At 70.6% G+C, this 115,343-nt stretch carries 100 protein-coding genes and 2 tRNA genes (2 of these 102 only partly in view); 55 read left to right on the top strand and 47 right to left on the bottom strand.

Annotation, left to right across the window (positions count from 1 at the left end; translation table 11 throughout):
- From ACZ4FH_RS01775 to ACZ4FH_RS01765, 3 genes are all read right to left on the bottom strand, one after another.
- Nucleotides 1-692, bottom strand: partial view of a bifunctional MaoC family dehydratase N-terminal/OB-fold nucleic acid binding domain-containing protein gene (locus tag ACZ4FH_RS01775; protein WP_467301584.1) — the 5' portion only. It extends 295 nt beyond the left edge of the window; the window shows 692 of its 987 coding nt (coding positions 1-692); it begins with the start codon at nt 690-692; its stop codon lies off the left edge, out of view.
- A complete protein-coding gene (locus tag ACZ4FH_RS01770) occupies nt 689-1,948 on the bottom strand; it encodes an acyl-CoA dehydrogenase family protein (protein ID WP_467301583.1) in 1,260 nt (419 codons plus the stop codon). Before ACZ4FH_RS01770 ends, ACZ4FH_RS01775 begins: the two co-directional genes overlap by 4 nt.
- 205 nt (nt 1,949-2,153) lie before the next feature.
- Complete coding sequence (locus ACZ4FH_RS01765; RefSeq protein WP_467301582.1) at nt 2,154-2,456, bottom strand: hypothetical protein; 303 nt, start codon at nt 2,454-2,456, stop codon at nt 2,154-2,156.
- Nucleotides 2,457-2,774: 318 nt separating this feature from the next.
- Here ACZ4FH_RS01765 and ACZ4FH_RS01760 point away from each other — a divergent pair, with 318 nt between their 5' ends.
- Complete coding sequence (locus ACZ4FH_RS01760) at nt 2,775-3,656, top strand: bifunctional DNA primase/polymerase (RefSeq protein ID WP_467301581.1); 882 nt, start codon at nt 2,775-2,777, stop codon at nt 3,654-3,656.
- A gap of 215 nt (nt 3,657-3,871) precedes the next feature.
- Here ACZ4FH_RS01760 and ACZ4FH_RS01755 read toward each other — a convergent pair whose 3' ends face one another.
- From ACZ4FH_RS01755 to ACZ4FH_RS01745, 3 genes are all read right to left on the bottom strand, one after another.
- Nucleotides 3,872-4,333: a hypothetical protein gene (locus ACZ4FH_RS01755; protein WP_467301580.1), complete on the bottom strand. Its 462-nt coding sequence runs from the start codon at nt 4,331-4,333 to the stop codon at nt 3,872-3,874.
- A gap of 187 nt (nt 4,334-4,520) precedes the next feature.
- Nucleotides 4,521-4,607 (bottom strand) — tRNA-Ser (locus tag ACZ4FH_RS01750).
- A 111-nt stretch (nt 4,608-4,718) separates the two neighbouring features.
- On the bottom strand, nt 4,719-6,290 hold the full coding sequence (locus ACZ4FH_RS01745) for a S1C family serine protease (protein WP_467301579.1): 1,572 nt from the start codon (nt 6,288-6,290) through the stop codon (nt 4,719-4,721).
- Between the two features lie 190 nt (nt 6,291-6,480).
- On the opposite strand from ACZ4FH_RS01745, the gene ACZ4FH_RS01740 reads away from it, so the two are divergent.
- The 3 genes from ACZ4FH_RS01740 to ACZ4FH_RS01730 all read left to right on the top strand — a co-directional run bounded on the left by ACZ4FH_RS01740 (nt 6,481) and on the right by ACZ4FH_RS01730 (nt 9,253).
- On the top strand, nt 6,481-7,326 hold the full coding sequence (locus tag ACZ4FH_RS01740; RefSeq protein ID WP_467301578.1) for a glycerophosphodiester phosphodiesterase: 846 nt from the start codon (nt 6,481-6,483) through the stop codon (nt 7,324-7,326).
- A gap of 182 nt (nt 7,327-7,508) precedes the next feature.
- A complete protein-coding gene (locus ACZ4FH_RS01735) occupies nt 7,509-8,132 on the top strand; it encodes an ATP-binding protein (protein ID WP_467301577.1) in 624 nt (207 codons plus the stop codon).
- Nucleotides 8,133-8,287: 155 nt separating this feature from the next.
- Complete coding sequence (locus ACZ4FH_RS01730; protein ID WP_383631608.1) at nt 8,288-9,253, top strand: DUF5926 family protein; 966 nt, start codon at nt 8,288-8,290, stop codon at nt 9,251-9,253.
- Between the two features lie 869 nt (nt 9,254-10,122).
- Here the strand turns inward: ACZ4FH_RS01730 and ACZ4FH_RS01725 are convergent.
- Nucleotides 10,123-10,842, bottom strand: coding sequence for a bifunctional DNA primase/polymerase (locus ACZ4FH_RS01725; protein ID WP_467301576.1), 720 nt, complete (start codon nt 10,840-10,842; stop codon nt 10,123-10,125).
- Between the two features lie 607 nt (nt 10,843-11,449).
- On the opposite strand from ACZ4FH_RS01725, the gene ACZ4FH_RS01720 reads away from it, so the two are divergent.
- Nucleotides 11,450-12,820 carry a PP2C family protein-serine/threonine phosphatase gene (locus ACZ4FH_RS01720; protein ID WP_467301575.1) on the top strand — a complete coding sequence of 457 codons (1,371 nt, stop codon included), beginning with the start codon at nt 11,450-11,452 and terminating at the stop codon, nt 12,818-12,820.
- A gap of 123 nt (nt 12,821-12,943) precedes the next feature.
- A complete protein-coding gene (locus ACZ4FH_RS01715; RefSeq protein ID WP_467301574.1) occupies nt 12,944-14,416 on the top strand; it encodes an aminopeptidase P family protein in 1,473 nt (490 codons plus the stop codon).
- Nucleotides 14,417-14,446: 30 nt separating this feature from the next.
- Here ACZ4FH_RS01715 and ACZ4FH_RS01710 read toward each other — a convergent pair whose 3' ends face one another.
- Entirely contained in the window at nt 14,447-14,992 is a 546-nt protein-coding gene (locus tag ACZ4FH_RS01710; protein WP_467301573.1) for an ATP-binding protein, read from the bottom strand.
- Between the two features lie 257 nt (nt 14,993-15,249).
- Between ACZ4FH_RS01710 and ACZ4FH_RS01705 the strand changes: the two genes are divergently transcribed.
- The 9 genes from ACZ4FH_RS01705 to ACZ4FH_RS01665 all read left to right on the top strand — a co-directional run bounded on the left by ACZ4FH_RS01705 (nt 15,250) and on the right by ACZ4FH_RS01665 (nt 25,269).
- Nucleotides 15,250-16,053 (top strand): hypothetical protein, encoded by an 804-nt coding sequence (locus ACZ4FH_RS01705; protein ID WP_467301572.1) that lies wholly within the window; start codon nt 15,250-15,252, stop codon nt 16,051-16,053.
- A 161-nt stretch (nt 16,054-16,214) separates the two neighbouring features.
- Nucleotides 16,215-16,949, top strand: coding sequence for a YcnI family protein (locus ACZ4FH_RS01700; RefSeq protein ID WP_467301571.1), 735 nt, complete (start codon nt 16,215-16,217; stop codon nt 16,947-16,949).
- An 87-nt stretch (nt 16,950-17,036) separates the two neighbouring features.
- Nucleotides 17,037-17,690, top strand: coding sequence for an SCO family protein (locus ACZ4FH_RS01695; RefSeq protein ID WP_383631587.1), 654 nt, complete (start codon nt 17,037-17,039; stop codon nt 17,688-17,690).
- Nucleotides 17,687-18,136, top strand: coding sequence for a copper chaperone PCu(A)C (locus tag ACZ4FH_RS01690; RefSeq protein ID WP_467301570.1), 450 nt, complete (start codon nt 17,687-17,689; stop codon nt 18,134-18,136). The genes ACZ4FH_RS01695 and ACZ4FH_RS01690 overlap by 4 nt, the downstream gene beginning before the upstream one ends.
- A 13-nt stretch (nt 18,137-18,149) precedes the next feature.
- Nucleotides 18,150-20,204 (top strand): copper resistance protein CopC, encoded by a 2,055-nt coding sequence (locus ACZ4FH_RS01685; RefSeq protein ID WP_467301569.1) that lies wholly within the window; start codon nt 18,150-18,152, stop codon nt 20,202-20,204.
- Nucleotides 20,205-20,212: 8 nt separating this feature from the next.
- Nucleotides 20,213-21,562 (top strand): iron uptake transporter deferrochelatase/peroxidase subunit, encoded by a 1,350-nt coding sequence (gene efeB / locus ACZ4FH_RS01680; RefSeq protein WP_467301568.1) that lies wholly within the window; start codon nt 20,213-20,215, stop codon nt 21,560-21,562.
- A gap of 60 nt (nt 21,563-21,622) precedes the next feature.
- Nucleotides 21,623-22,558: a prephenate dehydratase gene (gene pheA, locus ACZ4FH_RS01675; RefSeq protein ID WP_467301567.1), complete on the top strand. Its 936-nt coding sequence runs from the start codon at nt 21,623-21,625 to the stop codon at nt 22,556-22,558.
- A 627-nt stretch (nt 22,559-23,185) separates the two neighbouring features.
- Entirely contained in the window at nt 23,186-24,475 is a 1,290-nt protein-coding gene (gene serS / locus ACZ4FH_RS01670) for a serine--tRNA ligase (protein WP_383631572.1), read from the top strand.
- Nucleotides 24,472-25,269 carry an HAD family hydrolase gene (locus ACZ4FH_RS01665; RefSeq protein ID WP_467301566.1) on the top strand — a complete coding sequence of 266 codons (798 nt, stop codon included), beginning with the start codon at nt 24,472-24,474 and terminating at the stop codon, nt 25,267-25,269. The genes serS and ACZ4FH_RS01665 overlap by 4 nt, the downstream gene beginning before the upstream one ends.
- A gap of 28 nt (nt 25,270-25,297) precedes the next feature.
- On the opposite strand, the gene ACZ4FH_RS01660 is transcribed toward ACZ4FH_RS01665, so the two are convergent.
- From ACZ4FH_RS01660 to ACZ4FH_RS01635, 6 genes are all read right to left on the bottom strand, one after another.
- A tRNA-Ser gene (locus ACZ4FH_RS01660) sits at nt 25,298-25,385 on the bottom strand.
- Nucleotides 25,386-25,701: 316 nt separating this feature from the next.
- Nucleotides 25,702-26,397, bottom strand: a complete 696-nt coding sequence (locus tag ACZ4FH_RS01655) for a hypothetical protein (RefSeq protein ID WP_467301565.1) — start codon at nt 26,395-26,397, stop codon at nt 25,702-25,704.
- 282 nt (nt 26,398-26,679) lie between these two features.
- Nucleotides 26,680-27,399, bottom strand: a complete 720-nt coding sequence (locus tag ACZ4FH_RS01650; RefSeq protein WP_385108632.1) for an ABC transporter permease — start codon at nt 27,397-27,399, stop codon at nt 26,680-26,682.
- 27 nt (nt 27,400-27,426) lie between these two features.
- Complete coding sequence (locus ACZ4FH_RS01645; RefSeq protein ID WP_467301564.1) at nt 27,427-28,338, bottom strand: ABC transporter ATP-binding protein; 912 nt, start codon at nt 28,336-28,338, stop codon at nt 27,427-27,429.
- Nucleotides 28,335-29,243, bottom strand: coding sequence for an ABC transporter permease (locus ACZ4FH_RS01640; RefSeq protein WP_467301563.1), 909 nt, complete (start codon nt 29,241-29,243; stop codon nt 28,335-28,337). The genes ACZ4FH_RS01645 and ACZ4FH_RS01640 overlap by 4 nt, the downstream gene beginning before the upstream one ends.
- The gene (locus ACZ4FH_RS01635; RefSeq protein WP_467301562.1) at nt 29,233-30,222 is read right to left on the bottom strand and encodes an ABC transporter ATP-binding protein; all 990 of its coding nucleotides are present in this window, start codon (nt 30,220-30,222) and stop codon (nt 29,233-29,235) included. The genes ACZ4FH_RS01640 and ACZ4FH_RS01635 overlap by 11 nt, the downstream gene beginning before the upstream one ends.
- A 305-nt stretch (nt 30,223-30,527) precedes the next feature.
- On the opposite strand from ACZ4FH_RS01635, the gene ACZ4FH_RS01630 reads away from it, so the two are divergent.
- The 4 genes from ACZ4FH_RS01630 to ACZ4FH_RS01615 all read left to right on the top strand — a co-directional run bounded on the left by ACZ4FH_RS01630 (nt 30,528) and on the right by ACZ4FH_RS01615 (nt 34,848).
- Nucleotides 30,528-31,379, top strand: coding sequence for a M24 family metallopeptidase (locus tag ACZ4FH_RS01630; RefSeq protein ID WP_467301561.1), 852 nt, complete (start codon nt 30,528-30,530; stop codon nt 31,377-31,379).
- Nucleotides 31,376-33,157, top strand: coding sequence for an SDR family oxidoreductase (locus ACZ4FH_RS01625; RefSeq protein ID WP_467301560.1), 1,782 nt, complete (start codon nt 31,376-31,378; stop codon nt 33,155-33,157). The genes ACZ4FH_RS01630 and ACZ4FH_RS01625 overlap by 4 nt, the downstream gene beginning before the upstream one ends.
- Entirely contained in the window at nt 33,154-34,125 is a 972-nt protein-coding gene (locus ACZ4FH_RS01620) for a MerR family transcriptional regulator (RefSeq protein WP_467301559.1), read from the top strand. Before ACZ4FH_RS01625 ends, ACZ4FH_RS01620 begins: the two co-directional genes overlap by 4 nt.
- A 180-nt stretch (nt 34,126-34,305) precedes the next feature.
- Nucleotides 34,306-34,848, top strand: a complete 543-nt coding sequence (locus ACZ4FH_RS01615; protein ID WP_467301730.1) for an RNA 2'-phosphotransferase — start codon at nt 34,306-34,308, stop codon at nt 34,846-34,848.
- Between the two features lie 16 nt (nt 34,849-34,864).
- On the opposite strand, the gene ACZ4FH_RS01610 is transcribed toward ACZ4FH_RS01615, so the two are convergent.
- Nucleotides 34,865-35,821 (bottom strand): LLM class flavin-dependent oxidoreductase, encoded by a 957-nt coding sequence (locus tag ACZ4FH_RS01610; protein ID WP_383631545.1) that lies wholly within the window; start codon nt 35,819-35,821, stop codon nt 34,865-34,867.
- Nucleotides 35,822-35,870: 49 nt separating this feature from the next.
- Entirely contained in the window at nt 35,871-36,728 is an 858-nt protein-coding gene (locus ACZ4FH_RS01605) for an isocitrate lyase/PEP mutase family protein (protein WP_467301558.1), read from the bottom strand.
- Between the two features lie 343 nt (nt 36,729-37,071).
- On the opposite strand from ACZ4FH_RS01605, the gene ACZ4FH_RS01600 reads away from it, so the two are divergent.
- Entirely contained in the window at nt 37,072-37,938 is an 867-nt protein-coding gene (locus tag ACZ4FH_RS01600) for an HAD hydrolase family protein (RefSeq protein ID WP_467301557.1), read from the top strand.
- 206 nt (nt 37,939-38,144) lie between these two features.
- Here ACZ4FH_RS01600 and ACZ4FH_RS01595 read toward each other — a convergent pair whose 3' ends face one another.
- The 5 genes from ACZ4FH_RS01595 to hisC form a co-directional block, all read right to left on the bottom strand.
- Nucleotides 38,145-39,851 (bottom strand): GAF domain-containing sensor histidine kinase, encoded by a 1,707-nt coding sequence (locus ACZ4FH_RS01595; protein ID WP_467301556.1) that lies wholly within the window; start codon nt 39,849-39,851, stop codon nt 38,145-38,147.
- 117 nt (nt 39,852-39,968) lie between these two features.
- Nucleotides 39,969-43,496, bottom strand: a complete 3,528-nt coding sequence (gene cydD, locus ACZ4FH_RS01590) for a thiol reductant ABC exporter subunit CydD (RefSeq protein WP_467301555.1) — start codon at nt 43,494-43,496, stop codon at nt 39,969-39,971.
- 87 nt (nt 43,497-43,583) lie between these two features.
- Nucleotides 43,584-44,585 carry a cytochrome d ubiquinol oxidase subunit II gene (gene cydB, locus ACZ4FH_RS01585; protein ID WP_467301554.1) on the bottom strand — a complete coding sequence of 334 codons (1,002 nt, stop codon included), beginning with the start codon at nt 44,583-44,585 and terminating at the stop codon, nt 43,584-43,586.
- 19 nt (nt 44,586-44,604) lie between these two features.
- Nucleotides 44,605-46,113, bottom strand: coding sequence for a cytochrome ubiquinol oxidase subunit I (locus ACZ4FH_RS01580; RefSeq protein WP_467301553.1), 1,509 nt, complete (start codon nt 46,111-46,113; stop codon nt 44,605-44,607).
- A gap of 267 nt (nt 46,114-46,380) precedes the next feature.
- Nucleotides 46,381-47,460 (bottom strand): histidinol-phosphate transaminase, encoded by a 1,080-nt coding sequence (hisC, locus tag ACZ4FH_RS01575; RefSeq protein ID WP_467301552.1) that lies wholly within the window; start codon nt 47,458-47,460, stop codon nt 46,381-46,383.
- 371 nt (nt 47,461-47,831) lie between these two features.
- Here hisC and ACZ4FH_RS01570 point away from each other — a divergent pair, with 371 nt between their 5' ends.
- The 4 genes from ACZ4FH_RS01570 to ACZ4FH_RS01555 all read left to right on the top strand — a co-directional run bounded on the left by ACZ4FH_RS01570 (nt 47,832) and on the right by ACZ4FH_RS01555 (nt 51,907).
- The gene (locus tag ACZ4FH_RS01570; protein ID WP_383631522.1) at nt 47,832-48,944 is read left to right on the top strand and encodes a LacI family DNA-binding transcriptional regulator; all 1,113 of its coding nucleotides are present in this window, start codon (nt 47,832-47,834) and stop codon (nt 48,942-48,944) included.
- 173 nt (nt 48,945-49,117) lie between these two features.
- A complete protein-coding gene (locus ACZ4FH_RS01565; RefSeq protein WP_383631519.1) occupies nt 49,118-50,167 on the top strand; it encodes a metallophosphoesterase in 1,050 nt (349 codons plus the stop codon).
- A 181-nt stretch (nt 50,168-50,348) separates the two neighbouring features.
- The gene (locus ACZ4FH_RS01560) at nt 50,349-51,167 is read left to right on the top strand and encodes a hypothetical protein (protein ID WP_467301551.1); all 819 of its coding nucleotides are present in this window, start codon (nt 50,349-50,351) and stop codon (nt 51,165-51,167) included.
- Between the two features lie 44 nt (nt 51,168-51,211).
- On the top strand, nt 51,212-51,907 hold the full coding sequence (locus ACZ4FH_RS01555) for an IMP cyclohydrolase (RefSeq protein ID WP_467301550.1): 696 nt from the start codon (nt 51,212-51,214) through the stop codon (nt 51,905-51,907).
- Between the two features lie 73 nt (nt 51,908-51,980).
- On the opposite strand, the gene thiC is transcribed toward ACZ4FH_RS01555, so the two are convergent.
- The 5 genes from thiC to ACZ4FH_RS01530 form a co-directional block, all read right to left on the bottom strand.
- Nucleotides 51,981-53,774: a phosphomethylpyrimidine synthase ThiC gene (gene thiC / locus ACZ4FH_RS01550; protein WP_467301549.1), complete on the bottom strand. Its 1,794-nt coding sequence runs from the start codon at nt 53,772-53,774 to the stop codon at nt 51,981-51,983.
- Nucleotides 53,775-54,032: 258 nt separating this feature from the next.
- Nucleotides 54,033-54,470, bottom strand: coding sequence for an SsgA family sporulation/cell division regulator (locus ACZ4FH_RS01545; RefSeq protein ID WP_018553937.1), 438 nt, complete (start codon nt 54,468-54,470; stop codon nt 54,033-54,035).
- 101 nt (nt 54,471-54,571) lie between these two features.
- Nucleotides 54,572-55,342, bottom strand: a complete 771-nt coding sequence (locus ACZ4FH_RS01540) for an IclR family transcriptional regulator (protein WP_467301548.1) — start codon at nt 55,340-55,342, stop codon at nt 54,572-54,574.
- Nucleotides 55,343-55,583: 241 nt separating this feature from the next.
- Nucleotides 55,584-55,793, bottom strand: a complete 210-nt coding sequence (locus ACZ4FH_RS01535) for a DUF5326 family protein (RefSeq protein WP_467301547.1) — start codon at nt 55,791-55,793, stop codon at nt 55,584-55,586.
- A 127-nt stretch (nt 55,794-55,920) separates the two neighbouring features.
- The gene (locus ACZ4FH_RS01530; protein WP_383631501.1) at nt 55,921-56,238 is read right to left on the bottom strand and encodes a cupin domain-containing protein; all 318 of its coding nucleotides are present in this window, start codon (nt 56,236-56,238) and stop codon (nt 55,921-55,923) included.
- 68 nt (nt 56,239-56,306) lie between these two features.
- Here ACZ4FH_RS01530 and ACZ4FH_RS01525 point away from each other — a divergent pair, with 68 nt between their 5' ends.
- The 7 genes from ACZ4FH_RS01525 (at nt 56,307) to ACZ4FH_RS01495 (ending at nt 62,797) form a co-directional block, all read left to right on the top strand.
- Nucleotides 56,307-56,684: a phage holin family protein gene (locus tag ACZ4FH_RS01525; RefSeq protein ID WP_383631498.1), complete on the top strand. Its 378-nt coding sequence runs from the start codon at nt 56,307-56,309 to the stop codon at nt 56,682-56,684.
- Between the two features lie 141 nt (nt 56,685-56,825).
- Nucleotides 56,826-57,956 carry a cystathionine gamma-lyase gene (locus ACZ4FH_RS01520; protein ID WP_467301546.1) on the top strand — a complete coding sequence of 377 codons (1,131 nt, stop codon included), beginning with the start codon at nt 56,826-56,828 and terminating at the stop codon, nt 57,954-57,956.
- Between the two features lie 99 nt (nt 57,957-58,055).
- Nucleotides 58,056-59,564, top strand: coding sequence for a DUF4246 domain-containing protein (locus ACZ4FH_RS01515; RefSeq protein ID WP_467301545.1), 1,509 nt, complete (start codon nt 58,056-58,058; stop codon nt 59,562-59,564).
- 225 nt (nt 59,565-59,789) lie between these two features.
- Nucleotides 59,790-60,686: a LysR family transcriptional regulator gene (locus ACZ4FH_RS01510; RefSeq protein WP_467301544.1), complete on the top strand. Its 897-nt coding sequence runs from the start codon at nt 59,790-59,792 to the stop codon at nt 60,684-60,686.
- Nucleotides 60,687-60,749: 63 nt separating this feature from the next.
- Nucleotides 60,750-61,229 carry an NUDIX domain-containing protein gene (locus ACZ4FH_RS01505; RefSeq protein WP_467301543.1) on the top strand — a complete coding sequence of 160 codons (480 nt, stop codon included), beginning with the start codon at nt 60,750-60,752 and terminating at the stop codon, nt 61,227-61,229.
- A 147-nt stretch (nt 61,230-61,376) separates the two neighbouring features.
- Complete coding sequence (locus ACZ4FH_RS01500; RefSeq protein WP_467301542.1) at nt 61,377-61,904, top strand: DUF2269 domain-containing protein; 528 nt, start codon at nt 61,377-61,379, stop codon at nt 61,902-61,904.
- A gap of 5 nt (nt 61,905-61,909) precedes the next feature.
- Nucleotides 61,910-62,797 carry a GNAT family N-acetyltransferase gene (locus ACZ4FH_RS01495; protein ID WP_467301541.1) on the top strand — a complete coding sequence of 296 codons (888 nt, stop codon included), beginning with the start codon at nt 61,910-61,912 and terminating at the stop codon, nt 62,795-62,797.
- Nucleotides 62,798-62,852: 55 nt separating this feature from the next.
- Here ACZ4FH_RS01495 and ACZ4FH_RS01490 read toward each other — a convergent pair whose 3' ends face one another.
- Together ACZ4FH_RS01490 and ACZ4FH_RS01485 are read right to left on the bottom strand one after the other, a co-directional pair.
- A complete protein-coding gene (locus ACZ4FH_RS01490) occupies nt 62,853-63,278 on the bottom strand; it encodes a GlcG/HbpS family heme-binding protein (protein WP_467301540.1) in 426 nt (141 codons plus the stop codon).
- Between the two features lie 73 nt (nt 63,279-63,351).
- Nucleotides 63,352-64,566: an MFS transporter gene (locus ACZ4FH_RS01485; RefSeq protein ID WP_467301539.1), complete on the bottom strand. Its 1,215-nt coding sequence runs from the start codon at nt 64,564-64,566 to the stop codon at nt 63,352-63,354.
- Between the two features lie 165 nt (nt 64,567-64,731).
- Between ACZ4FH_RS01485 and ACZ4FH_RS01480 the strand changes: the two genes are divergently transcribed.
- The 3 genes from ACZ4FH_RS01480 to ACZ4FH_RS01470 are packed head-to-tail and all read left to right on the top strand — an operon-like array spanning nt 64,732 to nt 66,856.
- A complete protein-coding gene (locus ACZ4FH_RS01480) occupies nt 64,732-65,217 on the top strand; it encodes a MarR family winged helix-turn-helix transcriptional regulator (protein WP_467301538.1) in 486 nt (161 codons plus the stop codon).
- A complete protein-coding gene (locus tag ACZ4FH_RS01475) occupies nt 65,214-65,666 on the top strand; it encodes a GNAT family N-acetyltransferase (RefSeq protein WP_467301537.1) in 453 nt (150 codons plus the stop codon). The genes ACZ4FH_RS01480 and ACZ4FH_RS01475 overlap by 4 nt, the downstream gene beginning before the upstream one ends.
- Before the next feature lie 26 nt (nt 65,667-65,692).
- Complete coding sequence (locus ACZ4FH_RS01470) at nt 65,693-66,856, top strand: winged helix DNA-binding domain-containing protein (protein ID WP_467301536.1); 1,164 nt, start codon at nt 65,693-65,695, stop codon at nt 66,854-66,856.
- A 36-nt stretch (nt 66,857-66,892) separates the two neighbouring features.
- On the opposite strand, the gene ACZ4FH_RS01465 is transcribed toward ACZ4FH_RS01470, so the two are convergent.
- From ACZ4FH_RS01465 to dnaB, 3 genes are all read right to left on the bottom strand, one after another.
- Nucleotides 66,893-68,275, bottom strand: a complete 1,383-nt coding sequence (locus ACZ4FH_RS01465; protein ID WP_467301535.1) for a serine hydrolase domain-containing protein — start codon at nt 68,273-68,275, stop codon at nt 66,893-66,895.
- A gap of 55 nt (nt 68,276-68,330) precedes the next feature.
- Nucleotides 68,331-69,500, bottom strand: a complete 1,170-nt coding sequence (locus ACZ4FH_RS01460) for a thymidylate synthase (protein WP_467301534.1) — start codon at nt 69,498-69,500, stop codon at nt 68,331-68,333.
- Nucleotides 69,501-69,579: 79 nt separating this feature from the next.
- Nucleotides 69,580-71,061, bottom strand: coding sequence for a replicative DNA helicase (dnaB, locus tag ACZ4FH_RS01455; RefSeq protein ID WP_467301533.1), 1,482 nt, complete (start codon nt 71,059-71,061; stop codon nt 69,580-69,582).
- A gap of 458 nt (nt 71,062-71,519) precedes the next feature.
- Here dnaB and ACZ4FH_RS01450 point away from each other — a divergent pair, with 458 nt between their 5' ends.
- Nucleotides 71,520-72,857 carry an MATE family efflux transporter gene (locus ACZ4FH_RS01450; RefSeq protein WP_467301532.1) on the top strand — a complete coding sequence of 446 codons (1,338 nt, stop codon included), beginning with the start codon at nt 71,520-71,522 and terminating at the stop codon, nt 72,855-72,857.
- Nucleotides 72,858-72,984: 127 nt separating this feature from the next.
- Here the strand turns inward: ACZ4FH_RS01450 and rplI are convergent, their stop codons facing one another.
- The 4 genes from rplI to rpsF form a co-directional block, all read right to left on the bottom strand.
- On the bottom strand, nt 72,985-73,431 hold the full coding sequence (rplI, locus tag ACZ4FH_RS01445; RefSeq protein WP_383631455.1) for a 50S ribosomal protein L9: 447 nt from the start codon (nt 73,429-73,431) through the stop codon (nt 72,985-72,987).
- An 18-nt stretch (nt 73,432-73,449) separates the two neighbouring features.
- Nucleotides 73,450-73,686, bottom strand: coding sequence for a 30S ribosomal protein S18 (gene rpsR / locus ACZ4FH_RS01440; protein ID WP_003967857.1), 237 nt, complete (start codon nt 73,684-73,686; stop codon nt 73,450-73,452).
- A 43-nt stretch (nt 73,687-73,729) separates the two neighbouring features.
- A complete protein-coding gene (locus ACZ4FH_RS01435) occupies nt 73,730-74,323 on the bottom strand; it encodes a single-stranded DNA-binding protein (protein WP_383631453.1) in 594 nt (197 codons plus the stop codon).
- Nucleotides 74,324-74,397: 74 nt separating this feature from the next.
- Entirely contained in the window at nt 74,398-74,688 is a 291-nt protein-coding gene (gene rpsF, locus ACZ4FH_RS01430) for a 30S ribosomal protein S6 (RefSeq protein WP_018101872.1), read from the bottom strand.
- A 280-nt stretch (nt 74,689-74,968) separates the two neighbouring features.
- Between rpsF and ACZ4FH_RS01425 the strand changes: the two genes are divergently transcribed.
- The 3 genes from ACZ4FH_RS01425 (at nt 74,969) to ACZ4FH_RS01415 (ending at nt 77,777) form a co-directional block, all read left to right on the top strand.
- Nucleotides 74,969-75,289 (top strand): hypothetical protein, encoded by a 321-nt coding sequence (locus ACZ4FH_RS01425; RefSeq protein ID WP_467301531.1) that lies wholly within the window; start codon nt 74,969-74,971, stop codon nt 75,287-75,289.
- A 186-nt stretch (nt 75,290-75,475) separates the two neighbouring features.
- A complete protein-coding gene (locus tag ACZ4FH_RS01420) occupies nt 75,476-76,594 on the top strand; it encodes a lipid II:glycine glycyltransferase FemX (RefSeq protein ID WP_383631447.1) in 1,119 nt (372 codons plus the stop codon).
- Between the two features lie 151 nt (nt 76,595-76,745).
- Nucleotides 76,746-77,777, top strand: coding sequence for an alanine racemase (locus tag ACZ4FH_RS01415; protein WP_383631444.1), 1,032 nt, complete (start codon nt 76,746-76,748; stop codon nt 77,775-77,777).
- 28 nt (nt 77,778-77,805) lie between these two features.
- Here ACZ4FH_RS01415 and ACZ4FH_RS01410 read toward each other — a convergent pair whose 3' ends face one another.
- Nucleotides 77,806-79,308: a glycosyltransferase family 87 protein gene (locus ACZ4FH_RS01410; protein WP_467301530.1), complete on the bottom strand. Its 1,503-nt coding sequence runs from the start codon at nt 79,306-79,308 to the stop codon at nt 77,806-77,808.
- A gap of 97 nt (nt 79,309-79,405) precedes the next feature.
- A complete protein-coding gene (locus ACZ4FH_RS01405; RefSeq protein ID WP_467301529.1) occupies nt 79,406-82,138 on the bottom strand; it encodes a transglycosylase domain-containing protein in 2,733 nt (910 codons plus the stop codon).
- Nucleotides 82,139-82,560: 422 nt separating this feature from the next.
- On the opposite strand from ACZ4FH_RS01405, the gene ACZ4FH_RS01400 reads away from it, so the two are divergent.
- The 3 genes from ACZ4FH_RS01400 to ACZ4FH_RS01390 all read left to right on the top strand — a co-directional run bounded on the left by ACZ4FH_RS01400 (nt 82,561) and on the right by ACZ4FH_RS01390 (nt 85,794).
- Nucleotides 82,561-83,265, top strand: coding sequence for a PadR family transcriptional regulator (locus ACZ4FH_RS01400; RefSeq protein ID WP_467301528.1), 705 nt, complete (start codon nt 82,561-82,563; stop codon nt 83,263-83,265).
- Nucleotides 83,266-83,327: 62 nt separating this feature from the next.
- On the top strand, nt 83,328-84,410 hold the full coding sequence (locus tag ACZ4FH_RS01395; RefSeq protein WP_467301527.1) for an inositol-3-phosphate synthase: 1,083 nt from the start codon (nt 83,328-83,330) through the stop codon (nt 84,408-84,410).
- 124 nt (nt 84,411-84,534) lie between these two features.
- A complete protein-coding gene (locus tag ACZ4FH_RS01390; protein ID WP_467301526.1) occupies nt 84,535-85,794 on the top strand; it encodes an MFS transporter in 1,260 nt (419 codons plus the stop codon).
- 116 nt (nt 85,795-85,910) lie between these two features.
- Here the strand turns inward: ACZ4FH_RS01390 and ACZ4FH_RS01385 are convergent, their stop codons facing one another.
- Nucleotides 85,911-87,353 (bottom strand): CCA tRNA nucleotidyltransferase, encoded by a 1,443-nt coding sequence (locus ACZ4FH_RS01385; RefSeq protein WP_467301525.1) that lies wholly within the window; start codon nt 87,351-87,353, stop codon nt 85,911-85,913.
- A gap of 180 nt (nt 87,354-87,533) precedes the next feature.
- On the opposite strand from ACZ4FH_RS01385, the gene ACZ4FH_RS01380 reads away from it, so the two are divergent.
- The 7 genes from ACZ4FH_RS01380 to trxA all read left to right on the top strand — a co-directional run bounded on the left by ACZ4FH_RS01380 (nt 87,534) and on the right by trxA (nt 97,103).
- A complete protein-coding gene (locus tag ACZ4FH_RS01380; RefSeq protein ID WP_467301524.1) occupies nt 87,534-89,831 on the top strand; it encodes a DUF6049 family protein in 2,298 nt (765 codons plus the stop codon).
- Nucleotides 89,832-89,880: 49 nt separating this feature from the next.
- A complete protein-coding gene (gene murJ / locus ACZ4FH_RS01375; protein WP_467301523.1) occupies nt 89,881-92,076 on the top strand; it encodes a murein biosynthesis integral membrane protein MurJ in 2,196 nt (731 codons plus the stop codon).
- A 128-nt stretch (nt 92,077-92,204) separates the two neighbouring features.
- Nucleotides 92,205-93,893: a serine/threonine protein kinase gene (locus ACZ4FH_RS01370; protein ID WP_467301522.1), complete on the top strand. Its 1,689-nt coding sequence runs from the start codon at nt 92,205-92,207 to the stop codon at nt 93,891-93,893.
- A gap of 25 nt (nt 93,894-93,918) precedes the next feature.
- On the top strand, nt 93,919-94,662 hold the full coding sequence (gene sigM / locus ACZ4FH_RS01365; protein ID WP_467301521.1) for an RNA polymerase sigma factor SigM: 744 nt from the start codon (nt 93,919-93,921) through the stop codon (nt 94,660-94,662).
- On the top strand, nt 94,659-95,636 hold the full coding sequence (locus ACZ4FH_RS01360) for an anti-sigma factor family protein (RefSeq protein WP_467301520.1): 978 nt from the start codon (nt 94,659-94,661) through the stop codon (nt 95,634-95,636). Before sigM ends, ACZ4FH_RS01360 begins: the two co-directional genes overlap by 4 nt.
- Before the next feature lie 133 nt (nt 95,637-95,769).
- Complete coding sequence (gene trxB / locus ACZ4FH_RS01355) at nt 95,770-96,732, top strand: thioredoxin-disulfide reductase (RefSeq protein WP_467301519.1); 963 nt, start codon at nt 95,770-95,772, stop codon at nt 96,730-96,732.
- Nucleotides 96,733-96,773: 41 nt separating this feature from the next.
- Nucleotides 96,774-97,103: a thioredoxin gene (gene trxA / locus ACZ4FH_RS01350; RefSeq protein WP_383631406.1), complete on the top strand. Its 330-nt coding sequence runs from the start codon at nt 96,774-96,776 to the stop codon at nt 97,101-97,103.
- A 101-nt stretch (nt 97,104-97,204) separates the two neighbouring features.
- Here the strand turns inward: trxA and ACZ4FH_RS01345 are convergent, their stop codons facing one another.
- From ACZ4FH_RS01345 to rpmH, 9 genes are all read right to left on the bottom strand, one after another.
- Nucleotides 97,205-97,822, bottom strand: a complete 618-nt coding sequence (locus ACZ4FH_RS01345) for a GNAT family N-acetyltransferase (RefSeq protein WP_467301518.1) — start codon at nt 97,820-97,822, stop codon at nt 97,205-97,207.
- 204 nt (nt 97,823-98,026) lie between these two features.
- Nucleotides 98,027-99,121 (bottom strand): ParB/RepB/Spo0J family partition protein, encoded by a 1,095-nt coding sequence (locus tag ACZ4FH_RS01340; protein WP_467301517.1) that lies wholly within the window; start codon nt 99,119-99,121, stop codon nt 98,027-98,029.
- Nucleotides 99,118-100,194 (bottom strand): ParA family protein, encoded by a 1,077-nt coding sequence (locus ACZ4FH_RS01335; RefSeq protein WP_467301729.1) that lies wholly within the window; start codon nt 100,192-100,194, stop codon nt 99,118-99,120. Before ACZ4FH_RS01335 ends, ACZ4FH_RS01340 begins: the two co-directional genes overlap by 4 nt.
- Nucleotides 100,195-100,486: 292 nt before the next feature.
- Nucleotides 100,487-101,203, bottom strand: a complete 717-nt coding sequence (gene rsmG, locus ACZ4FH_RS01330) for a 16S rRNA (guanine(527)-N(7))-methyltransferase RsmG (protein WP_383631396.1) — start codon at nt 101,201-101,203, stop codon at nt 100,487-100,489.
- A gap of 107 nt (nt 101,204-101,310) precedes the next feature.
- Complete coding sequence (locus ACZ4FH_RS01325; RefSeq protein ID WP_383631393.1) at nt 101,311-101,820, bottom strand: Jag family protein; 510 nt, start codon at nt 101,818-101,820, stop codon at nt 101,311-101,313.
- 14 nt (nt 101,821-101,834) lie between these two features.
- Entirely contained in the window at nt 101,835-103,097 is a 1,263-nt protein-coding gene (gene yidC / locus ACZ4FH_RS01320) for a membrane protein insertase YidC (protein ID WP_383631390.1), read from the bottom strand.
- A 3-nt stretch (nt 103,098-103,100) separates the two neighbouring features.
- The gene (gene yidD / locus ACZ4FH_RS01315) at nt 103,101-103,460 is read right to left on the bottom strand and encodes a membrane protein insertion efficiency factor YidD (protein ID WP_383631387.1); all 360 of its coding nucleotides are present in this window, start codon (nt 103,458-103,460) and stop codon (nt 103,101-103,103) included.
- The gene (rnpA, locus tag ACZ4FH_RS01310; protein ID WP_467301516.1) at nt 103,457-103,828 is read right to left on the bottom strand and encodes a ribonuclease P protein component; all 372 of its coding nucleotides are present in this window, start codon (nt 103,826-103,828) and stop codon (nt 103,457-103,459) included. Before rnpA ends, yidD begins: the two co-directional genes overlap by 4 nt.
- A 21-nt stretch (nt 103,829-103,849) precedes the next feature.
- Nucleotides 103,850-103,987, bottom strand: coding sequence for a 50S ribosomal protein L34 (rpmH, locus tag ACZ4FH_RS01305; protein WP_006348049.1), 138 nt, complete (start codon nt 103,985-103,987; stop codon nt 103,850-103,852).
- A 380-nt stretch (nt 103,988-104,367) separates the two neighbouring features.
- Between rpmH and dnaA the strand changes: the two genes are divergently transcribed.
- From dnaA to gyrA, 7 genes are all read left to right on the top strand, one after another.
- Nucleotides 104,368-106,167 (top strand): chromosomal replication initiator protein DnaA, encoded by a 1,800-nt coding sequence (gene dnaA / locus ACZ4FH_RS01300; protein WP_467301515.1) that lies wholly within the window; start codon nt 104,368-104,370, stop codon nt 106,165-106,167.
- Nucleotides 106,168-107,106: 939 nt separating this feature from the next.
- Nucleotides 107,107-108,237: a DNA polymerase III subunit beta gene (gene dnaN / locus ACZ4FH_RS01295; protein ID WP_467301514.1), complete on the top strand. Its 1,131-nt coding sequence runs from the start codon at nt 107,107-107,109 to the stop codon at nt 108,235-108,237.
- Nucleotides 108,238-108,383: 146 nt separating this feature from the next.
- Complete coding sequence (gnd, locus tag ACZ4FH_RS01290) at nt 108,384-109,262, top strand: phosphogluconate dehydrogenase (NAD(+)-dependent, decarboxylating) (RefSeq protein ID WP_383631375.1); 879 nt, start codon at nt 108,384-108,386, stop codon at nt 109,260-109,262.
- 66 nt (nt 109,263-109,328) lie between these two features.
- Nucleotides 109,329-110,459, top strand: a complete 1,131-nt coding sequence (recF, locus tag ACZ4FH_RS01285; RefSeq protein WP_467301513.1) for a DNA replication/repair protein RecF — start codon at nt 109,329-109,331, stop codon at nt 110,457-110,459.
- A complete protein-coding gene (locus ACZ4FH_RS01280; protein WP_467301512.1) occupies nt 110,456-111,001 on the top strand; it encodes a DciA family protein in 546 nt (181 codons plus the stop codon). Before recF ends, ACZ4FH_RS01280 begins: the two co-directional genes overlap by 4 nt.
- Nucleotides 111,002-111,404: 403 nt before the next feature.
- Nucleotides 111,405-113,492: a DNA topoisomerase (ATP-hydrolyzing) subunit B gene (gene gyrB / locus ACZ4FH_RS01275; RefSeq protein WP_467301511.1), complete on the top strand. Its 2,088-nt coding sequence runs from the start codon at nt 111,405-111,407 to the stop codon at nt 113,490-113,492.
- Between the two features lie 51 nt (nt 113,493-113,543).
- A protein-coding gene (gene gyrA / locus ACZ4FH_RS01270) for a DNA gyrase subunit A (RefSeq protein WP_467301510.1) crosses the window boundary here: on the top strand, nt 113,544-115,343 show its 5' portion. The gene runs 840 nt beyond the window's last position; the window shows 1,800 of its 2,640 coding nt (coding positions 1-1,800); the start codon lies at nt 113,544-113,546; the stop codon falls past the right edge of the window.

Raw genomic sequence — 115,343 nt, 5'->3', positions numbered from 1 at the left:
AGCCAGGGGAAACGCAGGGTCTCGCAGGCCGTGCAGCGCTGGATCAGCAGCCGGTGGGCGGCGACGCCCTCCCAGAAACCGGCGTTGTCCCGGTTGATCACGGGGCGCGAGCGCTGCGGGACCGCCTTCGGGGCGGGCTTGGAACGAGGTCCGGGGTTCCGTTTCGCCGGGCGGTACTTGAGGATGCGGAAGCGGTGCGTCCCGGCGAGTTCGCCCCCGGCCCGGACGTCCATGCGCGTGGTGACGAAGTACCCCGTGCCGAGCTTGGTCGTCTTGCGCTCCGACACCGACTCGATCACCGCGTCGAAGGTGATCGCGTCGCCGGGCCGCAGCGGACGCAGATACTCCTGCTCGCAGTCGGTCGCGACCACCGAGGTGCAGCCAGCGCCGTCGAGCAGCCCGAAGAGTTCGTCGTACGCGCCGCTGCGGTCCGTGTGCCCCGAGAGCCCGCCCATCGTCCACGCCTGGAGCATGGCGGGCGGGGCGACGGCGTCCGGCCCCGTGTACGCGGGGTGCGTGTCCCCCATCGCCTCGCACCAGTGCCGGATCATCGGCTCGTTGACCGGGTCCTTGCCGACCCCGGCCTCGGCCGCGGGCCGCCCTTCGTACGCCTTGAGCCGTACGTACAGCTCGTCCGTCTCCCCGGGCCCGCCCCCACCGGCCGGGGGCAGCCCCCGCGCACCGTCCGTCACCGCTTTCCGCCCTTCATCCCGAGCCGCATCGTGGCGACGAGTTCGCGCTGCACCTCGCTGACGCCGCCACCGAAGGTGTTGATCTGCGCCGCCCTGTTCATCCGCTCCAGCTCCCCGTCCCCGAAGACACCGGGCGAACCGGCCCGGACCAGACCGGCGTCGCCGGTGATCTCCTGGCACATCCGGTAGACCTCGACGGCGCTCTCGGTCCCGGCGAACTTCACGCCGCTCGCGTCGCCCGGGGCCAGCGCGCCCGCGCCCACGGCGCCCACGAGCCGCCAGTTGAGCAGCCGGGTCGCCGCGAGCCGGGCGTGCGCCTCGGCCAGCCGGGAACGCACCCACGGTTCGTCGGCGGGGCGGCGACCGGTCGCCGGATCGGGGGTGCGGGCGAAGGCGAGGGCCGCGGCGTAGACGTCCTCGGCCTGCATGCCGATGGCGGCGAGGGCGACGCGCTCGTGGTTCAGCTGGTTGGTGATCAGCCCCCAGCCGCCGTTCTCGGCCCCGACCAGCGCGGTGGCCGGGACGCGGACGCCGTCGTAGTACGTGGCGGTGGTGGTGAGCCCGCCCACGGTCTCGATCGGGGTCCAGGAGAACCCGGGCGCGTCGGTCGGGACGAGCAGGATCGAGATGCCGCGGTGCTTGGGGGCCTCGGGATCGGTGCGGCAGGCGAGCCAGATCCAGTCCGCGTTCTGCGCGTTGCTGGTGAAGATCTTCTGCCCGTCGATGGTCCAGGAGTCTCCGTCGCGTACGGCCCTGGTACGCAGCGCGGCGAGGTCGGTACCGGCCTCCGGTTCGCTGTAGCCGATGGCGAAGACCGTCTCGCCGGTGAGGATGCGCGGCAGAAAGTACGCCTTCTGCTCCTCGGTGCCGTACTTCATCAGCGTGGGGCCGACGGTGTTGAGCGTGACCATGGAGACGGGGGCACCGGCCCGGTAGGCCTCGTCGAAGAACACGAACTGCTCGTCCGCGCCCCGGCCCTGGCCGCCGTACTCGACGGGCCAGCCCAGCCCCAGCATCCCGTCCGCACCGATCCTGCGCAGCAGCCGCCGCTGGGCCTCGGGATCCCGCTCGGGCGCCGCGCGGCCGGGGCCTGGAGCGGGGACCGGGGCCGGGCCCGAGGCTCCACCTCCGGTCTCGCCGCCGGGGGCCGTACCGTCGCCGGGCGGCGCGTCTCGGCGGCCCGGCATCACCTCGCGGAAGTACGCGCGGAGTTCGGCGCGAAGCGCCTGCTGGCGTTCGGTCGGGGCCAGGTGCACGTCGACTGCCTCCCGGGAACGGACACGAGAATCACGGTTTCTGACTGTCCGTCAGATTCTCGTCGACGTCAAGGCGGAGTACGTACGAACCGCGGGCCGGCCCCTCCGGACACGGATCCGCGCACCGCCGCCGAAGCAGCGATGCGCGGACCCTGTTCCCCCGACCGCGGTCCGGCCCCCCGACCGGGCCGCGTCAGGCGGCGGCTCACCAGAGAGGCGTGAAGTTCACCGTCACACTGTGGTCGGACTGATCGATCCAGGTGAACGCGGAGCCGTTCACCTGCGCGGAGCTGCTCGTGTTCGACGCGCCCAGTCCGATGGCCTGCTGCTGCGAGGTGGACGTGTTCCCGAAGTTGTCGCCGCTGCTGCCGATCGTGGCCACCCCCGCGTCGGATCCGTCGTTCGCGATCGCGCCGGTGTCGGCCTGGGCCACACCGCCGAGCAGCACGGCGGCCAGCGGCAGCGCGGCCACGGCGGCGAGGACGCGAACGGTACGGATGCTTGCCATGTTTTCCTCCAGAGACCGGAAGTAAGGCTGGCCCCGGGCCAGTTGGCCGACCGCCCGGGTGATGTCGCGACGTCGCGACAACAGTGCTGCCCAAGGCCGTACCGACGAACCACGCGCCTTCCCCGATTCCCCCGCAAGCGTGAGGAGGAGCCGCCAAACCCTCAGAGGTCACAAGCTCCCGGACCACCGAACCCCCCGCCCGGACCCCGTGCACCGCAGGCGAAGAAGCGTTACGCCACCCCCACACCCCCACCCCGTGAAGGCCCCCGGACCCTCCCCCCTCTTCCCATACTCGAACGCACGTACGAAAATGAATCCATGGCCACCTTCGACCGGCGAACCGCCACCCTGGCCCTGGCCCACGCGCTCTCCGCCGCCGAGCACGGGCTCCCCGTCATCCCGCTGTCCGCGAACAAGCTCCCCGCCCTGCGCTCCCCGCACCGCGACCGGCCCGGCCCGAGCCCCTGCCGCGGCGCCTGCGGACGCCCCGGACACGGCGTCCACGACGCGACCACCGACCCCGCCGCGGTCCGCGCCCTGTTCGCCGCCGCCCCCTGGGCCACGGGCTACGGCATCGCCTGCGGACGGGCACCGCACCACCTCATCGGCATCGACCTCGACATCGACGCCACCGGCCGGCACGACTCCGCGGCGGCCCTGCGCCACCTCGCCCTGGAGCACCTGTTCACCCTGCCCCCGACCGTCACGGTGCTCACCCCCAGCGGCGGCCGGCACCTCTGGCTCTCCGGCCCGCCCGACGTGACGGTGCCCAACTCGGCCGGGCGGCTGGCCCCCGGCATCGACGTCCGCGGCTCCGGCGGCTATCTCGTCGGCCCCGGCTCCACGACCGCCCACGGCACCTACCGCCTGGTGCCCGGCACCGGCACACTCCCGCCGGCCTCCTGCCCCCGCGCCCTCCTCCACCTCCTCACGCCCCCGCCCCGCCCCCGCGGCGGCACGGCGCACCACCCCGACCAGGGCCAGGGCCTCATCCGCTTCGTCCTCGCCGCCCACCGCGGCCAGCGCAACACCCGCCTCTTCTGGGCCGCCTGCCGCGCCTACGAACACGGCTTCGGCGACACCCTCGCCGACGCCCTCACCCGCGCCGCCGTCCGCACCGGCCTCCCCGAACCCGAGGCCCGCGCCACCATCGCCTCCGCCGCCCGCCTCACCACCCCCCGCTGCGCACCCCCGGCCTGACGGACCGCCGCCCACGCACGAGCGGCCCCCGACCGATACACCCGGTCAAGGGCCGCTCCGGGGCGGGTCCGACCGGAATCGAACCGGCGTCCTCACGGTTGTGGAGACCGCGCGCGACGACCTCTGCGCTACGGTTCCGCCCGTCCGCCATCGTAGAGAACACCGCTGCCGCACCCCCTGGCACCGGACGGACCCGGCACCGCCACGTCGACGCGTCAGGCCGCCGGGCAGAGCGTCTTGCGGAGCCCGTGGTTGAGGTGCTTGCCGTCGTCGTCGGTCAACTTCACCCCGTCGTACGAGAACCGCTGCGCGGCGCTGTGATCGGCGTCCTTCCCACCCCCGTCGAGAGTCGAACACTGGTTGCGGGCCGCGTCGATGGCCTTGTCCTCATCACGGACGAGGCCGCCGTGGACGTCCCGGACCACCGCGAGCACCGCGTCCCGGGCAGCCCCGCTCGGCTCGGGCGGAAGGCCGGACCCCTCGGCGGCCGACGCCCCTGGCTCGGCGCCCCCGGCACCGTCCGCCGCGGCGCTCGGCGACGCGGGAGCCGAGCTCCTCACGGTGCCGGCAGCACCGTTGGCACCGGCCTCGCCGTCACCCTCCCCGTCGCTGCCGCAGCCGACAGCGGTGAAGGCGAGCACCGCAACGACGGCTGCGGTGGTGATTCGGATACGCATGGTCCCCCCTGGAGCAATGTAGGTAGGGACATGGTTCGGCACAGAGACCGCACGAACACCGCCGTGACAGATCCATGACACACCACGAACACACCTGAAGCACACCACCACCCGCCACCCCGCCCCGAGCCCCGGACACGCCGAGAGCCCCCGACCGCCGGAACAGGTCGGGGGCTCTCAGCCGCTGCGGTGGGTGTGGGATTTGAACCCACGGTGACATCGCTGCCACGACGGTTTTCAAGACCGTTCCCTTAGGCCGCTCGGGCAACCCACCCATGCCCCGCGTGCCCGTCTGCCCGGCGCGGAACGGGCTACAGCCTACCGGCTGCGGCCCGGCCGCACGGTTGCTGCCCGGGGGTCGGGGGAGCGGAGGGGACGGGAGGGGTCAGCTGTCGCCCTTGCGTTCGCCGAGGGTGACCTGGGCGGTGTGGGTCTTGCCGTCGCGCTTGTAGGTGAGGGTGACGGTGTCTCCGGGCTTGTGGGTCCAGATCTCGCCGATGAGGGTGGGGCCGCTGTCGACGACGGTGTCGTTGAACTTGGTGATGACGTCGCCGGCGCGCAGACCGGCCCTGGCGGCGGGGCCGTCCTTGGTGACGGCGTCCGTGCCGCCGGTGCCCTGGTCGGAGATGACGGCTCCGCCGGACTTCTCCTGCATCGTGACCGTGGCACCGATGACCGGGTAGACGGGCTGGCCGGTCTTGATGAGCTGCTCGGCGACGTTCTTCGCCTGGTTGATGGGGATGGCGAAGCCGAGGCCGATGGAGCCGGCCTGGCTCTGGCCGGTGCTGCCGGTGGACTGGATCGCGGAGTTGATGCCGATGACGGCGCCGCCGGCGCTCAGGAGGGGGCCGCCGGAGTTGCCCGGGTTGATGGAGGCGTCGGTCTGGAGGGCGCTCATGTACGAGTTGCTGCCGCCGGAGCCGTCGCCGGAGGCGACCGGGCGGTTCTTGGCGCTGATGATGCCCGTGGTGACGGTGTTGGAGAGACCGAACGGGGCGCCGATCGCGATCGTCGAGTCGCCGACGGCCACCTGGTCCGAGTTGCCCAGCGGGAGCGGGGTCAGGGCCTGCGGCGGGTTCTTGAGCTTGAGGACGGCGACGTCGTAGCCCTGGGCCCGGCCGACCACCTCGGCGTCGTACTTCTTGCCGTTGGAGAACGTCGCCGTGAGCTGACCGCTGTCCGCCGCGGAGGCCACCACGTGGTTGTTCGTGAGGATGTGGCCCTCCTTGTCGTACACGAAGCCGGTGCCCGTGCCGCCCTCGCCGTCGCCGCCCTGGGCGTCGATCGTGACGACACTGGGCAGCGCCTTGGCGGCGACGCCCGCGACCGTGCCGGGGTCGCGCTTGAGGTCCTGCGGGGTGCCCGTGGCGGAGACCGTCGTCGAACCGGTGTCGTCGGAGCGGTTGTCCGCCGCCCAGAAGCCGAGCGCGCCGCCGATGCCGCCGGCGACGAGCGCCGCCACGACCACCGCGGCCACCAGGCCGCCCGCGCCCCGCTTGCGCGGCGCCTCCGCCGCATGCGGCTGACCGGGCGGTCCCCAGACGGGACCGCCGCCCTGCGCGGACTGGGCGTACGCCGGAACGGCCGGCGGGGGCGGCGGCCAGTTGGCGTCGGCCGCGGACTGCGGCGCGTGCGGCGCCGGGTAGGCGGGCATGCCGCCGTGGACCGGCGCGGTGGCCGGGTCCGCAAGGGGGGCCGCGGGCTGCCCGGGGGAGGGGTCGGGCCGCTCCGCGGAGTGAGGGGCCGTCGGGGCGTCCGACGGCGGGACGGGAGGCTGCTGCGCCGTCGGGGTCTCCGACGGCGTGGGCGCGGGCTGCTGCGCGGGCGGCGCGTCCGGCCGCGGGGAGGCGGCGGGCGCGTCGTCGGCGGCGGCCCGGGGAGCGTCGGCCGGCACGGGAGGTACGGACGGGGCGGCCTCGGCCGCGGTGCCCTCGTTGTCCTCGTTCTCTGTGCTCACAGCTCTTTACTCCTCGGTTCCACGTCATGATTCGGCAAGAGATCCGCTGTGTACGTGTCTGGGACCAGCTTTTCCCACAGCACGTCAGGCCACTGTAAGCAGGACCTGTGCATCCGCGCACGAGCCTTTACATCGGACAAAACGGTCCCGCCGCTCAAGGTGCGCCCGCCCGCGGCCTCCCGGTGACACCATGACGCGGGTGACCCCAGCACGACAGCAGCGCCCCAGCCCGCATCCCATCCAGGTCATCGCGCACCGGGGCGCGTCGGACGACGCCCCCGAGCACACCCTGGCCGCGTACCGGAAGGCGATCGAGGACGGTGCCGACGCCCTGGAGTGCGATGTGCGGCTCACGGCCGACGGCCAGCTCGTGTGCGTGCACGACCGCCGGGTGAACCGTACGTCCAACGGGCGCGGCGCGGTCTCCGCGCTGGAGCTGAGCGAGCTCGCGGCGCTCGACTTCGGCTCCTGGAAGGACCGGGACGAGACGGAGTCCCCGGACTGGGACCCGGTTCCGGGCGAACTCACCTCCGTACTCACCCTGGAACGGCTGCTCGAACTCCTCGTGGAGACACGCGCCACCGGCCGCCCCCTGCAACTGGCCGTCGAGACCAAGCACCCCACCCGCTGGGCCGGGCAGGTGGAGGAGCGGCTGCTGCACCTCCTCAAGCGGTTCGGGCTCGATCAGCCGCCGGCCGAAGGGCCCTCCCCGATCCGGGTCATGAGCTTCTCGGCACGCTCCCTGCACCGGATCCAGGCCGCCGTCCCGGACCTGCCCACCGTCTATCTCATGCAGTTCGTCTCCCCGCGCCTGCGCGACGGGCGGCTGCCCGCCGGGGCCCGGGTCGCCGGACCGAGCATGCGGATCGTCCGCAGCCACCCCGGCTACATCGAGCGGCTGCACCGCGCAGGCCACCGCGCCCACGTCTGGACGGTGAACGAACCCGAGGACGTCGAACTCTGCGTACGCCTCGGTGTCGAGGCAATCATCACCAATCGCCCGAAACAGGTTCTGTCACATCTGGGACGCTCGTAACATCAGTCACAGGGAGTACACCGGCGCATTCGGCGCGTACTCAAGGGTTACGAGTGCGTCACCGGCAGGCCTTTGGCCGGTTTCCGGTCCAGTCCGGGAGGGCATCCACACCGTGGCGTGGGGCAAAGGAGGTCTCGGGGGTGGCGTTGGTGGTGGCACAGGAAGTGCCCACGTCGTCGAGCATGGCCGTTCCCCATGGCCCTGCGGGCGTGGGGCAGGCGCGGCGCAGGATGCGTGATCAGCTGCGCAGCCACGGGGTGTCGGACACGGTCGTCGACGATGCGGTGTTGATCCTTTCCGAACTGCTGAGCAATGCCTGCCGGCACGGCAGGCCGCTGGGCCGGCAGTCCGAGGCGGGCGACGGCGATGTGCGCGTGGCCTGGTGCGTCGACCGTACGGGCGGGCTGACCGTCGAGGTCACGGACGGAGGCGGTCCGACCAGACCGATTCCGGCCACTCCTTCGGTGACCGCGCGTGGCGGCCGAGGGCTGAACATCATCAGCGCCCTCGCCGAGGAGTGGGGCGTACGGGACGACTCCCCCGGTGAGGTCACCGTCTGGGTGCTGGTCAACGAGGGACACGGCGGGCGCGGCGGACACGGCCGTACCGGCGCGCAGCGGGGCGCGCGCGGCGAGGGGCGGAGCCGGGGCGCGGGAGCACGGCACGGCGGCGGTTCCGGCACGGCCGGCCCGCACGGGACCCGTTCCGTGAACGCGGTGGGCGGCGTCAACGCCGTGGACATGACGGGCGGAGCGGGGGGCCTGGACGGGCTCGACCTCGCCGCCCTCCTCGACGACGCGGGCTGAGCCGGCATCCCAGGGTCCGGCGGCCAAGGGGCGGCGGCCGGGGAGGCCGGAACGCCGTCCCCCGGCACAAACGCGGCTGCACCCCGGGAGCGCGGACAGGAACCCCATAGACTCGCGGCCCAGACCGCACTGTCGCATTCGGGAGAAAGCCCACCATGGCGAAGAAGCGCCCTCAGACCAAGGCCGGGAAGCAGCAGCTCAAGGACGGCGAGATCCCGGTGGTCGGGGCCCGTGAGCCCTGCCCGTGCGGTTCTGGCCGCCGCTACAAGGCCTGCCACGGGCGCGCCGCCGCCCAGGCCGTCACCGAGCTGGTCCAGCGCCCCTTCGAGGGGCTGACCGGCGAGTGCGACTGGGTCGCCCTGCGCGAGCTGGTCCCCGCCGCCACCGTCGAGCTGTCCCTCAAGGGCGGCCTGCCCGAGGGCGTTCCGTCCGTGACGCTCGCGACCGTCCTTCCGATGGCGTGGCCTGCGCTGCGCCGCGACGACGGCTCGGTGCTGCTCGCCCTGCAGAACGACACCTCGTCCGGCGACCTCAGCCGCGACCTCGCCGACACCCTGCAGCGCGCCCTGGCGGCCGAGCCGGGCTCGCCCGTCCCGGCGCGCCGGGTGACGGAGGAGGGGCCGCGCCTCCAGGACCTGCTGGACGCCGACGCCCCGTTCGCGCCCGTGGTGCACGAGGGCTTCGAGTTCTGGGTGCCGGACGCGGAGAACGCCACGGCGGAGGTGACCGCCTCCCTGGAGCGGGCCAACGACGCGGCGATCCCGACCGCGCTGCTCTCCGGCGTGGACGCCGCCTACTGGTGCGAGACCCCCGAGAAGAACCACCTGCGCTGGGTCATGCCGCACCCCGAGGAGCAGCTGCTCGACGCGCTCGCCCGGCTGCACGCGGCCGGCGGTTCCTCGCTCGGCGAGGGCACCCGGCTCGTCGGCTCGTTCCGCGCGCACGGTCTGATGGTCCCGGTGTGGGACCTGCCGAGCACGATGGGCGCCGAGGAGTGCGAGAAGCCGGCCGCCGCGTTCGCCGAGCGGCTGGCCGGGGCGCTCGCCTCGGACGCGCCGCTCACCGCGGAGGAGCGCCGGGCGCGCGGCGGGCTCACCAACCGTCAGGTGACCCTCAGCTGACAGTGACCCCCGCCGGACACGTTCGGTGACTCGCGTCACAGTCGCCCGTACCGACCGGTAAATCGCTGTCCGAATACACGAGATCGAATTTGCGAACGGCAGATCTCTTGTTACCGTTCTAGAAGCCCGGTCGCTGGTGCATCCCCCGTCGCCAGCGATCGGGCATCCTCATGTCCGGACCCGGCGCGCACACGGCGCACGGGACGGCGCGTGAGCCGCGCACAGGCCGCTCACAGCGCCCCGGCCCGCGCCCTGGGCGCAACGCCCCCTCCACTCCGCTCCCCGCACGCTTCCGGCTGCCCCGGAGCCCGTTCGGCCACCTCCGGACTCCAACCCGCCGCCCACGCGGCACTGTTGGACTCCCTGTCGACAGTCCGCCTTCACGGCCACAGGACCGCTCGGAATCGGACAGAAAGCACCGGAGAGCCCTGCGGCCCCGAACGGCCCGGAAGGGCGTACCGAAGACACCTTCGACGGCCCTTCGAACGCCGTGCGGAAGAGCCGTCAGAAATCGGACCACCGGCGGTCTTTGCACCGGCAGACTTTGCATGCCCGATTCGTCCGCCCGTGATGGACCGTGCGCGAGCACGGCACGCACGAGATCCGAACGCACTCGGTAATGAAAACGCCTCAAGAAGAAGTGGACCGAGAAGAAGCGGCTCAAGAAGAACAGAAAGAGATCAGGACCGGCCTCGTTCGCTCCGCAATTCCCGATCGCGGTGGTCTGCCGGACCGCGGGCCATTCCTGACGGCACGACGGATTCCGGCGCGACCGGGGCTGCGCCCGCTCCGGTCCCGGCCCCGGCCGGTTCGAACACCGGGGCCCGCCCCCGTCCGCCGCGCCCGGCCCGCCGGACCGGACGCACCGGTCAGTACGCCAGCCGGCTGCCGCCGTCCGGGGCCCCGGTGCCGGCCTCGACGAGCGCGTCCAGCACCGCCCCCACGTCCGGCAGCCACGGCGCCGCCACGGCCGCCGGCGCACCGCCGCGGACGCCGCGCCGGATCTGCCGCTCCGGCGCCCGCTCCCAGCGCACCTGCCCCGTGCCGATCACCGAGGACGGAAGGACCAGATAGCCGCCCTCCCCGTGGAACCGCAGCGAGCTGGGCACCCAGTCCTGCGCGTACAGCAGCTCACCGAGCCGTTCGAGGCTGTACGGGGCGACGAGCAGGGCCCAGCGGGTGGGGGTGGCCACGACCGGCCCCAGCCGCACGCCCATCCGGTCGAGCTCGGCCAGCGCCCGCGCGCCGGCGACGGCCGGCAGGCTCAGGGCGCACGGCGCCCGGCCGCCGGTGGCCAGCAGGACCGGAGCGGCCGGCCGCTTCGTCCACCACCAGCGGACCATCCGGGCGTCGGTCGTCGCGGCGAGGAGTCCGGGCTCGAAGGGGTGCGCTCCGGGCACGGCGCAATCGGGATCGGGACAGGCGCAGCCCCGGCCGCGCTCGTCCTGCCCGGGGGCCTGTCGGAGCCCCGCACCGGGGAGCACGGGCCACTGCCAAGCGGTGGCACAGGTCAGGGCCGCGTCGAGCCGGGCCGGCCCGCTTCCGCGTCCGGGCCGGAGCCTGCGTCGCCTTCCGAGGATCTCGCGCATGAGCGCTCGTTCCTTTCCGTTGAACGCCGATGAACGCCGTGGTTCCACATCACACCACGCGCCCGTCACGTCGCGTGCGCGTGTCTTCACTGTCCGTGCATGCTCATCGAGCCTGGGGTACGGGTCGGTCGTGAGTACCGAGCGTGAACTGTGCTGAGCCGAATCGAGCCGGTTCCGGTCGGGATCGTCGCGAGGTGCAGGGCGTGTGCCGCGCCTGCCGTCCGTGGTGCGGCCTCGCCACTCGGGGGTGGGGCGTGGCCGTCACAGGAGAGGACGTCCGGGCCCGCTGCCAGGTTCCGGAGATGATCACCGTCACCTCTGGCCGTCCAACGAAGAACGTACCCAGCCCGCCCGGAATGACGCTCCCCGGGGACTTCACCCCACGGGCAGCACCCGTCGAGCAGAGTCAGTCGACCGCAAATACATGTCGCCGGGTGCATTTTTTGGCCAACTTACTTGTCACATGGACACCAGCAATCCCGCAGGGACAATGCTGGACATCGCCTTACTTGTACGTGTACATGTGGATGCCTTGATAGCGGCGCAGAATGACATGGGGGTTTGCGATGCTATTCGACGAATCACACCAGTCGGAAAGCCGGCGACCATGAGCGCCCCACACCTGCCGAAAGTGGCTGGAATCGATCCCACAGTTCCGGTTTCGGCGCACACTGCCGGGCCGCTGTCAGAAGTGCCCGCCGCCCCCGGCGCCTTCCTCCAGGACCGCCTGGCGGGCTGGGTGTCCGACCTCACCACGCTCCACGAGCTCACCGAACGGCTGGCCAGAACCAGCACCCTCGACGCCGCCCTGCACGAAACCCTCGAAGCCGGGGCCGCCCTCGTCGGCGCCCGCCGCGGACTGATCGCCTTCGAGCCGTCCGACCGCCGGGGCCCCGTCTCCACCGTCGGCCTCGGGCTGGCCCACGCCGAGCTCGGCCAGATCGAGACGGTGCCGCGCAGCGCCACCTCGTACGGCCGCATCCTCGACGGCGTACCGGACGCCGACACCGCGTCCGCCGCCCCCGATCTGCTCGGCGAGCCCGCTCTGGACCCCCGCAGACGCGAGGTCGCCTCCCGCCTCGGCTACGCCGCCAGCTACACCCAGCCGCTCACCACCGAACGCACCGGCGCCCTCGCCGCCGCCGTCTGGCTCTACGACGAGCCGGCCGAACCGCTGGAGCGCCAGCGCCACCTCGTCGGCCTCTACGCCGGTTACGCCTCCGAACACCTCGCCCGGCTGCTGGAACTGGAACGGGCCAGGGCCGACGTCGCCACCGTCACCGAGGAGCTGCTGCCCAGCAGGCTGCCCCGGGTCCCCGGCGTCCAGTTGGCCGTACGCCATCACGCGGCGGCGCAGAGCGGCAGCGACTGGTACGACGCGCTGGCCCTGCCGGAGGGGGCGCTCGGTCTGGCCGTCGGTTCCGCCGGCGGCTCCGGGCCCAGCGCCCTGGCCGCCATGGGCCGGCTCCGCGCCGGGCTGCGGGCGTACGCGGTGATGGAGGGCGAGGATCCGGTCGCCGTCCTGTCCGACCTCGAACTGCTGATGCGGCTGACCGAACCGGCCCGCTCCGCCACCGCGCTCTTCGCCTACTGCGAACCCACCCGCCGCAAGATCCTGCTGGCCGGGGCCGGGCACACCCCGCCGCTGATCGTCGGCGAGCGGCGCACCGAGTTCATCGAGACCACGCTCTCCGCCCCGCTGGGCATGCTGTCCTGCTGGGAGGCGCCGAGCGTGGAGATCACCCCGGCCCCCGGGGAGACCGTGCTGCTGTACACCGACGGGCTGCTGCGCCGCACCGGCGGCTCGACGGACCGGGCCTTCGCCCGGCTGCACTCGGCGGCGGCGAGCGTGCCGAAGGCGCTGCGCCACGACGCCGCCTCGGTCGCCGACCACGTGGTGCGCACCGTGCTGCCCGACGGGATCGACCGGGGCGACGAGACCGAGGACGTGGTCCTCCTCGCCGCCCGTTTCGACTGAGGCCCCCGCGCGCGCCCGGCCCGCCGCCACCTCCGCGTGTAAGAGGTCTTCCGGCCCTGGGCCCCCTTCCGTACGCCCGTACGATGGAGGGGGTCCAGCGTCGTATCAAGGAGAGACAGAGTCGTGTCTGAGGAGCTCATCCCGGAGAACCCGGAGAACCCGGAGTCCGAAGAGACCGAACCGGTCAAGCAGCGGAAGAACGGCCTGTACCCGGGCGTCTCCGACGAGCTCGCCGCGAGCATGAAGTCCGGCTGGGCCGACACCGAGCTGCACGGCCTGGAGCCGATCGCCCAGGCCGGTCACACCGCCGACCGCCGCGCCGCCCTGTCGGCGCGCTTCCCCGGCGAGCGCCTGGTCGTCCCGGCCGGCCGGCTGAAGACCCGGTCCAACGACACGGAGTACGCCTTCCGCGCCTCGACCGAGTACGCGTACCTCACCGGCGACCAGACGCAGGACGGCGTCCTCGTCCTGGAGCCCGAGGGCGAGGGGCACGAGGCGACCGTCTATCTGCTGCCCCGCTCGAACCGGGAGAACGGCGAGTTCTGGCTCGACGGCCAGGGCGAGCTGTGGGTCGGCCGCCGGCACTCCCTCGCCGAGGCCGAGCAGCTGCTGGGCATCCCCGCGAAGGACGTCCGCGAACTGCCCGCCGCGCTCGCCGAGGCCACCGGCCCGGTCCGCGCCGTCCGGGGCCACGACGCCGTCATCGAGGCCGCGCTGACCGACAAGGTCACCGCCGAGCGCGACGAGGAGCTGCGGGTCTTCCTCTCCGAGGCCCGTCTGGTCAAGGACGCCTTCGAGATCGCCGAGCTGCGGAAGGCCTGCGAGAGCACCGCGCGCGGCTTCGAGGACGTCGTGAAGGTCCTCGACAAGGCCGAGGCGACCAGCGAGCGCTACATCGAGGGGACCTTCTTCCTCCGCGCCCGCATCGAGGGCAACGACATCGGCTACGGCTCGATCTGCGCCGCCGGCCCGCACGCCACCACCCTGCACTGGGTGCGCAACGACGGCGCGGTGCGGGCGGGTGAGCTGCTGCTGCTGGACGCCGGCGTGGAGACCAACGACCTCTACACCGCCGACGTCACCCGGACCCTGCCGATCAACGGCACGTTCACGCCGCTCCAGCGCAAGATCTACGACGCCGTGTACGAGGCGCAGGAGGCCGGGATCGCCGCCGTGAAGCCGGGCGCCGACTACCGCGACTTCCACGACGCCGCGCAGCGCGTGCTCACCGAGAAGCTCGTCGCGTGGGGCCTGCTGGGCGACCTGACCGTGGAGAAGGTCCTGGAGCTGGGCCTCCAGCGCCGCTGGACGCTGCACGGCACCGGTCACATGCTGGGCATGGACGTGCACGACTGCGCCGCCGCGCGGACCGACTCGTACGTCAACGGGACGCTGGAGCCGGGCATGTGCCTGACGGTCGAGCCCGGTCTCTACTTCCAGGCCGACGATCTGACGGTCCCCGAGGAGTACCGCGGCATCGGCGTCCGGATCGAGGACGACATCCTCGTCACCGAGGACGGCAACCGGAACCTCTCGGACCAGCTGCCGCGGCAGGCCGACGAGGTCGAGGCGTGGATGGCGGGGCTCAAGGGCTGACCCGCACCCCGCCGCCGGAGGGCGCCTCGCTCAGGACACCATGAGCAGGGCGCCCTCCCGCCATTTCAGGACCTTGTCGAAGCTCACCACGGCGCCGCCGTGCCCCGGCCGGTTGCCGAAGTGGACGTGGTCGGCGAGCTGCTCGATCAGACAGAGTCCCCGGCCGTCCTCGGCGGTGAGCGAGGCGTGGTCGGCGCACTGCGCCCCGCAGGACGGGCCGCTGCCCCGGGACGCGGCGTCGCGCGCCCGCGCGCGCCGGGCGGGAAAGCCCGGTCCGGAGTCCGCGACCTCGATCCTGCACATCTCACCGTCCAGATAGGCCGTGACCCGGTACTGCCCGCAGGCCGTGGCGGAAGGTTCCTCCCAGCCGTCCCGGCCCTCCGCGCCGCCCTCCGCGTCCCGGTGGGTCCCGCCGTGCTCGACGGCGTTGGCGCAGGCCTCGCTCAGGGCGAGCGACAGATCGAAGGAGATGTCCGGGTCCACACCCGCCGACTCCATCGTGCCGAGCAGGAACCGGCGGGCGAGCGGAACGCTCGCGGCCTCGCGCCGCAAATGGAGTGACCACCAGATGCTCATGCTCCAGCCTCCTGGCTGCGGCTCGACATACCGATACGTATTGCCGCCCCGTGCCGTTCATAAGCACGCGCGGGGTGTGAGACCGCTCATTCGGCGGATACCCGGACACGCCACACGTGTGCATTCCCGGCCCACGGAACCGTTCTGCCCCATCCGTATGGGGTCCGAACGGCCCGGCTCGCACCCTTTCGGGCGGAAGACGACCTTCCGGACCTGCCCTACGGAGGCGGGGAGCCGGGTGCGATGATGGCCCGGCCATGTCTAGTCGTGTGGGACGCGCCGGAGCCGGTATGCGGCTGCTGAGGGCCGCGGTGTTCGCCGCGGTCTGCGTCGCGTTGTCCGCCGCCGGACATGCGCTGGCCGCCTGTGCGCTCGTCCCGTGGTGGACGCTGCTCGCCGGATTCCTCGGGATCCTCGCGGTGGCCGTCCCCCTCGCCGGACGGGAACGTTCGCTGCCGTCCATCGCCGCGGCCCTGGCGGGCGGACAGATCGCCCTCCACACGCTGTTCGGCGTGGGGACGCACACCGCGTCGCCCCGTGCCGTGTCCGGCGAGGACCCGCTGATCCGGCTCGCGGCGAGCATCGTCTGCGGGGCCGGGCCCGCCCAGCTGACCGCCGCCGACGCCCGTCGCATCGTCACCACCGCGGGCGTCGACCCGCTGTCGGTGGCCTCCCAGGCCCACCAGCACACGGCCGCCGTCACCGGAACCGACACGGCCGGCCTCACCGGGATGCTGCCGAGTCTGCCCATGCTGCTGGGCCATCTGCTGGCCGCGCTGGCCACCGGCTGGCTGCTGCGGCGGGGCGAGATCGCCCTCTTCCGGCTGGCCCGGCTCTCCGCCCACGGTGCCCAGCAGATGGCTGCCGGGGCCCGGCTGCGCGCCCTGCGCGCCGCGCTCTTCCTGGTGTCGGCGCTCCGCGCCGGCCTGCCCGGCTGCCCGACGACCGGGCCGCGCACCCCCCGTACCGCCACGGACGCTCCGCCTCCGGCGACCGGGGATCCGCTCCAGCACCTGGTGATCAGGCGCGGGCCGCCCACGGCGTTCGCCCTCGCCGCCTGACGCGACGCCCGCCCCACGACGCACGCGCCGCCGCCCGCACCCCGGTGCCGGACGGCCCGGCCCGTACGCCTCCGCTCGTGCGGAAGAGGTGTCGCGCTCCCGTCGCGCACCCGCGCGCCGGTGCACCCTTTCCTACGTGCCCCAGTGGAGTGATCCCTGCCATGAAGCTCTCCCGCATCGCCCTCTCCGGCGGCGTCGCCGCGACCGCCGCACTGCTGCTCGCCGGTCCGGCCTCGGCCCATGTCGGCGTCCAGCCGCAGGGCGACGCCACCAAGGGCGGTTACGCCGTCATCAACTTCAAGGTCCCCAACGAGCGCGACAACGCCTCGACGGTCAAGGTCGAGGTCAACTTCCCGACCGACCACCCGCTCGCGTCCGTGATGCCGCAGCCCGTGCCCGGCTGGAAGATCGACGTCACCAAGAGCAAGCTCGCCAAGCCGCTGAACATGCACGGCAAGACGATCAACGAGGCCGTCTCCAAGGTCACCTGGACCGCCACCGCCGACGGCAAGATCGGCGCGGGCCGCTTCCAGCAGTTCCCGCTCTCCGTCGGCCCGCTCCCGGAGGACGCCGACGAGCTGGTGTTCAAGGCGATCCAGACGTACGACAACAAGGAGGTCGTGCGCTGGATCGAGGCCCCGAAGGCCGACGGCGAGGAGCCGGAGAGCCCCGCGCCGGTCCTCAAGCTGAGCGCGCCCGCCGAGGAGGCGAAGGAGGCCGCCCCGGCGTCCGGCGCCGACGCCGCGGCGAAGGACGACGGGAAGAGCGAGCAGACCACCGCCTCGGCGGGCTCCTCCAGCGACACCACGGCCCGGGTGCTCGGCATCGTCGGCATCGTCATCGGTGTCGCGGGCGTCGCCTTCGGCGTCCTGGCCGGCCGTCGCCGCACCGCCTGATCACGTCCGGGGCCCGTCCGGCCCGTTGGACCGGACGGGCCCCGTGCCCCACCCCCGTACCACCGACCCACCAGGAAACAGTGCTCCATGGTTAAGAAGTCTGTGCTGGCCGCGGCGCTCGTCGCCGTGGCGGCCCTCACCCTGTCCGCCTGCGGCGGAAGCGACGACGAGGGCAAGAAGCCGATCGCCGATGTCTCGGTGGAGGCGAAGACGAAGGCCGCGACGGTGCTCGACCAGCCGTTCACCAAGCCGAACCTCGTCCTCACCGACACCCACGGCAAGAAGTACGACCTGCGCGAGCGGACCAAGGGCAAGCCGACGCTCATCTACTTCGGCTACACCAACTGCCCCGACGTCTGCCCGCTCATCATGAGCAACATCGCGATCGCCAAGAAGTCGCTGCCCGAGGCCGACCGGGACAAGCTCCAGGTCGTCTTCGTCACCACCGACCCGGAGCGGGACACCCCCTCCTCGCTGGGCACCTGGCTGAAGGCCCAGGACCCCTCCTTCATCGGCCTGACCGGCGACTTCCCGACCATCCAGGCGGGCGCCCGGCAGATCGGCATCGGCATCGACGCGCCGAAGAAGGAGAAGGACGGCACCGTCGTCTCGATGCACGGCTCGCAGGTCATCGCGTTCTCCCCGAAGACCGACAAGGGTTACGTCCTCTACAGCGAGGACACCACGCCCGACGACTACACCAAGGACCTCCCCAAGCTCGTCGTGGGAGAGAACCCGTGACCCGCCGCACCGTCCTCGCCGGCGTCCTGGCCCTCTCCACCGGCCTGACGCTGGCGGGGTGCTCGTCCACGGACGGCACGCCGGACCTGAAGGTCGTCGGCGCGTTCATGCCCCAGCCCGTCAGCGACATGGCGGCCGGTTTCCTCGTCGTACGCAACAGCGGCGGCGCGGGCGACCGGCTCACCTCCGTCACCAGCCCGCTCTCGGACGAGGTCACCATCCACGAGACGAAGAACCAGGTCATGCGGATGGTGACGTCCTTCGACGTGCCCGCGGGCGGGGAGCTCGACCTCGAACGCGGCGGCAACCACATCATGTTCGCCAAGCTCAAGGAACAGCCCAAGCAGGGCGACACGGTGCCCGTGGAACTGCACTTCGAGAAGGCCGGCCCCATCAAGGTCGACCTTCCCGTGAAGGAGACCACCCACAACCCGAAGAAGCAGTGAGGGACCGACGACCATGACAGCCACCGCCCCGTCCTTCGGGCCCTCCGCGCCACCGCGGCGCCGGCCGCTCGCCCTCGCCGGGTTCGCCGCCGCCCTGGCCGGCGCCGTGTTCGCGCTGCTGCTGGCCCTCGCGGGGCCCGCGTCGGCGCACGCCGCGCTGACCGGAAGCGATCCGCAGGACGGGTCGGTGGTCGCCACCGCGCCCAAGGAGGTCACGCTGACCTTCTCCGAGCAGGTCGCCATGGGCAAGGAATCGATCAGGATCCTGGACCCCGACGGCAAGCGGGCCGACACCGGGACCGCCCCGCGCGACCTGTCGGCCGGCTCCACCGTGAAGTACGCCGTCGCGCTGCACGCCGGACTCCCCGACGGCACGTACACGGTGGCCTGGCAGGCGGTCTCCGCCGACAGCCACCCGGTCTCCGGCGCCTTCACCTTCTCCATCGGGGCCCCCTCCGAGACCACCGTCGCCCTCCCGGACACCGAGGCCGGCGGCGGCCTCGTCGGCACGCTCTACGGCATCGCGCGCTACGCCGCCTACGCCGGATTCATCCTGCTCGCGGGCGGCGCCGCGTTCGTCCTGGCGTGCTGGCAGCGGGGCGCCGGTTCGCGCCCGCTCCAGCGGCTCGTCGTGCGCGGCTGGCTGACGCTCACCGCGGCCACTCTCGCGATGCTGCTGCTGCGCAACCCGTACACCGGTTCCGGCAAGCTCGGCGACGCCTTCGACCTCGACGGGCTGAAGGCCGTCCTCGACACCAAGCCCGGTGCGGCGCTCGTCTCGCGGCTGCTGCTGCTCGGTGCGAGCGCGCTGTTCGTCGCGGTGCTGTTCGGGGCGTACGCCAAGCGCGAGGACGCCCGGGAGAAGAAGGACCTCACCTTCGGGCTCGCCATCGGCGGCTCGGTCGTCGCCGCGGGCATCGCGGGCACCTGGGCCCTGGCCGAACACGCGTCGACCGGTCTCCAGCCGGGCATCGCCATGCCCGTCGACGTCCTGCACCTGCTCGCCGTCGCCGCCTGGCTGGGCGGGCTCACAGCCCTGCTGATCGCGCTGTACCGCGCCCCGGACCTGCCGGCCTCCGCCGTACGGCGCTTCTCCCGCATCGCGTTCGGCAGCGTGCTCGTGCTCACCGCCACCGGGATCTACCAGTCCTGGCGCCAGGTCGGCACGTGGTCCGCGCTGACGGGCACGGGGTACGGGCAGCTGCTGATGGTCAAGGTCGGGCTCGTCGCCGTCCTGGTCGGCGTCGCCTGGATCTCCCGCCGGTGGACCGGGCGGCTGATCACGGGGGCGGATTCCGGTCCGGACGCGCCTGTAGAGCCCGCGGCGGACGCGGAGACCCCGGCGGAGACCCAGCCGGACGCGTCGGAGGCGGACCCGGGCACGGCGGCCGATTCCGACGCGCGCCCGGACGCACCGTCCGGCCAGGGCACGGCCGCCGTCACGGAAGGCGAACCGGTCTCCGAGGACTCCACCGCGTCCGCGTCCGAGGACCCCGCACGGGCCGCTCAGCTCGCCCGGCAGCAGGCCGCCGTGGCGACCGCCGAGAAGAAGCGGATACGCGACGCCGACCCGGACCGCTCCGGGCTGCGCCGCTCGGTCCTGGCCGAGGTCGGGGTGGCCGTGGCCCTGCTGGCGGTGACCACCGTCCTGACCTCGACCGAACCCGGCCGCACCGAGGAGGAGGCCCGTGCCTCGGCACCGGCCGCCAGCGCTCCCGCCGCGAGCGGGCCGGTCACCCTCTCCCTGCCCTTCGACACCGGCGGCCAGAACGGCAAGGGCACCGTCCGCATGGAACTGGACCCGGGACGCCCCGGCGCCAACTCGGTCCACCTCTGGGTCGACGACGCCGGCGGGAAGCCCATGGACGTCCCCGAGGTGAAGCTGGCCTTCACCCTGAAGTCCAAGGACATCGGTCCGCTCCCCGCCGTCCCCGTCCGGCTGGCCGAGGGCCACTGGACCTCCAGCGGCGTCCAGATCCCCATGGCGGGCGACTGGAGCGTCGCGGTCACCGTCCGCACCTCGGAGATCGACCAGGTCACGGTCGACAAGAACGTGAAGATCGGCTGAGCACCACCGTGAGCACACAGAACGGAAAGACCCGTACCGGCGCCCCCGGGCCGCGCGGCACGGACAGCGGAACCCCGGCGCCCGACGGCGCCGGGGAGACGGCCGGCACGCTCTCCCGGCGGCGGCTGCTCGGCACCGCCGGGGCGGCCGGCGCGGCCGGACTCGTCCTCGGGGCGGCCGGCGGCGCCACCGGCCACGCCCTGACCCAGGACGAGGAGCCGACCGCCCTCACCTCGGTCGGCTCCACCGAGGTGATGTTTCACGGGAAACATCAACCGGGGATCACCACCCCGCTTCAGGCCCGGGGCCATCTCATCGCCTTCGACCTGACCCCCGGAGCCGGCCGCAAGGAGGCGGCCGCCCTGATGCGCCGCTGGTCGGCGACGGCCCAGCGGCTGATGGCGGGCGAACCGGCCACCGGGACGGCGGCCGACGGCACCGGCCACGACACCGGCATCGCGCTGGACGCCGGACCCTCCTCGCTGACCGTCACCTTCGGTTTCGGTGCCACCTTCTTCGAACGCACGGGCCTGACGGACCGCCGTCCGCCGGGGCTCGACCCGCTGCCGCCGTTCTCCTCCGACCACCTCGACAGCGCGCGTTCGAACGGCGACCTCTGGGTGCAGATCGGTGCCGACGACGCGCTCGTCGCCTTCCACGCGCTGCGCGCCGTGCAGAAGGAGGCCGGATCGACGGCCACCGTGCGCTGGCAGATGAACGGCTTCAACCGCACCCCCGGCGCCACCGCCACGCCCATGACCGCACGCAATCTCATGGGCCAGATCGACGGCACCGGCAACCCGAAGCCCGCCGACAGCGACTTCGACCGGCGGATCTTCGTCCCCGCGCAGACCGCCGGCGCCCGGTACGCCTGGCTGGCGGGCGGTTCCTACGCGGTGGTCCGGCGCATCAGGATGCTGCTCGACGACTGGGAGAAGCTGTCGGTGGAACGGCAGGAACGGGTCATCGGACGGCGCAAGTCGGACGGCGCACCGCTCAGCGGCGGCACCGAGACCACCCCCATGGACCTCGACAGAACGGGCCCCGACGGGAAGCTCCTGATCCCGGACAACGCGCACGCGCGGATCTCCTCGCCGGAGCGCAACAGCGGCGCGGCCATGTTGCGCCGCCCGTTCTCGTACCACGACGGGGTGGCCACGGACGGCACCCCGGACGCGGGGCTGCTCTTCATCTGCTGGCAGGCGGATCCGCTGCGCGGATTCGTCACCGTGCAACGGAAGCTCGACCGCGGCGACGCGCTGTCGCCCTTCCTCCGTCATGAGGCGAGCGGCCTCTTCGCGGTCCCGGGCGGGGCGGCGAAGGGGGAGTACGTGGGGCAGCGGCTCCTGGAGTCCTGAGCGGCGAGGGCGTTCGGCGTTCCGGGTCCTGGAGGTCCCACCGCGCATTAGGGTGACGGTATGTCCGCCACGCGCTACGTCTATCTCGGCCCCGAAGGCACCTTCACCGAGGTCGCCCTCCGTACGCTCCCGGAGGCCGCCACCCGCGAGCTCGTCCCGATGGTGTCCGTGCCGGCGGCCCTGGACGCGGTGCGCAACGGCACGGCCGCCGCCGCCCTCGTACCGATCGAGAACTCCGTCGAGGGCGGTATCACCACCACCCTCGACCAGCTCACCAGCGGCGAACCGCTGATGATCTACCGCGAGGTGCTGCTGTCCATCACGTTCGCGCTGCTGGTGCGTCCGGGGACCAAGCTGTCGGACATCAAGACGGTCACCGCGCACCCGGCCGCGCAGCCGCAGGTGCGCAACTGGCTGGCGGCGCATCTCCCCCAGGCCGTCTGGGAGTCCGCCTCGTCCAACGCGGACGGGGCCCGGCTGGTGCAGGAGGGGCGGTACGACGCCGCCTTCGCGGGCGAGTTCGCGGCGGCGACGTACGGGCTCGAACCGCTGGTGACGGAGATCCACGACGCGGAGAACGCGCAGACCCGCTTCGTCCTGGTGGGCCGTCCGGCGCGCCCCTCGGCGCCGACGGGCGCGGACAAGACGTCGGTGGTGATCTGGCTCGGGGACGACCACCCGGGTGCGCTGCTCGAACTGCTCCAGGAGTTCGCGGTGCGCGGGGTGAACCTGATGCTGATCCAGTCCCGGCCGACGGGCGCGGGCATCGGCAACTACTGCTTCGCGGTGGACGCCGAGGGCCATATCGCCGACCGGCGGGTCGGGGAGGCGCTGATGGGGCTGAAGCGGATCTGCCCGAACGTGCGGTTCCTGGGCTCCTACCCCCGGGCCGGGGTGAGCCCGCAGGACGTGCGACCGCTCCGGGCGGGTACCTCGGACGCGGAGTTCACCGAGGCCTCCGACTGGCTCCTCCGCAATCAGGACGGCCGGGCCTGACCCCTCCTCGCAGGCGGCGCACCGCTCCGCGTCCGCCTGCGGGACGCTGCCCGCACAGCCGGTGTGATCAGCCGATGATCATCCATGGAAAAGTTATCCACAGGTCAGTGGTTCAGCCTGGGGACAAGTCGACACCGCAAGGCGACATGGTCGACAAATCCGCCCAGTCCACCTGGGCCGGTCCACAGATCGACAGGTCATCCGTTGTCAGTCGAATTCCCTTGATCAACTCTTTAGGGCGAGCAATTCCCACCCGAACGAGTGCGCGATCGGGGTTTGAACCGTGAATCCATGTGCCCCAACCCCCTTTTCGGAATGATCTCCTCCATGTCCACAGACCTTCCTCACAGCCTGTGGATAACTTCCGCCGACCTTCCACCCCTGTGGACAAGCGACGGCCAACTCCCCCTTCACCCAAGGCCGATGCGTCAAGACGCGCAGCCTTTCTGCCCCATTTAGGGGAAATGGATCTCTTTCTTGACGGGGTCGCGCGCACCCTTGACGGGATCACGCGCACCGCGCCACAGAATCCCTCCCCAGCATTACCAATACAGGCAATTCGGGCAAAGTGACACGCTTGGCGATATCGGTTCGAGTCGGGGAAGCCGACACCGGTAGCCTGGAGGGGTGATTGACCTTCGCCTGCTTCGTGAGGACCCCGACCGTGTTCGCGCCTCCCAGCGCGCCCGTGGAGAGGACGTCGGCCTCGTCGACGCCCTGCTCTCCGCCGACGAGCGGCGCAGGTCGTCCGGGGTTCGGTTCGACGAGCTCCGTTCCGAGCAGAAATCGCTCGGCAAACTCGTCTCCAAGGCCTCTCCCGAGGAGCGCGCCGAGCTCCTGCAGCGGGCCGAACAGCTCAAGGCCGACGTCAAGGCGGCCGACGCCGCCCAGGACGAGGCCGCCGAGGAGACCAGGAGCCTGCTGCTGCGGCTCGGCAACATCGTCCACGCGGACGTGCCGGTCGGCGGCGAGGAGGACTTCGTCGTCCTGGAGACCCACGGCACCATTCGCGACTTCGGCGCCGAGGGCTTCGAGCCCAAGGACCACCTGGAGCTCGGCGAGGCGCTCGGCGCGATCGACATGGAGCGCGGCGCCAAGGTGTCCGGCTCCCGCTTCTACTACCTGACGGGCGTCGGCGCGCTGCTGGAGCTCGCCCTCGTCAACGCGGCGATCGCCCAGGCCACCGAGGCCGGCTTCGTCCCGATGCTCACCCCCGCGCTGGTCCGCCCGCGCGCCATGGAGGGCACCGGCTTCCTCGGCCAGGCCGCGGAGAACGTGTACCACCTGGAGAAGGACGACTACTACCTGGTCGGCACCTCCGAGGTCCCGCTCGCCGCGTACCACATGGACGAGATCATCGACGCGGACAAGCTGCCGCTGCGCTACGCCGGCTTCTCGCCGTGCTTCCGCCGCGAGGCCGGCACGTACGGCAAGGACACCCGCGGCATCTTCCGGGTCCACCAGTTCGACAAGGTCGAGATGTTCTCGTACGTCGACCCGGCGGACGCCGAGGCCGAGCACCAGCGCCTCCTGGACTGGGAGAAGCAGTGGCTCACCGCGCTGGGCCTGCCCTTCCAGGTCATCGACGTCGCCACCGGCGACCTGGGCGCCTCGGCGTCCAGGAAGTTCGACTGCGAGGCGTGGATCCCGACCCAGGGCAAGTACCGCGAGCTGACCTCCGCGTCCAACTGCGACGGTTTCCAGGCCCGCCGGCTCTCCGTCAGGATGCGGGACAACCGCGACGGCAAGAAGGTCCTCCAGCCGCTGTCCACGCTGAACGGCACGCTCTGCGCCGTCCCGCGCACGATCGTGGCGATCCTGGAGAACCACCAGCTCGCCGACGGTTCGGTACGGGTGCCCGAGGTGCTCCGGCCGTACCTGGGCGGACGCGAACTGCTGGAGCCGGTCGCCAAGTGACCTTCCCGTACAGGCTCGTCGCGACCGACCTCGACGGCACGCTGCTGCGTGGCGACGACACGGTCTCCGGGCGCACGCGCGACGCACTGGCCGCGGTCACCGCGGCCGGTGCGGCGCACATCATCGTCACCGGCCGGGCCGTCCCGTGGACCCGGCACATCCTGGACGACCTGGGCTACGAGGGCCTCGCGGTCTGCGGCCAGGGCGCGCAGGTCTACCACGCGGGCGAGCACCGGCTGCTGACCTCGCTGACGCTGGACCGCCAGCTCGCGGGGCTCGCCCTGTCCAAGGTCGAGGCCGAGGTCGGCCCGCTGGCCCTGGCCGCGAGCCGCGACGGGCTCGACGGCGAGGTGCTGGTCGGTCCCGGCTACCGCGTCCAGGAGGGACCGCTGCCGGCGCTCCCGATCAAGGACGCCTCCGAGATGTGGTCCGCCCCCCTGAACAAGGTGTACATACAGCATCCGGAGCTGGACGACGACGCGCTGGCGAAGGCCGCGCGGGCCGCGGTCGGCAATCTGGTGGACGTGGTCATGGCCGGTCCGGGGGTCGTGGAGATCCTGCCGCTCGGCCTCAGCAAGGCGACCGGTCTGTCCCTGGCCGCGCGCCGGCTGGGCGTCAAGGCGGCGGACACCATCGCCTTCGGCGACATGCCGAACGACATCCCGATGTTCGCCTGGGCCCGGCACGGTGTGGCCATGGCCAACGCGCACGACGATCTGAAGGCCGTGGCCCACGAGATCACCGCGTCGAACGAGGACGACGGCATCGCGGTCGCCCTGGAGCAGTTGCTGTAGGAGTCGGCGACCGGAGCGGCCTCTTCGGCGGAGGATGCGCGGATCGAACGCGCGCGGGGTCAACGGCCCCGACGACGGCTTAGCAAGCCGCTGCCTTACCACTCGGCCAATCCTCCGGGAGGGCGGCCGCGCGCACCGCGCGGAACGGCCGCCCCGGGCGAGCTGCGCGGAGCGGCGCGGCGGAGCAGTCGCTGACTACTCCGGCACCGGCTCGGGCACGCCCTGCTGGGAGCTCGACGGACTCGGACTCTCGGTCATCGCCGCGCTCCTCTCCCGGTCTGTGGCGCCGCACCCGGCGGTCGCCGGTCCGGCGTGTGCCGTCTCCGTTCACTGTGCCCGGTCCCCGGGGACCGGTGCCACCCCATATTCGACGAGCGTGCGACGAGCGCCCGGTGAACACCCGTCGGGACGGCACCGGCCACCGGGGGAGTTTCAGCGGCTCCTGTTCCGGCGGTTGAGGTCCTTCAGTCCGCGGGCCAGCGCGTCCATCCGCCCGTCGAGCCGGGCGATGTCATCGGACACCCCGGTCAGCCGGACACTCATGGCGCCGACCACCTGATGCGTGACCTCAAGCCTCCGGTCGAGGCTGTCCAGTCGGTGCGACATCCGCCCGAGGACCGGTCCGAGCTCCTGCAGAGCGGCACCCACACCGGCCAGGCAGCTTTCGACCCGGGTGACCCGGTGTTCGAGCGAGGCATACCCCGCGCGCGCCTCCTGTTCGGCGTCGAGGAGATACGTGCGGACGCATCGGGCGATGTCGCTGTCGCGAAGCAGCATGGCGACGTTGAGGACGGTCCTGCGGGTGAAGAGGCGCAGCTGGGTGGCTGCCTGTGGATAACTTTTCTCCTCCCCACCACCCCATAGCGACATCATGTCGCTATGGAAGGACCGCAGCTCAGAGCCTCGGAGCACGCGCATGCCGTTCTCGGTGAACTCCTCCTGATGGCGGTCGGTCAGCCTCCTGACGGCACCTGTGGATACTTCGAAGTACCGCGCCACGTCCTCGGTGCGAACGTGAACTCCGTCCGGGAGCATGACAAGACTCTTCACCTTGTCGAGGGCGTCGACGCGCCCCATCTGTTCGATGCGCAGCGCGCGTGATTCGAGCAGGGCCACTTCCGTGGGCATGGGTGGATCTTCCTTCGTGAGGGAACGAACGGACGGCCCACTCCCCGGGCTTCAGGGGCGGAGGACGCTCACGGTTGCCACTCACTCATTGACCGACCGACAGGGCGACAGCCCCGCCGCATCGGCCCTCCTCGATTTCACGAAAGCCACGACGCCACGGATTCCAGGTGCCTCCACGCACCTGGAACAACGAGCCGATATCCGTACAGTCACGCGTAGGACTGTCCGATATGCGGAAACCCCCGTTCCGGAAGGAACGGGGGTTTCACGGGACCCGCAGTGTCATTCCTCGCCGGCGAGCTTCAGCGTGCGCAGCTTCTGACCCGCGTACCAGGTCGCCACGACCGTGACCACGATCAGCAGCGCGGTCGCGGCCGGGAGGCCGACGTCGGAGGTGATGGTGCCGCCCCCGCCGGTCTTCTCGGCCAGCGCCAGGGACCACTGCTGGACGCTGAGGGTGCGCGCGCCGGGCACCAGGCTGCCGAACAGGGCCTCCCACACCAACGCGTAGACGAGGCCGAGGACGACCGCGTGCCGGCTGACGGTGCCCAGCAGCAGGAAGAGCGCGCTGTACGCGATCGACGCGACCAGCGCCGCGATCGTGTAGGCCACCGCGATCTGCTGGCCGTTGCCGTTGAGGATCAGTCCGGCGATCATCGTCGGCACCGCCGAGAACACCATCGTCACCGCGATGGCCACGATCAGCTTGGTGAAGATGATCGTGGGACGTTTCACGGGCTTCGACAGCAGATAGACGATCGATCCGTCGTCGATCTCCGGGCCGATGGCCCCCGTACCGGCGATCACGCCGATCAGGGGCACCATGGTGGCGATGGCGAAACCGCCCAGGACGTCCGAGGCCACCTGGTCGTCCGCCCCCGCGAACGCCCGTACCGCGATCGCGATGACGATCAGCAGGGCGGGCAGGACGAAGAGGATGGCGGCCCGGCGCCGGCCGAGCAGGGCCCGGTAGGTGAGCCGGGCGACTGTGGGGTCGTACATGAGTCACCGCTCCTTTCAGGCCACTACTCAGGCCGCTACGAGGTACGAGAAGACCGATTCGAGGGACTCGTCGGACGGGGAGACGGTCAGCAGGCGGATGCCCTGCTCACGCGCCACCTTGGGCAGCAGCGCGGTGAAGCGGCCGAAGTCGACGGCCTGGATCCGCAGGGCGTTCTCCCCGAGGTCGACCTCGATGCCGGCCGTCGACGGATCGGCGATGAGCGCGGCGGCCAGGGCGCGGTCGTCGCTGGAGCGCACGAGATAGCGGTGCGGCCGGTCCGTCATCAGCCGGCGGATCCTGCGGAAGTCGCCGGACGCGGCATGGCGGCCGGCCACGATCACCTCGATGTGCGAGGCGAGCTGTTCGACCTCTTCGAGGATGTGGGAGGAGAAGAGCACCGTGCGGCCCTCCGCCCCCATCTGCCGCAGCAGGTCCATGAGCTGCATCCGCTGACGCGGGTCCATACCGTTGAAGGGCTCGTCGAGCAAGAGCACGGAAGGGTTGTGGACGAGCGCGGAGGCCATCTTCACGCGCTGGCGCATGCCCTTGCTGTACGTCGAGATCTTGCGGTCCTGCGCGTACTCCATCTGCACCGTGGCCAGGGCGGCCGCCGCCTCGGCGTCCCCCAGACCGTGCAGTTCGGCGTTGGCCACCACGAACTCGCGCCCGGTGAGGAAGTCGTACATCCCCTCGCGCTCCGGCACGATCCCGATCTGCCGGTACACCGTCTCGTTGCGCCAGATCGGCTGTCCGTCGAGCGTGACCGCCCCGGTCGAGGGGGCGAGGAACCCGGCCATCATGTTGATCAGCGTGGACTTGCCGGCGCCGTTCGGGCCGAGCAGACCGGTGACGCCCGGCCCCACGGTCATGCTCACGTCGTTGACGGCGACCACATTGCCGAACCAGCGGGACGTGTGGTCGATCTCGATGGTGGTCACAGCCCGACCCTCCGGTAGCGGCGCATCAGGACGGCGTACGAGCCGGCGACGAGCGCGAGAACAACGATCAGGTAGACCGCTCCGGCCCCGGCCCCCGGGCCTTCCCCTCCGGGGAAGGCGGAGGTCGCGCCGAGGAACGCGGTCTGCACACCGTCGACGAGCGTGATCGGTGAGAAGAGTCCCAGCCACGGCACCGCGCCGGTGGATCCGGTGGACCAGGCGATGCCCTGGAGGGTGCTGACCGCTCCGTAGGTGATGGTCAGCACGGCGATGACCGCGGCGACGCCGAAGCCGCGGCGCGGGGTGAGCGCGGCCATGACCAGGCCGAGACCGGCGAAGAGCACGGAGAGCAGGGCCACCGAGACCATCCCCTGGGCGAACCAGGTGGTCTGGTCCGCGAAGTCGAACTTCCCCAGCAGCGCGCCCACGTACAGGATGACGAGCGGCGCGCCCGTGAGCACCAGCAGCGCCGTGACCATCGCGGCGAACTTGGCCAGCACGTAGTCGGCCCGCTCGATCGGCCGCGAGAAGTACAGCGGCACGGTCTTGAACCGGAGGTCCCTGGAGACCGACTGCGGTGCCTGTGCGGCCAGGAACAGACCGATGACGGCCTGGAGGTAGATCGCGAACGAGGTGTACTTGATCGGCAGCTTCGTCGAGCTCGGGGTCGCGATCGCGACCGCCACGATGATCGCCGCCACCAGGCACATCACGCCGAACAGCAGCATGGGCAGCACCTTGGACTTGGCCGAGCGGCCGAGTCCGAAGGAACCGCGCAGCGACTGCGAGTACAGCGAACGCCGTGCGTAGGCGCGGCCGAGGCGCGGGCCGTCGTAGGCGCGGTAGCCGATGTTGTGGATCCGGGAGGTCTCGCTCCCGGTCGCGGCGCCGGTCTCAGTGCTCATCGCGACCGCTCCCCTTCTGCAGTACGGCTCCGGCCGGCACGGCCGCGGCGGGCGCCCGGTCGTGCGCCGCGGGCTCCCCCTCCGTGCGGAAGACCTCGGCGATGTGGTGACGGCGCTGTTCCATCCGGACGAGGCCCAGACCGAGATCCGCGACGCTGTCGCGCACCAGGTCGTACGTCTCCTCGCCCGTCGCCTCGACGAGCAGGATGTGGCCGGCCCCGGGCAGCCCCTGGGTGTCCAGTCCGTCGAGGCCGAGCAGGGTGACGCCCGCGCCGGTGAGGACCCGGCGCAGCGCGTCGGTGCCGTCGGGGTGGGTGTCGCTGTCGGTGACCTCGACCGCGAGGGTCGTGGTGGTCTGGGTGAAGTCGCTGGTGGAGCTGGAACGCAGCAGCGTTCCGCCGTCGATGACGACGACGTGGTCGCAGGTGCGCTCCAGTTCGCCCAGGAGGTGGGACGTCACCAGGACCGAGATCCCGAAGTCGGTGTGGATGCGGCGGATCAGGCCGAGCATCTCGTCGCGTCCGACCGGGTCGAGACCGTTGGTCGGCTCGTCGAGGAGGACCAGCTGCGGGTCGTGGACCAGGGCCTGGGCCAGCTTCACGCGCTGTTTCATACCGGTCGAGTAGCCGCCGATGGGGCGGTAGCGCTCCTCGTAGAGCCCGACGTGCCGCAGCGTGTCCGCGGTCCGTTCGCGGGCCGCGGTGGGCGGCAGACCGGACATCCGCGCCATGTGCACGACGAACTCGGTGGCCGAGACGTCGGGCGGCAGGCAGTCGTGCTCCGGCATGTAGCCGACCCGTTCCCGGATCGCGGCGCCGCTGGTGGCGACATCGAGCCCGAGCACCTCGGCACGGCCCTCGGTCGCGGGGGACAGACCCAGAAGGATCTTGATCAACGTGGACTTGCCGGCCCCGTTGGCGCCCACCAGCCCGGTCACACCCGGGCCGATGTCCAAGGAGAGCCGGTCAAGCGCGGTCACCCGGGGGAACCGCTTGCTCAGGCCTTCAGCCGCAATGACATTCACGTCATCGACGTTAGTGGCGCGGGCCACACCGGTCGTCAGACCTGGCGGCTGGATTCCCGTCAGACTCCAGACGTACGGCCCCGTAGGGGCACCCCACGAAGGACGACACGGACCGGGACCGGTGGAGCCGGCCGGCCGGGTCCACCGCGGGGTTGTCCACAGGCCGGGCCCGACCCCTTGACGCAGCCGCCGGACATTGTCACATTCATCAGTGTCACGTTACGGGCACGTACCGCACACGGCAGGGAACGGACGGTGGCATGACTTCGCGCGTCTCGACCGAACAGGCCTCGGAGCTCCGGGGGTTCAGGGAAGTACAACGGCTCGCGTACGCCTGCGCGGAGGCGGTCGCCGCCCGGCTGCGGCCGGGGGTGACGGAGCGCGAGGCGGCGCGGATGCAGCGGACCTGGCTGCGTGAGCGCGGGGTGCGCGACTGGTTCCACCTGCCGTTCGCCTGGTTCGGCGACCGTACGGCGTTCGCAGGGTTCAAGGTGCCGCTGCAGTTCTTCCCCACCGACCGGCGGCTGGAGCCGGGGATGCCGTTCATCCTCGACATGGCCCCGGTCCACCGCGGCTTCACGGCGGACATCGGCTACTCGGGCTGCCTGGGGCCGAATCCGCTGCACGACCGGATGCTCGACGATCTGGCCGACCACCGGGAGCTGATCCTGCGCGAGGTGCGCGAAAGACGCCCGCTGCGCGAGATCTACGAGGACGTGGAGCGCCTGATGATCCGGCAGGGCTACGCCAACCGGCACCGCGCCTATCCCTTCGGCGTCATCGCCCACAAGGTCGACCGCGTGAATGAACGCCGTTGGTCGCCGCATGTGTTCGGGTTCGGCACGCAGTCGCTGAAGGGCCTGCTGAGCGACGCGGTGCACGGGCACCGGGAGGGCTGGTCGCCACTCTGGAGTCCGTACCGCTTCTCGGACCATCCGCCCCGTCCGGGGCTGTGGGCGGTGGAACCGCATCTCGGATTCCGGGGCACCGGCGCGAAGTTCGAGGAGATCCTGGTCGTCACCGACTCCCGGGATCCCGAGGAGAGCGCCTTCTGGCTGGACGACGATCTGCCGCATGTGCGGCGCTGGGCCGAGGAGAGGGTGACGGCGTGAGTCCGCGAGGTCTGACCGGTGCGCGCGAGCGCACGGTGTCCACGGGCGGCATCGAGCTGTGCGTGGCCGAACTGGGCGACGAGACACGCCCCACGATCGTGCTGGTGCACGGCTATCCGGACAGCAAGGAGGTCTGGACGGACGTCGCCGTGCGCCTGGCCGAGGAGTGGCACGTCGTGCTGTACGACGTGCGCGGTCACGGCAGGTCGACGGCGCCCGCCCCGCTGCGCGGCGGCTTCACGCTGGAGAAGCTGACGGACGACTTCCTCGCCGTGGCCGACGCGGTGAGCCCGGACCGCCCGGTGCATCTGGTCGGGCACGACTGGGGTTCGGTGCAGTCCTGGGAGTTCGCCACGGTGGCCCGCACCGAGGGACGCATCGCCTCCTTCACCTCGATGTCCGGCCCGTCGCTCGACCATTTCGGGCACTGGATCAAACGCCGGATGTCCCGGCCGACCCCGCGCCGCGTCGGCCAGCTGCTCGGCCAGGGCGCGAAGTCCTGGTACGTGTACATGCTGCACACGCCGGTGCTGCCGGAGCTGGCCTGGCGCGGACCGCTGGGCAAGCGGTGGCCGCGCATTCTGGAGCGTCTGGAGAAGGTGCCCGCGGGCGACTACCCCACCCCTTCGCTGCCCGACGACGCGGCGCACGGGGCCTGGCTCTACCGGGACAACGTCCGCTCCCGGCTGCGCCGGCCGCGCGCCGACGCCTTCGCCCATGTCCCGGTCCAGCTGATCACGCCGACCGGTGACGTCTTCCTCTCGGAGGAGCTGTACGACGAACTCGACGCCTGGGTTCCCCGGTTGACCAGACGGGCCCTGCCCGCCAAGCACTGGGTGCCGCGCACCCGGCCGGACCAGCTGGCCGCCTGGATCGGCGAGTTCGTGACGGCCAACGAGGCGGCGGCCGAGCCCGGTTCGTCCGCCCGGGACACCGTGCCGAAGGGGGTGTACGCGGAGCGGTTCGCCGGACAGCTCGTGCTGGTGACGGGTGCGGGAAGCGGGATCGGGCGGGCCACGGCCTTCGCGTTCGCGGAGGCGGGGGCGCGGGTGGTGGCCGTGGACCGGGACGCGGAGGGGGCGCGGCGCACGGCGGAGCTGTCCGCGCTGATCGGCGCCCCTGCGGCCTGGGCCGAGACGGTGGACGTCGGCGACGAGCAGGCGATGGAGAAGCTGGCGGAGAAGGTCGCCGCCGAGTACGGGATCGTCGATGTGCTGGTCAACAACGCCGGGATCGGGCTCTCGGGGCCGTTCCTGGACACCACCTCCGAGCAGTGGCGGGAGGTCCTCGACGTGAATCTGTGGGGGGTCGTCCACGGCTGCCGGCTCTTCGGCAGGCAGATGGCCGAGCGCGGCCAGGGCGGCCACATCGTCAATACGGCCTCCGCCGCCGCCTATCAGCCGTCCCGGGCCCTGCCCGCGTACAGCACCTCGAAGGCCGCGGTGCTCATGCTCAGCGAGTGCCTGCGCGCCGAACTGGCCGAGAAGTCCATCGGGGTCAGCGCGATCTGCCCCGGCATCGTGAACACCACCATCACCTCGACCGCGCGGTTCGCCGGGGTCGACGCGGAGGAGGAGGCGCGGCTGCGGAAGCGGACGAGCAAGCTGTACGGGGCGCGCAACTATCCGCCGGAGAAGGTCGCCGACGCGATCCTGGACGCGGTGGTGCGCAATCGGGCGGTCGTGCCGGTGACACCGGAGTCCCGTGCGGCCCGCTTCCTGTCGCGGGTCAGTCCGGGGACGCTGCGCCGGGTGGCCCGTATGAAGCCGCCGCTGTGAGCGGGGGCGGGCCGTCGGCGGCCGGCCGGAGGGCCGCCGAGTACCGGATCGAGGACCTGGCGCACGCGAGCGGGGCCACGGTCCGCACCATCCGCGCCTACCAGGACCGGGGCCTGCTGCCGACCCCGGAGCGGCGCGGCCGGGCCAATGTGTACCGGGACACGCATCTGTCCCGGCTGCGGCAGATCGCCGATCTGCTCGACCGGGGCTACACCCTGGCCAGCATCAAGGAGTTGCTGGACGCCTGGGACACCGGGCGGGGCCTGGGCGGGGTGCTCGGGCTCGTGGCCGAGGTGCACGGTCCGTGGACGGACGAGCGGGCGGACCGCGTCACCCGGGCGGAGTTGGAGGAGCGGTTCGGCGGGCAGCCGGACGACGAGGCGATCGCCGAGGCGGTGGACCTGGGTGTGCTGGAGCGGGTGCCGGGGCGCGACGACGAGTTCCTGGTGCCGAGCCCCCAGGAGCTGGCCGTGGCCGTGGAGTTGTTCGGGGCCGGGGTACCGCTGGACGCGATCTCCGGGCATCTGAGGGAACTTCGCGGTCAGGTGGAGCAAATAGCCTCACGCTTCCTCGAATTCACGACCGAGCATGTTTTCGCCCGCTATCTCGGGCATCGCCCGCCGACGGACTCGGACGCGGCGGAGGCCGCCTCGATGGTGCGGCGGCTGCGTCCGCTGGCGCAGCAGACCGTGGACGCCGAACTGGCCAGGGCCATGCGCACGTTCGCGACCCGGCATCTGGAGCACCATCTGACGACGGAGGGCCCGTTCACGTCGGCCTCCGCGGGGCCGCCGCCCGTCTCGGTGTCCCTGCCGCCGGAGACAATCGGCGCCGTGGAGCGGCTGGTTGGCCGGGAGCACGCGGCGGCCTTCATCGCGGCGGCAGCGGAACGCGAGGTACAGACAAGGACATTGGACTCACTTACGACATCTCACGCACATGCCAATAAAGTTGATCAAGTGGACTGATCTACACAGTCGTTGTCCACAGAATCGCCAAATTACCTGTGGATAACCCTAGTTGGCTGTGGATCAAACCTGTGGACGAAAATTGCTCACGCGAAGAACGCGCGAGTGCCGGCCGGCCGTCAAATCCGGATGCGGGGAACGGGGGCCACCCGTCACTCTGAGTCCATGAGCGAACATCTCATGGATGAAAGACGCACCGTCAAGGTGTCCAAGTACCTCTCGAAACACCTGCGCCATCAGCCCGAGCGGATCGGGATCACGCTGGACGCCCACGGGTGGGTGGCCATCGACGACCTGCTGGCGGCCCTGGCCCGCCACCGGGTCCCGCTGACCCGGGCGGAGCTCGACCACGTGGTGGCGACGAACGACAAACGGCGCTTCGCCATCGAGGGCGACCGCATCCGGGCCAGCCAGGGCCACACCGTGGACGTGGACCTGGGGCTGCCACCGGCCGAACCGCCCGCGTACCTCTACCACGGCACGGTCGCCCGGTTCCTGGAGCCGATCCGGGAGGAGGGGCTGCGACCCATGAATCGCACACATGTCCATCTCTCACCCGACCGTGAGACCGCGACGCGCGTCGGTGCACGGCGCGGCCGTCCTGTGGTGCTGTCCGTGGACGCGGGCGCCATGCACCGCCAAGGACATGTCTTCCGGGTCAGCGCCAACGGCGTATGGCTCGTCGACGCGGTAGCCCCGGGATTCCTGCGCCTCCCGGGCTGAGCCGGGTCCCGGCGCCCTACCCGGCGAGCTGGTCGAGCCCCCGGGTGACGATCTCCTCGAAGAGCTTCTGGTCCGCCACGGCCGCGCTGAACTCCGGGCTCCCGGCGGGCACGGGGGCGTGGATCACGATCTCCGTGAAACCCAGCTCCGCGTGCCGTCCCGCGAAGTCCACGAACGCGTCCACAGAGGCGAACGGGCCCAGCCGGCCTCCGGTGAGGTCGGGATTGAACTCCGGGGTGAAGCCCGTGAGAAGGATCTTGTCGAGTTCGTCCACGTCCCTGCCGATGTCACCGCACGCCTTGCCCAGGCGGGTGATCTGCCCCCGGAGCGCGTCGAGCGACTCCGCCGCGCTGCCCGCCTCGTACAGCTTCGGATCGCCCGTGGTCACCCAGGCCTGCCCGTACCGGGCGGCCAGCCGCAGCCCGCGCGGCCCGGTGGCGGCGACCGCGAACGGCAGGCGCGGAAGCTGCGCGCAGCCCGGCAGGTTGCGCGCCTCCGTGGCCGCGTAGAAGGTCCCCTCGGAGGTCAGCCCGGCGGGTTCGCGCAGCAGCTCGTCGAGCAGCGGGACGAACTCCCCGAACCGGTCGGCACGTTCACGCGGCGTCCAGGGTTCCTCGTCGGCCCGTCGGAGCGTCGACGCGTCGAAGCCGTTGCCCCCGGCGCCGATACCCAGCGTGACGCGCCCGCCGGAGACGTCGTCGAGCGAGATCAGCTCCTTGGCCAGGGTGACCGGGTGGCGGAAGTTCGGCGAGGTGACCAGGGTGCCCAGACGGATCGTCCCGGTCACCGCCGCGGCGGCGGTCAGCGTCGGAATCGCGCCGAACCACGGCCGGTCGCGGAAGGCGCGCCAGGACAGATGGTCGTACGTGTACGCGGCGTGCAGCCCCAGTTCCTCGGCACGCTGCCACTTCGCCCGTCCGCCCTCGTGCCAGCGGTCGACGGGAAGGATCACGGTGCTCAGACGCGGGCTCATGGGGCGAGCCTACGTCGGGCGCCCCGGGAGGCCCACTGGAGCAGCCGGGTCACTGCCCCGGGCCGTGCACCCGGGTCATCCAGCGGTTCACGTCGCCATAGGGCGGGGCATCCGCGGTGAAACCGAAGGTGCCGTGGTCGAGCACCTCGTGGGCCGCCCGGACGAGGCCGCCGAGCGCGGCGCGGAAGAAGGACGAACCGAGGCTGATCCGGCGGACCCCGCAGGCGGCGAGCTCGGAGACGCTCAGGGCGGGCTGCTGACTCCCGGCGAGTACGTTGACCGGCTTGCCGACCGACGCGCAGACCGCCCGTACGGCCTCGGCGGAGGGCAGCGCCGGTGCGTACAGCACATCGGCGCCCGCCTCCTCGTACGCCTGGAGGCGGCGGATCGTGTCGTCCAGGTCGGGGCGCCCGTAGAGGAAGTTCTCGGCGCGGGCCGTGACGGTGAACGGGAACGGCAGCGCCCGCGCGGCCTCCACCGCCGCCGCCACCCGGTCCACGGACTCGGCCAGGGAACGCACCGGATCGTCGGCCAGCCCGGTCGCGTCCTCGATCGAGCCGCCCACCAGCCCCGCGGCCCCGGCCGCCGCGAAGGTCTCGGCGACCCCGTCCGGCGTGGCCGCGAAGCCGCTCTCCAGATCGGCGGAGACGGGCAGGTCCGTGGCCTCCACGATCTCCCGGGCGTTGGCGATCACCGTGGCGCGGTCCAGCCCGTTGGCCCCGTCGGGGCGGCCCAGGGTCACCGCGAGGCCGGCGCTGGTGGTGGCCAGGGCGGTGAATCCCAGGCCCGCCAGAATGCGGGCGGTTCCGGCGTCCCAGGGGTTGGGGACGACGAAGGCACCCGGTCCCTGATGGAGGTCCCGGAACGCGGCGCCCCTGCGTCGAAGATCCTGAACAGACGGTCGCACTGCCGCACCCCTCGCACTCTCGGCCTCGTGGGCCGGTGCCTCGCCGACGCCACGGAAGGCGCCCGCGCCGCGCGTCCGGCCCTCCGTGGTTTCACGTGAAACCCAGCCAGGGGCAGTCAAACAGACGGCGACGGGCCCAGGTGCAAATCCGGCCAGAGGAACGGGGGAACTGCGTCGCGGCATCCTTCGCCCGACCGGCCTCCCACCCCTCCCCGCAGGGGTTCCGAGGGCACTCGGGACACCTCTGGCATATTCCTGAGTCATACCCGCTGTTCAGCGGGGCGCGCACTCAGATGGGCGCCCCTCCGCACGCCCGTGCACCCGCGTACGCGAGAATGGAACGGTGACCTCAGCTACCGAACAGCCTGTTCCAGCCGCTCCCCGGCTGATCGCCACCGACCTGGACGGCACCCTTCTGCGGGACGACAAGACCGTCTCGGAGCGCACGGTCGCCGCGCTCGCCGCCGCCGAGGAGGCCGGGATCGAGGTCTTCTTCGTCACGGGCCGCCCCGCCCGCTGGATGGACGTCGTCAGCGACCATGTGCACGGGCACGGTCTGGCGATCTGTGCCAACGGCGCCGCGGTCGCCGATCTGCACGACGGGGGCCGGCTGCTGAAGGTCCGGGACCTGGAGCGGGCCATCGCCCTGGACGTCGTGCACACGCTGCGCACGGCCGCCCCCGGCACGGCGTTCGCGGTCGAACTGGCCACCGGGATCCACTACGAACCGGCCTATCCGCCCTTCCACCTCGATCCCGGGGCCACGATCGCCGTAGCAGAAACGCTCCTTCACGAGGCGGTGGCCGGCACCGGCACCCCCGTACTGAAGCTCCTGGCCCACCACGGAGCGCTGGCCCCCGACGATTTCCTCGCCCTGGCGCACGGCGTGGCCGGTGACCGCGCCTCGTTCACCCGGTCCAGTCCGACGGCGCTCCTGGAGGTCAGCGGCCCCGGCGTCTCCAAGGCCAGCACGCTGGAGCTGTGCTGTGCCGAGCGCGGGATCTCCCCCGCCGAGGTCGTCGCCTTCGGCGACATGCCGAACGACGTGGAGATGCTCCGCTGGGCGGGCAGCTCGTACGCCATGGCCAACGCCCATCCGGCCGCGCTCGCTGCCGCCTCCGGCCGCACGGCCACCAACAACGAGGACGGCGTCGCCCTCGTCATCGAACGGATCGTCGCCGAACGCACCCGCGCGCACGCGGAACGCTGAGCCGGCTGGCTGGCTGGCTGGCTGGCTGGCTGGCTGGCTGGCTGGCTCACGGGAACGGGTCCCGGGAAAGCACGTATTCCGGGACCCGTTGACGGGACCGGACCCCGGGCGGGCCCCGTCCACACGGGCGGCGAACAACTGATCCGTCGACGCGGCGGGAAGCGGGGCGGCGGCGGCCCGTCGCACGGCGCACGGGCGGCCCGGTCTCACAGGGGTGCCTGCCACACCACGGTCGTCCCTCCGCCGCTCTCCCCGATCCCGGGTTCGAACCAGCTGGACCCGCCGAGCGACTCCGCCCGGCGGGCCAGGTTCCGCAGCCCACTGCGCCGGCCGCCCTCCGGGATGCCCACCCCGTCGTCGGCGACCGAGAGCCGGACCGCGTCCCGCCCGTCCGGCAGGGTCGCGGTCGCGTCCACCACCACGTCGATCCGGGCGGCGTCGGCGTGCCGGAAGGCGTTGGACAGCGCCTCCCGGAGCGCGGCGATCAGGTTCTTCCCGGTCAGCTCGCCGACCAGGGCGTCGACCGCGCCGATGAAGCGGTGCCCCGGCTTGAAACCCAGCGGGACGGCCGCCATGTTGATCTCGCGCAGCACCCGGGTGCGCAGCCCCGAGGGCGCCTCGGCCGGTTCCTGCTGGAGCGCGAAGATCGCGGTGCGGATCTCCTGGATGGTCACGTCGAGCTCGTCGACCGCGCGGCCCACCCCCGTCCGCACCTCCGGCACGTCCGACCGGCGCTGTGCGCTCTCCAGCATCATCCCCGTGGCGAACAGCCGCTGAATGACCAGATCGTGCAGATCGCGGGCGATCCGGTCGCGGTCCTCGTAGACGGCCAGCCGCTCCCGGTCCCGCTGGGCCTCCGCCATCATCAGGGCCAGAGCGGCCTGCGAGGCGAACTGTGTGGCCAGGGTGCGCTCCGCCTCGGTGAACGGCCGGCCGCCCCGGGCCCTGGGGGTGGCCAGAGCGCCGAGCACCCGGCCGCCGCTCTGGAGCGGAAGCAGCATGCTCGCGCCGAAGCGGTCCGCGAGATCGGAGACGATGCGCGTGTCGGTGGCCGCGTCGTCGATGAAGACGGCCTCGCCGTCGAGCAGCTTCGCCACCACCGGACTGTGTGCCGGAAAGATCGTCCCGAGGGACGCCGAGGGTTCCTCGCCGGACACGGCGACGATCTCCAGGCCCCCGTTCTCGGCCGGCAGCAGCACGATGCCGGAATCCGACCCGGCGAGGCGGCGGGCCTGCTCCGCGACGACCGACAGCGCGTCGTCCGCGTCGCCGCCGGAGAGCAGCGCGGTCGTCACGGCCACCGAGCCGTCGATCCACCGCTCGCGCTGCCGGGCCGCCTCGTAGAGCCGGGCGTTGCCGATGGCGATGCCCGCCTCGGTGGCCAGCACCCGGACCATGTGCAGGTCGTAGTCGTTGAACTCGCGCCCGCCGGCCTTCTCGGCCAGATAGAGGTTGCCGAAGATCTCGCCCTGGACCCGGATCGGTACGCCGAGGAAGGTCCGCATCTCCGGATGGCCCGGTGGGAAGCCGGCACACCTCGGGTCGGTGGTCAGATCCGCGAGCCGCAGCGGGCGCGGGTCGTGGATGAGGGCGCCGAGCAGCCCCCGGTGCCCGTCCGGGCGGCGGCCGATCCGGCGCGCCACCTCGTCCGACACCCCGTAGGTGACGAAGTCGGACAGCCCGTCGCCGTCCGCGTCCACGATGCCGATGGCCGCGTACCGGGCATGGGCGAGTTCGGCGGCGGTCTCGCAGATCCGGTCGAGCGTCGAGTGCAGTTCGAGGCCCGTGCCCACCGAGCGCATGGCTTCGAGCAGCCTCGGCACCCGGGCGGTCAGTTCCGTGGACAGGCCCTGGAGGCTACGGGTCGCCTCCGTGGCGGCGTCGAGCGAGTGGTGCGGATCCTGCTCTGCCATACCCAGAGCGTAGTTAGTCCTATTTCGTGGGGAAAGTCGAGTCGCGGGGGCCGCCCGCTGGCGGAGCGGCCCTGAGCACCGCGTCCGCACCGCCGCCGGACCCGGGTGGCCGCGTCCTCAGCCGCCCGCGCCCACCATCCGGCCCCGTGTGCCCTCGGTGGTCTCCCGCTCGCGCTCCCGCATCCGGCGCAGCGGGCCGTCCACCTCCGCGAGCACCGCGTACGGCCCGCGCTGCACGATTCCGCCCGCCTCCAGCACCAGCACCTCGTCGACGGCCTCCAGACCGGCGAGCCGGTGCGTGATCAGCACGGTCGTACGGCCCCGGGTCGCAGCCAGCAGGTCCGCCGTCAGCGCGTCGGCCGTCTTCAGGTCCAGATGCTCGGCCGGCTCGTCCAGGACCAGCACGGGGAAGTCCGCGAGCAGGGCCCGTGCCAGGGCCAGCCGCTGGCGCTGGCCGCCCGAGAGCCGGGCGCCGTGCTCCCCCACGAGCGTGTCCAGGCCGTCCGGCAGCGCCTCCGCCCAGTCGAGCAGCCGGGCCCGGCCGAGGGCCGCGCGCAGTTCGGCGTCGGTCGCACTGGGCCGGGCCAGCCGCAGGTTCTCGCGGATCGAACTGTCGAAGATGTGGGCGTCCTGGGCGCACAGGCCGACGAAACGCCGGACGGTGTCCCCGTCCAGCCCGGCCGCCTCCACCCCGCCGATCCGGTAGCTTCCGGCCCGCGCGTCCAGGAAGCGCAGCAGGACCTGGGCCAGGGTGGTCTTGCCCGAGCCGGAGTGGCCCACGACGGCGATGCGCCGGCCCTCCTCCAGGGTCAGGTCGACGTCCTCCAGCGCGTCCCGCGCGGCGCCCGGGTAGCGCGCCGACAGTCCCCGCACCTCCACCGGGAACGGCGAGGCGGGAGCCTCCGCCGGGGTGACCGGTTCACGGACCGGCTCCGGCGCGTCCAGCACCTCGAAGACCCGCTCGGCACTGCGCGCGACCCGCTGCCGGTACTGCACGGCGAGCGGCAGACCGGCGACGGCCTCGAAGGCGGCCAGCGGGGTGAGGACGACCACGGCCAGCTCCACCCCGGCGACCCGCCCGTCCGCCACGGCCGGCAGTGCGACGAGGGCGGCGCCGACGACAGTGAGACCGGCGATCAGCGCCCCGAGTCCGCCGCCGAGCGCGGTGGCGGTCGCCGCCCGTGAGGCGATCGCGGTCAGGACGGCGTCGGCCCGGCGGGTCCGCTCCAGGCGCCCCGGGAGCGCTCCGGCGACGGTCAGTTCCGCGGTGCCGCCGAGCAGATCGGTGACCCGGGTGGCCAGGTCCGCGCGGGCGGGCGCCAGCCGTCGTTCCGCGGCGCGGGCGCAGGCCCCGCTGACGAGCGGGACGCCCGCTCCCGCCAGCAGCAGACCGGCGGCGAGGACGAGTCCCGCCTCCGGCAGCAGCCAGCCGGTGAACCCGGCCGCGCCGACGCCCACGGCCACGGCGGTGCCCACCGGGAGCAGCCAGCGCAGCCAGTAGTCCTGGAGGGCGTCCACATCGGCGACGAGCCGGGAGAGCAGATCACCGCGCCGGGTGCGCCGCAGCCCGGCCGGGGCGATCCGCTCCAGACCCCGGTAGACGGACACCCGCAGGTCGGCGAGCATCCGGAGCACGGCGTCGTGCGAGACGAGGCGCTCGGCGTAGCGGAAGACCGCCCGTCCGATGCCGAAGGCGCGGGTCGCCGTCACCGCCACCATCAGATAGAGCACCGGGGGCTGTTCGGAGGCGCGGGAGATCAGCCAGCCGGAGACGGCCATCAGGCCGACCGCGGAACCGAGCGCCAGACTTCCGAGCAGCAGGGCGAGCAGCAGCCGGCCGCGCTGCGCGCCGGCCGCCTCCCGGACCCGGGTGAGGACATGGCCGCTGTGTGCTGCGGTCTCCCTCGGCGCCTCGGCCTCGGGGACCGTGTCCGGCACCGCGAGCGGCCCGTGCGCCGTACCGGAGCCGGTCGTGGCCGCCGGGTGCGGCGACGGGGGCGCGGCGGCGGTCCGGGCAGGTTCCAGGGTCACCACCCGGTCGGCGACCGCCAGCAGGGCCGGGCGGTGCACCACCAGCAGGACGGTCCGGCCGACGGCCAGCCTCCGTACCGCCTCGACGATGCCCGCCTCGGTCTCGCCGTCCAGGCTCGCGGTCGGCTCGTCCAGCAGAAGCAGCGGGCGGTCGGCGAGGAAGGCGCGGGCGAGGGCGAGCCGCTGGCGCTGTCCGGCGGAGAGCCCGGCGCCGTCCTCGCCGAGCAGGGTCCGGGTGCCTTCCGGGAGCCGGGCGACGAAGTCCTCGGCGCCCGCGTCGCGCAGGGCGGCCGCCACGGCATCGTCGTCCGCGTCGGGCCGGGCGAGACGGACGTTGTCCGCGAGGGTGCCCGCGAAGAGATGGGGACGCTGGGGCACCCAGGCGATGTGCTCGCGCCAGCGTTCGGGGGAGAGGCCCGCCAGGTCGGTCCCGCCGACCCGGACCCGCCCCTCGTCGGGCGCGGTGAATCCGAGCACCACGTTCAGCAGGGTGGACTTGCCGACGCCGCTGGGGCCGACGAGGGCGACGGTCTCCCCCTCCTCGACCACCAGGGACGCCGAGGAGAGCGAGGGCTCGGTACGTCCCGCGTGGCGCACCGTCACGTTCTCCAGCTCCAGCCGCAGGGAGGCCGGCACCCCGGCCGTGCCACCGGCGGGCGGTTCGGTCTCCAGGACGGCGAAGATCTCCTCGGCGGCCGAGAGCCCCTCGGCCGCCGCGTGGTACTGCGCCCCGACCTGCCGCAGCGGCAGATACGCCTCGGGGGCCAGGATCAGCACCACCAGGCCGGTGTAGAGGTCCAGTTCGCCGTGGACCAGCCGCATTCCGATGGTGACGGCGACCAGGGCGACCGAGAGCGTCGCCAGGAGCTCCAGCGCGAACGAGGACAGGAAGGCGATCCGCAGGGTGCGCAGGGTCGCCCGGCGGTACTGGGAGGTGATCGTGCGGATGGACTCCGCCTGCGCCTTGGCCCGGCCGAAGACCTTCAGCGTCGGCAGCCCCGCGACGACGTCGAGGAAGTGCCCGGAGAGCCGGGAGAGCAGCCGCCACTGGCGGTCCATCCGCGACTGGGTGGCCCAGCCGATGAGAATCATGAAGAGCGGGATGAGCGGCAGGGTGACGACGACGATCGCCGCCGACACCCAGTCCTCGGTGACGACCCTGGCCAGGACCGCCACCGGCACCACCACGGCCAGTCCGAGCTGGGGCAGATAGCGGGCGAAGTAGTCGTCGAGCGCGTCGATCCCCCGGGTCGCGAGCGCCACCAGCGAGCCCGTGCGCTGCCCGCTGAGCCAGTCGGGGCCGAGTTCCGCCGCCCTGGCCAGCAGGCGGCCGCGCAGTTCGGACTTGACCGCCGCCCCGGCCCGGTGGGCGGCCAGTTCGGTGAGCCAGGAGACCAGCGCACGGCCCAGCGCGACCGCGGCCAGCAACAGGAGCGGGGTGCGCAGTCCCGAGGCGGTGAGACCGTCCTCGAAGCCGCCCACCACCACCTCGGCCACCAGCATGGCCTGGGCAATGACCAGGGCGGCCCCGGCTCCGCCGAGGACCACCACGGCCGCCAGGAAGCGGCGGGTGGCACGGGCGTGGTGGAGCAGTCGCGGATCGATCGGTTTCACGTGAAACACCCCATGCGGCTCGGCATGATCGAGAAGACGGGCCCGGTGCTCCGGCCCCGTCCATGACGCGGCCGGAGCACCGTGCGTTCAGTGCGCTTCGGCGATGTGCTGCGTACCGATCCGCTTGCGGAACACCCAGTACGTCCAGCCCTGGTAGAGCAGGACGACCGGGGTGGCGATCCCCGCGCACCAGGTCATGATCTTCAGCGTGTACGGGCTGGACGAGGCATTGGTGACGGTGAGGCTCCAGGCGTCGTTCAGCGACGACGGCATGACGTTCGGGAAGAGCGTCAGGAACAGCATCGCCACCGCGGCCACGATCGTCAGCCCCGAGAGCGCGAACGCCCAGCCCTCGCGCCCGGCGGCCACCGCGCCGATCGCCGCGACCAGCGCCAGCGCGGCGACGATCAGCGCGAGGAGGCTCCAGCCGTCCCCTCCGTCGGTCTGGGTCCAGATCAGGAAGGCCAGCGCGAGCACGGCGGTGACCGCGCCCAGCTTGAGCGCCAGCCCCCGCGCCCGGCTCCGGATGTCCCCGACCGTCTTGAGGCCGACGAACACCGTCCCGTGGAAGGTGAAGAGGAAGAGCGTGACCAGCCCGCCGAGGATCGCGTACGGGTTGAGCAGGTCCCAGAAGTTGCCCACGTACTCCATGTCCGCGTCGATCTTGACACCGCGGACGATGTTCCCGAAGGCCACGCCCCAGAGCAGCGCCGGGATCAGCGAGGTCCAGAAGATCGCGTGCTCCCAGTTGCTCTGCCACCGCTCCTCCGGCCGCTTCGCCCGGTACTCGAAGGCGACACCCCGCACGATCAGGCAGAGCAGGATGATCAGCAGCGGGAGGTAGAAGCCCGAGAACAGCGTGGCGTACCACTCGGGGAAGGCGGCGAAGGTGGCTCCGCCGGCCGTCAGAAGCCAGACCTCGTTGCCGTCCCAGACGGGCCCGATCGTGTTGATCAGGACCCTGCGCTCCGTGCGGTCCCGGGCCAGGAGCTTGGTCAGCACGCCGACCCCGAAGTCGAATCCCTCCAGGAAGAAGTAGCCGGTCCAGAGAACGGCGATGAGCACGAACCAGACGTCGTGGAGTTCCATCTCTCTGCTCCCTGTGCGCTCAGTAGGAGAAGGCCATGGGGCGGTCGGCGTCGTCGTGGTCGCCGCCGATCCTGGTGGGCGGGTTGAGGTCGGCGTCGGTGAGCTCCGGCGGACCGGCCTTGATGTACTTCAGGAGCAGCTTGACCTCGATGACGGCGAGGATCGCGTAGAGCACGGTGAAGAGGATCAGCGAGGTGAGCACCTCGCCCTGCGAGACACCGGGGGAGACCGCGTCGCGGGTCTGCAGGACCCCGTAGACGACCCAGGGCTGGCGGCCCATCTCGGTGAAGATCCAGCCCCAGGAGTTGGCGATCAGCGGGAACAGCAGCGTCCACAGCGCGAGGAACCAGTAGACCCGCGCGAACTTGGGGCTCAGCGCCTTGTTCCTGAAGAGCACCAGATGCGGTACCTCGTCCTCACCGGTGCGCAGCCCCGGTGGCAGCAGGAACTTCTTCCGGGTCAGCCACAGCCCCAGGATCCCGAGGCCGAAGGAGGCCATGCCGAAGCCGATCATCCACCGGAAGCTCCAGAAGGCGACGGGGATGTTGGGCCGGTAGTCGCCGGGCCCGAAGCGCTCCTGCTCGGCCTTGTTGATGTCGTTGATGCCGGGGACGTAGGAGTTGAAGTCGTCGTCGGCGAGGAAGGACAGTATCCCGGGGATCGAGATCTCGACGGTGTTGTGGCCCTTGCTCACGTCGCCGTAGGCGAAGATCGAGAAGGGTGCGGAGTTCTGTCCGTCCCACAGCGCCTCGGCGGCGGCCATCTTCATCGGCTGCTGCTTGAACATGACCTTGCCGAGCTGGTCGCCGCTGATCGCGGTGAGCAGGCCGGCGATCACGACGGTGACCAGGCCCAGCCGCAGCGAGGTCCGCATCACCGGGATGTGCTTCTTGCGCGCCAGGTGGAAGGCGGCGATGCCGACCATGAACGCGCCGCCGACCAGGAAGGCCGCCGTGATGGTGTGGAAGAACTGCGTGAGCGCGGTGTTCTGCGTCAGCACGTGCCAGAAGTCCGTCAGCTCGGCGCGGCCGCGCTCCTTGTTGATGCGGTAGCCGACCGGGTGCTGCATCCAGGAGTTGGCGGCCAGGATGAAGTACGCCGAGAGGATCGTGCCGATCGAGACCAGCCAGATGCAGGCGAGGTGGATCTTCTTCGGCAGCTTGTCCCAGCCGAAGATCCACAGCCCGATGAAGGTGGACTCGAAGAAGAACGCGATCAGTGCCTCGAACGCGAGCGGGGCACCGAAGATGTCGCCGACGAACCGCGAGTAGTCGGACCAGTTCATCCCGAACTGGAACTCCTGGACGATGCCCGTGACGACGCCCATGGCGATATTGATCAGGAAGAGCTTTCCCCAGAACTTGGTGGCCCTGAGGTACTTCTCCTTGTTGGTCCGCACCCAGGCGGTCTGCAGGCCCGCGGTGAGCGCGGCCAGAGAGATCGTCAGGGGAACGAAGAGGAAGTGGTAGACGGTGGTCGTTCCGAACTGCCATCGCGCCAGGGTCTCCGGCGCCAGAGCCAGCTCCACGTCGTCTTCTCCTTACGTCGCCGTTGCTACACCGGCAGTTTGTCCCGTGAATCCACCCGATCACGGGAGGAACAGGACACGCTTGTGAACGCGTTCACATTCACAAGCAATTATGGCGCACATGCTTTCGGGAGCGATGACCGGGGGGGGTCCCTTTCGTCGCGTCACCGGGGGCACCCGCGTCGCACCGCCCCCGCGCACGCGAACGGCCCCGCACCTCGCGCACGAGATACGGGGCCGGGACCGCAGCCAGGGGCCGCGCCGGGGCTACAGCGACTGTCGGTACGACTCCGTCACCTTCAGGAACAGATCGTTCGCCTCGTTCTCACCGATCGTGACGCGCACGCCCTCGCCCGCGAACGGCCTGACCACCACACCGGCCTTCTCGCAGACGGCCGCGAAGTCCGCCGTCCGCTCCCCCAGCCGCAGCCAGACGAAGTTGGCCTGGGACTCCGGCACCGTCCACCCCTGGCGCGCCAGCACCTCCTGCACCCGCTGCCGCTCGCCCACCAAGGAGCCCACCCGGCCCAGGAGTTCGTCCTCGGCGCGCAGCGAGGCGACCGCCGCGTCCTGGGCGAGCTGGCTGACGCCGAACGGCACCGCGGTCTTGCGCAGCGCCGCCGCCACCGGCTCGTGCGCCACGGCGAAGCCCACCCGCAGCCCGGCCAGGCCGTAGGCCTTGGAGAAGGTCCGCAGCACGGCCACATTGGGCCGGTCCCGGTAGATCTCGATGCCGTCCGGGACCTCGACGTCGCGGATGAACTCCTTGTACGCCTCGTCCAGCACCACGAGCACATCGGAGGGCACCCGGTCCAGGAAGCGCTCCAGCTCCGCCCGGCGCACCACGGTCCCGGTCGGGTTGTTCGGGTTGCAGACGAAGATCATCCGGGTCCGGTCGGTGATGGCCCCGGCCATCGCGTCCAGATCGTGCACCTCACCGTCGGTCAGCGGCACCTTCACCGAGGTCGCCCCGCTGACCTGCGTGATGATCGGGTACGCCTCGAAGGAGCGCCAGGCGTAGATGACCTCGTCGCCCGGTCCCGAGGTCGCCTGGAGCAGCTGCTGCGCCACACCGACCGAACCCGTACCGGTGGCGAGGTGCGAGACGGGCACACCGAAACGCTCGGCCAGCTCGTTCATCAGACCGGTGCAGGCCATGTCCGGGTAGCGGTTGAAGTGCGCGGCCGCGGCCAGCGCCGATTCCATCACCCCCGGCAGCGGAGGATAGGGATTCTCGTTGGAGGACAGCTTGAAGGCGACCGGCCCGCCGGCCGCCGCCGGCTTGCCCGGCACATAGGCGGGAACGCCGTCCAGTTCCGCACGCAGCTTGGGGCTCGTCTCGCTCACCGCAGGTCCTCCTCGACCGTCTGTACACATCAATACTGCTCACCTTAAGAGGATTGGCCGCCGCTGCGAATGGGCGGAACGGGGATTCGCCCGGTGGGCCCCGGAATGAGGGGGAGCGCTCCGCACCATGGCGCGCGCCGGTGGCTCGCGCCGTGGCGCGCGTCCCCCGAAGAGGTGAGTTGAGACCTCTTCGAGACATCGCCCCAAGGGCAGGTCCATCCGGCCGGACACGTGACACATGACGGCGGAACCCTCCAACGCCCTTGTTTCTCAAGGCCATTGACTACTTTTGATCATGCAGAAACGTGCCTGTCAACGGCTGCATATGCGGCCGGGCCAAGTACCCGTCCGAGCCCTACTATCGGCTCGCCATGACAGCAGCAGGGAAGCACCAGGTAAGCCGGACGGAGACCCCCCGGCGCGGCGGCAGGCAGGGACGAGCAGGTATCCGGGACGTGGCCGCCGCCGCCGGGGTCTCCATCACGACCGTCTCCGACGCGCTCAACGGCAAGGGGCGGCTCCCGGACGCCACCCGCCGCCATGTCCGCGAGGTCGCCGAGCGCCTGGGCTACCGCCCTTCCGCCGCGGCCCGAACGCTCCGTACCGGCAAGTCCGGCCTCATCGGCCTGACCGTGACGACCTACGGGGATGAACCTTTCACCTTCACCGAATTCGCGTACTTCGCGGAGATGGCCAGAGCCGCGACCTCCGCCGCGCTCGCCCGCGGCTACGCCCTCGTCATCCTGCCCGCCACCTCACGCCACGACGTCTGGTCCAACGTCGCCCTGGACGGCACGGTCGTCATCGACCCCTCCGACCAGGACCCGGTCGTCACCGAGCTCGTACGCCAGGGGCTGCCCGTCGTCTCCGACGGCCGCCCGGCCGGGTCGCTCCCGGTCACCGCCTGGGTCGACAACGACCACCGGGCGGCCGTCCTCGACCTCCTGGACCATCTCGCCGCCGCCGGCGCCCGCCGCATCGGGCTGCTGACCGGCACCACCACCGACACCTACACCCGGCTCTCCACCACCGCGTACCTCCACTGGTGCGAGCGCGTCGGACAGGACCCGGTCTACGAGTCCTACCCCGCCCACGACCCCTGTGCGGGCGCGGTGGCGGCCGACCGGCTGCTGGCCCGCCCCGACCGCCCGGACGCCGTCTACGGCCTCTTCGACCCCAACGGCACGGACCTCCTGGCCGCCGCCCGGCGGTACGGACTGCGCGTCCCCGAGGACCTGCTGCTGGTCTGCTGCTCCGAATCGACCGTCTACGCGACGACCGAGCCGCCCATCACCACGCTCTCGCTCAAGCCGCGCCGCATCGGCACGGCCGTCGTCCAACTGCTCATCGACGCCATCGAAGGGGTCGACCACGACGGTCCGGTCGAGCGGGTGATACCGACGGAACTCATCGTGCGGACCTCCTCGCAACGCCGTCCGCCCCGCACCACCGTGAGCGCGCCACGGTCACCGGCAGGGGACTGATCAGGCCAATTGGGATCAATCGACCGAGGAACCCGGCCCACTCCAGGATTCACCACCCCTGGTGCGTCACAGAGGACGATCCTCATTCCTATGATGGGCCCACGACACCGCGGACGACCCCGACCAGCAGGGCCCGTCAGGTGTACGGCGGCACGAAGGCGGTGGAGGGGTCGATGACACAGGGGGCCGGTCAGGATCCCGTGGTGCGGACGGCGACGTTGCGCGACTTCCGCGTACCGCCCTACGCGCAGTCCCCCGCGCCACCGCATCCGGGCGCCGCCGCTCCCGAGGGCGAGCCTCCGGAGGGGTACACCCCGACCGCACGGGACCTCCCGGTGATCACCCGGGAGGACACCGTCCAGGTGCGCGCCGTGCCCGAGCCCAGGCCGTCCCAGGACCCGGGCCGCGGCCCGCTCTACGTCGTCGGTGACGTCCACGGCTATCTGGACGAGCTGGTCGCCGCCCTCACCGAACAGGGTCTGATCGACGCCGAGGGCCAGTGGTCCGCGGGCAACGCGCGGCTCTGGTTCCTCGGCGACTTCACCGACCGCGGTCCGGACGGCATCGGCGTCATCGACCTCGTGATGCGCCTCTCCGCCGAGGCCGCCGCCGCCGGCGGCTACTGCAAGGCCCTGATGGGCAACCACGAACTGCTGCTGATCGGCGCCAAGCGGTTCGGCGACACCCCCGTCAACTCCGGGGCCGGCACCGCCACCTTCCAGGCGGCCTGGCTGCTCAACGGCGGCCAGAAGACCGACATGGAGCGTCTCCAGGACGTCCACCTCCAGTGGATGTCCCGGCTCGACGCGGTCGTCGAGGAGGACGACCACCTCCTGATGCACTCGGACACGACGGCCTACCTCGACTACGGCTCCACCATCGAGGACGTCAACGACACGGTGCACGCCATTCTCACGCGGAACGACGCCGACGAGTGCTGGGACCTCTTCCGGAAGCTGACCAAGCGGTTCGCCTTCCGCGACGACTCCGGGGCACAGGCCGTCCAGGAGCTGATGGCGGCCTACGGCGGCCGGCGCATCGTCCATGGTCACAGCCCCATTCCGTACCTCCTGGGCGAGGTCGGGACGGAGGAGGGCGAGGACGGCGCCGGACCCGTGGTGGACGGTCCGCACGTGTACGCGGAAGGCCTCGCCATCGCCATGGACGGCGGAGTGACCATGGCCGGAAAGCTCCTGGTCGCCCAACTCCCCCTGCATGACTGACGCGCTCGCGGGAAGACGCATCCCGATCTGAACACGCCAGCCTCCGGGCCTATTTACGGAAACACCCTGTCACCCCGTGCCGTGGGCGCTCTACCATCGGCGTACCAGTAGCAGGCTCTCCTCCGTTTCCGCCCGACCGCCCGGTCCGTCCGGGTGCTCAGGCCCTACGGAGCATCGGGGGATGCACATGAACAGCGCTCCGCACCTGCTGACCGAGGACCGCCCCGAGTACGAGCGGATCCTCGACGACGCACTGCGCCACGCTCATGAACGACCGGATCTGGCCGCCGTCGGAGAACGGCTCAATCCGGTGCAGCTGCGCACCATGGCCATGGCCGCCACGGCGCTGATCACCGCTGCCGCCGCCACCGAGTACGACCACTACGTGAAGGCCCGCGAGGAGGTCCGGGCGGCCGCCGCCGCGGACGAGGACGCGGAGGCGGACACCCTCCCGGCCGGTGCGCAGTCCGGGGCCGGCATAGGCGCGGTCGTCACCGTCCTGGCACCGCTGTTGGCCGGGACCGCCGCCCTGATCTTCCTGCTGGTCGGCTACCTCCTGAAGATGCTCGACCCGCCGCCGGCGTTCGCGCGCACGATGGTCGGCGCGGGCTGGTTCTTCGCCGCGGTCACCGCCGCCGCCATCCTCGTCGCCGCCGTCGGACTGCTCGTCACCGCCATGCGCAACGGCTCGGACGACCAGGACGCGGAGGAACCGGGCGAGGAACTGCCGGAGGACGTGGCCCGCGCCCGCGAGGCCTGGCGGCACGCCCTGCTGGAACGGGGCATCCTGCCCTTCCTGAGGGACGCCCTCGCCGACCCGGGCGCCGCCACGGCCGCCCGCGTCCCGCACCGCTCGCCCCACCGCATCCCCAAGATCGGCTACAGCCGCCCGGACTTCTCCAGCCCGGACGACGGGCCGGCGGCGGCCCCGCGTCCCACCTTCACCAGTCCGGACTTCACCAGCCCCGACTTCGGCGGCCCGGACCACGAACCGGAGTAACCAGCTCCGGTCCCCGGGGCTCGCACCACTGACGAAAGCGTGACATGACAGACCTGACCGATCTCCTCTCGGCCAATCCCTATCCGGGCCGGGGCGTGCTCTGCGCCCGGACCCGGTCCAGCGCCGTCCTCGGTGCCTACTTCCTCACGGGCCGCAGCGCCGCCTCCAAGGACCGCGCGCTGCGCGTGGACGGCGACGAACTGACCGTCGGGCCCGTGGCCCCCGTGGAGCACGATCCGCTGCGCCACTACGCCGCGGCCCTCCACACCGCCGACTGGCTGGTGTTCGGCAACGGCGAGCAGGTCGCCCAGGTCGCCGGGCGGCTGGACAAGGGCATCGCCCCCGCCGAATCCCTCGGCGGACTGGAGTACGAGCCCGACCCCCCGATCCGCACCTCACGGATCACGGCGCTGCTCAGCCGTGACGGCGGACGCACCGCCGTCTTCGGCGCGGCCCGTCCGAGCCTGGGCTCCCGGACGTCCACCAACGTCATGACGCTCACCGTCCGGGACCTGGAGCCGGGGGAGGCCGTCCTGCTCACCACCTACCGCTCCGACGGCAGCACCGTGGACGTCGCCGGCCCCTTCGACGAGACCACGGTGGCCGCACACGACGGGCCGGAGCTGCTCGACGAGATCTGGTCGGCCCTGAACCCCGCGTACCGCGTCGCCGCCGTCGTCCTGGATCCCGAGCGGGGCCCCGCCTCGGCGATCCGGCGTGCGGAACCGCGGACCGCCTGAGCGGGACGGACGACGGGGGCGCCGCCCGGAGCGAGAGCTTCCGGACGACGCCCCCGTGCACGCCGAGGCGTGCTCAGTCGGCGAGCGGCAGATAGACCCGGTTGCCCGAGGCCGCGAACTCCTTCGACTTCCGGAGCATCCCCTCGGCGACCTCCTCGGCCGTCGCCCCGGCGGCCTCCGTACCGCCGAACTGCTCGTTGATGGACCGGCTGATCTTCATCGAGCAGAACTTCGGCCCGCACATCGAGCAGAAGTGCGCCGTCTTGGCCGGTTCGGCCGGGAGCGTCTCGTCGTGGAACTCCCGCGCGGTGTCCGGGTCGAGGGCCAGATTGAACTGGTCCTCCCAGCGGAACTCGAAGCGGGCGTCCGACAGCGCGTCGTCCCACTCCTGCGCCCCCGGGTGCCCCTTGGCCAGGTCCGCCGCATGGGCCGCGATCTTGTAGGTGATGACCCCGGTCTTCACATCGTCCCGGTCGGGCAGGCCCAGGTGCTCCTTGGGCGTCACGTAGCAGAGCATCGCCGTCCCCCACCAGGCGATCATCGCGGCGCCGATGCCCGAGGTGATGTGGTCGTAGGCGGGCGCCACATCGGTGGTGAGCGGGCCGAGCGTGTAGAACGGCGCCTCCTCGCAGATCTCCTGCTGGAGGTCGATGTTCTCCTTGATCTTGTGCATCGGGACGTGCCCCGGGCCCTCGATCATCGTCTGGACGCCGAACCGCTTGGCGATCGTGTTCAGTTCGCCGAGCGTGCGCAGCTCGGCGAACTGCGCCTCGTCGTTGGCGTCCGAGATCGAACCGGGCCGCAGCCCGTCGCCCAGCGAGTACGTCACGTCGTACGAGGCGAGGAGTTCGCAGAGTTCCTCGAAGTTCTCGTACAGGAACGACTCCTTGTGGTGCGCGAGGCACCAGGCCGCCATGATCGACCCGCCGCGCGAGACGATGCCCGTCCTGCGGTTCGCCGTCAGCGGCACGTACGGCAGGCGCACGCCGGCGTGGACGGTCATGTAGTCGACGCCCTGCTCGGCCTGCTCGACGACGGTGTCCCGGTAGATCTCCCAGGTCAGTTCCTCGGCCCGGCCGTCGACCTTCTCCAGGGCCTGGTAGAGCGGCACGGTGCCGATCGGCACGGGGGAGTTGCGCAGAACCCACTCACGGGTGGTGTGAATGTTGCGGCCGGTGGAAAGGTCCATGACCGTATCGGCGCCCCACCGGGTCGCCCAGGTCATCTTGTCCACCTCCTCCTCGATGGAGGACGTGACCGCGGAGTTGCCTATGTTGGCGTTCACCTTCACCAGGAATCGCTTGCCGATGATCATCGGCTCGATCTCCGGGTGGTTGACGTTGGCCGGCAGTACCGCCCGCCCCGCGGCTATCTCCTCGCGCACCACCTCGGGCGCGACGTTCTCGCGTATCGCGACGTACTCCATCTCCGGGGTGATCTCGCCCCGGCGGGCGTACGCGAGCTGGGTGACCGCCCGCCCGTCCCTGCCGCGCCTGGGCTGGCGCGGGCGGCCGGGGAAGACCGCGTCCAGATTGCGCAGCCCACCGCGCGGAGCGGTGTGCTTGAGCCCGTCGTCCTCGGGGCGCGCGGGGCGTCCCGCGTACTCCTCGGTGTCGCCGCGGGCGATGATCCAGTTCTCCCGCAGGGGGGACAGCCCCCGGCGGACATCGGTCTCGGTGGCGGGATCGGTGTACGGCCCCGACGTGTCGTACAGCGTCACGTCCTTGCCGTTGGTGAGGTGCACCTGACGGACCGGCACCCGGAGGTCCGGGCGCGAGCCCTGGACGTATCCCTTGTGCCAGCCGATGGACTTCCCGGCCTCGTCGCTCTGGTTCGAGGCAGGCGTGCGTGCGTCCGCTGTGGTCATGAGACCTACTCCCTACGCCGGCATTACCCGGTAACAGGTTCGGCGGTCGGCGCAGCCTCGTCCCGTACGGACGTACGGAGATCAGCGCCCTCTCAGCCCGGTGCTCCGAGCTCCCGCGTGTGCAAAGGTGCCACCACGCTAGCGTCCGCACGGCCGGACTGAACAGAGGGCCCCGGGGGAGACCGGACACGGAGAGCGATTCACCCGTTCGGCCGGTGTCCTGTTCGACCGGATTCCGGGCCAGGAGCACGGCCGGGGTCAGCCGGCGTTCTGCTCTTCGGCCAGAATTCGCCCCAGCGCCTCTTCCAGATTGCCCTCGAAGTCACCCAGCGTGCACTCCTGCCCCAGGGGCACGAGCTTGTCCGTCCGGTCGAGAAACGCCACCAGGGGTGCCGTGCCGGCCCTGAACAGCGCGCGGTCGGCGCCGACCTGCAGCCGGATATGGACGTCGGACAGACCCTCGGGCTCGATCGGCCCGATGTGCACATCGCCGTCCCCACTGGGGCTGTTGAGACCGTCGAGCAGCAACTCACGGCCGAAAGCCCAGGTGACGGGGGCGTCGCCGGGCAGATGGAAGGTCATCCGGATCGCGTACGGATCGCACACTTCGTACCGGAGCTCCACCGGGATACGGAATGAGAGCTCCTCGGAGACGAGGAAGCTCATCATGACCTCAGCTTGAACCGACTCGCGCATCGTTCAACCCCGCAGTAGATGAATCTGGCCAGGAATGATCCCCCGTGGCCCTATTGACGCCATCGTGGTGCACGCGATAGCAGATCACAAGGAGTGATTTTTCAGATACTGATAGAGAACACGAACGAACGCAAGAGGCTGGCCACTTCGCCACGTAGTCGTTCGACTGCGGGGAGCAACTGTTCTTCCCGGGCGAGCGGGACGGAAATGGCCACGGCGGCGGCCGTGAAACCGGCCGAGATCGGGAGGGCGGCACAGACCGTGCCGAGCGCGTACTCCTGCCGTTCGACGACGGGTTCGACGCGGCCGATCGACCGCAGCCGCTCAAGGAGCGCGGGGCGGTCACGCACCGAGTAACGGGTCAACGGGCGTACGGGATGGCGGTCGAGGTGGTCCTCGCGGGCCTTCTCGTCGAGCTGGCTCAGCAGGCACTGGCCGATCGCGTGGGCGTGCCCGGTCTCCCCGAAGGCGGCCCACTCCTCGACGGCGGGCGTCTCCGGACTGTCCGCGACCGCGACCAGCTCGATCTCGCCGTCGCGGTAGACGGCGCAGTACACGGGCACACCGATGATGTCCCGCCAGCGCCCCAAGGACTGGGTCATCCTGCTGCGACGATTCTGCAGCGCCCCGTCACCGGCCAGCCGCTCCGCGGCGGCTCCGAAGAGGAAGACGCCGTTCTCCCGGCGCAGATATCCCTCGTGCGTCAGGGTGCGCAGCAGGTGGTACGCGGTGGGAAGCGGAAGCCCCGCCTCACGCGCGAGCTGTTTGGCCGGGGCCCCGTCGCGATGGGTGCCCACCGCCTCCAGCAGCCTCAGCGCCCGCTGCACGGATCCGATCAGCGTCGGGACGGCGGTACTCGATGCCGTGGCCAACGGTCACCCCCAGGCATGGTGACGGGCGGTCAGCCCGCCTGTGGGGGCCGCCCCCACAGCTCTCCCGCAGGCCTGGGGTCCCGAAGGCCGGATGCCGTACAAACCACTGGTCAGGGTGGCCACTGACGGTACTTTCCCAGGCGGCGGCAGCGAACTGCCACTGTATCGGGAGCATCCGGACGGGGTGTCGTTTCGTCTTCCGCTTAGCTCAGCTGGGCTAACGGACCGGCCGGTCGTACGGTTACCAGCCGCTTCCCGAGGAGGAGGACATGAACTTCCGTACGAGGAAGACCAGACCGCCGACCAGGATCACGAAGATCAGGACCTTGAACAGCAGTCCGATCACGAACCCGACGATGCTGGCGATCAGACCGCCGAACACCACGATCGCGATGACCGGCACCGCGATCCACTTCACCCACCAGGGCATCCCCGCGAATATCTCCCGCACGGCCATCGTCCTTACCTCGTCTCTGTGAGTTCCTGCTTCGATGCTAGAGGCGCGGGGGTGGTCGACGGGGCCCCGGCAGCCCTTGGACTCCCCTGATCGATCCCCTAGGGATCCCCGGGGGAAGCGCTCAGCCCTCGGGCGGGGAGAACACCACCATCACGCGCAGGTCCTCGGTGATGTGGTGGAACTTGTGGGGGGTGCCGGCCGGTACGTACACGACACTGCCTCTGCCCACCTGCGTCGTTTCCATGCCGACGGTGATCGAGGCGCGGCCGCTGACGACGAGGTACACCTCGTCCTGCCGGTGCGGCTGCTGCGGATCGAGGTCGCCCGCGTCGAGCGCGTACAGACCGACCGACATGTTCCGTTCCCGGACGAACTGGAGATACGCGCCGTCGTTGGCGGCCCGTTCCGCCTCCAGCTCGTCCAGTCTGAATGCCTTCATGGCCCGTGCGCCCCTTGCCTGTACCCAGCCGGTGTCCGCCACCGATCACGTCTGCCACGATCAGACACATGAAGAATTTCGTAGTCAAGACGATCGCCAACGCGGGAGCGCTGGCCGTGGCCATCTGGCTGCTCCAGGACATCACGCTGAGCGGCGGCAGCACCGGCCGCAAGGCACTGACCCTGATCCTGGTGGCGTTGATCTTCGGCCTGGTCAACTTCGTGGTCAAGCCGGTGGTGAAGGTGCTCACGCTGCCGCTCTTCATTCTCACCCTGGGGCTGATCACCCTCGTGGTGAACGCCCTGATGCTGTTGCTCACCTCCTGGCTCGCGGACGTACTGAACCTGAGCTTCCACGTCCACGGCTTCTGGACCGCCGTCCTCGGCGGCCTGATCATCTCCATCGTCTCCTGGGCGCTGAACGTCGTCCTGCCCGAGGACGACTGAGGACGGGCTCACGCACGGCGCCGCACCGGGACCCTTGCCCCGGCGCGGGGCCGGGCGGAGCGACACCGCGCCCCGCCCACCTGAGACAGTGCGGAGAAACAGGACCGGTGACCGGCCGGGGAGAGAAACGAGGACACGGACATGAGCACCATGGGCGACGGCACCCGGGCGGTACGCGCGGGACTGCCGGAACCGCAGCAGTACGAGCCCACGCTCCCCGGGCCGGTCTTCGCCGCGCACTACCACCTCTCCGGCGAGCCGACCGGGCCGTACACCTACGGCCGTGACGCCAACCCCACCTGGGACCGTCTGGAACGGGCCATCGGCGAACTGGAGGCACCGGGCGAGGACGTGGAGACGACGGTCTTCGCCTCCGGCATGGCGGCCATCTCGGCCGTCCTGCTCTCCCAGGCGCGGACCGGCGACATCGTCGTCCTGCCCGACGACGGCTACCAGGCCCTGCCGCTGGTGCGGGCGCAACTGGAGGAGTACGGGGTCGAGGTGCGGACCGCGCCGACGGGCGGCGACAGCCGGCTGGACGTGCTGGAGGGTGCCCGGCTGCTGTGGATCGAGACCCCGTCCAACCCCGGCCTGGACGTCTGCGACGTGCGACGGCTCGTCGAGGCGGCCCATGCCGGCGGCACCCTGGTGGCCGTCGACAACACCCTCGCCACCGTGCTCGGGCAGCGCCCCCTGGAGCTGGGCGCCGATTTCTCGGTGGCCAGTGACACCAAGGGCCTGACCGGGCACGGCGATCTCCTGCTGGGCCATGTCACCTGCCGGGACGTCGGTCTCGCCGCGTCCGTGCGGCGCTGGCGCAAGGTCGTCGGCGCGATCCCGGGACCGATGGAGGCCTGGCTCGCCCATCGTTCGCTGGCCACGCTGGAACTGCGCAACGACCGGCAGTGCGCCAACGCCCTCGCGCTCGCGGAAGCGCTCTCCGGGCACCCCGCGGTGAGCGGGCTGCGCTATCCCGGACTGCCCACCGACCCCTCGCACGCGGTCGCCTCGCGCCAGATGCGGCGCTTCGGCTCCGTGGTCTCCTTCGTGCTGGCCGACAAGGAGACCGCCGAACGCTTCCTGCTGGCGCTGCGGCTCGTGGAGGACGCGACCAGCTTCGGCGGGGTGCGGTCCACCGCTGAACGTCGGGCCCGCTGGGGCGGCGACGCCGTTCCGGAGGGCTTCATCCGCTTCTCGGTCGGCGCGGAGAACATCGCGGACCTGGTGGCCGACGTCGAACGGGCCCTGTCCGAGGCCGTCGCCGGCCGCTGAGCGCCCGCCCCGCGGCGCCCTCATCCGGGCGCCGCGGGGGTGTCAGACCGCTCCAGTACGCTTCCCGCGATCGCTCATCGACCGTGAGGAACAAGAGAATTGACCGGCCTGACCGCCTTCCCCCTGCCGTTCCAGGCGTCGCGTCGCACGGAACGCGACGGGCCCCGGACCCTGCGCGAAATCCAGATGATGCAGTGCAGCGCCCATATACGGGCGAAGTCGGGGTGGTCCGAGAAGATGCACGACCCCGAGATCGTCGCCCGGTGGACGCGTGAGGCGGTCGAACAGGGCCTGACCGAGGCGCAGGTGCGGTACGTCCTCGACGAACTCGCCCACTACGCCTCGCTCCGCGACGCGGACACCGGGGTCGAGGTGTCCGCCGTCGACGGCGTCTGGCACTCCGACACCCTGATCGACGACGCGCTGCGCACCCGGCTCCGCGACGCGGTCCGAGTCCTGGAGGACGTGCCGGAGGCGGAGCGGGACTGGCACCCCGGTTCGGACGGCCAGGTGCTCGATCTGGTGCATCCCTCGCTGTTCTGCCTGGTCAACGGCGTGAGTTCCGCACCGGAGCACGCCTGGGAGAACCCGACGAACCGCTACTCGAAGCACGAGTTCTCGGAGCGGTTCCAGTGGCTTCCCACCGACGCCGACGTCGCCGAGGACGGCACGGTCTCCTTCCGTTCGTACGTGAACAACGTCCACCCGGAACGGCACGGTGAGCTGGCCGCCGTGCTCCCGGCGCTGCTCGGCCGGATGCGCCCCCTGCTGGAGAACGTGCTCACCGACCTCCGCCATCCCCGGCCGATACGGATCGAGGCCGATCCCTACGGGTGGTACGGGCCGGAGCCGGAGTATCCGGAGGAGGACGACTACAGCGACGAGGCCGCCCACGACGAAGCCGTGGAGGCATGGGAGCAGGTCCAGGAAGAGTGGTGGGAAAAGCGCCGCCCGGTGATCCCGGACGCACCGAAGTTCTCGGCGCCCGAGCCGCCCGCCGCCTCCGACCGGGTCGATCTGCGCGGCCGCCGCCTCCAGGTCATCGTCAAGCTCGCCACCCTGCACCTCACCCCGGAGAAGCCCGAGTACGCGGGCGGTTCCTGGCATGTCGAGGGGATGCTGAACGAGCGCATCGTCTCGACCGGCCTCTACTACTGGGACAGCGAGAACATCTCCGAGAGCCGGCTGGGCTTCCGGGCCGCCGTCGACGAACCCGAGTACGAGCAGAGCGACGACCAGGGCATCCGCGAGGTCTACGGGCTGGAGAACGAGGGCCCGCTGAACCAGACACTGGGATCGGTGGAGACCCCGGCGGGCCGGTGCCTGGCCTTCCCCAACGTGCTCCAGCACCGGGTGAGCCCGTTCCGCCTGACCGACCCCGCGCGCCCGGGGCACCGCAAGATTCTCGCGTTCTTCCTGGTCGATCCGTCGGAGTCGCTCGTCTCGACCTCCGACGTGCCCCCGCAGCAGCCCTGGGCCGAGACCTCGACGATGACCACCGAGCAGGCCCATGGCTTCCGCGAGGAGCTGATGCGGGAACGCAAGTTCTTCGTCGACGAGCACAACGACCAGGTGTACGAGCGGGAGTTCTCCCTCTGCGAGCACTGAGCCGGCGGCGGCCGACCGCCCCGGCCTCCCCGGTGGTCGGGGCGGTCCGAGCCTCCCCCCTCGTGGCTCGGACCGCCCGGGTTCCCCGTCTTCTCCTCACGAAGAACCGCCTCGACAAGGCTAGTTGACTCTGCGTCAGTGTCCAATCACAGTAGCGGCAGCGACCTATCGACATATTTATAGTTGTCCGGGTCCGACGAGCCGCCGCGGTGAGAGGGGACGGAGATGGACCTGGCGCTGCTGCGTACGTTCGTCGCCGTGCACCGGGCCGGCTCCTTCACCCGCGCCGCCGCGCTCCTGGGCCTCTCCCAGCCCGCCGTCACCTCACAGATCCGCACCCTGGAACGGCAGCTGGGACGGCCGCTCTTCACCCGGCGGGCGCGCGGGGTGACGCCCACCCCGATCGGCGACGAACTGGCGCACCGGGCGGCGCCGCATCTGGACGCCCTGGTCGAGATCACCGAGACCGAGCTGGACGAGGTGTCGGGCGTCCGCACCCTGCATCTGGCCGGGCCGCCCGAGTTCACCGCGCTGCGCGCCCTGCCCGCGCTCACCCCGCTCCTGACCCAGGGCCTGGCCCTGCGCAGCTCGTTCTCGGCGGCCACCGACGAGACCCTGGAGGGCCTGGCGGCGGGCCACCACGACCTGGCCATCGTGACGGCCCGGCCGCGGGGCGGGCTCGTCACCGCCACCCCGCTCTGCGACGAGGAGCATGTACTGGTCGCCGCGCCGCGCTGGGCCGGGCGGCTGGGGCCCGGCACACTGCGCCGCGACGGGCCGGTGGTCCTGGCGCAACTGCCCGTCGTGGAGGTCCACGAGAGCCTGCCGCTCGTCTCCCGCTACTGGGCGGAGGTCTTCGACGCCCGGCCGGCCGCCGCGGGCGCCGTCATCGCGCCGGATCTGCGGGCCGTGCTGGCGTGTGCGGCGGCGGGTGCGGGCCTCGCGGTCCTGCCGCGCTATCTGTGCGAGAGCGCGCTGGAACGGGGCGAGGTCGTGGCCCTCCTCGATCCCCCCGTGCCGCCGCTGCGCACCTACTTCCTGGCTGCGAGGACCGGCACCCTCGCCCTGCCGCCGATCGCACGGGCCCACGAGGTGTTGCTGCGCGCGGCGGCCGACTGGTGACCTCAGGGCGGCCCGGCAGCCGCCCGGTGTTTCAGAACCGGTCCGGCGGGCCACGCTCTTGCCATGACCGAACGTCCTGTGGTCAAGCGCACCGCACGCGCCATCCTGCTCGATGACAACGACCTGATCCTCATCAAGCGCACCAAGCCGGGCGTGGATCCGTACTGGCTCACGCCGGGCGGCGGGGTGGAGCCCGGGGACGCGACCGTCGTCGACGCCCTCCACCGGGAACTGGACGAGGAACTCGGCGCCAAGATCACCGATGTGGTGCCCTGCTTCGTCGACACCGTCGAGCACATCGAGGGCGACGGGGTGAAGGGGGTCAAGGTCCAGCACTTCTTCGTCTGCCGGCTCGAATCGATGGACCTGTCCCTGCGCCACGGCCCCGAGATCGACGAGCCCTGCGGAGAGTACGACGTCGTCCGGGTGCCGTTCAGCCGGGTCGGCATCGCGGCCGTGCACCTCGTACCGCTCTCCCTGCGGCACTACCTGGACGGCAACATCGAGGGCGTCCGGGCCATGCACGCACCGGATCTCGGCTGACCGGCCGCACCGGGCGGGAGTCCGCGCCGGTGCCGCCCCGGGTGGGGCACGGCGGCGCGGGGCCCGCGCGTGTACGCCGAGGCCAGTACACGGGGATACTCCCCTCGTCAGATGACCGGCGGCGCCGCTGCCCGCACCGTGTTTCACGTGAAACCACTCAAGCGCCGCACCCGCAGAACCCTGCTCGTCGCCCATGTCTCGGTTTCGGTCGGCTGGCTCGGGTTGACCGTCTGTCTGCTGACGCTCGGCCTGACCGCCTTTCTGACCGGTGATCCGGCCACCGCGCGGGCGGCGACCCGCGCCATGAAGATCTTCGGGGACTGGCTGGTCGTCCCCGTCGCCGTGGCCGCCCTGGTCAGCGGCCTGGTGCTGTCCCTGGGGACGCCCTGGGGGCTGGCCCGGTACCGCTGGGTCTGGACGAAGTTCTGGCTCACCCTGGTCACGGCCGGGCTGTCGGTCTTCGCCCTGCGCCCCGGCATCGACGAAGCGGCCGAGCGGGGTACGGCGGACATCGACCTCGTCGTCGCTCCCTCGGTGGCCACCGCGACCTATCTGTTCGTCACCGCGATCTCCGTACTGAAGCCCTGGGGACCGACCCGCCGCGGCCGGCGCCTACGCGTCTCGGCCAGATCCGGTAAAGCGGTGGACGAGCGATCACCCAGTCGTACAGCCTGACCTCTATGCCCAGCTCCTTGCCCCGCCCTCCCGCCGATCTGCCGATCCGGCGCCTCACCCGGGACGATCTGGTCCCCTGCGCCGACCTCAGCGAGGACCGGGGATGGCCCCGCGACGAACACCGCTGGGGACTCCTCCTCACGGCGTGCACCGCGTACGGCATCGACGATCCCGAGGGCAAGGGCCTGATGGCGAGCTGTGTGGTGACCTCGTACGGGCCCGAGGCCGCTGCCGTCGGCATGATGCTGGTGGCCGGACGTCACGCCCGGAAGGGGATCGCCCGGTATCTGATGCGTGCGGTGATCGAGTCCACCGGGGGAGCGGCGCTCAGCCTCCACGCGACGGACGCGGGACGTCCGCTGTACGAACAGCTCGGTTTCGAGGCCGTGGGCCGGACGGACCGGATGAGCGGCCGCTTCCGGTCCGGCGCGGCCCCGGAAGGGGGCGCGGGCGACGGAGGGGCCGTACGTGTGCGCCCCGCCTCGGCCGGCGATCTGCCGGACATCCTGCGCCTGGACACCCGGGCCACCGGGCTCGACCGCACCCAGCTGCTGGCCCGTCTCCCCGCCTTCGCCGACCATCTGCGGGTGGCCGAGGAGAACGGCGCGCTCGTCGGGTACGGCGCGCTGTGGCCCAGCGCGCAGAGCCATGCGCTCGGCCCGCTGGTCGCGCGGGACACGGCGACGGCGAAGCTCCTGGTCTCCTCGCTCGCCGGAGCGACGGACCGGCCGCTGCGGGCGGACATCGACGCCCGGCACACGGACCTGCTCGCCTGGCTCGGCGCACACGGCCTGGAGCCCGGCGCCCCGACCACCGTCATGACCCTCGGCGGCACACGGCAGCCGGGGGAACGGGAGCGGTACTTCGCCCCGCTGAGCGTGGCGACCGGCTGAACGACGCACTGATGCCCCCGGCTCCCGCCGGGGGCATCGGCATGCGCGCCAGGACTCAGACGAGGGCCGCGACGGCGGTCGTGGCGAAGCCGTGGTCCTGGTCGGGTGCGCCGCCGCCGACTCCGACGGCGCCGATCAGCCGTCCGTCACGGTGGACCGGGACGCCGCCGGCGATGAAGAGCAGCGGACGGTCGAGCGCGGTCGGCAGCGTGTGGAAGAGGCCGCCCGGCTGGACCGCGTCGACGAGGTCGGCGGTGGGGGCGTCGAGCTGAAGGGCGGTGTACGCCTTGCGGGTGCTGGTCTCGCCGGCGATCAGGACCGCCCGGTCGTCGCGGCGGAAGGCCAGCAGATGGCCGCCCGCATCGAGGACGGTGACGGCTGCCGCGACACCGGCGGCCTCGGCGGCGGTGCGGGCCGTCTCGATCAGGGCTTCCGCGTCCTGGGTGGTGAGCGGGGCCGCGGCGGTGGTGGGGGTGCTCATGGGATGACTCCTTGGTGCGGTTCCGTGCGGTGGACGTCCGCGCGGTGCGGTAGGTGTGGTGCGGGTAGGTCGGTCAGTGGCGGGAGGCCACGGGTACGGCGGCGGTCTCCGGGGTGTGCGCGGCGACGAGACGGCTCCGGGTGTCCGAACGGCGCTCCAGCCCGCGGGAGAGGACGGCCAGTACCAGGGCGGAGGCGGCGAGGGCGGCGCCCACCCAGTTCGGGGCGGTGTAGCCGAGGCCGGCGGCGATGACCATGCCGCCCAGCCAGGCGGACAGGGCGTTGCCGAGATTGAAGGCGCCGATGTTGACGGCGGAGGCGAGCGTCGGGGCGCCCGCGGCCTGGTCGAGCACGCGCTTCTGGAGCGGGGGCACGGTCGCGAAGCCCAGGGCGCCGATGAGGACGATGGTGACGGCTGCCGCGATCTTGTTGTGGGCGGTGAGGGTGAAGAGCGCCAGGACGACGGCCAGGCCGCCCAGGGACACGTAGAGCATCGGCATGAGGTGACGGTCGGCGAACCGGCCGCCGAGCAGGTTGCCGCCGACCATGCCGAGGCCGAAGAGGACCAGCAGCCAGGTCACGGAGGAGGCCGAGTAGCCGGCGATCTCGGTCATCATCGGGGTGATGTAGGTGATCGCGGCGAAGACTCCGCCGAAGCCCAGCACCGTCATCGCCATGGCGAGCAGGACCTGGACGTTGCGGAAGGCGGCCAGTTCGTGGCGCAGCCGGACGCCCTCGGGGCGCGGCTGGTCGGGCACGAGGCGGGCGACACCGAACAGTCCGACGACCCCCAGGCCGGCGACGACGACAAAGGTGCTCCGCCAGCCGACGCTCTGCCCGATGTAGGTGCCGAGGGGTACGCCGACCACATTGGCGACGGTGAGCCCGGTGAACATCATCGCGATGGCACCGGCCTTCTTCCGGGGCTCGACCAGATCGGCCGCGACCACCGAGCCGATGCCGAAGAAGGCGCCGTGGGCGAGCGAGGCGATCACGCGGCCGGCGAGCATCACGCCGAAGGCCGGGGCGGTCGCGGAGACGATGTTCCCGATGACGAACAGCCCCATCAGGATCATCAGCATGCGTTTGCGGCTGATCCGGGTGCCGAGCACGGTCATCAGCGGGGCCCCGAGGACGACACCGAGCGCGTATCCGGTGACGAGGAAGCCTGCGGTCGGGATGGAGACGTGGAAGTCCGCCGCCACCTCGGGGAGCAGTCCCATGATCACGAACTCGGTGGTTCCGATACCGAATGCCCCGATGGCGAGAGCGAGGAGCGCGAGCGGCATGGCTTCACCTTCCCTGGAGAGTGCGTGCGGAGAGCGAGACAGAGCTTGCGTCCGCGCCTTACGAGCGTCCACATTAATTGCATACGCGGGTTAATTGCAAACGCGGGCTATTGCGGTCGTCGCCTATCCTGGGGGGACGAGCACCCGCACGGAGGTGAGGACCCCATGACAGCGACGGACCCCGCGCTGACCGCCCTTTCCCAGGGCTGGTGCGCGCTCTCCCTGCTTCACGGGAAGATCGAGGCCCATATCGAGCGCGCCCTGCAGAGCGGTCACGGCCTCAGCGTGCGGGAGTACTCGCTGCTGGACGTCCTGAGCCGCCAGCACAACGGACCGGGCGGCCACCTCCAGATGAAGCAGGTCGCGGACGCCGTGGTCCTCAGCCAGAGCGCCACGACCCGGCTGGTCACCCGCCTGGAAGACCGGGGACTGCTCACCCGCTATCTCTGCGACACCGACCGCAGGGGCATCTACACCGATGTCACCGACGCCGGACTCACCCTGCTCGCCGCGGCCCGGCCGACCAATGACACCGCCCTGCGGACCGCACTGGACGAGGCCGCCACCCACCCCGAACTGGCTCCTCTCGTGCGGACGGTGGAGGGGCTGAAGGCCCCGGTCCAGGACCAGGGCCTAGGCTGCCGATCATGAGCGATCCGGAGATCCGCCCCGCCACCGTCGACGATCTGCCCGAGATCGTGGCCATGCTGGCCGACGATCCACTCGGCGCCCGGCGCGAGTCGCCGGACGACCTCGCGCCCTACGAGACGGCCTTCCGGCGGCTGTCCGGCGACCCCCATCAGCACCTGGTGGTCGCCGTGCGCGCGGACCGCGTCATCGGAACCCTGCAGCTGACCGTGATCCCCGGCCTGTCCCGGCGCGGCGCCACCCGCTCGGTGATCGAAGGCGTCCGCATCCACGCCGACGAACGCGGCAGCGGCCTCGGCACCCGGCTGATCCAGTGGGCCGTGGACGAATCAAGGCGTCAGGACTGCCAGTTGGTGCAGCTCACCTCGGACTCCACCCGGACCGACGCCCACCGCTTCTACGAACGGCTCGGCTTCGTCGCCAGCCATGTGGGGTTCAAGCTCGCGCTCTGACCGGCACGACAGCCCAGGAGACGCCCATGCACCGCATCACCGACGAACAGCGCCGCATCCGAATCGGGCGGCGCCACCTCCTGGCCCCCTCCCTCCGCGCAGACTCCCCCGTCACCGTGGCCGAGGCCCTCGTCGGCCTGCATGCCACGGACGCCGCCACCGTGTTCCTGTCCACCTGCGCACGGCTGCGGAACCCCGACGTCAGCGCGGTGGAGACCTCCCTGTACGAGGATGTCTCCCTGGTCCGGCTGCTCTCCATGCGCAACACGCTCTTCGTGGTGTCGGACGGACTGGCCCCGCAGGTACGGGCGTCGAACGCCCTCGCCGTCGCCGCCAAGGAGCGCCAGAAGCTGGTGAAGCACCTGGCCGAGGACGGACAGGGGCTGGACGGGACATGGCTGGCCGACACCGAGGACGCCACGCTCGCCGCGCTCACCGCCCGGGGCTCCGCCACCGGCAGCGAACTCTGCGCCGCCGTCCCCGCCCTCCGCACCAAGATCACGGTCTTCCCCGGCAAGAAGCAGGAGACGGTCCAGGGCATCGCCACCCGGGTGCTCCGGGTGCTGGCCGCGGAAGGACGGATCCGCCGCGACCGGCCACGGGGCTCCTGGACCTCCAGCCAGTTCCGCTGGACCGCCTCCACCCCTCATCCCGAGGTGGAAACCGGCAGCGCACAGGCCGAGTTGGCGCTGCACTGGCTGCGGGCCTACGGTCCGGCGACCGAGGCCGACCTCGCCTGGTGGACGGGCTGGGGCCTCGGCCAGGTCCGCAAGGCGCTGGCCGCCGCCCGAGCCGTCGATGTGCGGCTCGACGGCGGAGGCACCGCCTGGGTCGCCCCGGACGACGAGGCACCCGACGCCGAACCGGAGCCCTGGGCAGCCCTGTTGCCGGCGCTCGACCCGAGCGCGATGGGCTGGGCGGACCGGGACTTCCATCTCGCCCCCGAGCTCCGGGCCCCGCTCTTCGACCGGTCCGGCAACATCGGGCCCACCGTGTGGTGGAACGGCCGGATCATCGGCGGCTGGGCCCAGCGAGCCGACGGCGAACCGGTCTGGCGGCTGCTGACCGACGCCGGCCGGGAGGCCTCCACCGCCGTCGAGGCGGAGGCCTCCCGGCTGCGGACGTGGGTCGGCGACGCACGCATCACCCCGCGCTTCCGCACGCCCCTGGAGAGGGAGTTGACCGCCTGACCGGTCCCGCGCGCCGTTTCACGTGAAACGGCGCGCTCAGCTCTCCAGGCCGCGCCAGCCGCCCTCGTCCACGCCCCCGGGCACGGCGGCATCCGGGGCGTACGGCTCGCGGGTGAAGACGAAGGACCCCAGATCCAGATGGCTCACCCGGCCGTCGGCGGTCCGCACCACACGCAGGGTCTCCCCCGTGTAGTAGCCGTCGAGCCCGGTCCAGGTGCCGTCCGGGCGGGCGACGAAACGGGCCCCGCGCCCCTGGCCGTTCAACGGCCGCAACTCCAGACCTCGTTCGGGCAGCAGCCTCAGCACGTTCGCACGCGGACCCCAGTACCAGGGGCCGGTCAGCGCCAGCAGCTCCTGGTCCACCTCGGGCAGCGGTCGCCACGGCTCCGGGATCCTCGGCTCGGCCCCGGCGACGATGTCCACGAGATCGGCGGCCACATCACCGACCGGCACCCCGGCGGTGACGTTCGCGAACACCACGGCCGCCACGTCGTCCTCGACACTGATCCAGAGCGCGGCCAGGAATCCGGGCAGCGACCCCGTGTGCCCGATGAGCGTCCGTCCCTTCGACCTCACCGCCTGAAGCCCGAGGCCGTAGTGACCGTTGTGGTCCCCCGGTTCGGGCGCCGAAGCCGGCTCCCGCATCTCCGCGACGGACGCGGCGGAGAGCACCCGGTCGTCCCCGTCGGCCAGGAAGGCGGCGAAACGCAAGAGGTCCGCCGTGGTGGACCAGAGCTGGCCGGCCGGCGCCATCAGCCCCAGGTCCTCGGCGGGCTCGGGCAGCAGGACGTCCGCCCAGGGGTGGACCGCCCACGCGCCGGCGTGCGGGGCCTGCGGCTGCGGGCCCGTCCGGTGCAGGCCCAGCGGCTCCAGCACCTCACGACGCAGCACCTCGGCCCAGGAATCCCCGCGCACCGCCTCGATGAGCGAGCCCAGCAGGGTGTAGCCGGGGTTGGAGTAGTGGTGGCGCCGGCCGGGCGGGTGCACCCCGGTCCGGTCCTCCAGCACCTCCGCGAGCCCGGGACGCACGGTCCCGGGCGTCCGCTCCCACCAGGGCGCCGGCGCCTCGGCACCGAGCCCCGCGCTGTGCGCCAGCAGCTGGTGCACGGTGACGTCCCCGGCCCCCGTCCCGGGCAGGTGCTTCTCCAACGGGTCCCCCAGGTCCAGCAGCCCCTCGTCCCGGAGCCGCAGCACCAGCACGGCGGTGAACGTCTTGGTGAGGGAGCCGATCCTGAACTGCGTATCGGTGTCCGGGGCATGGCCGTCCACGCACGAGCGGGAACCGTGCCAGGCGATCTGTCCCTCCCGCCGCACGGCAGCGGTCATGGAGGGCGAACGCCCCTCCGTCTGCGCGGTGGCGAGGCGGTGCAGCAGCGCACGGCGGGTGCCCGGAAGCAAGGGTTCGGCAGGAGAAGTCATGGTCCATGCCTACCTCCCCGGCCGCCTCCTGGCGAACCGATTTGGCGAAGCACGCTCAGAACACGCCCACGAGCACGATGACCAGGGCGGGCAGCGCGACGAAGACGGTGCCGAGGTAGACGGCCAGGACCCAGCGGTGCTCGGAGGCCACGCGCGCCAGGTTCTCCGCGCAGAACAGCGGGACGGGGCGCAGCAGCGGGATCACGTAAATCGCGACGATCGCGAACAGGTTGTAGACCAGGTGCACGAAGGCCGCCTGCAATCCGATCTCCGCGTCCGCCCCCACACCCGCGAACGCGGCAAAGACCACCGTGAACGTGGTGCCGAGGTTGGAACCCACGACGACCGGATACACCTGGGCCGGCGTCAGAATGCCGGTCCCGGCGAAGGGCACCAGCACGGACGTGGTGATGGTCGAGGACTGCGTGACGACGGTGACCCCCATGCCTGACGCCATGGCCAGGTACGGGTTGCGGCCGACGGCCTTGATCAGAACGTCACGGGCTCTGCCGACCATCAGCAGTTTGAGCAGTTTCCCCAGGTAGCGGACGGCGACCAGGATCAGCACCGCACCGATCACGATGGTGAAGAGCGGGCCGAGGGTGCTGCTGAGGTGCGAGGTCGCGTGGATCACCCCGTGCTCCACGGGCCCGGTGACCGCCCGGACGACGTTGAAGTGGGCCGGGTTCGGCAGCCAGTCGGTGCCGTACAGCGCACGGGTCAGCGCCCCGCTGATGTGCTGCAGCGGATGCCAGATCAGCTCCACCGGAAAGAAGATCAGCAGGGCGAGCCAGTTGTAGAAGTCATGGACGGTCGAGGCGCCCAGCGCCCTGCGGAACTTCGCCCGGTCGCCGATGAAGGTGAGGGCCACCAGGCTCGTCGTCACGGTGGTGCCGACGTTCGCGCCCAGGACGATGGGGATCGCGCCCTCGATGGGCAGCGCACCCGACCCCACGGCGGTGACCGCGATGGCCGTCGTCGTGGTGGACGACTGGATGAGGACGGTCCCGAGAACGCCGACGCTCAGCCCGACCCAGGGGTTCGCGGCGAAGGCGAACATGGAGTGCGCCGCCTCGCCGCCCAGCCCCGCGAAGCCGCGGCTGATGATGCTCACGGCACAGACCAGCAGATAGATCAGTCCGACGACACCGCACCAGCCGAGGGCCTTCGCCCAGGTGGGGAGCGGGATGTCTCCGGCACCGTTCTCGGATGCGGCTTCCGCCATGGGCCAAGGCTACGAGCCAGGGCGCGGGGACGCGCGTGGCCGGCCACCGTACGGGTCCCCCGGCCCGCGCCCGGTCCGCTCAGGTCTGCGCCATGTCCACGAAGCGCGAGTAGTGCCCCTGGAAGGCGACGGTGATCGTCGCGGTCGGGCCGTTTCGGTGCTTGGCCACGATCAGGTCGGCCTCGCCCGCGCGCGGGGACTCCTTCTCGTAGGCGTCCTCCCGGTGCAGCAGGATCACCATGTCGGCGTCCTGCTCGATGGAGCCGGACTCACGGAGGTCGGAGACCATGGGCTTCTTGTCGGTGCGCTGCTCGGGGCCTCGGTTCAGCTGGGAGAGCGCGATGACCGGGAGCTGGAGCTCCTTGGCCAGCAGCTTGAGGTTTCGGGACATGTCCGAGACCTCCTGCTGACGGCTCTCGGCGCGCTTGGAGCCGCCGGACTGCATCAGCTGCAGATAGTCGATGACCACCAGCTTGAGGTCGTTGCGCTGCTTGAGCCGACGGCACTTGGCCCGGATCTCCATCATGGAGAGGTTCGGGGAGTCGTCGATGTACAGCGGGGCCGCGGACACGTCCGGCATCCGTCGCGCCAGCCGCGTCCAGTCCTCGTCGGTCATGGTGCCCGAACGCATGTGGTGCAGCGCCACCCGCGCCTCGGCGGAGAGCAGACGCATCGCGATCTCGTTCCGGCCCATTTCCAGGGAGAAGATCACGCTGGGCATATTGCTCTTGATCGAGCACGCCCGCGCGAAGTCCAGCGCGAGCGTCGACTTGCCCATGGCGGGACGGGCCGCGATGACGACCATCTGGCCCGGGTGCAGTCCGTTGGTGAGGGCGTCGAGATCGGTGAAGCCGGTCGGCACACCGGTCATCTCCCCGCTGCGCGAACCGATCGCCTCGATCTCGTCGAGCGCGCCCTCCATGATGTCGCCGAGCGGCAGGTAGTCCTCGCTGGTCCGCTGCTCGGTGACGGCGTAGATCTCGGCCTGCGCGGAGTTGACGATGTCGTCGACGTCGCCGTCGGCCGCGTATCCCATCTGCGTGATCTTCGTGCCGGCCTCGACGAGCCGCCGCAGGACCGCGCGCTCGTGCACGATCTCCGCGTAGTACGACGCGTTGGCCGCGGTCGGCACCGACTGGACCAGGGTGTGCAGATAGGGGGCTCCGCCGACCTTGGTGATCTCGCCGCGCTTGACCAGCTCGGCCGCCACGGTGATCGGGTCGGCCGGCTCCCCCTTGGCATAGAGGTCGAGGATCGCCTGGTAGACGGTCTCGTGCGCGGGGCGGTAGAAGTCGTGGCCCTTGATGATCTCCACGACATCGGCGATGGCGTCCTTGGACAGGAGCATGCCGCCGAGCACGGACTGCTCCGCGTCGAGGTCCTGGGGCGGGACGCGCTCGAAACCGGACGAGCCGCCTTCCCAGCCGTCGTTCTCCCGGCCCCGGTCGTGCTGCTCCCCGCGCTGCTGCCGGCCCTCGCCCCGGCGCTGACGGGACACGGGCAGCCGGTCGCTGGGACCGGTGTCGGCCCAGGGGTCGTCCAGGGGCTCAGGAATGCTCATCCGGCCACCTCCTCCCGTCCGCTCCGCGGACCTAGCCGTGCCACTCTTTCTTACGGCACGGCACCGACAAACAAGACGCCCGACTCCGGTTCCGGTGTGTCGGGTTCTACGGCTTCCGAAGCCGGAACACGGTGGGGGCGCCGGACCACGGTAGGCGTCCCGGCACCGTCAGCCAATCTGGTTATCCACAGGGCATGTGGACGACGGACCAGATGCTGTGGAGAACTCCGCAGAACCTGTGCACGGACCGGGGGACAGCACTGTGGACAAACTCATAGCAGCCCCGGCAGAAACCGCCTGACCTGCACCTTCTCCATCCACGACCTGTGGGGGAGAAAAACTTTTCCCCTCGGCTCACAATCCCGCCCGCGCCCCTGCGCCCGAACACCCCGCCGCAGCAAATGTAAGGATCCCAAGAGGCTTGCGTCCATTACCTGTGGAAGATTAGATTGGCCCTCATGACCCAGGCACCGGCGATCCCGCCGTCCCGTCGTCGCAGACACGACCGCGAGATCATCTCGCTGGCCGTGCCGGCCTTCGGCGCACTCGTGGCCGAGCCCCTCTTCGTGATGGTCGACAGCGCCATCGTCGGCCATCTGGGGACACCGCAACTGGCCGGACTGGCCGTGGCCGCCGCCCTGCTGACGACGGCCGTCAGTGTCTTCGTCTTCCTCGCCTACGCCACCACCGCAGCCGTCGCCCGCCGGATCGGCGCAGGCGATCCGGCCTCCGCGATCCGCCAGGGCATGGACGGCATCTGGCTGGCCATACTGCTCGGGGCCGCCGTCATCGCCGTCGCGCTCCCCCTGGCCCCGCGGCTCGTGGGCGTGTTCGGCGCATCCGACACCGCCGCCCCCTACGCCACCACCTATCTCCGGATCTCCAGCCTCGGCATCCCCGCCATGCTGGTCGTGATGGCAGCGACCGGTGTGCTGCGCGGGCTGCAGAACACCCGCACCCCGCTCTATGTCGCCATCGGCGGCTTCGCCGCCAACGCCGCACTCAACGCCGGGCTCGTCTACGGCGCCGGACTCGGCATCGCGGGCTCCGCCTGGGGCACCGTGATCGCCCAGGTCGGCATGGCCGCCGCCTATCTCGTCGTGGTCGTCCGCGGCGCCCGGCGGCACGGCGCCTCCCTGCGCCCCGACGCCGCCGGCATCAGGGCCAGCGCCCAGGCCGGCGTCCCACTCCTGGTCCGCACGCTGTCGCTCCGCGCCGTTCTGCTCATCGCCACGGCCGTCGCGGCCCGGCTGGGCGATACCGAGATCGCCGCCCACCAGATCATCCTGTCCCTGTGGAGCCTGATGGCGTTCGCCCTGGACGCCATCGCGATCGCCGGCCAGGCCATCATCGGCCGCTATCTGGGCGCCGACGATCCCAAGGGCGCCCGGGAGGCCTGCCACCGTATGGTCCAGTGGGGCATCGCCTCCGGCGTGGTCTTCGGCGCGCTGATCGTTCTGGCCCGCCCGCTGTTCGTGCCCCTGTTCACCGGCGACCAGTCCGTGCAGGACACGCTCTTCCCGGCCCTGCTGGTGGTGGCGCTGACCCAGCCGGTCGCCGGAGTCGTCTTCGTCCTGGACGGAGTGCTGATGGGCGCCGGGGACGGGCCTTATCTGGCCTGGGCCATGCTGGTCACCCTGGCCGTCTTCGCCCCGGCCGCCCTGCTGGTGCCCGTCATCGGCGGGGGACTGACCACCCTCTGGTGCGCGATGGCGCTGATGATGCTCGTCCGGATGGCGACGCTGTGGCTCCGTACCCGCTCCGGGAAATGGCTGGTCACCGGAGCCACTCGCTGAACGTACCCCGTGTCCGTTTCACGTGAAACCGACACCGCCCGCACCCGCAACCACGAGCGGACCCAACGGCGAAGGGCCGCACCCAAGGGGTGCGGCCCTTCGCTGTTCTGCTGGGATGCGGCCCGAATCAGGCGGCAACGACCTCGACGCCGAGCTTCGCAGCGACCTCGGGGTGCAGACGGACGGACACCTGGTGTCCGCCGAGCGTCTTGATCGGCGAGCCGAGCTCGACGCGACGCTTGTCGACCTCCGGACCACCGGCGGCCTTGATCGCCGAGGCGATGTCGGCCGGGGTGACGGAGCCGAAGAGACGGCCGGCGTCGCCGGAGCGAACGGCCAGACGGACCTTCACGGCCTCGAGCTTGGTCTTGATCTCGTTGGCCTGCTCGATCGTGGCGATCTCGTGGATCTTGCGGGCGCGGCGGATCTGCGCCACGTCCTTCTCGCCACCCTTGGTCCAGCGGATGGCGAAGCCACGCGGAACCAGGTAGTTACGGGCGTACCCGTCCTTGACGTCGACGACGTCGCCCGCAGCACCGAGGCCGGAGACCTCGTGGGTGAGGATGATCTTCATGTTTCGGTCACCCTTCCCTTATCGCGCGGTGGACGTGTAGGGCAGCAGCGCCATCTCACGGCTGTTCTTCACGGCCGTGGCGACGTCACGCTGGTGCTGCGTGCAGTTGCCGGTGACGCGGCGGGCACGGATCTTGCCGCGGTCGGAAATGAACTTCCGCAGCATGTTCGTGTCCTTGTAGTCCACGTACTGGGTCTTGTCCTTGCAGAACGCGCAGACCTTCTTCTTAGGCTTGCGCACAGGCGGCTTCGCCATGGTGTTTCTCCTGTGTGATCAAGAAGTGGGGGTACGAGCTGCCCTAGAAGGGCGGCTCGTCCGAGTAGCCGCCGCCGGAACCGCCGGAGTTTCCACCCCAGCCGCCCTGGCCCCCGCCCTGCTGGCCGCCGCCGGACGGTGCGCTGGTGGCCCAGGGGTCATCGGCGGGAGCGCCGCCACCCTGTCCACCGGAACCGGGACCGCCGCCCCAGTTGCCGCCACCGCCCTGCTGGCCGCCGCCGTATCCACCCTGGCCGCCCTGACCACCGCGACCGGTGGTCTTGGTGACCTTGGCCGTGGCGTTCTTGAGACTGGGGCCGACTTCCTCGACGTCCAGCTCGTAGACCGTGCGCTTGACGCCCTCGCGGTCTTCGTACGACCGCTGCTTCAGCCGGCCCTGCACGACAACGCGCATGCCTCGCGTGAGCGACTCGGCGACGTTCTCCGCCGCCTGCCGCCAGACCGAGCAGGTAAGGAACAGGCCTTCGCCGTCCTTCCACTCATTGGTCTGCCGGTCGAAGATGCGGGGAGTGGACGCGACGCGGAACTTCGCGACCGCCGCACCGGACGGGGTGAAGCGCAGCTCGGGGTCGTCGACGAGATTGCCGACGACCGTGATGACGGTCTCGCCTGCCATGGATGAACCTCTCGGCGGGATTTACTTCTGGCTGCTTGCTGCTACTCGAACCCGATGACCGCTGAGCCGGAAGCTCAGTGGATCTCGGGACGGAGGACCTTGGTCCGGAGGACCGACTCGTTCAGGTTCATCTGGCGGTCGAGCTCCTTGACGACCGCAGGCTCGGCCTGCAGGTCGATGACCGAGTAGATGCCCTCGGGCTTCTTCTTGATCTCGTAAGCGAGACGACGACGGCCCCAGGTGTCGACCTTCTCCACCTTTCCTTCGCCCTCACGGACGACGGAGAGGAAGTTCTCGATCAGCGGGGAGACAGCGCGCTCCTCGAGATCGGGGTCGAGGATGACCATCACCTCGTAGTGACGCATGTGGAACCCACCTCCTTTGGACTCAGCGGCCACGGTCGTTCCGTGGCAGGAGGGTCGTGATGCGTGCGCATCGATGTCTCCGAGTAGAACAGCCGCCACTGACAACGCCCTCCCCGAAGGTGGGGGCTGCCTGTGCCGGCCTGGGCAGACAACGGTGCAGACCGTCCAGAGTACCCGCAGACCGCCTTCCGGTTGAAATCCGGTGGTCAGGAGACGCAATCTGGACACATCGGGTGTGAGCGGCGCCACGACGCGCCGCCTTTCGGCCAGGAGGTGCTCCATGGCACAAGCAATGCGAACCCGCTCCCGCTCCTCCGTCTCGCTCTTCGCGACGGACGGCAGGCCCCATCCCCTCCAGAACGCCCTGGTGGCCGTGACGGTGGTGCTCGGCGCCCTCGCGTTCGTGACGGCGATGTTCCACAGCCTGCATCTGCTCAGCTCGTGGGCCGGGCTCGTGGGGATCCTCACGGGGGTGTACGGGATCTACATCTCCGCGACCACGCGCGAGAGGTTCCCGCTCTTCCTCGGCACGGGCGCGGCGGCCATCGGGTTCTTCCTCGGCATGGCCCACGGCGGACTCTTCGGCGGCGTGATCGGCTGATCACGCACCGGAGCGTTCCCGGCGGTGCGCGGGGCGGAGCGTCCACGGACGGTCCGCCCCGTTCCCGTGCGCCCGGGAGCACAGGTGCGACGGGGCCAGACCGCCCGCTGCCCGGTCACAGTAGGCTTCGGCGCGAGAGCCGGAGCCCCTGACCGATGGGGACACACCTGCCGAGGAGCGCCCCGCATGAGCCTGACCCTGAGGACCATCAGCCGAGAGCAGCATCTGGCGTACATCCAGAGTCTGCCCGCGGCCAGTCACATGCAGGTCCCGGCATGGGCGGACGTGAAGGCCGAATGGCGTTCGGAGAGCCTCGGCTGGTTCGACAAGGGCGGTCAGCTCGTCGGCGTCGGTCTGGTGCTCTACCGCCAGCTGCCGAAGATCAAGCGCTACCTCGCGTACCTTCCCGAGGGCCCGGTCATCAACTGGTACGCCCCCAACCTCAGCGACTGGCTCGAACCGATGCTCGCGCACCTCAAGCAGCAGGGCGCCTTCTCCGTGAAGATGGGCCCGCCCGTCGTCATCCGCCGCTGGGACGCCGCCGCCATCAAGGGCGGCATCCAGGACCCCGAGGTCAAGCGCCTGCGCGACATCGAGGCCACCCACATCGAGCCGCGCGCCTTCGAGGTCGCCGACCGGCTCCGCAAGATGGGCTGGCAGCAGGGCGAGGACGGCGGCGCCGGATTCGGTGACGTACAGCCCCGCTACGTCTTCCAGGTGCCGCTGGCCAACCGCTCCCTGGAGGACGTCCACAAGGGCTTCAACCAGCTGTGGCGCCGCAACATCAAGAAGGCCGAGAAGGCCGGCGTCGAGGTCGTCCAGGGCAGCTACGCCGAGCTCGCCGAGTGGCAGCGGCTGTACGAGATCACCGCGGAGCGCGACCACTTCCGCCCGCGCCCGCTGGGCTACTTCCAGCGCATGTGGACGGCGCTCAACACCGAGGACCCCAACCGGATGCGGCTCTACTTCGCCCGCCACGAGGGGGAGAACGTCGCGGCCGCCACCATGCTGATCGTGGGCGGCCACGTCTGGTACTCGTACGGCGCCTCGGCCAACCACAAGCGCGAGGTCCGCCCCTCGAACGCGATGCAGTGGCGGATGCTCCGCGACGCGTACGCCATGGGCGCCACCGTCTACGACCTGCGCGGCATCTCCGACTCGCTGGACGAGACCGACCACCTCTTCGGCCTCATCCAGTTCAAGGTGGGCACCGGCGGACAGGCCGCGGAGTACCTCGGCGAGTGGGACTTCCCGCTCAACAAGCTGCTCCACAAGGCCCTCGACATCTACATGTCGCGCCGCTGATCCGCCGTACGGACCGCTGATCAGCCGCACAAGGCTGACGAAACCGGCTTCATTCGTTTCAATGGGCTCGTCCGGAAACTCCTGTGGAGGCGCTTCCGGAGCACCGCACCCTTCGACCCCCCGCAGCCACCAGAAAGGTCCCGGACCGGCCATGGCGCTCTCCCTGTACGTCGACACCGCGCGCTGGCGGGCGCACCAGAAATCCGTCCTCGACCAGTTCCCCGGCCTCGTGCCGGTCTGCAAGGGCAACGGATACGGCTTCGGCCACGAGCGGCTGGCCGACGAGGCCATCCGCTTCGGCTCCGACATCCTCGCGGTCGGCACCACCTACGAAGCGGCCCGCATCAAGGACTGGTTCAGCGGTGATCTGCTGGTGCTCACCCCGTTCCGGCGGGGCGAGGAGCCGGTGCCGCTGCCGGACCGCGTCGTCCGCTCCGTCTCCTCCGTGGACGGCGTGCACGCCCTGGTGGGCGCGCGGGTCGTCATCGAGTGCATGTCCTCGATGAAGCGGCACGGCGTCAAGGAGGAGGAGCTCGGGCAGCTGCACGCCGCCATCGAGGACGTGCGCCTCGAAGGGTTCGCCCTCCACCTCCCGCTGGACCGCACGGACGGTTCGGACGCCGTCGAGGAGGTCATCGCGTGGATGGACCGCCTGCGGGCGGCCCGGCTGCCGCTGCACACGATGTTCGTCAGCCATCTGCGGGCCGAGGAGCTGGGCCGGCTCCAGCAGCAGTTCCCGCAGACCCGGTTCCGCGCCCGGATCGGCACCCGGCTCTGGCTCGGGGACCACGAGGCGACCGAGTACCGCGGCGCGGTGCTCGACGTCACCCCGGTGGTCAAGGGCGACCGGTTCGGCTACCGGCAGCAGAAGGCGGCCTCCGACGGCTGGCTGGTCGTCGTCGCGGGCGGCACCTCGCACGGCGTGGGCCTGGAGGCTCCGAAGGCCCTGCACGGGGTCATGCCGCGCGCCAAGGGCGTCGCACGGGCCGGTCTGGCGACCGTGAACCGCAATCTGTCGCCGTTCGTCTGGGCGGGCAAGCAGCGCTGGTTCGCCGAGCCGCCGCACATGCAGGTCTCGATCCTGTTCGTGCCCTCGGACGCCGAGGAGCCGCGGGTGGGCGACGAGCTGGTGGCCCATCTGCGCCACACGACCACGCAGTTCGACCGCCTCGTCGACCGCTGACCCCGCCGGGGCGGGGCCACGCCCCGCCTCAGTCGGTGACCGGGGCCGTCCCGGCCGCGCCCCACTCCACCCGCGGCGCCTCCGTCTCCCGCGCCTCCTGGTACGGGGCGTGGGCGCCCGCGCGCGCCAGCACGAAGACGTCCTCGGCCCCGTCGAGCACCCCGCCCGACGGGTCGTCCGAGCCGTCGGCGCGCACCCCGTCGCGTTCCGGCATCACGATGTCGCGTACGACCACGGCGCACAGGTAGGCCGTGCCCAGCAGGTGCAGCACGATCGCGAGCTGGTAGCCCTCGGTGGGCAGCCCCTGGTGCTTGTCGCCGCTCGTCGTGTACGCGAGGTACATCCAGATCCCCAGGAAGTACATGACCTCGCACGCCTGCCAGATCAGGAAGTCCCGCCAGCGCGGCCGGGCCAGCGCGGCGAGCGGGATCAGCCAGAGCACGTACTGCGGTGAGTAGACCTTGTTGACCAGGATGAACACCGCCACGACGAGGAAGGCGAGCTGGGCGAAACGCGGCCGGCGGGGTGCCATCAGCGTCAGGACCCCGATCAGCGCGCACAGCGCGATCGTGGTCAGCATCGAGACGGTGTTGACCGTGGAGACGTCGATGGGCTCGCCCGTGCGCTGCGTGATGATCAGCCAGAACGATCCGAAGTCGATCCCGCGTTCCTCGCTGAAGCTGTAGAACTTCTTCCATCCCTCGGGGGCGAAGACCATGACCGGCAGGTTGACCACCAGCCAGGAGGCGGCGGCCCCGAGGACCGCCGCCCCGAACTCGCGCCACTTCCCGGCCCGCCAGCACAGGACGAACACGGGCCCCAGCAGGAACACGGGGTAGAGCTTGGCGGCCGTGGCGAGCCCGATGAGGACGCCGAACGCGAGCGGACGGCTGCGGGACCACATGAGCATCGCCGCGGCCGTGAGCGCGATGGCCAGCAGGTCCCAGTTGATGGTGGCGGTGAGGGCGAACGCCGGGGCCAGCGCGACCAGCAGGGCGTCCCAGGGGCGGCGCCGGTGCGTCCGCGCGACGCAGACGGCGATCACGGCGGTGCAGATCATCAGCATGCCCGCGTTGACGAGCCAGTAGACCTGCTCCTGGTGCTGCAGGGAGCCGCCGCCCGGAGTCAGCCAGGCGGCGATCTGCATGAACACCCCGGTGAGCACCGGGTACTCCAGGAACTCCATGTCGCCGGGAAGCCGGTCGAAGTACGGCACCAGCCCGTCCGAGAAGCCGCGCGCGGCGAACAGATGCGGGATGTCGGAGTAGCAGGCGTGGGTGTACTGCGAGCCGGCGCCCCGGAACCACGCCCAGTTGTAGCAGGGCAGCTTCTGCACCATGCCGAGCGCGAACATCCCGAGGGCCACCAGTGCGACGGCCCCGACGGGGGTGAGGGCGGTACTGCCCAGGCGCGTCCAGCGCCCCGACCTCCCGCCGATCAGCTCGCTGCCGGCCGCGGCCACCTCGTCGCGGTGCGTGGGCCGTACGACCGACGGTTCCTGGTGCACGCTCGTGTCCTCTGCGCTTGGCATGCCGCACATCCTGCCGTACGGCACTGTGGAAACGGCGAGGGCCGCCGCACCCTGGGGTGCCGCGGCCCTCGTGTCCGTCCCGGATCGTCTCCGGGCGCTAGCCGGATGTTCCGGCGAACCAGTTCCCGTTGCCGTTCCCGTTGCCGTTGCCGGTGCCCCCGGTGTCGGGCGACGCGCTGACGCCTCCGTCGCCCGCGGTGGTTCCGGCGTCCGCGCCGCTGGTCGTCCCGTCGGTCGTTCCCGCGTCGGTGCCGGCGTTGGCCCCTCCGTTGTTGTTGCCGCCGTTGTTGTTCTGGCAGTTCCAGTCCCAGGTGCCGCAGGTGGTCTGGGACGGGTCCGGCTTCGGCAGCTCGGGGGTGGGCGACGGGGTGTTCTCCGGCGTCTGGGAGGGCGTCGGCGTGGGCGTCGGGCTGGGCGTCGGCTTGGGGCTCGACGCGCCGCCGCCGTAGACCTTCTCACCGATCTCTTCCGGCTTCGGGAAGGAGACCTTCTCCATGCCCTCCATGGCGTCCGCCATGTAGTCGTGCCAGATCTGGGCGGGGAACGACGCACCGTGGATCTTCTTCTCGCCACCGGTGCCGAACATCTTCTCGAACTCGCGGTTCTTGTGGCTCTCGTCGTCGTCCAGCCGGAACATGCTGATCGCGGTCGACAGCTGCGGGGTGTACCCCACGAACCAGGCCGAGCGGTTGCCGTCCGTGGTACCGGTCTTGCCCGCGACATCGCGGCCCGGGAGCTTGGCCGGGGTACCGGTGCCGTGCTCGACGACGTTCTTCAGGACGTCGGTGACGTTGTCCGCGATGACGTTGGAGAAGGCGCTCTTGGTGACCACCTCGTGGCGGTAGATCACCTCGCCGCGCTTCTTCACCTCGGTCACCGAGAACGGCTCGCGCTGCTGGCCGCTGGCCGCGAACGTGGCGTACGCACCGGCCATGCGGGTCGCACTGGGCGAGGAGGTGCCGATGGAGAAGGAGGGCACCGTGGAGTTGGCCATGTAGTTGTCGTCCTTGAGGCCGGCCGCCATGGCGACCTTCTTCACCTTGTCGGTGCCGACGTCCATGCCCAGCTGCACATAGGGGGAGTTGCCGGAGACCCGCATCGCCTCACGCAGGGTGACGGGCCCCAGGTTCTCGCCGCCGTCGTTGGTCTGGAGCCACTCCTTGCCCTTGTCGTCGAACCAGATGTCCCCGTTGTACTTCTTAATCCTCAGCTTGTTGTCGCCGTTGTAGACGCTCTCCGGCGAGACCTTCGTACGCTCCGACTCGCCCTGCTCCGAACCGCCCGAGGGATCGCGCTTGCCGTACTCCATGGCGGCCGCCAGCACGAACGGCTTGAACGTCGAACCGACCGGGGCACCGGTGGGGTCGGCGTTGTTGGCGTAGTGCTTCGTCGCGTCCTGGCCGCCGTAGATCGCCACGATCGCGCCGGTCTTCGGATCGATCGAGGAGCCGCCGAACTGGACGTGCGTGTCCTTGGTCGGGCGCTTCTTCGGGTCGATCTTCTCCTTGTAGACGCGGTCGACGGCCTTGGTGAGCTGGTTGACCTTCTTCTTGTCGAAGGTCGTGTGGATCTCGTACCCGCCCTGGTCCAGCTGCTCCTTGGTGACCTTGCTGCTGTTGAGGAAGTTGGCGCGGGCCATCGAGACGAGATAGCCGATCTGACCGCCCAGCTGGGCGTCCTTCTTCGGCTTCACGGGCATCGGGAACTCGGTGTACTTGGCTCGGTCGGTGGGCGACAGCCGGCCGTCCTTCACCTCTTCGTCGAGGATCCACTTCCAGCGCTTCATGGCGCGGGCCTTGTTCTTCTCCGGTGTCGCGTTCACCGGATCGACCAGCGTGGCGCCCGCGGGGTCGTAGTACGTGGGGCCCTTGAGCAGCGAGGCCAGGACCGCGCACTCGCTCGGGTTCAGGTCCTTGGCGTCCTTGTTGTAGTACGTCCGCGCGGCGGCCTGGATACCCGAGGCGCCTCGCCCGTAGGACGAGACGTTGAGGTATCCGGCCATGATGTCCTTCTTGTCCATCTTGCTGCCGACCTTCAGCGTGATGAACAGTTCCTCGAACTTGCGGCTCAGGGTCTGTTCCTGGGAGAGCCGCGAGTTCTTCACGTACTGCTGGGTGATCGTCGAACCACCCTGGGTCTGACCGCCCTTGGCCATGTTGAACAGGGCGCGGCCGATGCCCATGGGGTCGATGCCGTGGTCGTGGTCGAAGGACTTGTTCTCCGCCGAGATGACGGCGTTGCGCATCGCTTCCGGGATCTGGGCATAGTCGATGATCTGGCGGTTGACATCACCGCCGGTCGCGACCATCTGCGACCCGTCCTTCCAGAAGTAGACGTTGTTCTCCGCCACCGCGGCTTCCTGGACCTTGGGCAGGCCGACCATCGCGTACGCGAGTCCGGCGAAGCCCATCAGCAGCCCGAGGAAGCCGATGCAGAGGCCCGAGATCAGTTTCCAGGAGGGCACCCAGCGGCGCAGGCCGCTGCGTCCCGCGCGCGGGTAGTCGATGAAGCGCTTCTTGACCGGGCGCTGGGCCGCCCGTCCGCGGCCGCGTCCGGGGCCCTCGTGGCCGCCGTCCCCACCGCGGCGCCGTCCGCCGCCACCGCCTCCGTCGTGGCCGCCCCGGCCGCCGCCGGCGCCCCGCTGGGCGGCTCGTCTGGCCGCGGCACGTCCGCCGTACGGGGCCGCGTCGCCGTGCGAGCCGGAATGTGATTCAGAAGTCACTCCGCGTGACGGTGCCGCACGGCGTCCGGAGGACTGCTGGGCGGCTCGTCTGGCCGCGGCACGTCCGCCACCTTGCGGTTGCGGCGTCTTGCGACGGTGCTCGCTCATCGAACGACTACTCCTCGGGCAGGCGAGAACGCCTGGAAGCGGCAGTTGAGATCCGGTGTCCCCCGATGCGGAACGGTCCCGCGAGAGACCTGTCCGCAGTGCATCCGGTCACCCCGCGACGGCGTACGTCCCCGTACGTCGCACGGCTCCCGGTGGTCTGCATGCCGCACAGACTACGCACGGTCAAAACCCTCCTGGAGCCGAACTTCACCCCAAATTACGCAAGTCGGTTGCTACGAATTAGCGATGTGACGCCGTTCACTAAGGCCCCCCTTGTCGCGGCTCGCGGTCCGATCTATCGTGCTGATGTATCGAGCCGATACATCAGCTCGGTACATCGGCTCAGTACATCGGTCCGGTACACCGGTCCGGCACCGGCCGTGTGAGAGCACGCGGAGCAGACGGAGAAGGAGGAGGCGGGGTTGAGCAGACGCTCGGGCATTCTCGAATTCGCCGTTCTCGGACTGCTCCGCGAGTCCCCGATGCACGGCTACGAGCTGCGCAAGCGCCTCAACACCTCGTTGGGGATCTTCCGCGCCTTCAGCTACGGCACCCTCTACCCCTGCCTCAAGACGCTGGTCGCCAACGGCTGGTTGATCGAGGAACCGGGAACGGCTCCGGCCGACCTCTCGCCCGGCACCGGCCGTGCGGTCGCCCCCGCCTCCTCGCTGGCGGGACGCCGCGCCAAGATCGTCTACCGGCTGACGGCGGAAGGTAAGGAGCACTTCGAGGAGCTGCTCTCGCACACCGGCCCCGACTCCTGGGAGGACGAGCACTTCGCGGCCCGTTTCGCCTTCTTCGGGCAGACGGAGCACGACGTGCGGATGCGGGTGCTGGAAGGCCGTCGCAGCAGGCTGGAGGAGCGTCTCGAGAAGATGAGCGCCTCTCTGGCCCGCACCCGCGAGCGCCTCGACGATTACACACTTGAGCTGCAGCGACACGGCATGGAGTCCGTGGAGCGCGAAGTGCGCTGGCTGAACGAGCTCATCGAGAGCGAGCGGTCGGGACGGGATCAGCGACGATCCTCGCCCGAGGGCTCAGCTCAGCAGAACACCGCAGGAGAGCCGGACGGCCTGCCCCGGCGGGGTAACAACCCGCCGGATCCGTCCGGCGACACCGCCACGTGAGGTTCCCGCAGATCCGCGGGGCCCTCATCAGGAACATCCATTACACACAGGGAGCAACCGGAATGGGTTCGGTTCGCGTAGCCATCGTCGGCGTGGGCAACTGCGCCGCCTCGCTGGTCCAGGGCGTCGAGTACTACAAGGACGCCGATCCGGCCGGCAAGGTGCCCGGCCTGATGCACGTCCAGTTCGGCGACTACCACGTGCGGGACGTCGAGTTCGTCGCCGCCTTCGACGTCGACGCGAAGAAGGTCGGCCTCGACCTCTCGGACGCCATCGGCGCCAGCGAGAACAACACCATCAAGCTCTGCGACGTGCCGAACGCCGGCGTCACCGTCCAGCGCGGCCACACCCACGACGGCCTGGGCAAGTACTACCGCCAGACCATCGAGGAGTCCGCCGAGGCCCCGGTCGACATCGTCCAGGTCCTCAAGGACCGCAAGGTCGACGTCTTGGTCTGCTACCTGCCCGTCGGTTCCGAGGTCGCCGCGAAGTTCTACGCGCAGTGCGCCATCGACGCCAAGGTCGCGTTCGTCAACGCCCTCCCGGTCTTCATCGCCGGCACCAAGGAGTGGGCCAACAAGTTCACCGAGGCCGGTGTCCCGATCGTCGGCGACGACATCAAGTCGCAGGTCGGCGCCACCATCACGCACCGCGTGATGGCGAAGCTGTTCGAGGACCGCGGTGTCATCCTGGACCGCACCATGCAGCTGAACGTCGGCGGCAACATGGACTTCAAGAACATGCTCGAGCGCGAGCGCCTGGAGTCCAAGAAGATCTCCAAGACGCAGGCCGTCACCTCGCAGATCCGTGACCGCGAGCTGGGTGCGGACAACGTCCACATCGGCCCGTCGGACTACGTGGCCTGGCTGGACGACCGCAAGTGGGCGTACGTGCGCCTCGAGGGCCGTGCCTTCGGTGACGTTCCGCTGAACCTGGAGTACAAGCTCGAGGTGTGGGACTCCCCGAACTCGGCCGGTGTCATCATCGACGCCGTCCGCGCCGCGAAGATCGCCAAGGACCGCGGCATCGGCGGCCCGATCCTCTCGGCCTCCTCGTACTTCATGAAGTCCCCGCCGGTTCAGTACTTCGACGACGAGGCCCGCGAGAACGTCGAGAAGTTCATCCGCGGTGAGGTCTCCAACTGACGTCACCTGACAGGGTGCGTCGGCGCGGCACGGCGGGGAGCGGCAACGCTCCCCGGCCCCCGCACCGTTGAGGGTCCCCGGGCAATCCGCCCGGGGACCCTCAACGTATGTGACCCTTGCTCCCATGCCTGTCGTGCATGACCTGCGCATACTTCTGCGTCTCCGGAACTTCCGCCGCCTGCTGGCCGTGCGGATCCTGTCCCAGTCGGCCGACGGCGTCTACCAGGTGGCCCTCGCGGCCCATGTCGTCTTCTCCCCCGAGAACCAGGCCTCCGCCGGCGCCATCGCCTCCGCGATGGCCGTCCTGCTGCTTCCCTACTCGCTCGTCGGCCCCTTCGCCGGGGTGCTGCTGGACCGCTGGCCCCGCCGGCAGGTCTTCCTCCACGGGAACCTGCTGCGCGCCGCGCTCGCCTGCTGCACCGCCCTCCTGATGCTGGGCTCGGCCCCCGACTGGCTGTTCTACGCCTCGGCCCTCTGCGTCACCGCGGTCAACCGCTTCGTCCTCGCCGGACTCTCCGCGGCCCTTCCCCGCGTCGTCGACCGCGATCTCCTGGTCCTCGCCAACTCCGTCTCACCGACCGCGGGCACCCTCGCCGCCACGGCGGGCGGGGGACTCGCCTTCGCCGTGCGGCTGCTGCTCTCCGATTCCGATGCCGCCGTGGTGCTCCTGGGCGCCGGGCTCTACCTCGCCTCGGCACTGACCTCACTGAGCCTCGCCACCCGGCTGCTGGGCCCGGACCGGGCGGACAGCGATCTCAGCCTGCGCACGGCCCTGGCGGTCACCGCCCGGGGGCTGGGCCACGGGCTGCGCCATCTGGCGGAACGGAAGCACGCGACCCGGGCGCTGGCGGCCATGACCGTGATCCGCTTCTGCTACGGGGCACTGACGGTGATGCTGCTGATGCTCTGCCGGTACGCCTGGACCGACAACGAGTCCGACGGGCTGGCGCTGCTCGGGCTGGCGGTGGGCGTCTCCGGGGCGGGGTTCTTCGCCGCGGCCGTCCTGACGCCCTGGGCCGCGGGGCGGCTGGGCCGGTTCCGCTGGATGGCGGTGTGCGCGGGGACGGCCGCCGTACTCGAACCGGCCCTGGGGCTCTGGTTCCGGCTGGCTCCCATGCTCGTCGCCGCCTTTCTCCTCGGGCTGGTCACCCAGGGGGCGAAGATCGCGACCGACACCGTGGTGCAGACGGGCGTGGACGACGCCTTCCGCGGACGGGTCTTCTCGCTCTACGACGTCCTCTTCAATGTGGCGTTCGTCGGCGCCGCGGCCGCCGCGGCGCTCTCCCTGCCCGCCGACGGGAAGTCTCCGACCGTGGTGATCGCGGTGGGAGTGCTCTACGCCGTGGTGGCCGTGGCGCTGTTCCGGTGGCGCAGGACCGGCTGAGGGCGTTGTTTCACGTGAAACAACACCCTCGCCCTCATGAGGAACCGCGCCCCGTGTGCGCGGGACAACGCTTCGGCGCGGTACCCCGCCGGTCATGTTTCACGTGAAACATGACTTCAGTTCTGCGCGTCCCACCACTTCCGGAGTTCGGCCACCGCCTGGTCGTGCTCCATCGGACCGTTCTCCAGACGAAGTTCGAGCAGGAACGCATAGGCCTTGCCGATGACCGGCCCCGGGCCGATGTCCAGAATCCGCATGATCTCGTTCCCGTCCAGGTCGGGCCGGATCGCGTCCAGCTCCTCCTGCTCCTGGAGCTGCGCGATGCGCTCCTCCAGGCCGTCATAGGTCCGCGACAGCGCGTTGGCCTTGCGCTTGTTCCGCGTGGTGCAGTCCGAACGGGTCAGCTTGTGCAGCCGGCTCAGCAGCGGCCCCGCATCGCGCACATAGCGGCGGACGGCCGAGTCGGTCCACTCCCCGTCGCCGTAGCCATGGAAGCGCAGATGCAGCTCCACGAGCTTCGAGACGTCCTTGACCATGTCGTTGGAGTACTTGAGCGCGGTCATCCGCTTCTTGGTCATCTTGGCCCCCACCACCTCGTGGTGGTGGAAGGAGACCCGTCCGTCCTTCTCGAAGCGCCGGGTCCGCGGCTTACCGATGTCGTGCAGCAGGGCGGCAAGGCGCAGAACCAGGTCCGGGCCGTCCTCCTCCAGACCGATCGCCTGCTCCAGGACGGTCAGCGAGTGCTCGTACACATCCTTGTGACGGTGATGCTCGTCACTCTCCAGCCGGAGCGCGGGCAGCTCGGGAAGCACATGCCCGGCCAGCCCGCTGTCGACGAGGAGCGCCAGTCCCTTGCGCGGGTGCGCCGAGAGCAGGAGCTTGTTGAGCTCCTCCCGGACCCGTTCGGCCGAGACGATCTCGATCCGGCCCGACATCTCCGTCATCGCCGCCACGACGTCGGGGGCGACCTCGAAGTCGAGCTGCGCGGCGAACCGCGCGGCGCGCAGCATGCGCAGCGGGTCGTCGGAGAAGGACTCCTCGGGCGTGCCCGGGGTGCGCAGCACCCGCTGCGCCAGGTCCTCCAGGCCGCCGTGGGGGTCGACGAACTCCTTCTGCGGGAGGGCGACGGCCATCGCATTCACCGTGAAGTCACGGCGGACGAGGTCCTCCTCGATGGAGTCGCCGTAGGAGACCTCGGGCTTCCGTGAGGTCCTGTCGTACGCCTCGGACCGGTATGTGGTGATCTCGATCTGGTAGCCGTCCTTCTGGGCCCCCACCGTGCCGAACGCGATCCCCACCTCCCAGACCGAGTCCGCCCAGGGCCGCACGATCTTCAGCACGTCCTCGGGGCGGGCGTCGGTCGTGAAGTCCAGGTCGTTGCCCAGCCTGCCGAGGAGCGCGTCCCGGACCGAGCCGCCGACCAGGGCCAGGCCGAATCCGGCGTCCTGGAATCGGCGGGCGAGGTCGTCGGCGACCGGGGACACCCGCAGCAGTTCGCTGACTGCGCGGAGCTGCACCTCGGTCAGGGCGCTGGAGTTGTCTTCATTGGCGTTCGACACAACTGAAAAGGGTACGTGCCCGGACCGGTCAGGACGCCCTGGTTTCCGTCCGCACCGCGAGACTCTTCCGATCATGTGGCGCACTCCCCGGCACTCGGCCGCGGCGCACCTCGTTACCATGCGGGGACGCAGCGACGGACGACGGTCGACAGCACGGACGATGACGAGGGACGGGTACGCGTGGCCGAGGCGGCAGACATCCAGGGGATGAGTCCCGCTCCTGCCCGCCGGTGGCTGCGGCGCACAGCCGCCGCACTCGCGGGAGCTCCGCTGGTCGCCGCCCTGCTGGCCGGGGTGGCCGCCCCGCAGGCACAGGCCGGCGGAACGAGCAAGGCCCCCACGGGGTCCAGCACCGTCTCGGTGTCCCTGGACACCCTGACTCCCAGCGCCCCCGTGAAGGGGGACACCCTCATGGTCTCCGGCACGGTGACCAACAAGGGCAAGGAGACCATCACCGACGCCCAGATCGATCTGCGCGTCGGCCCGAAGCTCTACAACCGGGCCGCGATCGACACGGCCGGTGAGCGCACCGGCTATGTACCCGGCTCCGATCCCTACCCCATCGACGACAAGTACAGCGAGACGATCGACAAGCTGCCCCGGGGCGGCTCCAGGGAGTTCTCCCTGTCGGTGCCCGTCAGCAAGCTGAACCTCGGCGACGACGGGGTCTACCAGCTGGGCGTCTCCCTGACCGGGCAGACCACCCGCGCCCCCTACGACCAGGTGCTCGGCATCGAGCGGACCTTCCTTCCCTGGCAGAGCGAGGACCGCGACTCCAAGCCCGGCATCAGCTTTCTGTGGCCGCTGATCGCCTCGGCGCACCTCACCGCCGAGACCGGCTCCGACGAGCAGCAGACGCCCGTCTTCGCCGATGACGACCTGGCAGCCGAGATCGCGCCGGGCGGCCGCCTCGAACGCATGGTGGCGTTGGGCAGCCAGCTGCCCGTGACCTGGGTGGTCGACCCGGACCTGCTCGCCAGTGTCGACGCGATGACCAAGAACTACCGCGTGAAGTCGGGCGACACCACGGTCGCCGGCACCAACCAGGCGGTGGCCAAGAAGTGGCTCACCGCGCTGGAGGCGGCGGTGGCCGAGGGCAAGGTCGTCGCCCTGCCCTTCGGCGACCCCGACCTCGCCTCGATCGCGCACCGCGGCAAGAACGTGTCGGGCACGCTCAGCCACCTCCAGACGGCCAGCGAGGTCGCCGGTGTGACCGTGGAGACCATCCTCCATGTGAAGCCGTCGACGGACTTCGCCTGGCCGGTCGAGGGCGCGGTCGACCCCTCGATCGTCGATGTCGCCACCTCCGCCGGCGCGCACAACGTCATCGCCCGCAGCGACAGCCTCCAGGAGGACGACAGCCTGTCGTACACGCCGACGGCCGCCCGGCCGATCGGCGGCGGCACCACGGCGGTGGTCTCCGACGCCCGTCTCTCCACGGCCTTCCAGGGCGACATGACGAACGCGGGCAACGCCACGCTCGCCGTGCAGCGCTTCCTCGCCGTCTCCCTCTCGCTGGCCGAGCAGGACACGGAGAAGGACCGGAGCCTCGTCGTCGCCCCCCAGCGCATGCCGACGATCGCCCAGGCCCAGGCGATGGCCCGCGCCCTGCAGGCGCTCGACGACGACCGCTGGACGCGGTCCGTCACGCTGACCCAGGCCGCGGCGACGAAGCCGGACGCAGGCGCCACCACGGCGATCCCCCGGTCCTCCCAGTACCCGAAGCGCCTGCGCAGCCAGGAGCTGCCCACCCAGGCCTTCCAGGACATCAAGTCCACCCAGACCTCCCTGGACAACTTCCAGGTGATCCTCACCCAGCCCGAGCGGGTCGTGACCCCCTTCGGCAACGCGGTCAACCGGTCCATGTCCACGTCGTGGCGCGGCAGGGCCCTGGAGGCCCAGCTGTACCGGGACTCGGTCCGCACCTATCTCCAGGGCCTCGTCAACGAGGTCCAGCTCATCACGAAGTCGGACGTCACCCTGTCCGGTCGCAGCGCGACCATCCCCGTCACCGTGCAGAACCGGCTGCTCCAGGACGTCGACCACCTGGTGCTCCGGCTGAAGTCGGAGAACGCGACACGTCTGGAGCTGAACAACGGCGGCGCGGTCGCGGAGCAGCCGATCCGGGTCGGCGCCGGCCACAGCCAGTCCGTGAAGTTCGACGCCGCGGCCAACATCAACGGCCAGGTCCAGATGACGGCCCAGCTCTACACGGAGGACGGCAAGCCGTACGGCGAGGAGATGGCCTTCACGGTGAAGGTGTCCGAGCTCACGCCGACCGTGCTGCTCGTGATCGCCGGCGGCCTCCTGCTGCTGGTCCTCGCGGGCATCCGCATGTATGCACATCGCAAGCGTGCCAACGCCGACGGCGCGACGGGCGAGGACGGTGGTGAACCCGAGCAGCCGAGTGACCCGACACCGGACACCGGTCCCGAAAGCGCCGAGCCGTCGGGCACGGGTGAGAAAGTGGACCGTTGAGCGATGTCTGTCGTGGCCGGTCGGCCCGGGACGATGAGGTGGGGTTTCGATGAACGCGCCGTACGACGGTGACCGCGGTCAGGGTGCCGGCGGAGCCGGGCCCTACGGCGGGCCACCGGTGCCTCCGGGCCCGGAGCAGTACCCCCCGGCCTCGGACCAGTACCCCCCGGACCAGTACCCCGCGGCCCCCGACCCGTATCTGCAGTCGGCGTACGACCACGACCCCTACCGGGCCCAGGACCTCTCCGCCCAGGATCCGGTGGGCGAGGCCCTGTACGACCGGGCCGCGCACCCGCCGCCGCCCCCGGGCACCTATCAGCAGCCGCAGCCGCTCTACCAGCAGCCGCCGCCCGCCCAGTACCCGCCCGACCCCCGGATCTGGGCGCAGACCCCGCCGCCCGAGCCGGACGGTCCCTCCCGCCATCTGCCCTACGGCGACGACGCCGCGACCACCCAGTTCGTCGGGGTGGACGATCTCGTCACCCAGGCGTCCGCCAACCGTGACGAGCCGGACGCGTTCGCCCATCTCTTCCGGGACCAGGAGGGCCCCTCGGGGTCACCGGCCGCCCCGCGTCCCGAGCCGGCCCCTGTCCCGGCGGCGCCGAAGTCCGGCGGGGGCCGGGCCTCGGGCCTGCTGAAGTCCAGCGCCGTGATGGCGGCGGGCACCCTCGTCTCCCGGCTCACGGGCTTCGTCCGCAGCCTGGTGATCACCGCCGCGCTCGGCGCCGCCCTGCTCGGTGACAGCTTCACCATCGCCTACACGCTGCCGACGATGATCTACATCCTCACCGTGGGCGGCGGACTGAACTCGGTCTTCGTCCCCCAGCTCGTCCGCTCGATGAAGGACGACGAGGACGGCGGCGAGGCCTACGCCAACCGGCTGCTGACCCTGGTGATGGTCGCCCTCGGGCTGATCGTCGCCATCGCCGTCTTCGCGGCGCCCTTCCTCATCCGGCTGATGTCGTCGACGATCTCCGGGGACCCCGCGGCCAACAACGTGGCCACGACCTTCGCCCGGTACTGCCTGCCCACCATCTTCTTCATGGGCGTGCACGTCGTCATGGGCCAGATCCTGAACGCCCGCGGCCGCTTCGGCGCGATGATGTGGACCCCGGTCCTGAACAACATCGTCATGATCTTCACGTTCGGGCTGTTCATCTGGGTCTACGGCACCTCGCACGAGTCCCACATGGGCGTCCAGACGATCCCGCCGGAGGGCGTCCGCCTGCTGGGCGTCGGCACCCTGCTCGGCCTCGTCGTCCAGGCCCTGGCGATGATCCCGTATCTGCGCGAAGCCGGATTCCGCTTCCGTCCCCGCTTCGACTGGCGGGGCCACGGCCTCGGCAAGACCGTCAAGCTGGCCAAGTGGACCGTGCTGTTCGTCTTCGCCAACCAGGCCGGTGTCCTCGTCGTCACCCAGCTCGCCACCTCCGCGGGCAAGGCCTCGGGCACCAACGGAGCGGGCTTCCTCGCCTACTCCAACGCCCAGCTCATCTGGGGCATGCCGCAGGCCATCATCACCGTCTCGGTCATGGCCGCCCTGCTGCCGCGCATCTCCCGCGCCGCCCACGACAACGACCCCGGCGCGGTCCGCGACGACATCTCCCAGGGGCTGCGCAACTCCGCGGTCGCCATCGTCCCCGTCGCCTTCGCGTTCCTCGCCCTGGGCGTGCCGATGTGCACCCTGCTCTACGCCTCCAGCGGCCCCGAGGCCGCCCGCTCCATGGGCTTCATCCTCATGGCCTTCGGCCTGGGCCTCATCCCGTACTCCGTGCAGTACGTGGTGCTGCGCGGGTTCTACGCCTACGAGGACACCCGCACCCCCTTCTACAACACCGTCATCGTCGCCCTCGTCAACGCGGCCGCCTCGGCCGTCTGCTACGTCGTGCTGCCCGCCCGCTGGGCCGTCGTCGGCATGGCCGCCTCCTACGGCCTCGCCTACGCCGTCGGCGTCGGCATCGCCTGGCGTCGGCTGCGCAACCGCCTGGGCGGCGATCTGGACGGCGCCCACGTCGTCCGCACCTACGCCCGGCTGTGCCTGGCCGCCCTGCCGGCCACCGTGGTCGGCGGAGCCGTCGGCTTCGGTCTGCTCCAGGTGCTCGGCGACGGCGCGTTCGGTTCGCTCGTCGCACTGATCATCGGCGGTGCCCTGCTCCTCGGAGTGTTCTTCGTCGCGGCGAAGCGGATGCGCATCGAGGAGATCAACGGCATGGTCGGCATGGTCAGGGGACGTCTCGGCCGCTGAGGATCACCGGTCCGCACAACCATCACCGGTCCCCGCGTGTCGTGCATGGTGCCGGAGTGTGGGCACAATTGGCGTGACTGTGCGGGGCTGGCTGGCATCGCCCAACGGATGGGGAGGCAGGAACGACGGTGGCGGAACGTAGCACGGCGGCCGTCGACGTGGACAACAGTGGTGACGAGCCGCTGGCCGCGAAGGCGGACGAGGCCACGAGCGACGGTACGGCAGAACCCCAGGACGGAAAGGGCGCGGACCCGCAGGAGGCGGACGGCGGGCGGACCGGCGCCGATTCCTCCGTGCCGACCCCTGATCTGCACAGCGGTCACAAGCTTGCCGGGCGCTACCGGCTCGAAGAATGCGTCACCCGTCTGGACGGATTCAGCAGCTGGCGCGCCGTCGACGAGAAACTGCGCCGCGCGGTCGGCGTCCACCTCCTGCCCGCCGACCATCCGCGGGCGCGCTCGGTGCTCGCGGCGGCACGCTCCTCCGCGCTGCTCGGCGATCCGCGCTTCGTCCAGGTCCTGGACGCCGTCGAGGAGAACGACCTCGTCTACGTCGTCCACGAATGGCTGCCCGACGCCGTCGAACTGACCGCGCTGCTCGCCGCGGGGCCCATGGAGGCCCATGACGCCTACCAGCTCGTCAGCCAGCTCGCCCAGGCCATGGCGGCCGCCCACCGCGAGGGACTGGCCCATCTGCGGCTGACCCCCGGCGCGGTGCTCCGCTCCTCCTCCGGCCAGTACCGCATCCGCGGTCTCGCGGTGAACGCCGCCCTGCGCGGCATCACCTCCGACGGACCCCAGCGGGCCGACACCGAGGCCATCGGCGCGCTGCTGTACGCCGCGCTCACCCAGCGCTGGCCGTACGAGAGCGACGCCTACGGCCTCACCGGCCTCCCCAAGGGCATGGGGCTGCTCGCGCCCGACCAGGTCCGGGCCGGCGTCCACCGGGGCCTCTCCGAGATCGCCATGCGGGCCCTCGCCAACGACGGGGCGACGGCCTCCCGCCAGGAGCAGCCGTGCACCACCCCCGACGAGCTCGCCAAGGCCGTCGCCGCGATGCCGCGCATCCGCCCGCCGGAGCCGACGTTCGCCGCCCCGCCCGAGTACCAGCGGACCACGTACCAGCAGGGCAGCTACGGACGTCCGGCCGTACCCGGAGCGGGGCCGACACAGCCCGTCCTCGTACCGCCCGCCCCGCTCCAGAGCCGCACCGGGAAGGCCCTCAAGTGGGCCGTCTCGGCCCTTCTCATCGCCGCCCTGGGTCTCGGAAGCTGGCAGCTGGCCGAGACGCTCCTGGACCACGACAAGGGCTCCGGCGACCCCGGGACCACGCAGACGAACCCGGAGAACGGCGATCCCAAGCCGGTCGCGGAGAGCAAGCCGGTCCCGATCGTGGGCGCCCAGGACTACGACCCGCTCGGTGACGGGTCCGAGAAGCCCAAGGACATCGGTCACCTCTATGACGGCGACCCCACGTCGTACTGGAACACCGACGGCTACTACAGCGCCCAGTTCGGCAACCTCAAGGAAGGCGTCGGCGTCGTCCTCGACCTCGGCTCGGTGCAGCGGGTCGGATCGGTCGATGTGACCTTCCTCGGCGGCACCACCTCCGTCGAACTGCGCACCACGACCGACGCCACCGTCCCGAGCATGCCCGGGGCGTTCACCAAGGTCGCCGAAGGATCCGGAACGAAGGTCGCCCTCAAGCCCGGAAAACCCGTCCAGGCGCGGTACCTTCTGGTCTGGCTCACGAAACTGCCACCGAGCGACACCGGCAATTTCCGGGGCAAGATCTCGGACATCAAGGTCACCAGCTGACAGCACCAGGGGAGGGGGCTCACCGTTGGACGACACCAGATTCGCCGACACGAGCGACCAGGACCTCCTGACCCAGCACGTGGCCGGTGAACCGGATGCCTTCGGTGAGCTCGTCCGCCGCCATCGCGACCGGCTGTGGGCCGTGGCCCTGCGGACCCTGGGCGACCGCGAGGAGGCGGCGGACGCCGTCCAGGACGCCCTGGTCTCCGCGTTCCGCGCCGCCCACACCTTCCGCGGCCAGTCCGCCGTCACCACCTGGCTGCACCGCATCACCGTCAACGCCTGTCTCGACCGGGTCCGCAAGGCCTCCATCCGCAGGACGGCCCCGGTCGACGACCCCGAACGGCTCGATCAGCTCCTGGAGCCGCACGAGTCAGCCGAGGCACCCGCCGAGCGCCAGGACGTCCAGCGCGAGCTGATCGCGGCCCTGGGCACTCTCCCCGCCGAACAGCGCGCCGCACTCGTCCTCGTCGACATGCAGGGCTACCCGGTGGCCGAGGCCGCCCGCATCCTCGACGTTCCGGTCGGCACCGTGAAGAGCCGCTGCGCACGGGGCCGCGTCCGGCTCGCCCCGCTCCTCACCCACCTCCGGAGCGGAAGCGACCCGGAGACGGGGAGCACCGCACCCGAACCCCCGGGGAACCGGACGCCCCGACCATCCGTCCCACCGCCGGCGGGCCCCCGAGACAGCGGGCCGGACACCAGGGACACGAACGACACCGGTACGAGCAATCCAGCGGCAGCGAAGGGCGGAGGCGGGCGCGCATGACATCGACGGCCGACACGACCCGGCACCCGGACGTCTCGGAGATCTCGGATCTCACCGAGGGGCTGCTCCCCGCTTCCCGCACGGCCGATCTCCGGCGTCATCTGGAAGGGTGCGAGCCCTGCGCCGATGTCCTGGCGTCCCTGGAGGAGATCCGCGGCCTGCTCGGTTCGCTGCCCGAGCCCGAGCCGATGCCCATGGACATAGCCGCTCGCATCGATGCCGCGCTCGCCGAGGAAGCCCGCTCCGACCGCCCGGCAGCAGATCCTGAGGCCCAGGCCGCACCGGGACCGGACGCTTCACCGGCGTCCCCGGCCGACGATGTTTCACGTGAAACCGAGGACTCCCCGTCGGCTCCGGAGCCCGCGGACCGCCCTGCCGGGTATCCGCGCGCGGCGACGGGCCCGGGACGCCGCCCCACGCGGCGCCGCCGCCGAAGGGCCGTACTCGGCGCGGCCCTCGGTGCCGCCGTGGTCGGCGTGAGCGCCTTCCTGTTGCAGAACGTCCAGCTCTCCTCGAACGGCGCGGACAGCGCCGCTCTGGACCAAGGAGCATCGGCGTCGAAGGCCAAGACGCGCTCCTTCTCCCAGGCCACTCTGGAGAACCAGGTCCGCAGCCTCCTCGACTCCGGAGTGGAAGGAAACGCGGAGAACGACTCCGGCGCCGAGCAGGCGCCCTCGATGGGCGTGCGGTCCTCACCGGAGAATCCCTCGTCCCCGTCGGACGGCCCCCGGAAGCCGCTGCGCACCCCCACTGTGACCGTCCCGGCCTGTGTGGAGGAGGGCATCGGACGGAACGCCGGCGCCCTGGCGCTGCAGCGCGGCACCTATGAGGGCACCGACGCCTTCCTCGTGGTCCTTCCCCACCCCACGGACTCCGCAGAGGTCCAGGCGTATGTCGTCGACGCGTCCTGTGTCGGCGCCGAGCCCCCCAGCAAGGGGAAGATCCTCCTCACGGACACCTACACCCGCCCCTGAGAACCGCACCGGATCCTGCCCCGGCACGTCGGGAATGCATCCCCCGTAGGATCCGTTGGGTGGGGTGAGAGTCGTTGAACCGGCCCCAGTAGGCGTGGACAGTAGGCAGTCTGCAGAGACGAGGAAGAAACCCGTGAGCGACGTGCGTAATGTGATCATCATCGGCTCCGGCCCGGCGGGCTATACGGCTGCCCTGTACACCGCGCGCGCCTCGCTGAAGCCGCTGGTCTTCGAGGGCGCTGTCACCGCCGGTGGTGCGCTGATGAACACCACCGACGTGGAGAACTTCCCCGGGTTCCAGGACGGGATCATGGGCCCCGAGCTCATGGACAACATGCGCGCCCAGGCCGAGCGCTTCGGTGCCGAGCTCATCCCCGACGATGTGGTCGCCGTCGACCTCACCGGTGACATCAAGACCGTCACGGACACCGCCGGCACCGTGCACCGCGCGAAGGCCGTCATCGTCACCACCGGCTCGCAGCACCGCAAGCTCGGACTGCCCAACGAGGACGCCCTCTCCGGACGCGGCGTCTCCTGGTGCGCCACCTGTGACGGGTTCTTCTTCAAGGACCAGGACATCGCCGTGGTCGGCGGCGGCGACACCGCGATGGAAGAGGCCACGTTCCTCTCCCGCTTCGCCAAGTCGGTCACCATCGTCCACCGCCGTGACACCCTGCGTGCCTCCAAGGCCATGCAGGAGCGCGCCTTCGCCGACCCGAAGATCAAGTTCGCCTGGGACAGCGAGGTCGCCGGGGTCCACGGCGAGCAGAAGCTCTCCGGTCTGACCCTGCGCAACACCAAGACCGGTGAGACCTCCGAGCTCCCCGTGACCGGCCTCTTCATCGCCGTCGGACACGACCCGCGCACGGAACTGTTCAAGGGCCAGCTCGACCTCGACGAGGAGGGCTACCTCAAGGTGGACGCTCCCTCGACGCGCACCAACCTCACGGGTGTCTTCGGCGCCGGCGATGTCGTCGACCACACCTACCGGCAGGCCATCACCGCTGCCGGCACCGGCTGCTCCGCCGCTCTCGACGCCGAGCGCTTCCTCGCCGCGCTCGCCGACGACGAGAAGGCCGCTGCGGCCACCGTCTGACCCCCGCCCCACCCCACACCCGCGAAGTTAAGGAGGCTGCCGTGGCCGGCACCCTGACGAACGTTACCGACGACAATTTCGACGAGGTCGTCCTCAAGAGCGACAAGCCCGTGCTGGTCGACTTCTGGGCTGCCTGGTGCGGCCCGTGCCGTCAGATCGCCCCCTCCCTGGAGGCCATCGCGGCGGAGCACGGCGAGATCGAGATCGTCAAGCTCAACATCGACGAGAACCCGGCCACCGCTGCCAAGTACGGCGTCATGTCCATCCCGACGCTGAACGTCTACCAGGGTGGCGAGGTCGCCAAGACGATCGTCGGCGCCAAGCCGAAGGCCGCGATCCTTCGCGACCTGGAGCCGTTCATCTCCGCCTGAACCGCTCCGCTCTGTCGGATCCGCGCGTAGTACAGCGGCACCGATGTTTCACGTGAAACGGGCCCGCCCCTCCGAGGGGCGGGCCCGTTCCGCGTTCCGCCTCACAGAGGCCGCAACGCCGGTTCCTTCTGCACCGCTCCCAGGAGACGGTCGAGGGCCATCTCCACGTCTTCCTTCCACGAGAGCGTGGTGCGCAGCTCCAGCCTCAGCCGTGGGTGCACCGGATGGGGACGCACGGTCTTGAAGCCCACCGCCAGCAGGTGCTCGGCCGGCAGTACGCACGCCGGTTCCTTCCAGCGGGCATCACCGAAGGCCTCGATGGCCTTGAATCCGCGGCGGAGCAGATCCTTGGCCACCGTCTGCACCATGACCCGCCCCAGCCCCTGTCCCTGGTAGCCCGGCAGGATCAGGGCCGTCATCAGCTGCACCGCGTCGGGGGAGACGGGGCTCGTCGGGAACGACGTCGTCCGGGGTACATACGCGGGCGGGGCGTAGAGCACGAAGCCGACCGGTACATCGTCGACATAGACGACGCGCCCGCAGGAACCCCACTCCAGCAGCACGCCGGAGATCCAGGCTTCCTTCTCCTGCTCCGCTCTCCCGCTCTTCACCGCCGCTTCTCCTCGCACCGGGTCCAGCTCCCAGTACACACAGGAGCGGCAGCGCCGGGGGAGATCAGGCAGGTTGTCCAGCGTGAGCGGTACGAGCCGACGCCCCATGGAGGCTGTTCCTCACTTCCCTCACCCACCACGGTTCGGAAGCGATGTCCGGCGCGCCCCGTGCCCGGAGGTGGATCAACTGGATGTGCCCTACCGGAACGCATCGTATCCACCGGACGATCAAGCCGACACCGTGAGAAAGCAAAGGGCGGGCCGTCTTCCGTGACCTACCGGAGGACAGCCCGCCCCTGGACCGCTCAGAAATCAGCTCTCGTCGTCCTCGTCCTGCTCCTCGGACGGGGCACGGTCGAGGACACGGCCCTCCCCCGGAGCGAGGCTGCCGAGGATACGGTCCAGATCCTCCATCGAGGCGAACTCGACGACGATCTTGCCCTTCTTCTGCCCGAGGTCGACCTTCACCCGGGTCTCGAAGCGATCGGACAGCCTCGACGCCAGTTCGTTGAGCGCCGGCGACAGCCGGGCTCCGGCCCGGGGCCCCTTGGCCTTCGACGTGCTCGTGGGCTTGGAGCCCATGAGCGTCACGATCTCCTCCACCGCCCGCACCGAAAGCCCCTCGGCCACGATGCGGTGCGCCAGCTTGTCCTGCTCCTCGGAGTCGTCCACCGACAGCAGCGCCCGAGCGTGTCCCGCCGAGAGCACACCGGCGGCGACCCTCCGCTGGACCGGCGGCGACAGCCGCAGCAGACGCAGGGTGTTCGACACCTGCGGACGGGAACGACCGATCCGGTCGGCCAGCTGGTCATGGGTGCACTTGAAGTCCTTCAGCAGCTGGTCGTACGCCGCCGCCTCCTCCAAGGGGTTCAGCTGAGCCCGGTGAAGGTTCTCCAGGAGCGCGTCCAGGAGCAGCTTCTCGTCGTCCGTGGCACGGACGATCGCCGGAATCTTCTGCAGTTCCGCCTCACGGCAGGCCCGCCACCGCCGCTCGCCCATGATGAGCTCAAAGCGACCCGGCCCCGCCTGCCGCACCACGACGGGCTGGAGGAGTCCGACCTCCTTGATGGAGGTGACCAGCTCGGCCAGCGCATCGTCATCGAAGACATCCCGCGGCTGGCGCGGGTTGGGCACGATGGCATCGACGGGGATCTCGGCGAAATAGGCTCCGGCCACCTCGGCCGGACCACCGTGGCTCTCCGCCAGCGACACCGGACCGGCCGGCTCGGGCACCGTGGGACCGCCCAGGGTGGCGACCTTCGCCGCCGCCACACCGCGGTCCGAGGTCAGGACCGGGCTCCCCGGAGAGGAAGTCCCCATCCCGGCGGACGGCGCCTGCTTCTCCTGCGGAGCGGCGGGGATCAGGGCACCGAGCCCTCGCCCCAAGCCTCTACGACGCTCGCTCACTGGATCCCCTCCGCATTGCTCTGCTGACTGTTCCGATCGCCCATGCGGGCGTGCTGGGGCTCGTACTGGACCCCGACCCCGCGCAGCGCGATCTCGCGCGCCGCTTCGAGGTACGACAACGACCCGCTCGAACCGGGGTCATAGGTCAGCACGGTCTGCCCGTAGCTCGGCGCCTCGGAGATGCGTACCGAGCGAGGAATGCTGGTGCGCAGCACCTCCTTGCCGAAGTGGCTGCGCACCTCCTCCGCGACCTGCGACGCCAGCCGGGTCCGGCCGTCGTACATGGTGAGCAGGATCGTCGACACATGGAGATCAGGGTTCAGATGGCCCCGCACCAGATCGACGTTCCGCAGCAGCTGTCCCAGCCCCTCCAGTGCGTAGTACTCGCACTGGATCGGGATCAGCACCTCGGCACCGGCCACCAGGGCGTTGACCGTGAGCAGGCCGAGCGAGGGCGGGCAGTCGATCAGGATGTAGTCGAGCGGCTGCTCGTACGCCTGAATGGCCCGCTGCAGTCGACTCTCCCGCGCCACCAGCGACACCAGCTCGATCTCCGCACCGGCGAGATCGATGGTGGCGGGGGCGCAGAAGAGGCCTTCGACGTCCGGTACGGGCTGCACCACGTCGGAGAGCGGCTTGCTCTCCACCAGGACGTCATAGATCGAGGGGACTTCGGCATGGTGGTCGATCCCCAGAGCAGTGGAGGCGTTCCCCTGCGGGTCGAGGTCGACCACCAGAACGCGGGCACCGTGGAGGGCCAGGGACGCGGCCAGATTGACCGTCGAGGTGGTCTTGCCCACCCCGCCCTTCTGGTTGGCCACCACCATGACTCGTGTCCGGTCAGGCCGGGGCAGCCCCTCGCCGGCACGGCCGAGGGCCTCCACCGCCAGCTGGGCCGCACGACCGATGGGTGTGTCATCCATCGGCGGCGGTGTTTCACGTGAAACACCGTCCCCCGCCGATTCGGTTCGGGGACCGGGGACCGGATCGGTCATCGGTCCCGCGATGTTGGCGTCGGACCGCAAGGATTCACTCTCCTCGACTTCAGGCTCGCAATGAGCAGAGCCTGCCATGGTTTCGGCGTCGTGAACCAGCGAGGCCCGCTCTTCTGTGGAGGAATCCTCTTCTGTGGACAACTCCGTAGCCCTAACGGGCCTGCGATGACGGGGAGCGGAGGCCGCACGACCGCGGCCGATGATTCCCTGCAGCAGTGAGCGACGTTTCACGTGAAACACGATGCCCCTGCAGCGTAGCTACAGGGGCACGACACTCCGCGCGTGGCACGTACACCTCGCCGAACGGCAAACCGCCACGACATGGATCAAACAGTGCGTAACGGCCGGATGCGCGGTGTCACCACTTCGCTCAGCGGCGACGCCTCGTCCGGCTGGTCCGCGCGGCCTTGGCCCGCTTTGCGGCGAACCTCACACCGCCAGGGCTCTCACCGACCACCACGCGCACCACCGTGGACATCGGGTCGACGATGCCCTCACCCACATGCAGCACCTCGGTGTCCACGACACCGAGCTTGCCGAGAGCCGCACGCGCGCCGTTGATCTCCTCCTCGGCGGTATCGCCCTTGAGCGCCAGCATCTCGCCGTACGGCCGGAGCAGAGGAACGCCCCAGCCCGCCAGACGGTCCAGTGGCGCCACCGCGCGCGCCGTCACCACATGCACCGGCTGAAGCGTCCCCAGCACCTCTTCGGCCCGGCCGCGGACGACCGTCACATGGTCCAGTCCCAGCAGCTCGACGGCCTCCTGAAGGAAGTTCGTCCGGCGCAGCAGCGGCTCCAGCAACGTGATCTTGAGGTCGGGGCGGACCAGGGCGAGCGGAATGCCGGGCAGGCCGGCACCGGAACCCACATCGCAGACCGTGACACCCTCGGGAACGACCTCGGAGAGCACCGCACAGTTCAGAAGGTGCCGCTCCCACAGACGCGGCACCTCACGAGGGCCGATCAGCCCACGCTTGACCCCCGCGTCGGCCAGCAGTTCCGCGTACCGGACGGCCTCGGGAAAGCACTCACCGAACACCTCCCTGGCCGAGTCGGGCGCCTGGGGAAGCGCTACTTCCTCCGTCACGGGGACCGTCCTTCCATACGCACTACCGCACCGTGGGTGGCTGACTATCAGGCTGACAAAGATCGGCCCCGTCTGCGAACAGACGGGGCCGACAGGAGAGGATCCGGTCAGGCCGGAAGGACGACGACGAAGCGCTGCGGCTCCTCGCCCTCCGATTCACTGCGCAGACCGGCGGCCGCGACCGCGTCGTGCACGACCTTGCGCTCGAACGGCGTCATCGGGTCCAGCTTCACCGGCTCGCCGGTGCTCTTGACCTCTTCCGCGGCCTTGGCGCCCAGCTGAGCCAGCTCCGTACGCTTCTTGGCACGGAAACCGGCGATGTCCAGCATCAGACGGCTGCGGTCACCGGTCTCCCGGTGCACGGCCAGCCGCGTCAGCTCCTGGAGCGCCTCCAGCACCTCACCGTCGCGGCCCACGAGCTTCTGCAGTTCACGTGCCGAATCACTGATGATCGAAACCGCTGCCCGGTCCGCCTCGACGTCCATGTCGATGTCGCCGTCCAGATCGGCGATGTCGAGCAGACCCTCGAGATAGTCCGCCGCGATCTCCCCTTCCTGCTCAAGGCGGGTCAGGGTGTCGCTGCCCTCAGCGGCCGTGGAGGTGGTGCCTTCCGTCACGGATGGACTCCTTCTTACTTCTTGGACGGGTGCTTGGGCCGCTGCTGGCCCTTGCGCTGTCCGGACTTGGCTTGGCGTGAGGAGCCGGACGAGGCCCTGCCCGCCGGCTTGGACGTCTCGTCCTTCGGTTCGCTCTTCTGCAGCGAGGTCTTGCCCTCGGAATCACCGGACTCCGTGGACTTGGCCCCACCCTGGTGCGTACCGGTGGTCTGGCGCTGCGCCTTGGACTGCCGCTTGGGCTGCTGGCGCCGCTGCGCGGCCCCGCCCTCGGCCTCGGCGGCGGCGGTGTCGCTCTTCACGACCGTGCCGTCCTCCTGCGGGGCCAGGCCGAGCTTGCCCAGACCGACCACGAACTTCCGCTCGATGTCATTGCGGTCCGGACCCTTGGCCACGACCCGCTTGACGGTGTTGCGCCGGGTCCGGCCCCGGACCTCGCCGTGCGCCGTGACGCTCTTGAGCAGACGGTTCAGGTACTGCTCCTGCGCCTTGCTGCCCGGGGTCGGGTTCTGGTTGATCACGTACATCTGCTGACCCATGGTCCAGACGTTGGTGGTCAGCCAGTAGACGAGGACACCGACCGGGAAGTTGATACCCATGACGGCGAAGATCACCGGGAAGATGTACATGAGCATCTTCTGCTGCTGCATGTACGGCGTCTTGACGGTCAGGTCGACGTTCTTCGTCATCAGCTGGCGCTGCGTGAAGAACTGCGAGGCCGACATCATGACGATCATGACCGCGGTGACAATGCGGACATCGGTCAGCGAGGCGCCCAGGGCCTCGACCTTCTCCGCGCTGTCCATGAACTTCGCGGCCAGCGGCGCACCGAAGATATGGGCCTGACGGGCGCTGTCGAGCAGCGGCTGGTCGATGACGCCGATGGTCTTGCCCGAGGCGATCGCCGAGAGCACGTGGTACAGGGCGAAGAAGAACGGCGACTGCGCCAGGATGGGAAGGCACGAGGAGAGCGGGTTGGTGCCCGTCTCCTTGTACAGCTTCATCATCTCTTCGGACTGACGCTGCTTGTCGCTCTTGTAGCGCTCCTGGATCGCCTTCATCTTCGGCTGGAGCAGCTGCATGTTCCGCGTCGACTTGATCTGCTTGACGAACAGCGGGATCAGACAGATACGGATCAGCACCACGAGGGACACGATGGAAAGACCCCAGGCCCATCCCGTGTCAGGGCCGAAGATCGCCCCGTACAACTTGTGGAACTGGACGATGACCCAGGAAACGGGCCAGGTGATGAAGCTGAACAGACTGGCAATCGTGTCCACTAATCAGGCTCCTTGAGCATTGGGCGAAGTCTCTGCGGCCGGGCTCGGGAGGTCGGTGTCCGACGTCCCGGGAGGCACATCAGCGGCGGAGTCCCCGCCCTTGCTGCCGCGCAAGGCACTGCGCAGCAGTTCGTGCCAACGCGGACGTTTGCGTGGTGGAACGTAATCCACGCCGCCGGGTGACCACGGATTGCACCGAAGGATGCGCCAGGCCGTCAGCGCCGTTCCCTTGATGGCTCCGTGCCGGTCGATCGCCGTATATCCGTAGTGGGAACACGACGGGTAGTAACGGCAGACAGGACCGAGAAGCGGGCTGATGGTCCACTGGTAGATCTTGATGAGAGCCAGCAGCGGGTACTTCATCGCACGCCCCCTCCCAGCAGCCGCTGCAGAGCGGCGTCCAGGTCTCGGGCCAGCTGTTCATGGTCGGCGTCACCCGAACCGGGCAACGCGCGTACGACAACCAGGCTACCGGGGGGCAGCACGGCAAGCCGTTCGCGGACCAGATGGCGAAGCCTGCGCTTCACCGCTGTGCGGACGACCGCACCACCCACGGCTTTGCTGACAACGAAACCCGCACGCGGCGGGGGAGCAGTCTCCCCAGTCGCGTGCGGGTCCGTTGCACCGCTGCGTAGATGGACGACGAGAAGCGGGCGGCCGGCCCTGCGTCCTCGTCGTACCGCGGTCGCGAAGTCCTCGCGCCGCCTCAGCCGATTCTCGGTAGGCAGCACGTCATGACGACCTGTACGCGATCAGGCGGACAGGCTGGCGCGGCCCTTGCTGCGGCGGGACGCGAGGATCGCGCGGCCGGCACGGGTACGCATACGCAGCCGGAAGCCGTGGGTCTTCGCGCGACGACGGTTGTTCGGCTGGAAGGTGCGCTTGCTCACTCGGGGGCTCCAGAAAAGACTCGGGGTTGGCGGGACATCGCCTGGCTGTCACCGTGCGCCCACGAGAGACTCGCGTAAACGCCCTAGTGCACCGCTTCACAATCACAGATCGTGATCTTTGCCCATCGGAGGCAGGCGGCAGCAGCCATCGACAACTCGACCTGGTCACGGTACGCGCGGCTACGCCATCCGGTCAAACCGACCCCGGGCGGCCCCCCATTGTGCACAGCCTGTGGACAACGACTTGAACGACGTGGGTCGCCCTGACTACCGTGGCTGAACCCCGGTTCTTTTTCTTCCCGCCTGCCGGTCCTCACCCATCCCGACCCATCCCGTCCCGAGAACCACACATTCGTGGGACCAGCGAGAGAGCGTGCCCTGTGGCTGACGTACCTGCCGATCTTGCCGCAGTGTGGCCACGCGTGCTGGAACAACTCCTCGGGGAGGGCCAGCAGGGCATCGAGCCGAAGGACAAGCAGTGGATCGAGCGCTGCCAGCCGCTGGCCCTGGTCGCGGACACGGCGCTGCTCGCCGTCCCCAATGAGTGGGGCAAGCGCGTCCTGGAGGGCCGGCTCGCCCCGCTCATCAGCGAGACGCTGAGCCGGGAGTGCGGCCGGCCGATCCGCATCGCGATCACGGTCGACGACTCGGCGAACGAACCGCCGACGCCCCCCGCGCCCCCGATGCACCAGGCGCCGCAGCCGCCGCCCCACCGCTACCCGGGCCCGCAGCACGACGACGGCCGGCCCGGCGACAGCTACGAGGGATACGGCCACCGCCCCTCGGACGACGGCATGCCGACGGCCCGCCCGGCCTATCCGGACTACCAGCAGCAGCGTCCCGAGCCCGGCGCCTGGCCGCGCACCCAGGAGGACCTGTCCTGGCAGCAGCCCCGGCTCGGCGGGTTCCAGGACCGCGAGCCGGCCGCCGAGCAGTGGCGCGAGCCCTACGGCGGCCGCCCCCAGCAGCAGCCGCAGCACGACTACCGTCCGCAGCCGCCCGAGCGCCAGGGGTACGAGGCCGCGCGCCCCGAGCACCACGAGCTGCCCGAGCCCCAGCACCGCACGGGTGCCGGCACCGGGCGTCCCGGCGGCGGCACCGGCCCGATGGGCGCGCAGCCCGCCCCGGCCCCCGGCCCCGGCGAACCGCACGCCCGGCTCAATCCGAAGTACCTCTTCGACACCTTCGTGATCGGGGCGTCCAACCGCTTCGCGCACGCCGCCGCGGTCGCGGTCGCCGAGGCGCCCGCGAAGGCGTACAACCCCCTCTTCATCTACGGGGAGTCGGGCCTCGGCAAGACCCATCTGCTGCACGCGATCGGGCACTACGCGCGGAGCCTCTATCCGGGCACCCGGGTGCGGTACGTGAGCTCCGAGGAGTTCACCAACGAGTTCATCAACTCGATCCGCGACGGCAAGGGCGACACCTTCCGCAAGCGCTACCGCGACGTGGACATCCTGCTGGTCGACGACATCCAGTTCCTGGCGAGCAAGGAGTCGACGCAGGAGGAGTTCTTCCACACCTTCAATACGCTCCACAACGCCAACAAGCAGATCGTGCTGTCCTCGGACCGTCCGCCCAAGCAGCTGGTGACGCTGGAGGACCGGCTGCGGAATCGTTTCGAGTGGGGTCTGACCACCGACGTCCAGCCGCCGGAGCTGGAGACGCGCATCGCGATCCTGCGCAAGAAGGCGGTGCAGGAGCAGCTCAACGCCCCGCCGGAGGTCCTGGAGTTCATCGCCTCCCGCATCTCCCGCAACATCCGTGAGCTGGAGGGCGCGCTGATCCGGGTGACGGCCTTCGCCAGTCTGAACCGGCAGCCGGTGGACCTCGGGCTGACCGAGATCGTGCTGAAGGACCTGATCCCCGGCGGCGAGGACACCGCGCCGGAGATCACGGCGACGGCCATCATGGCGGCGACCGCGGACTACTTCGGGCTGACGGTGGAGGATCTCTGCGGATCCTCGCGCAGCCGGGTGCTGGTGACGGCGCGCCAGATCGCGATGTATCTGTGCCGCGAGCTGACGGACCTCTCGCTGCCCAAGATCGGCGCCCAGTTCGGCGGGCGGGACCATACGACGGTGATGCACGCCGACCGCAAGATCCGCGCCCTGATGGCCGAGCGGCGCTCCATCTACAACCAGGTCACCGAGCTGACCAACCGCATCAAGAACGGCTGAGCTGCCCACGGCCGGCCCGTACGCAGACGCCCGAAGGGCGCGTCACGGACTCCCTCGGAGTCCCGGACGCGCCCTTTTCTCTGTGTGCGGAGCGGTGTGCGGGCCCCTGCGAGCCCTTCGGCACCGCCCTGTGCACGGCTCCGGGCAGGCTCCGGGCCGTCCGCGCTGTTCGATTACCTGCTCCGGAGGCGCTGTTCTCCACAGATCTGGGGAGAATCTTCCCTCCACAGCCTGGGGATCAGAAAGTTGTCCATACTGCTTCCACAGGCACGACAACCGATACTCCATCAGGCCAGCTCAGGCGCCTGGGGATTTGTGGTCAACGATGATCCACAGGTTGTGGACAAGATTTTCTTCCACAGCCTGTGTGCAAAGTTGTCCACCGACGGCCCACAGGACGGCGGCCGTTTTCCCCAGCGAGGGCGGGCTTCTCCACACCGCTGTCCACTGTTCGGCAACGCGACACCGCCCTTCACCGCCCCGAGTGAAAGGCGTCACACCAAGACGCTTGGTTGGGCTGTGGGGAAACGGGGTAAAGCTGGGGACAGGCCTGGGGAGAAACCCCCCTGTCCTGTGTACGGGGTGTGCACAACTTCCCGATGTCCACAGAGACCCCCGGTTTTCCACTGCTGCCGCCCACAGGGCCGGTGGACAAAAAACAGCGCCTGACCTGCGCAAACGGGGTTATCCACGGTTTCCACAGGCCCTACTACTACTGCCAACTAGAGTTAGCCAGGAATCCGCTTCGAAGTGGGGCCTGTGCACAACTCGGCGCCGGAGCGCTCCGAACCTCTTGTCGCGACTTGACCCCGAGCAGCACCGAGTGTCGGTGCCGTACGTCAGACTGGTCCCCGGCGTCCTCCCCCGGTCTCGGCGGAGCGACCCGATCAGACGACGAAGGCCGGCAGGGCGAGCGAGCAACAGCAGGAGGCGGTTCCGGTGAAGATCCGGGTGGAGCGCGATGTACTCGCGGAGGCGGTGGCCTGGGTGGCCCGCAGCCTTCCGGCCCGTCCGCCGGCGCCCGTTCTCGCGGGCCTTCTGCTGAAGGCGGAGGACGGCGCCCTCAGCTTCTCCAGCTTCGACTACGAGGTCTCGGCCCGGGTCTCGGTGGACGCGGAGGTGGAGGAGGACGGCACGGTGCTCGTCTCCGGCCGCCTGCTCGCCGACATCTGCCGCGCGCTCCCCAACCGCCCGGTGGAGATTTCCACAGACGGTGTACGGGCGACCGTGGTCTGCGGCTCCTCCCGCTTCACCCTCCACACCCTCCCCGTGGAGGAGTACCCCTCGCTGCCGCAGATGCCGACCGCGACGGGCACCGTGCCCGGTGAGGTCTTCGCCTCCGCCGCCGCGCAGGTCGCCATCGCCGCCGGCCGCGACGACACGCTGCCCGTCCTCACCGGTGTGCGCATCGAGATCGAGGGCGACACCGTCACCCTGGCCTCCACCGACCGCTACCGCTTCGCGGTCCGCGAGTTCCTCTGGAAGCCGGAGGACGCCGACGCCTCCGCCGTCGCCCTGGTCCCCGCCAAGACGCTCCTGGACACCGCCAAGGCGCTGACCAGCGGTGACACCGTGACGCTCGCGCTGTCGGGCTCCGGCGCCGGTGAGGGTCTCATCGGCTTCGAGGGCGCCGGTCGCCGGACCACCACCCGGCTGCTGGAGGGCGACCTGCCCAAGTACCGGACGCTGTTCCCCACCGAGTTCAACTCGGTCGCGGTCATCGAGACCGCCCCCTTCGTGGAGGCCGTGAAGCGTGTGGCCCTGGTGGCCGAGCGCAACACCCCGGTGCGGCTCAGCTTCGAGCAGGGCGTGCTGATCCTGGAGGCCGGTTCCAGCGACGACGCACAGGCTGTGGAGCGGGTCGACGCCGTCCTGGAGGGCGACGACATCTCGATCGCCTTCAACCCGACCTTCCTGCTCGACGGCCTGAGCGCCATCGACTCGCCGGTCGCCCAGCTCTCCTTCACGACCTCGACCAAGCCCGCGCTGCTCAGCGGCCGGCCGGCCGTGGACGCCGAGGCGGACGACGCGTACAAGTACCTGATCATGCCGGTCCGCCTCTCCGGCTGACCCGGCCCCGGTCCTGCCGCCGGACAGGTAGCCGCGGCAGGACCCGACGGGCATGTTCAGCGCCGAGCATGCCCCGGCGTCCTGTCCCCTGCCGGGCGTAGGCTCGGACCTGGGTACGAATCGGCACAACGCTTAAGGAATCTCTGATGGAGCTCGGTCTCGTCGGTCTCGGCAAGATGGGCGGCAACATGCGCGAGCGCATCCGCCGCGCAGGCCACACCGTCATCGGATACGACCGCAACCCGGACCTCGCCGATGTCCACAGCCTCGAAGAGCTTGTGGGCAAGCTGAAGGGCCCCCGGGTCGTCTGGGTCATGGTTCCGGCCGGTGCCGCGACCCAGTCGACGATCGACGAGCTGGCCGAGCTCCTCTCGCCCGGCGACATCGTCGTCGACGGCGGGAACTCCCGCTGGACCGACGACGAGAAGCACGCGGTCGAGCTGGGCATCAAGGGCATCGGCTTCGTCGACTGCGGCGTCTCCGGCGGTGTCTGGGGCCTGGAGAACGGCTACGCGCTGATGTACGGCGGCGACGCCGAGCACGTCGCGAAGGTCCAGCCGGTCTTCGACGCCCTGAAGCCCGAGGGCGACTTCGGCTCCGTCCACGCGGGCAAGGTCGGCGCCGGCCACTTCGCGAAGATGGTCCACAACGGCATCGAGTACGCCATGATGCAGGCCTACGCCGAGGGCTGGGAGCTGCTGGAGAAGGTCGACTCCGTCACCGATGTGCGCGAGGTCTTCCGCTCCTGGCAGGAGGGCACGGTCATCCGCTCCTGGCTGCTCGACCTCGCGGTCAACGCGCTGGACGACGACGAGCACCTGGACAAGCTCCGGGGCTACGCCGCGGACTCCGGCGAGGGCCGCTGGACGGTCGAGGCCGCCATCGACAACGCGGTCCCGCTGCCCGCGATCACCGCCTCGCTCTTCGCGCGGTTCGCCTCGCGCCAGGACGACTCCCCGCAGATGAAGATGATCGCCGCGCTGCGCAACCAGTTCGGCGGTCACGCGGTCGAGAACAAGAAGTAACGCCCCCGGGGCGGGCCGCACGGACCCGCCCCGCGGAGCAGGAAGCCGGAAGGGTCGGCGCACACCATGCACGTCACGCATCTGTCGCTGGCCGACTTCCGCTCGTACGCCCGGGTCGAGGTGCCACTGGACCCGGGCGTCACCGCGTTCGTGGGGGCCAACGGACAGGGCAAGACCAATCTCGTCGAGGCCGTCGGCTATCTCGCCACGCTCGGCAGCCACCGGGTCTCCTCCGACGCCCCCCTGGTGCGCATGGGCGCGGAGCGGGCCGTGATCCGGGCGGCCGTCACCCAGGGCGAGCGCTCCCAGCTGGTCGAGCTGGAGCTGAATCCGGGCAAGGCGAACCGTGCCCGGATCAATAGATCGTCGCAGGTCAGACCCCGTGATGTGCTGGGGATCGTGCGGACCGTGCTCTTCGCGCCGGAGGATCTGGCGCTGATCAAGGGCGATCCGGGCGAGCGCCGCAGGTTCCTCGACGAGCTGGTCACGGCGCGGTCGCCGCGCATGGCCGGGGTGCGTTCGGACTACGAGCGGGTGCTCAAGCAGCGCAACACCCTGCTGAAGTCCGCGGCGATGGCCCGCCGGCACGGCGGACGGTCCATGGACCTGTCGACCCTGGACGTCTGGGACCAGCATCTGGGCCGGGTGGGCGCGGAGCTGCTGGCCCAGCGGCTCGATCTGATCACCACGCTCCAGCCGCTGGCCGACAAGGCGTACGGGGACGTGGCGCCGGGCGGCGGCCCGGTCTCCCTGGAGTACCGCAGCTCGGCCGGCCCGGACGTGGCGCCCGCACGCACCCGCGAGGAGCTGTACGCGCAGCTGATCGCCGCCCTCGCCGAGGTCCGCAAGCAGGAGATCGAGCGGGGGGTGACCCTCGTCGGTCCGCACCGCGACGATCTGGTTCTCGGGCTGCGCGGGATGCCCGCCAAGGGGTACGCGAGCCATGGGGAGTCCTGGTCGTACGCGCTGGCGCTGCGGCTGGCCTCGTACGATCTGCTGCGCTCCGAGGGCAATGAACCGGTGCTGGTGCTGGACGACGTCTTCGCCGAGCTGGACGCCCGGCGCCGGGAGCGGCTGGCCGAGCTGGTGGCCCCCGGCGAGCAGGTGCTGGTGACGGCCGCGGTCGACGACGACGTCCCCGGGGTGCTCACCGGCGCGCGGTACGCCGTCTCGGCGGGCGAGGTGGCCCGGCTGTGAGCGGCGACGCGGACAAGGAGCCGGCGAAGCAGCCGGAGCCCTCCGGGGTGGACCTGGCGCGGGTGGCGCTGCGGGCCGCCAAGGAGCAGGCGAAGGCGCGCGGGGCGGCCGCGCAGCAGCGCAAGCAGGCCCGCCGGGGCGGCGGGCTGCGGTCCGGGGCGCGGGCCGACGGACGGGACCCGCTGCCGCTGGGTGCCGCGATCAACCGGCTGATCACCGAGCGCGGCTGGGAGACACCGGCCGCGGTGGGCGGGGTGATGGGCCGCTGGCCGCAGATCGTGGGTGAGGATCTGGCCAATCACTGTGTGCCGCTGCGCTACGACGAGGACCCCGATGTGCGGGTGCTGACCGTGCAGTGCGACTCCACGGCGTGGGCGACGCAGCTGCGGTTGCTGGCGCCCCAGCTGGTGGCCCGGCTGAACGCGGATCTGGGCCACGGGACCGTGCGGATGATCAAGGTCCTGGGTCCGGGGAGCCCGCAGCGCCGCTTCGGCCCGCTGCGCGCCCCGGGGAGCACCGGCCCCGGTGACACCTATGGCTGACCTGGTCTGACCAGGCACTTTGCCCTGCCCCGGCCCTGAGGCGGAGAGGCCGCCAGGGGGCCGTGCGGTGCGTGGGGCCCCCGTTGTCGGTGATGACCCCGGTGGCGCTGTTGCGGGGGTGTGCGGTGGTTGCCCCCGTACGGCGGAACGGGGGCGTCCCTCACCGTAGCGGGAGGCTGACAGGCCGAAGCGCTCAATGCCCGTGTGAGCCTCTTGAGGCCCCTCCCCGGATATGGGGAGTCGTCAGCCGCGTATTCAGGGCGGCACATGCGTACTCAGGTGCCTGCAAACCCCCATTCGGGTCGCCGCTACCGGTAGACTGGGGGACAATCCCGCGTGCTCGCGGGAATCGTCGATACAAGCCGAACGACGCAGCCGCTCCCGCCTGCCCGGAGAACGGCCTGTGCTGTGCCAGAAAGGGCGCTTCGTGGCCGATTCCGGCAACCCCAACGAGAACATTCCGTCCACCCCCGGTGAGAGCGACGGCGCTCCCGCCCCCGGTGAGGTGAAGGCGTCCTACGACGCCAGCGCGATCACCGTCCTGGAGGGCCTGGACGCGGTACGCAAGCGACCTGGCATGTACATCGGCTCGACCGGTGAGCGCGGTCTCCACCACCTCGTGCAGGAGGTCGTCGACAACTCGGTCGACGAGGCCATGGCCGGGCACGCGGACACCATCGACGTCACGATCCTCGCCGACGGCGGGGTGCGTGTGATCGACAACGGCCGAGGCATCCCGGTCGGCATCGTGCCGTCCGAGGGCAAGCCGGCCGTCGAGGTCGTGCTCACCGTCCTGCACGCGGGCGGAAAGTTCGGCGGCGGCGGCTACGCCGTCTCCGGTGGTCTGCACGGTGTGGGTGTCTCCGTCGTGAACGCCCTGTCCACGCGGGTCTCCGTCGAGGTGAAGACGGACGGCTACCGCTGGACCCAGGACTACAAGTTCGGCGTCCCGACGGCCCCGCTGGCCCGTAACGAGGAGACCGACGAGACTGGCACGAGCGTCACGTTCTGGGCCGACGGCGACATCTTCGAGACGACCGAGTACTCCTTCGAGACGCTGTCGCGGCGCTTCCAGGAGATGGCCTTCCTCAACAAGGGCCTCACCCTGAAGCTGACCGACGAGCGCGAGTCGGCGAAGGCGACCGCCGGTGCCGACAGCGCGGAGGCCGCGGACGTCCCCGAGGAGGAGACGGCCCGCTCGGTCACGTACCACTACGAGAACGGCATCGTCGACTTCGTCAAGTACCTCAACTCCCGCAAGGGCGACGTCATTCACCAGTCGGTGATCGACATCGAGGCCGAGGACAAGGAGCGGCTGCTCTCGGTCGAGATCGCCATGCAGTGGAACACGCAGTACACCGAGGGGGTCTACTCCTTCGCCAACGCGATCCACACGCACGAGGGCGGTACGCACGAGGAGGGCTTCCGGGCCGCGCTGACCTCGCTGGTCAACCGGTACGCGCGCGACAAGAAGCTGCTGCGCGAGAAGGACGACAACCTCACCGGCGAGGACGTCCGCGAGGGTCTGACGGCGATCATCTCGGTGAAGCTGGGCGAACCCCAGTTCGAGGGCCAGACGAAGACCAAGCTGGGCAACACGGAGGCCAAGACCTTCGTGCAGAAGGTCGTCCACGAGCAGCTGACGGACTGGTTCGACCGGAACCCGAACGAGGCCGCCGACATCATCCGCAAGGGCATCGCCGCCTCGACCGCCCGCGTGGCGGCCCGCAAGGCGCGCGACCTGACCCGGCGCAAGGGCCTGCTGGAGAGCGCGTCGCTGCCCGGCAAGCTCAGCGACTGCCAGTCGAACGACCCCACCAAGTGCGAGATCTTCATCGTCGAGGGTGACTCCGCCGGCGGTTCGGCGAAGTCCGGCCGCAATCCGATGTACCAGGCGATCCTGCCGATCCGCGGCAAGATCCTGAACGTCGAGAAGGCCCGGGTCGACAAGATCCTCCAGAACACCGAGGTCCAGGCCCTGATCTCGGCCTTCGGCACCGGGGTCCACGAGGACTTCGACATCGAGAAGCTCCGCTATCACAAGATCATTCTGATGGCGGACGCCGATGTCGACGGCCAGCACATCAACACCCTGCTGCTGACCTTCCTCTTCCGCTTCATGCGGCCGCTGGTCGAGGCCGGCCACGTGTACCTCTCGCGCCCGCCGCTCTACAAGATCAAGTGGGGCCGGGACGACTTCGAGTACGCGTACTCGGACCGCGAGCGCGACGCCCTGGTCGAGCTCGGCAAGCAGAACGGCAAGCGGATCAAGGAAGACTCGATCCAGCGCTTCAAGGGCCTCGGCGAGATGAACGCCGAGGAGCTGCGCGTCACCACGATGGACGTCGACCACCGGGTGCTCGGCCAGGTCACGCTCGACGACGCGGCGCAGGCCGACGACCTGTTCTCGGTGCTGATGGGCGAGGACGTCGAGGCGCGGCGCTCGTTCATCCAGCGCAACGCCAAGGACGTCCGCTTCCTCGACATCTGAGTCGGCCTACAAGCAAGCCGCAGCCGCAGCGCGAAAGGATTTTGACCAGCAATGGCCGACGAGAACACCCCTGTCCCCGTGACGCCCGAAGAGGTCCCGCCCGTCGAGGGCGTGGGCATGCGCGTCGAGCCCGTCGGGCTCGAGACGGAGATGCAGCGCTCCTACCTCGACTACGCGATGTCCGTCATCGTCTCGCGTGCCCTGCCCGACGTGCGGGACGGCCTCAAGCCCGTCCACCGCCGGGTGCTGTACGCGATGTACGACGGCGGCTACCGCCCCGAGAAGGGCTTCTACAAGTGCGCCCGCGTCGTCGGTGACGTCATGGGTACGTACCACCCGCACGGCGACTCCTCGATCTACGACGCCCTGGTCCGCCTGGCGCAGCCGTGGTCGATGCGGATGCCGCTGGTGGACTCCAACGGCAACTTCGGTTCCCCGGGCAACGACCCGGCCGCCGCCATGCGGTACACCGAGTGCAAGATGATGCCGCTGTCCATGGAGATGGTCCGGGACATCGACGAGGAGACCGTCGACTTCCAGGACAACTACGACGGCCGCAACCAGGAGCCGACGGTTCTGCCGGCCCGGTTCCCGAACCTGCTGGTCAACGGTTCGGCGGGCATCGCGGTCGGTATGGCGACGAACATCCCGCCGCACAACCTCCGCGAGGTCGCCTCCGGCGCGCAGTGGTATCTGGAGCACCCGGAGGCCTCGCAGGAGGAGCTGCTGGAGGCCCTGATCGAGCGGATCAAGGGCCCGGACTTCCCGACCGGTGCGCTCGTCGTGGGCCGCAAGGGCATCGAGGAGGCCTACCGCACGGGCCGCGGTTCGATCACGATGCGCGCGGTCGTGGCGGTCGAGGAGATCCAGAACCGCCAGTGCCTGGTGGTGACGGAGCTTCCGTACCAGACCAACCCCGACAACCTCGCGCAGAAGATCGCCGACCTGGTGAAGGACGGCAAGGTCGGCGGGATCGCGGACGTCCGCGACGAGACCTCCTCGCGCACCGGCCAGCGCCTCGTCGTCGTCCTCAAGCGGGACGCGGTCGCCAAGGTCGTCCTGAACAACCTGTACAAGCACACCGACCTCCAGTCGAACTTCGGCGCCAACATGCTGGCGCTGGTGGACGGGGTGCCGCGCACGCTGTCGATCGACGCGTTCATCCGCCACTGGGTGACGCACCAGATCGAGGTCATCGTCCGGCGCACCCGCTTCCGGCTGCGCAAGGCCGAGGAGCGCGCGCACATCCTGCGCGGCCTGCTGAAGGCCCTGGACGCCATCGACGAGGTCATCGCCCTCATCCGGCGCAGCCAGACCGTCGAGATCGCCCGTGAGGGCCTGATGGGCCTCCTGGAGATCGACGACATCCAGGCGAACGCGATCCTGGAGATGCAGCTGCGCCGGCTGGCCGCGCTGGAGCACCAGAAGATCACCGCCGAGCACGACGAGCTCCAGGCCAAGATCAACGAGTACAACGAGATCCTGGCCTCGCCCGCGCGGCAGCGGCAGATCGTCAGCGAGGAGCTGGCGGCGATCGTCGACAAGTTCGGCGACGACCGGCGTTCCAAGCTGGTGCCCTTCGACGGTGACATGTCCATCGAGGACCTGATCGCCGAGGAGGACATCGTCGTCACGATCTCCCGCGGCGGCTATGTGAAGCGCACCAAGACGGACGACTACCGCTCGCAGAAGCGCGGCGGCAAGGGCGTTCGCGGCACGAAGCTCAAGGAAGACGACATCGTCGACCACTTCTTCGTGTCCACGACCCACCACTGGCTGCTGTTCTTCACCAACAAGGGCCGGGTCTACCGGGCCAAGGCGTACGAGCTCCCCGACGCCGGCCGGGACGCG

The sequence above is a fragment of the Streptomyces sp. NPDC024555 genome (assembly GCF_055559335.1).
This window is presented reverse-complemented; position numbering and strand designations above follow the sequence as displayed.

Excerpts from the sequence above, each read along its gene's own strand:
- ACZ4FH_RS01765 (WP_467301582.1), bottom strand. The coding sequence starts at position 2,456 with ATGGCAAGCATCCGTACCGTTCGCGTCCTCGCCGCCGTGGCCGCGCTG.
- ACZ4FH_RS01760 (WP_467301581.1), top strand. The coding sequence starts at position 2,775 with ATGGCCACCTTCGACCGGCGAACCGCCACCCTGGCCCTGGCCCACGCG.
- ACZ4FH_RS01755 (WP_467301580.1), bottom strand. The coding sequence starts at position 4,333 with ATGCGTATCCGAATCACCACCGCAGCCGTCGTTGCGGTGCTCGCCTTC.
- ACZ4FH_RS01740 (WP_467301578.1), top strand. The coding sequence starts at position 6,481 with ATGACGCGGGTGACCCCAGCACGACAGCAGCGCCCCAGCCCGCATCCC.
- ACZ4FH_RS01735 (WP_467301577.1), top strand. The coding sequence starts at position 7,509 with ATGGCCGTTCCCCATGGCCCTGCGGGCGTGGGGCAGGCGCGGCGCAGG.
- ACZ4FH_RS01730 (WP_383631608.1), top strand. The coding sequence starts at position 8,288 with ATGGCGAAGAAGCGCCCTCAGACCAAGGCCGGGAAGCAGCAGCTCAAG.
- ACZ4FH_RS01725 (WP_467301576.1), bottom strand. The coding sequence starts at position 10,842 with ATGCGCGAGATCCTCGGAAGGCGACGCAGGCTCCGGCCCGGACGCGGA.
- ACZ4FH_RS01720 (WP_467301575.1), top strand. The coding sequence starts at position 11,450 with ATGAGCGCCCCACACCTGCCGAAAGTGGCTGGAATCGATCCCACAGTT.
- ACZ4FH_RS01710 (WP_467301573.1), bottom strand. The coding sequence starts at position 14,992 with ATGAGCATCTGGTGGTCACTCCATTTGCGGCGCGAGGCCGCGAGCGTT.
- ACZ4FH_RS01705 (WP_467301572.1), top strand. The coding sequence starts at position 15,250 with ATGTCTAGTCGTGTGGGACGCGCCGGAGCCGGTATGCGGCTGCTGAGG.
- ACZ4FH_RS01700 (WP_467301571.1), top strand. The coding sequence starts at position 16,215 with ATGAAGCTCTCCCGCATCGCCCTCTCCGGCGGCGTCGCCGCGACCGCC.
- ACZ4FH_RS01695 (WP_383631587.1), top strand. The coding sequence starts at position 17,037 with ATGGTTAAGAAGTCTGTGCTGGCCGCGGCGCTCGTCGCCGTGGCGGCC.
- ACZ4FH_RS01685 (WP_467301569.1), top strand. The coding sequence starts at position 18,150 with ATGACAGCCACCGCCCCGTCCTTCGGGCCCTCCGCGCCACCGCGGCGC.
- pheA (WP_467301567.1), top strand. The coding sequence starts at position 21,623 with ATGTCCGCCACGCGCTACGTCTATCTCGGCCCCGAAGGCACCTTCACC.
- ACZ4FH_RS01655 (WP_467301565.1), bottom strand. The coding sequence starts at position 26,397 with ATGCCCACGGAAGTGGCCCTGCTCGAATCACGCGCGCTGCGCATCGAA.
- ACZ4FH_RS01650 (WP_385108632.1), bottom strand. The coding sequence starts at position 27,399 with ATGTACGACCCCACAGTCGCCCGGCTCACCTACCGGGCCCTGCTCGGC.
- ACZ4FH_RS01640 (WP_467301563.1), bottom strand. The coding sequence starts at position 29,243 with ATGAGCACTGAGACCGGCGCCGCGACCGGGAGCGAGACCTCCCGGATC.
- ACZ4FH_RS01630 (WP_467301561.1), top strand. The coding sequence starts at position 30,528 with ATGACTTCGCGCGTCTCGACCGAACAGGCCTCGGAGCTCCGGGGGTTC.
- ACZ4FH_RS01615 (WP_467301730.1), top strand. The coding sequence starts at position 34,306 with ATGGATGAAAGACGCACCGTCAAGGTGTCCAAGTACCTCTCGAAACAC.
- ACZ4FH_RS01610 (WP_383631545.1), bottom strand. The coding sequence starts at position 35,821 with ATGAGCCCGCGTCTGAGCACCGTGATCCTTCCCGTCGACCGCTGGCAC.
- ACZ4FH_RS01595 (WP_467301556.1), bottom strand. The coding sequence starts at position 39,851 with ATGGCAGAGCAGGATCCGCACCACTCGCTCGACGCCGCCACGGAGGCG.
- cydB (WP_467301554.1), bottom strand. The coding sequence starts at position 44,585 with ATGGAACTCCACGACGTCTGGTTCGTGCTCATCGCCGTTCTCTGGACC.
- ACZ4FH_RS01570 (WP_383631522.1), top strand. The coding sequence starts at position 47,832 with ATGACAGCAGCAGGGAAGCACCAGGTAAGCCGGACGGAGACCCCCCGG.
- ACZ4FH_RS01565 (WP_383631519.1), top strand. The coding sequence starts at position 49,118 with ATGACACAGGGGGCCGGTCAGGATCCCGTGGTGCGGACGGCGACGTTG.
- ACZ4FH_RS01560 (WP_467301551.1), top strand. The coding sequence starts at position 50,349 with ATGCACATGAACAGCGCTCCGCACCTGCTGACCGAGGACCGCCCCGAG.
- ACZ4FH_RS01555 (WP_467301550.1), top strand. The coding sequence starts at position 51,212 with ATGACAGACCTGACCGATCTCCTCTCGGCCAATCCCTATCCGGGCCGG.
- thiC (WP_467301549.1), bottom strand. The coding sequence starts at position 53,774 with ATGACCACAGCGGACGCACGCACGCCTGCCTCGAACCAGAGCGACGAG.
- ACZ4FH_RS01545 (WP_018553937.1), bottom strand. The coding sequence starts at position 54,470 with ATGCGCGAGTCGGTTCAAGCTGAGGTCATGATGAGCTTCCTCGTCTCC.
- ACZ4FH_RS01530 (WP_383631501.1), bottom strand. The coding sequence starts at position 56,238 with ATGAAGGCATTCAGACTGGACGAGCTGGAGGCGGAACGGGCCGCCAAC.
- ACZ4FH_RS01525 (WP_383631498.1), top strand. The coding sequence starts at position 56,307 with ATGAAGAATTTCGTAGTCAAGACGATCGCCAACGCGGGAGCGCTGGCC.
- ACZ4FH_RS01520 (WP_467301546.1), top strand. The coding sequence starts at position 56,826 with ATGAGCACCATGGGCGACGGCACCCGGGCGGTACGCGCGGGACTGCCG.
- ACZ4FH_RS01510 (WP_467301544.1), top strand. The coding sequence starts at position 59,790 with ATGGACCTGGCGCTGCTGCGTACGTTCGTCGCCGTGCACCGGGCCGGC.
- ACZ4FH_RS01505 (WP_467301543.1), top strand. The coding sequence starts at position 60,750 with ATGACCGAACGTCCTGTGGTCAAGCGCACCGCACGCGCCATCCTGCTC.
- ACZ4FH_RS01495 (WP_467301541.1), top strand. The coding sequence starts at position 61,910 with ATGCCCAGCTCCTTGCCCCGCCCTCCCGCCGATCTGCCGATCCGGCGC.
- ACZ4FH_RS01490 (WP_467301540.1), bottom strand. The coding sequence starts at position 63,278 with ATGAGCACCCCCACCACCGCCGCGGCCCCGCTCACCACCCAGGACGCG.
- ACZ4FH_RS01485 (WP_467301539.1), bottom strand. The coding sequence starts at position 64,566 with ATGCCGCTCGCGCTCCTCGCTCTCGCCATCGGGGCATTCGGTATCGGA.
- ACZ4FH_RS01480 (WP_467301538.1), top strand. The coding sequence starts at position 64,732 with ATGACAGCGACGGACCCCGCGCTGACCGCCCTTTCCCAGGGCTGGTGC.
- ACZ4FH_RS01475 (WP_467301537.1), top strand. The coding sequence starts at position 65,214 with ATGAGCGATCCGGAGATCCGCCCCGCCACCGTCGACGATCTGCCCGAG.
- ACZ4FH_RS01470 (WP_467301536.1), top strand. The coding sequence starts at position 65,693 with ATGCACCGCATCACCGACGAACAGCGCCGCATCCGAATCGGGCGGCGC.
- ACZ4FH_RS01465 (WP_467301535.1), bottom strand. The coding sequence starts at position 68,275 with ATGACTTCTCCTGCCGAACCCTTGCTTCCGGGCACCCGCCGTGCGCTG.
- ACZ4FH_RS01460 (WP_467301534.1), bottom strand. The coding sequence starts at position 69,500 with ATGGCGGAAGCCGCATCCGAGAACGGTGCCGGAGACATCCCGCTCCCC.
- dnaB (WP_467301533.1), bottom strand. The coding sequence starts at position 71,061 with ATGAGCATTCCTGAGCCCCTGGACGACCCCTGGGCCGACACCGGTCCC.
- ACZ4FH_RS01450 (WP_467301532.1), top strand. The coding sequence starts at position 71,520 with ATGACCCAGGCACCGGCGATCCCGCCGTCCCGTCGTCGCAGACACGAC.
- rplI (WP_383631455.1), bottom strand. The coding sequence starts at position 73,431 with ATGAAGATCATCCTCACCCACGAGGTCTCCGGCCTCGGTGCTGCGGGC.
- rpsR (WP_003967857.1), bottom strand. The coding sequence starts at position 73,686 with ATGGCGAAGCCGCCTGTGCGCAAGCCTAAGAAGAAGGTCTGCGCGTTC.
- ACZ4FH_RS01435 (WP_383631453.1), bottom strand. The coding sequence starts at position 74,323 with ATGGCAGGCGAGACCGTCATCACGGTCGTCGGCAATCTCGTCGACGAC.
- rpsF (WP_018101872.1), bottom strand. The coding sequence starts at position 74,688 with ATGCGTCACTACGAGGTGATGGTCATCCTCGACCCCGATCTCGAGGAG.
- ACZ4FH_RS01425 (WP_467301531.1), top strand. The coding sequence starts at position 74,969 with ATGGCACAAGCAATGCGAACCCGCTCCCGCTCCTCCGTCTCGCTCTTC.
- ACZ4FH_RS01420 (WP_383631447.1), top strand. The coding sequence starts at position 75,476 with ATGAGCCTGACCCTGAGGACCATCAGCCGAGAGCAGCATCTGGCGTAC.
- ACZ4FH_RS01415 (WP_383631444.1), top strand. The coding sequence starts at position 76,746 with ATGGCGCTCTCCCTGTACGTCGACACCGCGCGCTGGCGGGCGCACCAG.
- ACZ4FH_RS01410 (WP_467301530.1), bottom strand. The coding sequence starts at position 79,308 with ATGCCAAGCGCAGAGGACACGAGCGTGCACCAGGAACCGTCGGTCGTA.
- ACZ4FH_RS01405 (WP_467301529.1), bottom strand. The coding sequence starts at position 82,138 with ATGAGCGAGCACCGTCGCAAGACGCCGCAACCGCAAGGTGGCGGACGT.
- ACZ4FH_RS01395 (WP_467301527.1), top strand. The coding sequence starts at position 83,328 with ATGGGTTCGGTTCGCGTAGCCATCGTCGGCGTGGGCAACTGCGCCGCC.
- ACZ4FH_RS01390 (WP_467301526.1), top strand. The coding sequence starts at position 84,535 with ATGCCTGTCGTGCATGACCTGCGCATACTTCTGCGTCTCCGGAACTTC.
- murJ (WP_467301523.1), top strand. The coding sequence starts at position 89,881 with ATGAACGCGCCGTACGACGGTGACCGCGGTCAGGGTGCCGGCGGAGCC.
- ACZ4FH_RS01360 (WP_467301520.1), top strand. The coding sequence starts at position 94,659 with ATGACATCGACGGCCGACACGACCCGGCACCCGGACGTCTCGGAGATC.
- ACZ4FH_RS01345 (WP_467301518.1), bottom strand. The coding sequence starts at position 97,822 with ATGGGGCGTCGGCTCGTACCGCTCACGCTGGACAACCTGCCTGATCTC.
- ACZ4FH_RS01335 (WP_467301729.1), bottom strand. The coding sequence starts at position 100,194 with ATGGCAGGCTCTGCTCATTGCGAGCCTGAAGTCGAGGAGAGTGAATCC.
- yidD (WP_383631387.1), bottom strand. The coding sequence starts at position 103,460 with ATGAAGTACCCGCTGCTGGCTCTCATCAAGATCTACCAGTGGACCATC.
- gnd (WP_383631375.1), top strand. The coding sequence starts at position 108,384 with ATGGAGCTCGGTCTCGTCGGTCTCGGCAAGATGGGCGGCAACATGCGC.
- recF (WP_467301513.1), top strand. The coding sequence starts at position 109,329 with ATGCACGTCACGCATCTGTCGCTGGCCGACTTCCGCTCGTACGCCCGG.